This window comes from Paraburkholderia sp. GAS82, assembly GCF_050436285.1.
GTDB lineage: Bacteria > Pseudomonadota > Gammaproteobacteria > Burkholderiales > Burkholderiaceae > Paraburkholderia > Paraburkholderia phenazinium_B.
The window spans coordinates 345108-458931 of the sequence record NZ_JBNDLX010000006.1 but is presented as its reverse complement, the minus strand read 5'-3'; the positions used below and the strand labels follow the sequence as shown (position 1 = coordinate 458931).

The following is a 113824-nucleotide window of genomic DNA, read 5'->3' as shown; positions in this document are numbered from 1 at the left end:
GAATCGCGAAGGCGAGAAATTAAGCAAGCAAAATGGGGCGACGGCGTTGGACACAAGCCGTCCGTTGGACGCGCTGCGCGCGGCAGCGGCGCATTTAGGGCTGGATATGGGCAACGAGCGCCACGAATCGCTGGAAGCGTTCTATGACGCCGCGACAACGGCCTGGGCGAGACTCCTTAAGAAGAAGTAGTCCGCCTCGGCATCCCAAACCCACCCAACAACGCAGCCAACGGCTGCTTCGAAACCGGCTTCTGCGCGGCAGCAACGTCATCCGCCTCATCAATCTTCCGACTAGCGGAAGGCGAAGGCTCATACGGCTTGGAAAAGAAGTCGTCAACAGGCTGTTGCCGATGATGATGCGGCCGCTCAAACGACGAAGCCCCCGCACCGGAACCCGCAGCCCCAGCACGACGACGCCCACCACCGCGCTCATCCCTCTCACGCCGCGGCGCGCGCTCTTCATGATGATGCCGAACAGGCACCTCAACAGTAAGCCGCTGCACATCGAGCGGCCGCTTGATCAGCTTCTCGATATCAGCAAGCTGCTTGCGTTCATTCGGGCTGCACAAGGAAAGCGCATCTCCCGACGCCCCAGCACGTCCAGTGCGCCCAATCCGATGCACATAATCTTCGGCATTGAACGGCAGATCGAAGTTAATCACTGCCGGAAGCTCGACAATATCAAGCCCGCGCGCCGCGACATCAGTAGCAACCAGCGCTTCGATCTCACCGCGCTTGAACGCATCGAGAGCCTGCATCCGCTCGTTCTGCGTACGATCGCCGTGAATCGCCGTAGCCACTACCCCGTCGCGCTCGAGATTGCGCGCCAGGCGGCTAGCCCCAATCTTGCTGTTGCAAAACACGATCACCTGCTTCAAACCGCGCTCGCGAATCAGTTGCACTACAGCGCCGGTCTTATCCCCTTCGGCCACTTCATAAACCGTCTGGGTAACATTCGTCGCGGTCGAATTGCTGCGCGCCACTTCGATAGTCTGCGGATTGCGCAGATACGTCGCCGCCAGCTTCTTGATTTCACCTGAGAACGTCGCGGAAAACAGCAGCGTCTGACGTTCCTTCGGCAGCAGATTCAGAATGCGCTGCAGATCCGGCAAGAAGCCCATATCGAGCATCCGGTCGGCTTCGTCCAGCACCAGCATCTGCACCTGACCCAGGTTGGCCGTCTTCTGCTGCACATGATCGAGCAGACGCCCGGGCGTCGCGATCAGAATCTCGACGCCGCGTCGCAGCTGATCCGACTGCGGATTCATATCGACGCCACCGAACACCACAGCGCTACGCAGCGCCGTATGTTTAGCGTACGCATGCACGTTGGCGGCAACCTGGTCGGCGAGTTCGCGAGTCGGCGTCAGAATCAGGGCACGCACCGGGTGGCGAGCCGGCGAAGCGCTGGTGCTCGCATGCGGCAGCAGACGCTGGATGATCGGCAGCGAAAAACTCGCGGTCTTGCCGGTGCCGGTTTGCGCGGCGCCCATCACATCGCGACCCGACAGGACGACGGGGATCGCCTGCTCCTGGATCGGTGTAGGCGTCGTGTAGCCCTGCTCCACAATGGCTTTCAGGATGTCGGGCGCGAGGCCAAACTGATCGAAGTTCGCGGTAGCGGGGGTGACGGCTATGTCGGACATGGTGGCTTTCGCTAAAAATGCGCCTGCGCGGGGGGCGCGGCAGCGGCCGGGGCCGCCGCGTAGGGCATCAGGATGAAGCGGAGCCACGGCGTGCCGCACGGGACCCGATCTAGTCAGGGAAGGATGCAGCCGGCTCCGGCCGACGGAAACACCCGCCGGAAAGGCCGGTATTGTAGCACTTCAGCAAAAACACTCATGGCGCATGCGCCCGCTTTCTGCTCACACCCCGGAAAACGGGGCGCAAGAGCGCCGGGAACGGCTACAAGCCCGCACAGACTAGGGCATGCAGGCGACAGTCCTGTGACAGCGCATCAAGCGGGAGCGGGCTGTGGCCGAAGCACTGCAAACGTATGACAAACGTAAGCCGGAGCGGTCGCCCCGCCGCCCTTCGGCCACTCTCACTCCCAGATCACCACGTCTCGCGCATCACCATCAACCGCAGCTCGGTCATATCCTCGATCGCGTAACGGACGCCCTCACGCCCGAGCCCGGAATCCTTGACACCGCCATAGGGCATGTTGTCCACCCGGAACGACGGCACATCGTTGATGACCACGCCGCCCACGTCCAGCCGGTCCCACGCCTGGTGCGCATGGGCGAGCGAATCGGTGAATATCCCGGCCTGCAGACCGAAGTCGCTGTCGTTGACGGTCGTGAGCGCCGCATCGAAATCGTCGAAGCGCTCCAGAATCGCCACCGGACCGAACGCCTCCTTGCGATAGAGGTCCGAATCGCGCTTCACATCCTCGAGTAGCGTCGCCTCGAACATCGCGCCTTCCACCTTGCCGCCGGCCACGATCTTGGCGCCGTCCAGCACCGCGCTCTCCATCCAGCCGGCGAGGCGCTTCGACTCCGATTCGGAAATCATCGGCCCGACGAACGTCTTCTCGTTCTTCGGATCGCCCATGATCAGCGAGCGCGTTTTCGCGATCAGCTTCTCGCGCAGCGCATCGTAGATGCTCGTGTGCACCAGAATCCGCTGCACGCCGATACAGCTTTGTCCCGACTGATAGAACGCACCGAACGCGAGCCGGTCGACCACGTAATCGAGCTTGCCGCCCTGATCGCCGTCGACGATCGCCGCTGCGTTGCCGCCCAGCTCCAGAATCACCTTCTTTTTGCCGGCTTTCCGCTTCAGTTCCCAGCCCACAGCCGGCGAACCGGTGAAGGACAGCAGCTTGAAGCGCTCGTCGGTGGTGAACAGATCCGCGCCATCGCGATGCGCCGGCAGGATCGAAAACGCGCCCTTGGGCAAATCCGTTTCCGCGAGGATCTCGCCCATGATCAGCGCGCCCACCGGCGTGCGGCTGGCCGGTTTCAGCACGAACGGCACGCCCGCGGCGAGCGCTGGCGCCACCTTGTGCGCGGTCAGGTTGAGCGGAAAATTGAACGGCGAAATAAACGAGCACGGCCCGATCGGCACGCGCTTCACATAGCCGTGATAGCCCTTCGCGCGCGGCGAAATCTCCAGATTGATGATCTCGCCGTCGATACGCACCGCTTCTTCCGCGGCAACCTTGAACGTATCGATCAGCCGCGTGACTTCGCCGCGCGAATCGTTGATCGGCTTGCCGGCTTCGATGCACAGCGCCATTGCCAGTTCGTCGTAGCGCTCGCGGAAACGGCTCACGCAGTGTTCGAGCACGGCCTGACGCTTGAACGGCGGAAACTCGCGCAGCGCCGGCAGCGCCTCCACGGCGAGACCGATGGCCTTGTCGATCGCCGCGGCGTCAGCCATGGCAACGCGGGTGGCGACCTCGCCGCTGAATTTGTCCGTGACTTCGAGATCGGTATTGGCTGCAACCGCAACATTGGCCAGGTAGTACGGGTAAGTCTTTTTCAACATGACACGTTCTCCTTGATGCGACCAGTTCCACTCCTGTTCAAGCGGGGCATGTAGCAAACGCGGTCAACGCAGCAAACCGCATGCCCCGCTCGCGCTCAGAGTTGCGCACTCAGCCGCTTGATCTCACGGTTCAGCACCCGCTCGTTGTCGGAGTAGTCGATTGGCAGGTCGATCACATGCACGCCCGGCGTCACGAAGCATTCGCGCAACAAAGGCGCAAACTCGTCCGCCGACGAAATGCGGTGCCCCTTGGCACCGTAGCTCTCGGCATAGGCCACGAAATCGGGGTTCCGCAGCGTCATCCCGTAGTCGGGAAAATTCATGTTCTCCTGCTTCCAGCGGATCATCCCGAACGCGTCGTCGCGCAGGATCAGCACCACCAGATCGAGCTTCAGACGCACCGCCGTCTCGAGCTCCTGCGAGTTCATCATGAAGCCGCCGTCGCCGCACACGGCCATCACCTTGCGATCCGGGTGCACGATCTTGGTTGCAATCGCCGACGGCAGCCCTGCGCCCATCGAGGCGAGCGCGTTGTCTAGCAGCAGCGAATTCGGCTCGTGCGCGCGGTAATAACGTGCGAACCAGATCTTGTACATGCCGTTGTCCAGACAGACGATGCCGTCGACCGGCGTCGTCTCGTAGACATCGTGGACGATCCGCACCGGGTACATCGGGAAACGGCTGTCGTTCTGACCTTTGGCCAGATGCTCCTCGAAGTGCTGCTTGATCTCCTTGAAGCGCGAAAAATCCCAATGCTCCTGACCTTCCTTCAGACTCTCTTTCAACTGCCACACCGCATTGGCAATATCGCCCACCACTTCGATCTGCGGAAAATACACCGGATCGACCTCAGCGCCGAGGAAGTTCACGTGAATCACGGTCTTTTCGTGCGAATCGGTGCCGCGCATGAAGAACGGCGGCTTCTCGATCACATCGTGGCCCACGTTGATGATGCAGTCCGCATGGTCGATGGCGCGGTGCACGAAATCGCCGTCCGAAAGCGTGGCGTTGCCGAGCCACATGGGATGCGATTCGTCGATCACGCCCTTACCCATCTGCGTCGTGAAGAACGGGATACCCGTCTGGTCGACGAACTCGCGCAGCATCTTGGTGGTGGTCTTGCGATTGCCGCCCGCGCCGATCATCAGAAGCGGATGCCTGGCGCTCGTGATCGCCTCGACCGCCCGCGCAACCGCCTTCTCTTCCGCGACCGGACGGCGGCTGAAGCTCTTGGGAATGGGCTTGCCATCGCCCTCTTCGTCGGCGACGTCCTCAGGCAACTCCAGATGCGTCGCGCCGGGGCGTTCTTCCTCGGCCTGACGGAACGCTTCGCGCACCAGCGCCGGGATATTGCCGATCGAGACGATCTGCCGTGTATACTTGGTGAGCGGCTCCATCATCCGTACCACGTCGACAATCTGGAAATGCCCCTGCTTGCTGGTCTTGATCGGCTTCTGGCCCGTGACCATCAGCATCGGCATGGCGCCTAGCTGCGCATAAGCCGCCGCGGTGACGAAGTTGGTGGCGCCCGGCCCGAGCGTCGACAGACACACCCCAGTGCGCCCTGTCAGACGCCCGTAGGTCGCAGCCATGAAACCGGCCGCCTGCTCGTGACGTGTAAGGATCAGCTTGATTTTGGAGCGGCGCAGCGACTCGAGGAGATCGAGGTTTTCTTCGCCTGGGATGCCGAAGATATATTCGACGCCTTCGGCTTCCAGCGACTTGACGAACAGATCCGATGCTTTCATTGAGAGTCTCGCTTGACGAACGAGCGCGGACGGCACGCCCACGCAGTGGGATCCGGGAACGGGTGATCGAAGACGATGACAGGCGCGGCCACGCGGAAACCGGTGGGCGCGCCGAACAGCTTACTACCTGAGAGAAAAATCTGCGCGCAGATCGGCAATGGCTTGGGGTGATGCGGCCTCGCGGCCAGGGTGGCCGACTATCAAGCGGTCAGGCTCTAGCGCACGATCGTCACGCAGTCCGACAGAATCGGCGGCGCATTCTCGCCCGCCGTCGCGTCGTACAGATCGGCGCGCGGACCTTTGGTCCACCAGGTATAGCTGCCAGCCTGGTATTTCGCCCCGGAGCCCGAGAGCGTGTTGACAAACAGCATCGACTGGCCTTTGACGGGCACGAGCGCGAAGCTCTGCCCATTCACTGCGTTCCAGTAGGTGACCTGCAGGATTTTGCCGGTAGCGCAGGTGTACTTGTGGGTCTGCGGGTTTTTCGGCTGGATCTGGGCGAGACTCAACGGCGCCGCCGAAACCGGAGCGATCGCCCCCGCCATCTCCAGCAGCCCAGCCAGCAAACCCGTTACCGCAACGAGCCGTTTCCTCATTGGATTCCTCGCCTGGCTGTCAGCCGTCTGGAAGGGTTGCCGTTCAGGGATCGATGACATCGGCGCACGCGTCGGTCGGCGCCGCCGCGACGTGGCCGACCACCGGCACGATTTTCAATCCGGCAGAAGCGACGCGGCACGGCGCGGCGGCAAGACCGCAACCCGCCAGGCCCGCGCACAGCGCTGCCAGCACGCCCAGCGCTCCGAGGCGGCCCACCCGGCGAAGCCGCTCAATCTTGCGGGTGTCTGACTTCATGGGTACTGCTCCTGCCTTCAATACTGCAACTACGTGCGCGCCTGCGGGATGCGTGGCGTGCGAGTTACCGCGCTCACTGTGACAGACGAGCGCGCGTTCCAGCTTATTTCGCCGACACCGGATGCACCGCGGCAGCAGCCTGCTTCGCACGTGCCCGGGCTTCGTCGGTATTCGCGCCGGTGGCGAGCGCCACGCCCATACGCCGCTTGACGAAGCTCTCGGGCTTGCCGAACAGCCGCAGATCCGCATCGGGCACGGCCAGCGCCGCAGCTACACCTTCGAACGCGATACCGGCTTCATCCAGGCCGCCGTAGATCACGGCTGACGCCCCCGGCGCACGCAGGGATGTGTCGACCGGCAATCCGAGGATCGCCCGCGCATGCAGCTCGAATTCCGACAGACGTTGCGAGCACAGCGTCACGAGTCCCGTGTCATGCGGACGCGGACTCACTTCCGAAAACCATACGTCATCGCCGCGCACGAAAAGTTCCACGCCGAACAGGCCGCGGCCGCCGAGCGCCTCCGTGACTTTGTGGGCGATCTCACGCGAACGCTCGAGCGCGACCGGGCTCATCGGCTGCGGTTGCCAGGATTCGACGTAGTCGCCCGCAACCTGCACGTGGCCGATCGGATCGCAGAAATACGTGCTCGTTTTGCCCGTTGCCGGATCGATCGCGCGCACCGTCAACTGGGTGATTTCGTACTCGAAGTCGATAAAGCCTTCGACGATCACCCGCCCATGATTGACGCGGCCGCCGGCCATCGCGTATTGCCATGCCGGTTCGACGTCGGCGTCGCTCCTGAGCACAGACTGGCCTTTGCCCGACGACGACATCACCGGTTTCACGACGCACGGATAACCGACCTTCGCGATGCCCGCCTTGAGTTCCTCGAGCGAGTCCGCAAACGCGTACGGCGAAGTCGGCAAGCCGAGTTCTTCGGCCGCCAGACGCCGGATGCCTTCACGGTTCATCGTCAGTTGCGTGGCGCGCGCGGTGGGAATCACTTCGGCGAGACCGTCGGACTCGATGGCGGCGAGCGCGTCGGTGGCGATGGCTTCGATTTCCGGCACGATCAGATGCGGCCGCTCCTGTTCGACCAGCGCGCGCAGTGCGGCGCGGTCGGTCATATCGATCACATGGGCGCGATGCGCGACCTGATGACCCGGTGCGTTCGGATAACGATCGACCGCGATCACTTCAACGCCAAGGCGCTGTAATGCAATGATCACTTCCTTGCCCAGCTCGCCCGCGCCGAGCAGCATCACGCGCGTCGCCGAGTTAGAAAGCGGGGTGCCGATCCGTTGGCCGATCTGCATGGGGTCTCCAGAAAAATGTCGGATGAGATGGAATGGGTAGATCAGCAATGTTAACATGCGCAACCTCTGCACCGGGCGCGCAGCGACGAGCGCTCGCGCGCGGCATCCTGAGTGCGTTACCCTTACGCCTTTGCCAGTTTGAAGAGGACCGACGCCATGATCAAAACGTCTTCAGCGCGACGTGTTGCGCGTCTCGTTGCCGCGCTGCCCGCACCGCTTTTCACCGCGCTGGGCGTTGCCACCCTGCTGGCCGCCTGCTCGATGCCCACGCATCCGGATTCCAAGGCGCCGCCGCCCGACCCGTTCAACCCGGCGGCAACGCAGTTGCTCGACGACACCTCATGGGATCTCAGCAGCTGGAAGCAGGCCGACGGCACGATGCGCGCCGTCCCGGGTGCCGACAGCGGGGCGCCGATCACCCTCATGCTCTCGACGGCCACCGGCCAGCGGCGCGCCAGCGGTTTCTCCGGTTGCAACCGTTATATGGGTACCTACGGACTGAAGGACGGCAAGCTGAGCTTCGGGCCGCTCGCCGGAACGCGGATGGCGTGTTCGACGCCCGGCGGCCAGATTGAAGGCGATTACCTCGACGCGCTGGCGCACGTCGCCCGTACCGGCGTGCAGATGCGCGCGCCGCAGGAAATGCAACTGATCCTCGAAGACGGCGACAAGTTGACGTTCGCGCGGCACGACGGCAAATGAGGCTGTCTTCGAAGCGTTACGCTTCCCCGGTTAAACTCGGTGGGTTGCGTCTTCGCGGATCCCTCATTCGTTGATGTCTAGCATGCACACGGTAGTTTTCGGCTGGTTCGGCGTGTCGGCCGTCTGGTTTATCTCTCTTCTGTTGCGTCTCGCAAAGTCTGTGCTGCCAGGCGGTGCCGGGCTGCGCGGGCCCGGCACGATCCGGCTTTGGCTCGGCTTTATCGGCGTGCTCGTGGCGAGCTCAACGCTGGAAGCGTTGCTGCCCGCTTCGGCGGGCACGGACGGCTTCGGGCATGCGCTGGCGGCGGGTTTCGGCCACCTGCTCGGGCATATCGGCACGCCGCTCGTGATGCTCGGGGTGCTGGTCGTGAGCCTGCCGTGGTTGATCGGTTTTCGTTGGAGCCGCGTCGCGCGCTGGGCGGACGGTGCATTTGGTCTTGGCCTCGGCTTGAACCGCGGACTCGCCAAACGCGACGAGGACGCGCGCCGGCGTAGTAGCGCCGACGATACGTTGCCTGCTTATGCGTCGACACCGGCCAATCCGATGGCCCCGAAGACCAAGGGGCGCTACGCGCGGCCGACGGTATGGCGGCCTTCTGCGGCACGCGGTGCGGCAGCGGGGTCCGGTGCGGCAGCGGGTGGCGTGGGTGCCGTGGGCGCGAAGGATGCGGTGGCCGCGGATGCGCGCGGAAACGCAGCGTCTGGTAGCGCGGCCTGGCAAGCGAGAAGCACGGGACGGCGTGGACAGGCAGCGCCGGCTGATAGCGCTGGCGCGATGCGCGTAGGCACGCCGGGTCGGCAAGCTGGCGTCCGGAGCGCGGCGGCCGAACCTGTCGCGCCAGCCGGATGGCTGCGCGAGCCAGGCAATGCGGTGCGCGGTACGGCACCGGTTCGGAGTGGGCTGCCGGCGACACCGGCGGCTGGTGCTGGTGCTGGTGCTGGTGCTGGTGCTGGTGCTGGTGCTGGTGCTGGTGCTGCAACGGGCGTCCCACGGGCATTCGACTCCAGCCGGGCTATGCCTGATGCAGCAACCGGGTCAAGGCCGACCCCGAACCGCTCGCCGTCAATACAGCCCTTCACGACGCCCGTGCCCACCAGCATGCCGCCGGCGGTGCCGCGCAACGCGACGCCGACCGTTTCCATCCCAACCCCGCGGCCCATGGCCGGTGCGGCACCCACCCCGCAACATGCGGCCGCTTCGGGTGCACGCTTGCCGAGCACACCCGGTTTTTCCCGGCCCGCGGCAGCGGCGGAGCACGTCACGCCGCCCGCCAGCGTGCAGGAGACCCTACGCAGCATCGAAGAGAATGCGGCACGCTGGACGACGATCGCAGGCGTGAGTCTCGCCCGACGCAGCCCGGAAAACGTCAGGATCAGCACCGATGCTGACATGCCCGTCGACGAACCTGCGGTTAGTCCGACGCCAGCGTCGGGGGCAATCCCCATCGGCACATCCTCTGCGCGACCCGATAGGGAAGCTGCTGACAGTCGAGCTGATGTTGGCGCACCGGCCGCCACTTCCCCAGAGCCTGTCGCACCCGTGGAAGTGCCGAAGGCTGCGCCGATGTCCGCTCCGCTCGAAGTGCAACCGCGCGCGTCGACCTCGGCATTGATCGAAGCCGCTCTGCCCGACCAGCAAAGCATCGCAAAGACGCCGCCAGCAAACATCGACCACGCGAGCGCGGCAAGTGCGGCACTCGCGCCGGCCGCCGACCTCATCGTCGACAAATCGCTAGCGCCATGGGAAACGGAAGTTGACACCGACGCCGACCCTCGCTCCGATACGTCGAGTGCGTCTGAACACGTCGTGGCCGAACCGGCGCCTGCTCCTGTTGCATCGAACGTCGTCCGCTTCCCCGGCTTTGCCGCAGCGAGCGTCGGGAGCAGCGCGAGCGCCGCATCGCATGGTAGCCAGGCACCATTCGACACGACCGCCGACGACTTCGAAGACACGCCCTTCGATCACCACGCCGCCCCACGCATCGCCTCACATCTCAACGAAGATGAAGGCGAAGACGACGACCAACCCGACAACCCAATCGCCCCCGCCGTTGCGGCAGCCGCGGCCACGGCCGCTGCCCCGTTCACCCTCCCACGCAGCGAACCGGCCAACGAACCCGTAGCACCTCGGCCACCGGTAAGCGGCCACGCGCCAACCGTATTCGAGTTCCACGCCCCGGCCGCATCCCGCGTCGAACTGCCGACCCTCGATCTGCTCGCCCGCGCCGACACGGACGTCGAACCCGTCTCCGAAGAAAAGCTCGCAGAAACCGGCTTGCTGATCGAACAGCGCCTGCAGGAATTCAAGGTGCCGGTAACCGTGGTCGGCGCTTCGGCCGGCCCGGTGATCACCCGCTTCGAAGTCGAACCCGCGCTCGGTGTGCGCGGCAGCCAGATCGTCGGACTGATGAAGGACCTGTCGCGCGGCCTCGGCCTCACCTCGATCCGCGTAGTCGAAACGATCCCCGGCAAAACCTGCATGGGTCTCGAGCTGCCAAACGCGAAGCGCCAGACCATCCGGCTGTCCGAAATCCTCGAAGCCAACGTCTACCAGCACTCGCATTCGATGCTCACGCTCGCCATGGGCAAAGACATCACCGGACATCCCGTGGTCGCCGATCTGGCGAAAGCACCGCATATGCTGGTGGCCGGCACGACCGGTTCGGGCAAGTCGGTGGCGATCAACGCGATGATCGTCTCGTTGCTCTACAAGGCCACGCCCGAAGACGTGCGGCTCATCATGATCGACCCGAAGATGCTCGAGCTGTCGGTCTACGAGGGCATTCCGCATCTGCTCGCACCGGTCGTCACGGACATGAAACTCGCCGCCAACGCGCTCAACTGGTGCGTCGGTGAAATGGAGAAGCGCTACCGGCTGATGTCGGCCGTCGGCGTGCGCAACCTCGCGGGCTTCAATCAGAAAATCCGCGATGCCGAAGCCAACGGCAAAAAGCTCGGCAACCCGTTCTCGCTGACGCCCGAAGCGCCCGAACCGCTCGCAGCGCTGCCATTGATCGTGGTTGTGATCGACGAGCTGGCTGACCTGATGATGGTGGCCGGCAAGAAGATCGAAGAACTGATCGCCCGTCTCGCGCAGAAGGCGCGCGCAGCCGGCATCCATCTGATCCTCGCGACGCAGCGTCCCTCGGTCGATGTGATCACCGGCTTGATCAAAGCCAATATCCCGACCCGGGTCGCCTTCCAGGTGTCGTCGAAGATCGACTCACGGACGATTCTCGACCAGATGGGCGCCGAGTCGCTGCTCGGTCAGGGCGACATGCTGTTCCTGCCGCCTGGCACCGGCTATCCGCAACGCGTACACGGCGCATTCGTCGCCGATGAGGAAGTGCACCGGATCGTCGAGTACCTGAAGCAGTTCGGCGAGCCGCAATACGAGGAAGGGATTCTCGACGGCCCCACCTCCGACGGCGCCACCCAGGACCTGTTCGGCGATGTGCCCGATGCCGAAGCCGACCCCCTCTACGACGAAGCGGTCGCCTTTGTGGTGCGCACGCGGCGCGCATCGATCTCGTCGGTGCAACGCCAGTTGCGCATCGGCTATAACCGCGCAGCGCGGCTGGTGGAACAGATGGAGGCAGCGGGCCTCGTGTCGTCGATGGGCATCAACGGCAGCCGCGAAGTACTCGCGCCAGGGCCCGCCGAGTAAGCAGACTTACGACGGCGACACCAGCTTGAAGTCAACCGGCGAGCCGATGTCGATGCGCTTGGGATTCGCCTCGAGCAAACCAGTCTGCTGATCGCGCCTGAACACATACGCGGTATCGCTGTTCTGGTTACCGACGATCAACCAGTTGCCGGTCGGATCAATGGCAAACTCGCGCGGCGATTTACCGAGACTCGACTGGCGTCCGATCAGTTTCAGATGCCCGTTGGCTGGATCTACCGAGAAGATCACGATCTCGTTCGCGTCGCCACGGTTCGTCGCATAGAGAAAACGTCCATCCGGCGATAGATGGATCGCCGCCGCCCCCACCTGCCCCTTGAAGCCGTGCTCGGTGAGCGGCGACACCTGCAACTGCGTCAGCCTGCCGTTGTCGTAGCGGAACGTGGTGACGGTCGCTGCCAGTTCGCTCGTCAGATACGCGTATTTGCCGTCCGGCCCAAACACCAGATGACGTGGACCGCTGCCGGCCTTCACATCCGTATAACGCCACTCGGTGGGTCCGAAGAGACCGCGGCTGCCGTCGGGCGTATAGCGGTACGAATACAGCTTGTCCGCGCCGAGGTCCTGGGCGAACAGATACTGGCCATCGGGCGAGAACACCGTGGAATGCACATGCGAGTTGTCCTGGCGCCCTTTCACCGGACCGCCGCCCTCATGGTGCACGGTCAACACCGCCTGCCCCACCTGGCCATCGCCCTGCAGCGGGAACACCGCAAAGCTGCCGCCGGGGTCGGCCGCCACCGAGTAGTTCGCCGTCAGCAGATACTTGCCGTCCGGCGAGATCTTCAGATAGCACGGGTCGTTGCCCTCTGCCGACACCTTGTTGAGAAACGTCAGTTGCCCGCTCGCCGGATCGAAACCGAACGCGCTGATGCCGCCGCGTTGCGAGGCCGGACCGTTGTCGCCCGGCAGTTCGTTGACCGAATACACATGACGGCGGTCGCTGCTCACGACCAGATACGATGGATTGACCGTCTTCGCAACCGACACCGGAGTCGCGTCGCCGGTCTTCGTATCGAACCGGTAGACGTAAATGCCTTCGCTCTTGCCGCCCGTGTAGGTGCCGACGATCATGTCGTAGACACCGTCGGCCGGTGCGGGTCCGGCATCCTGCGCGAACGCCTGTGAAGCAACAATCGAAACCATAAGCACGAAACCTTTTATTATCGAATGGGCAGACCGCGACGATGGCGCGAATGCGGCCTTCCTGGCGGACTGAAACGACGGCTGATGCGTGACGCTTGCAGCGGCTTGGGCACTACGATGCATGTCGACCTCCTGGACATCGGGTTATCAGGTTTTGATCGTGTCACTGGTCTGCCACGCGGTCTGGAACACCCGGTTTAGAAACGCCCGGTTCGGGAACGCCTCGTTCCAGGTGTTTTTATTGTGGGGGCAAGTATAGAAGATAGAAGCAAAGCGTCGAGCCGGATCGCGCAGCCCGCAGGCTCGCTCCGGTGATGGCGGGTGGCGCATCCTGCCGCCCGATGAGAATTCCCTCTTACAGCTCTCTCAACCACCCGGAGTCTCCATGAACGTGACCTTTAGTCTCGGCCCGCTTGTTTCGCTAATTGCCGGCATTCTGATTCTTGTGATGCCGCGCCTCCTGAACTACATCGTCGCGCTCTATCTGATCATCATCGGCATTATCGGGATCTTCGGCGTAGGGGCGTCACACTTCTGATGCATCCGGGTTTTGATTCCGGCGCTGTGTCTGCGTAAGCGATCTGATCTGCGGGTGACCGGGCAAAGCTACCCCCTGCCTCGGGTTACCTGTGGGGCTTACCGTGGCAATCAACGGGGTGTATCCCCAGCTTCAACCGTGGGCAAGTTGCTCGAGGCGCAGCCTTCCCTGCAGCGACAGGCCACCAACGGCATAATGGCCCTCACCCTTCTGGTAGTGCCTGAAGCAGGCGCGCTCGATCAGGAAGCAAACGGCAGCCTGCATCCCGTTGCGTGAGAGGCCCAGACGGCTGGCATCGAGGGCAAGCATGGAATCGTCAGCGAGTTCGCTGGCGGCCGAGAGAATGGTGATGCAATCGGATTTCGACGGGTTCAGCATGGCTTTCGTCCTCGAAAACAGCGTTTGCGTATGCAATGGACCGACGTACCCGGACCTGCGGCAAGATCCTTGCTCATTTACCGAAAATCCAATTGTAAGCATCGTTATCCCAGAATGCCAAGACGGATTGTCCGCAGGGCTTGCTGAACCAAAGTGCATGACGCAGGTCCGGTAATAACATCGTCCCGGCGCGCGCGAGGCGCACGCTTTACGCCTTGCTTACGCCGCTCAAACCGCTTACCCAGTCATCTATGCCCGCTCTTATCGAAGACTATGCTCTCGTCGGCGACGGTCACACCGCCGCCCTGATCTCCCGTGACGGCTCCGTCGACTGGCTCTGCTGGCCACGTTTCGACTCGGGCGCCTGCTTTGCCGCACTCCTTGGTACCGAAAAGAACGGCCGCTGGCTGATCGCACCGGCCTCTCCAGAGACTGACGGAGCCGAGGAGTCCGAGGAGGCCAAAGGGACCAAAGGGGCCGAAGGTTCTGAAGGCTCCGGCAAATCCTCCAGCTCGTCCAGATCCGGCAAACCGGAGACGCCTGCGAAGATCACCCGTCGCTATCGCGGCGAGACGCTGATCCTCGAAACCGATATCGAAACCGCCGACGGCGCGGTCACGGTGATCGACTTCATGCCACCCGGCAACGGTTCGTCGGAACTGGTCCGGATCGTGGTGGGCCGCCGTGGCAAGGTGCGCATGAAGATGGAACTGGTGCTGCGCTTCGATTACGGCTTTTCGATTCCGTGGGTCAGCCGTCTGAAGCACGACAGTGGCATCAAGGCAATCGTCGGGCCGGACACCGCCGTGCTGCGCACGCCCGTCGAACTGCACGGCGAGAATATGCACACCGTCGCCGAGTTCACCGTGTCGCCGGGCGAACGGGTGCCGTTCTCACTCGCGTATTCGCCGTCGCATCTGCGTTTGCCTCCCGCCCACGATCCGCACACCGCGCTCGCGCGAACCGAGAACCACTGGCGCGAGTGGTCGGCGCGCAACACGATCGAAGGCAAGTACGCCGAGCCGATCCGCCGCTCGCTGATCACGCTGAAGGCGCTCGCCTACGAACCGACTGGCGGCATCGTGGCCGCTCCTACCACGTCGCTACCAGAACACCTGGGGGGCACGCGCAACTGGGATTACCGCTATTGCTGGCTGCGCGATGCCACCATCACGCTGCTGGCCATGATGCGCGGCGGCTACTTCGACGAAGCGCGCGCATGGCGCAGCTGGCTCGCCCGCGTGATGGCGGGAGCGCCCGAGCAGTTGCAGATCATGTACGGGATTGCCGGCGAGCGGCGCCTGCCGGAATTCGAAATCGACTGGCTGCCTGGCTACCAGGGCGCGAAGCCGGTGCGCGTCGGCAATAACGCGGCCGGCCAGTTGCAACTCGACGTCTACGGCGAAGTCATGAACGCCCTGCATCTGGCGCGGGTGGGCGGCCTGCAGGCCGACGACACCGCATGGAACGTGCAGTGCGAGATGCTCGAACATCTGGAAACCATCTGGCAAGAGCCCGACGAAGGCATTTGGGAAACGCGCGGTGGCCGCCAACATTTCACCTTTTCAAAGGTGATGGCGTGGGTAGCGTTCGACCGCGCCATCAAGTCCGCGGAAATGTTCGATCTGGACGGTCCGGTTGACCACTGGCGCGCGATTCGCGACCAGATCCACGCCCAGGTCTGCGAGAAAAGCTGGAACCCGACGCTCAACGCGTTCACCCAGGTCTACGGAGGCGACGAGCTCGACGCGAGCGTCCTGCTGATCGCGCAGGTCGGTTTCCTGCCGCCGTCGGACCCGCGTGTGGCGGGCACGGTCGCCGCGACGGAAAAGTATCTGATGCGCGACGGCTTTGTGATGCGCTACCGCACCACGGAATTCGACGACGGCTTGCCGCCCGGCGAAGGCACTTTCCTCGCCTGCAGCTTCTGGATGGTGGATAACCTCGCCATGCAGGGCCGCGTGGCCGAAGCTGAAGAGATGTACGAGCGGCTGCTCGGGCTGGCTAATGATGTCGGCCTGCTGGCCGAGGAATACGACCCGGCCGAGAAGCGCCTCGTTGGCAACTTCCCGCAGGCGTTTTCACACGTGGCCCTGGTGCACACTGGCCTGAACCTCATGAAACACGAACAGGAGATGGCGAAGGCGACCGGACAGCCGTCGCATGATGGGGAGTCGCAGAATGCGCCGTCGCCAAATGCGCCGTCTCAAATTGCGGCGGCGCATAACGGCAGCGAGATCGACAAACTTGACCCTGCGGCAACCCCTGATAGCGGCGCAGCAACATCGCCCGTACCATGAGTTAATGACGTTTTAGCTACCAGGAGGCGTCGCATTGCTGCGTTGCACAAAAATACTTTGTCCGATATCATCAAGCGAGACTCTTGGCCGATAATCAAGCGCCTACAACCACAACGGCCCGCTGCAACGCGAAACGCGTGTTTGCGAAGCCCCATGCGAATCGCCCCAACGCCGGAGCACCCATGCTCTATCAACTGCATGAATTCCAGCGGGCTCTGCTCAGCCCGCTGACCGCCTGGGCCCAGGCCGCGTCGAAATCCTTCGCGAATCCGGCCAGCCCTCTCGCCTATGTCCCGGGCGCCACCCGTCTTTCCGCTGGTTACGAACTGCTCTACCGGCTCGGCAAAGACTACGAAAAACCCGAATTCAACCTGCATCAGATTGTTAAGGATGGTCATAACATCCCAATCATCGAGCAGACCATCATTGAAAAGCCGTTCTGCCGTCTGCTGCGCTTCAAGCGTTTCGCTGACGACAGCGCCGCTGTCAGTCAACTGAAAGACGAGCCGGTGGTCCTGGTATGCGCGCCGTTGTCCGGCCACCACGCCACGCTGCTGCGCGATACGGTGCGCACCCTGCTGCAAGACCATAAGGTGTACATCACCGACTGGATCGATGCGCGCATGGTGCCGCTCGAAGAGGGCAGATTCCAGCTCGACGATTACGTTGCTTACATTCAGGAATTCATCCGCCACATCGGCGCGAAAGATCTGCACGTCATCTCCGTGTGTCAGCCGACCGTACCGGTGCTGGCTGCCATCTCGCTGATGGCGAGCCGCGGCGAAGACACGCCGCGCACCATGACGATGATGGGCGGCCCGATCGACGCGCGTAAGAGCCCGACCTCGGTGAATTCGCTTGCCACGCAGCACTCGTTCGAATGGTTCGACAACAACGTGATCTACACGGTGCCGCCGAATTATCCGGGCGTAGGACGCAAGGTTTACCCGGGCTTCCTGCAGCACACGGGTTTTGTAGCCATGAATCCGGAGCGCCACGCGGCCTCGCACTGGGATTACTACCAGAGCCTGATGCGCGGCGACGAAGAAGACGCCGAAGCACACCGCCGCTTCTACGACGAGTACAACGCCGTGCTCGATATGGACGCCGAGTACTACCTCGACACGATCCGCGTGGTCTTCCAGGAATTCCGCCTCGCCGAAGGTACCTGGGATGTGGCCGGCGAGCGCGTGAGGCCGCAGGACATCAAGAAGACTGCCCTCTTCACGATCGAAGGCGAGCTCGACGACATCTCCGGCGACGGCCAGACGCGCGCCGCGCAGGATCTGTGCAGCGGCATCCCGCCGGCGCACAAGCAGCATTTCACGGCGGAAAAGTGCGGCCACTACGGCATTTTCTCGGGCCGCCGCTGGCGCACCATCATTTATCCGCAGCTGCGCGACTTCATCCTCGCGCACAACAAGGCGCCGAAGACCGCGAAGGAAAAAGTCGAAGCCTGAACACAACGCAGCATGGCGGCCTTGCTGAAACCGGGCCGCCACGTCGAAAGTTGTGTGCGCATCAAATGTGAAGCAACGGCCCCTGCGGGGGCCGTTGTCGTTTGGAAGCGAACTCTGGCGTTTAGCGCCTAAGCAGATACGCGAGCAGCAGCTCGGTGTTCATCTGCACGACTTCGCTGCGCTCCGCGGGTGCGCTGAAATCACGGGCGAGCGTCGCTTCCAGCGTGTAGCGGTTCGACACGATGTAGTAGCCCATGCCCGAAAGGGTGACGTAGAAGCGCAACGGGTCGACATTGGTTCGAAACAGGCCTGCTCGCTGACCACGCTCGAGAATGCCACCGAGTGTTGCAACAATCGGCGAGATCATTTCCCGGATGCGCGTGGACTTCTGCATATAGCGCGCTTCATGCAGATTCTCATTATTCACAAGACGCAGCAGCTCCGGATGATCCCGGTAGTAGTCCCACACGAAATGCGCAAGCCGCGTAATGGCCTCGACCGGCGCAATGCCGTTCAATTCCAGCGTGCGTTCCGCCTCGTTTAACGCGCCGAAGGCATGTTCGAGCACAGCCGTAAATAGCTGCTCCTTGCTACCGAAGTAGTAATAGAGCATGCGTTCATTCGTTTCAGCTCGGCGGGCGATCTGGTCGACGCGTGCGCCGAACAACCCACCATTCGCAAACTCCTCGGCGGCCGCGAGCAGGATACGGCGCCGGGTGCCTTCAGGATCTCTTTTGATTTTGGGCTGATTCATGGTGGCATTATCGTGAGCCGCGTTATCCGGATCGTGCCGCCGGCCTCTCCTCGGGCCTTGCACCGACAGCACTAAACGGGCTGGTTGGGGGACACCCTTCTGCGGTCTTTCGGAAAAGCGCTTTGATTATGGCACATGGTTTGGTAATGGCAATCGGGGAAATCGGCGATAATGAAGCAATTTCCCTAAGCTTGATTGAGTCAGCCAATTCGCGCGGCTCCCGACTGTCGGCAAGCGCCTGTGGCGGCCCGCCGGCCAGTCTTACCGTCTTCACTGTGACCGATTCCATAACACTCGCAGATCGCATCGAAGATCTGCTTCCCCAGACACAATGTACGAAGTGCGGCTACGCAGCATGCCGGCCGTACGCCGAAGCTGTAGCCGTTGGCACAGCGAACTACAACCAGTGCCCGCCAGGCGGCCACGAAGGTGTCGCGCGGCTGGCCGCCCTGCTCGGCAAGCCGGTCATCCCCCTCAATCCCACTAACGGCATCGAACGGCCGCGGCCGGTTGCCGTCATCGACGAGAGCCTGTGCATCGGTTGCACGCTATGCATGCAGGCGTGTCCGGTGGACGCGATTCTTGGTGCACCGAAGCAAATGCATACGGTCATCGAGGCGCTGTGCACGGGCTGCGACCTGTGCGTCGCGCCCTGCCCGGTCGACTGCATCGCCATGCTGCCCGTCACCGGTGAGGCGACCGGATGGGATGCCTGGACATCGGGCGAGGCCAACGCCGCTCGCGAACGTCACGACCGCCGCGAAGCGCGCCTCGCGCGCGAACGCGATGCCGCCGAAGCACGCGCAGCGGCCCGCCGTGCCGCGGGTGGTACCTCGGTCAGCGCTGCCGCTCAGGCGTCCGCTGACGGCACTGCTGCGTTGACCGATGCCTCCGCGCCGGCTGCCGCCGACGACCCCGAAGCCAAAAAACGCGCGATCATCCAGGCCGCGCTCGAACGCGCGCGCAAGAAAAAGGAAGAGCTCGCCGCAAAAGGCGCCGGTCCGCAAAACGTGGAGCGCGTGAGTGCCGAGGTGCAGGCGCAGATCGACGCTGCCGAAGCGCGCCGCCGGCGCCTCGGTATCGAAGATAACGTTGCATCCGGTAACGAAGCCAATGAACCGACGCAAGCGGCCAAAGCCGACCCGATCGCCCGTACGCCTAAACCCTGACCTATCCGCCCCGGTATGAACGCGAACAAACGCCGCGCCATCTACGAGACGCTTCAGAGCCTCAACCCGCATCCGACAACCGAACTTGAGTACACCACACCGTTCGAACTGCTGATTGCGGTGATGCTGTCGGCGCAAGCTACCGATGTGTCGGTCAACAAGGCGATGCGCAAGATGTTCCCGGTTGCGAACACGCCGCAGAAGATCTTCGATCTGGGCGAGGACGGTGTGGCCGACTACATCAAGACCATCGGGCTCTACCGGACCAAAGCGAAGAACGTCGTCGCGACCTGCCGGATTCTGCTCGACCAGTACGGCGGCGAGGTACCGGACGACCGCGAAGCGCTCGAAAGCCTGCCCGGGGTGGGTCGCAAGACGGCCAATGTGGTGCTGAACACGGCCTTCGGCCATGCAACGATCGCCGTCGATACGCACATCTTTCGGGTTGCGAATCGAACCGGGCTGGCACCGGGCAAGGATGTGCGGGCAGTAGAAGCGGCGCTGGAGAAGTTCACGCCAGCCGAATTCAGGCAGGACGCGCATCACTGGCTGATCCTGCACGGGCGCTATGTCTGCAAGGCGCGTCGGCCTGAATGCTGGCACTGCGTGATCGAGCCGCTGTGCGAATTCAGGCCGAAGACTCCGCCGCCGGATCTGTGAGATAGTCGTATCTCGCACCCCTCACCACCGTTTTCAGTCCACGATGTTCAATCCCAGCCGCGACGAAGTCCGAAGCTTTTTCACCGAGACCTGGCGCAAGCAGCGCGAAGGCACGATCCTGACGCCGCTCGAGGCAATTGCCGCCGACTGGATCGTCGAGCACCCCGAATACCACACCGAACTCACGGATGGCGAAGCCGCATCCGCTCAGGACTACTCGCCTGAACGCGGCCAGAGCAACCCGTTTCTGCATCTGTCGATGCATCTGGCGATCAGCGAGCAACTGTCGATCGATCAGCCGCCTGGCATCCGCGCCGCACATGAGCGGCTCGTGGGCCGCCTGGGCTCAACCCACGATGCACAGCACGCCATTATGGAGTGCCTCGGCGAGACGCTGTGGGAGGCGCAACGCACCGGCACACCGCCCGACACGGACGCCTACCTGCAGCGCATCGAGCGCCGCGCGTCGCGCGACTGACGCGGGTCGACTGTCGGGCGTCGACAAACGCGCGTCTCGCGTTGGCACGTCGACCGGCCCCAGACACGTCATTCAAGCCCCTCGTTCAACCGCCCCAAAGCGAAACACCCCGCCAAGGCGGGGTGTTTCCGTTTTCACATCAGCAAAGCACGCCGCGAGGCGCGACGTGCTTACTTCTTCTCGACCAGGTCGCCACTCAGCGACTCGACATACGCCGCGATGTCCTTCATGTCGCTTTGCGACAGACTCTGCACCTGCGCCTGCATGATCGGGTTGTTGCGGCCGAAGTGCGGGTTGCCGTTGCCCATCTGATACTGGCGCAGCGCCCAGTACACGTAGTCGGCATGCTGACCGGCAAGCTTCGGGTACTCCGGGCTGACCGGCTTGTTCAGGTTCACGCCGTGGCAAGCCGCGCAGTTGTGCGCGTCGGCCAGCACCTTGCCGTTGCCGGCGTCGGCGGCATACGCCACGTTGGCTGCGGCCAGACCGAGCAATGCCGTTGCTGCACAGGCAGCCTTGAACATCGTATGGAGTGCCAGTTGAGGCTTCTTCATGAATTCTCCTATCCCGCGAAAGTAAATAGCCGAGTGACTGGATGGATGACCGCAGCCGATCACTTGTCGGGATTGTTTTTCGAAGCGGAGGTCTGCGCCGCGTAGTACGCAGCAATGTCGGCGATGTCCTGATCCGACAGCGACGTGGCGATGGCGTGCATCGTTTCGAAGCGGCGGTCGCCTTTCTTGTACTCGTGCAGCGCGTTCTCGATGTACGTCTGATTCTGGCCACCGAGGATAGGCACCCGATAGACCTCTGGGTACGCCGTGCGGTAGTCAGGAATGCCGTGGCAGCCAATACACATCGAGACCTTACCTTGGCCCGCCTTGGCGTTGCCGACGATATCCGCTGCCTGCACGGTGGCCGCGTAGCCCGCTAGCACCGACAGCGCTGTGATCACGACGTGTTTGACGACGAATTTATTCATAGCATGTAACCTGGCTTGAGGGGAAACGGGCGCCCGAAAAGGCAACGGCCTGCACCATTATTCTTCTAAGGTTGCCACGCAGGCCAAAAAAATCGGGCTAATTGTACCGCGCCGCTGCGCGGGGCGTCCACAGAGCGGGGAAGCGCCAGCCGGCGGGGCAAAGCGCCCCGCGAGGCAAGCGCACTAAGGGCAAACCCGCACAAGACAAACCGCCGCACGCGGCCCGCCCACCGGGCCGCGCACCGGTAACCGGTGCGGGTGACACCATACGACAGCCCGAATCAGGCCAACAGGGCTTCTGACTTATACTGGAATTTTTCCCCGAAAGAGCGTCTCGTCATGCGTTTCGAAGGCTCATCGCAATACGTCGCCACCGACGACCTCAAGCTCGCGGTCAACGCCGCGATGACGCTGCAACGTCCGTTGCTCATCAAAGGCGAACCCGGCACGGGCAAAACCATGCTTGCCGAGGAAGTAGCGGCCGCACTCGGCATGCCGTTGATGCAGTGGCACATCAAGTCCACCACCAAGGCGCAGCAAGGCCTCTACGAATACGATGCGGTGTCGCGCCTGCGCGATTCGCAACTGGGCGACGAGCGCGTCAAGGACATTCGCAACTACATCGTCAAAGGCGTGTTGTGGCAGGCGTTCGAAGCGGACCAGCAGACCGTGCTGCTGATCGACGAGATCGACAAGGCCGACATCGAATTCCCCAACGACCTGCTGCGCGAGCTCGACCGCATGGAGTTCTACGTCTACGAGACGCAAGAACTGGTGCGCGCGAAGCACCGCCCGCTCGTCATCATTACGTCGAACAACGAGAAGGAACTGCCGGACGCATTCCTGCGCCGCTGCTTCTTCCACTACATCAAGTTCCCGGATCCGGTGACGATGCAGCAGATCGTCGAAGTGCACTTCCCCAACATCAAGAAAGACCTGCTGAGCGCGGCGATGGCGAGCTTTTTCGAACTGCGCAACGTGTCGGGTCTGAAGAAGAAGCCGTCTACCTCAGAACTGCTCGACTGGCTGAAGCTGCTACTCGCCGAAGACATTCCGCCGGAAGCGCTGCGCTCGTCGGACCATAAGCAGATCATTCCGCCACTGCATGGCGCGCTGCTGAAGAACGAGCAGGATGTGAGCCTGTTCGAACGGCTCATTTTCATGAACCGCAACAACCGTTGAACGGAGTGCGTGCGCCTGAATCACACGCGCACGCCTTGCGAAGGCGCACCGGCATCCGGGTGCGCTGAAGCGGAGGAAACCGCATGCTGATCGACTTCTTTTACTCATTGCGCGCGGCCAGGCTGCCGGTCTCCGTCAAGGAATACCTGACGCTGCTTGAGGCGCTCAAGGGCAACGTGATCGCGCCGTCGCTCGACGAGTTCTACTACCTCGCCCGTCTGACGCTCGTAAAAGACGAGCAGTATTTCGACAAGTTCGACCAGGCCTTTGGCGCCTATTTCAACGGCGTGGCGGCCAAATCCGAACTGGCGCTCGACGTGCCGCTCGACTGGCTGAAAAAGAAGCTGCAGCGCGATCTGTCACCGGAAGAAAAAGCGCAGATGGAAGCGATGGGCGGCCTCGACAAGCTGATGGAGCGCCTCAAGGAACTGTTCGAGGAGCAGAAGGAGCGCCACGAAGGCGGCAACAAGTGGATCGGCACCGGTGGCACGTCGCCGTTCGGCAACGGCGGGTATAACCCTGAGGGCATCCGCATTGGTGGCGACGCGGCGGGCAATCGCACCGGCGCCAAGGTGTGGGAAGCGCGCGCCTATCGCGACTACGACGATCAGGTGGAAATCGGCACGCGCAACATCAAGGTCGCGCTGCGGCGGCTGCGGCGCTTTGCGCGCGAAGGCGCGGCCGAAGAACTCGACCTGCCCGACACCATCCGCAGCACCGCGGCGAACGCCGGCTGGCTCGATCTGAAGATGGTGCCGGAGCGGCACAACAAGGTGAAAGTGCTGATGCTGCTCGATGTGGGTGGATCGATGGACGACCACATCAAGCGCACCGAGGAACTCTTCTCCGCGGCGAAGGCGGAGTTCAAGCACCTCGAGTTCTATTACTTCCACAATTGCGTGTACGACTTCCTGTGGAAAAACAACCGCCGCCGTCATGCAGAGCGCATGCCCACCTGGGACGTGCTGCACAAGTTCACGCCGGACTACAAGCTGATCTTCGTCGGCGACGCCACGATGAGCCCCTACGAAGTACTGCAGCCAGGCGGCTCGGTGGAATACAACAATCCCGAGGCCGGTGCGGTGTGGCTGCGGCGCCTCGCCGACCATTTCCCGCATCACGCGTGGCTGAATCCCGAGCCGGAAGGGCTGTGGGAATACCGGCAATCGGTGTCGGCGATCCGCGAAGTACTGGGCCATCGGATGTATCCTCTCACCCTCGCCGGTCTGGAGACCGCGATGCGCACCTTAAGCAAATGACTGGCGCAAACCAGCCGCGCCAATAAGCTGCACCCGCCAGACCTTCACCCATAAGAAAACTGAGACCTCCTGCATGAGTTCGCCCTCCTCCCCCGAGCTGTCCCCTCCGACCTCACGGCCCACGCGCCTGCGGCCGTTCGCGGACACATCGCTATCGACGCTCGTGGCCGGCTTTGTCGCGATGATGACGGGCTATACCAGCTCGCTCGTACTGATGTTCCAGGCAGGTCAGGCCGCGCATCTCTCCGATGCGCAGATTTCCTCGTGGATCTGGGCGCTTTCGATCGGCATGGCGCTCTGCACGATCGGCCTGTCGCTGCGCTTTCGCGCGCCGATCGTGATTGCATGGTCGACGCCAGGGGCCGCGCTACTGGTGTCGTCGCTGCCGCACGTGGCATATCCGCAGGCGATCGGCGCGTTTATCGTCTGCGCGCTGTTGCTCACGGTGGTGGGTTTGACCGGCTGGTTCGACACGCTGATGAAAAAGATTCCGGCCGGAATCGCCTCGGCGCTGCTGGCCGGCATCCTGTTCGAGATCGGCATCGAAATTTTTCGAGCCGCGCAATTCCAGACCACGCTCGTGCTGGCGATGTTCTTCACCTACCTCGTCCTCAAGCGCCTCGCGCCGCGCTATGCGATCGTGACGACGCTGGTGGTAGGCACCGCCGTGGCCGGCGGCCTCGGCCTGCTCGACTTCAGCCACTTTCATGTGGCGCTCGCGCAGCCCGTGCTGACCATGCCGGCGTTTTCGGTTGCGGCGATCATCAGCATCGGCATTCCGCTGTTCGTCGTCGCCATGGCCTCGCAGAACGTGCCGGGGATTGCCGTCTTGCGCGCCGACGGCTATACGACGCCGTCAGCGCCGTTGATCGCCACCACCGGCATCGCTTCGTTGCTGCTCGCGCCGTTCGGCTCGCACGGCATCAATCTTGCGGCCATTACGGCAGCCATCTGTACCGGCCCGGAGTCTCACGAGGATCGTAACAAGCGTTACACCGCCGCCGTCTGGGCGGGCGTCTTTTATCTGATCGCCGGCATCTTTGGCGCGACAATTGCTGCACTGTTCGCTTCGCTGCCCAAGGCGCTGGTGGTTTCGGTAGCGGCGCTGGCCCTGTTCGGCTCGATCATGAGCGGACTCGCCAACGCCATGCAGGATCTCAAACAGCGTGAGGCCGCGCTCGTCACTTTTATGGTGACCGCCTCCGGCCTGACCCTGCTGTCGATCGGCTCGGCATTTTGGGGCCTGGTGGCAGGCGTGCTCACGCAACTCGTGCTGAATGCGAGGCGGGCCTGAGCGAAAGCTGAGGCCAGGCGTGGCGAAGGCTGAAAGGATCGGCAAATGCACATGTAAAAGCCGCAGCGACCGATCCGCCATAGAATAGAAGTATCGGGCGGCATTCCCCGGCAATATCATGAGGAATGCCGCAGCGTGAAATGCTGCAGTCAGGGGCACCGGAGCATCCGCTCCAGTGGCCTTTGCGGCGACCTCCACCTTTTGGACTATTGCGCCTGTGCGCCTAAAGGCTCGACATGACTACCGCACTCGATCAACTCAAGCAATTCACGACCGTCGTCGCCGACACCGGTGACTTCCAGCAACTCGCCCAATACAAGCCGCAGGACGCGACCACCAACCCGTCGCTGATCCTCAAGGCCGTGCAGAAGGCCGACTACCGTCCGCTGCTGGAAAAAACCGTGCGCGATCACGCGTCGAAACCGGTGGGCGCGATCATCGACAATCTGCTGATCGCCTTCGGCACCGAAATCCTCAAGATCATCCCGGGCCGCGTTTCGACCGAGGTCGATGCGCGTCTGTCGTTCGACGTCAAGGCGTCGATCGAGAAGGGTCATGAACTGATCAAGCTGTACGAAGCCGCCGGCATCGGCCGCGAGCGGATCCTGATCAAGCTCGCGTCCACGTGGGAAGGCGTCCGCGCCGCGGAGCAACTGCAAAAGGAAGGCATCCACTGCAACATGACGCTGCTGTTCTCGCTCGCCCAAGCCGCTGCCTGCGCCGAAGCGGGCGCGCAACTGATCTCGCCGTTCGTCGGCCGGATCTACGACTGGTACAAGAAGAATGCAGGCAGCGCGTGGGATGAAGCGAAAGACGGCGGCGCGAACGATCCGGGCGTGCAATCGGTGCGGCGCATCTATGCGTACTACAAGAAGTTCGGCTACAAGACCGAGGTGATGGGCGCGAGCTTCCGCACACCGGGTCAGGTCCTCGAACTGGCCGGCTGCGATCTGCTGACCATCAGCCCGGATCTGCTGCAGAAGCTGCAGGACAGCACGGACAAGGTGGAGCGCAAACTGTCGCCAGAACTGGGCCAGAGCGGGAACATCGAACGCGTGCCGGTCGACGAATCGTCGTTCCGTTTCCTCGTCAACGACGAAGCCATGGCTACCGAAAAGCTCGCCGAAGGCATCCGCGCGTTCGCCGCCGATGCGGTCAAGCTGGAAAAGCTGATCGAAGAACTTCGCTAACTGCGTTAAGTACGCCTGAGCCATCCGGCCCTTCTCCAGGGACGGTCAACACGGCTTCGGCGGATTTCACCTGGTTTCACAAACAACGCCACGACAGACGACTACAATCGTTTGTCGTGGCGTTGTTTTGTCTGCCTCGGCAGCGGCTGCGTCGCGCGCGTGACCACTTTCGCAATCAGTTGCATGGGACAGGGAGACGACCATGGAAATCCAGCCTTACGTATTTTTTGAAGGCCGCTGTGAAGAAGCGCTGAGCTTCTACACCGACAAGCTAGGCGCCGAGTTGCAGTTCAAGATGCACTACAAGGACGCGCCGCCCAATCCCGACCAGACGCCCAATCCGAAGTTCGCCGACATGGTCATGCATGCCTCGGTCAAGTTCGGCTCGACCATCCTCATGATGTCCGACGACTGTATGAGCGAAAGCGTCACTCATGCCGGTTTCAGGCTGACTCTGACTGGCAACGACCTCGCCCACGCCGAGAAGCTGTACAACGCCCTGGCCGAAGGCGGCAAGGTCGACATGCCGTGGCAGGCCACTTTCTGGACCAAGGGCTTCGGCATGCTGACCGACAAGTTTGGGATCGGCTGGATGGTGATGGCCCCCGAACAACCCAACTGAGCACCCACTGAAAGTACGCGCCTGCCGCTGCCCGCTCAGGTGACGAGGCAGCAAGGCGAAGCGACGCCTCACACGGCTCAGCCTGGCTTCGCCGCGGCGACACGGGCGGTCGTGCCGTGCCGCTCGATATTCCAGTTAGGCTCCGTTTCGAGCAGCAAGGCCCGCAAGCGGTCGACCTGCTCGATCATCCGCTCGCCGAGCCAGTAAGGCCCCTGCAGTTCCGGGGCGAGGTGCTCAGGCAGCGTACCGCCCGGCACACGGGCCAGCACCACCTGAGGCGCCAGAAAACGCGCCGCACCGCCAAAACGCAGGCCGCGCGCCATCGCCAGCAGCATGGCGCGCACCGTGCGCGCTTCGGCACTGCATTGCCGGGAGAACGCCGCACGCGCGGCGATGTCCGCGTGCGCCAGCGCGCCGGTCGCCATCATTTCCAGCGCACTCAGCATCGAGCGGTGAACACGCTGGATCTCTTCCAGTTTCGCCTGCGGCACGCCGGTTTCCTTGGCTACCCAAGGCATCAACGGACGAAGCTGCACCAGCCGCGCGTTCAACTCCAGAAACGTCTTGATCTCTTCGTCTGCGTCAAACGGCGCACCGTTCACAAGGTGGGTGTACGTCCGGGCGCAGCCACGCAGATTTTCCGCGAGCCGGTAGCGCCATGAGTAAGTCGCATGCAATGGCAGCGCAAACGAGAACGCCAGTGCAATCGCAATACCGATCAGCACGTTCAGCGTGCGCCATAGGCCCGTGTCGATCTGATTGTCGCCATGGCCCGCGACGATGCACATCGTAATCGCCGTCAGCAGTCCGACATACCCTCCCTTGCCAATGGCGTACCATGCACAGATCCCCGCCACGACGGACATCAGCACGTAGGTCAGCCACAGCGAGCCGAGCAGATTCTGCTGCAGGATCAGCACGAGCCCAATGGTCGCGCCAAGCATCGTGCCGGCCGCCCGCTCGGTGGCCTTTTTACGAATGTTGCCGTGATGCTGCAAGCCGCCGATCACCACCAGCAGCGTCACCGACGACCAGATCCCATGCGGAATATTGATGCCGGTGGAGGCGAGAATCGACACCATCATCGCAAGGCCCACTCGCACGCTATGTAGCAGCTTGGCGTGCCGGTAACGGTAATACGGCGAGGTGATAACCCTGAGGATGCGGCTCGCGCTCGAGCGGCGCGGCATCACGGGATCGCGATCGGAATCAGAATCGGCAGAGGACATGGTCGCGCGAAATCGGAAGCTGCGATGTAGCTATCCTGCACCAAAATGCAAAACGCCCGCAATTTTTCGTTGCGGGCGCTTTCGGACGATGGCTTCGGAGGATCAGCTTTCGACGACGTCCAGATAGTCTTCCGGGTTGGTGCGATCTTCGGCGTGCTTCATGCCGACGGCGCGCACCAGCAGGCTCACCACCACCGACACCACCAGGTTCACGATCAACGACCACACCGCCGCGTAGCCGGGAATCGCAAGGCCGAACAGGTGGATCGTGAAGATCGAACCGGCGAGCTTCAGCGAGATCGCCATCCACGTCCCGGTTGCAATACCGACGGCCCAGCCGAGCAGCAGGCCGCGATAGTCGAGCATGCGCGTGTAGAGACCCAGCACGATCGACGGCAGCGTCTGGATGATCCAGATGCCGCCCAGCAACTGCAACTGGATCGCATACGTGAGCGGCAAGCCGAGAATGAACGCCACCGCGCCCACCTTGACGAGCAGCGAAACCAGCTTGGCAATGTTGGTTTCCTGCTCACCCGTCATGTGCCGGTTGATGAACTCCTTGTGGATATTGCGTGTGTACAGATTGGCCGCTGCAATCGACATGATCGCCGCCGGCACCAGAGCGCCGATACCGATCGCCGCGAACGCCACCCCGACGAACCACGCCGGGAAGAAATGCAGGAACAGCGCCGGCACCGCGAAGTTCGGGCCGAAGGCCTTGAAGTACGGGGCGAATTCCGGCATGTCCTTCACGCCCGCCGCCAGTGCCATGAAGCCGAGCAGCGCCAGCAGGCCGAGCACCAGCGAATAGGCCGGCAGCATCGCCATATTGCGGCGGATCGTGTTGCCCGATTTCGAGGACAGCACCGCCGTAATCGAGTGCGGGTAGAGGAACAGCGCCAGCGCCGAGCCGACCGCCAGCGTGGCATAAGCGCTGTAGCCGTTCAGGTTCGATACGTCAGGCGCCTTCAACAGCAGCTTGGCCGGCGGCACCGCGGCGAAGATGTGCCCGAAGCCGCCTAGTTGCGGCGGAATCACGATTACCGCAGCTGCGATCGTGACGTAGATCAACACGTCTTTGACCACCGCGATCATGGCCGGCGCACGCAGTCCCGACGTGTACGTGTAGGCCGCCAGAATCGCGAAGGCGATGATGAGCGGCAGATCGCCGACAAAACCGCTGGTGTCGAAACCGAGCGCGCCGATCACCACCTCGATACCGACCAGCTGCAACGCGATATACGGCATGGTGGCGACGATACCGGTCAAGGCGACTGCCAGTGCAAGCATTCGGCTGCCATAGCGCGCGTTGACGAAGTCCGCGGACGTCACGTAGCCGTGACGTTTCGCAATGCTCCACAGCTTCGGGAACACGACGAAAGCAAACGGATAGATCAGGATCGTGTAAGGCAGTGCGAAGAAGCCGGTCGCGCCCGCGCCGAACACCAGCGCCGGCACCGCGACGAAGGTGTAGGCGGTGTACAGGTCGCCGCCCAGCAGGAACCACGTCACGATGGTACCGAAGCGCCGGCCGCCGAGGCCCCACTCTTCGAGATGCGCGAGATCGCCGCGCCGCCAGTGAGCCGCGATAAAGCCGAGAATCGTGACGCCGATGAAGAACAGGACAAAGACAAAGGTGGCGACGGGATTCATTGAACGCCCCCTTGCGAGCTATCCGGTGCGCGCCGCTTGGTCTTGAAGTAGACGAGCGCCGTGATGACCGCGCTGATCAGCACCCACAGCAGTTGATACCAGTAGAAGAACGGGAAATCGAACAACTGCGGTTCAACCTTGTTATATGACGGCACCCAGATCATCGCGATCCAGGGAAGCAACAGCAACCAGAGCCAGCGCTTGCTGGCTCTGTTGGCGTCGGCGTCGTGAGCCATGACGTCTCCTCTTTCCTTTTATTGACTTGCGTCCCGTGGTTGACGGGCGATGAACCCCATACCGGAGAAGCCACGGGCGACCCGAAAGCAATGAAAGAGTATAGGAGTCGCAAAGGTACGGTCAAGCCGGGGCGACCCCGACGCAACGCCTGCTTGCCTCATCCGCCTAAATTGAGAACGACCCGCCGTGTTGCCCGGTCGATTCCCGCAGACCCTTGATCCACTGACGCGCCGGCAAGCCGAGTTCGGCTTCGATCAGCCTGGCGCGCGCTTCGAGCGTCGTGAACGGCACATCAAGTGCCGGGCCCGAAAACGCAATCGCCACGCGGTTGCCGTCATGCACTTCGGGCAGCGCGACCACACGGCCGTCGAAGGCCTCGTTCATACGCTTCATGTTGCGCACGAAGCTCGGATGATCGCCGAACAGGTTCACCGTCACGAGGCCCGCGTCGGTCAGACACGCACGCACCGCGCGGTAGAACGCCACGCTGTCGAGCACCGGACCGCGCGCTGTCGCATCGTAGACGTCGATCTGCAGCGCGCCGATAGTGCCGTGGTTCGTGCGATCGTTGACGAAGTCCCACGCGTCGGTTTCATGCACGGTAAGACGGGCATCGTCGGACGGCAACTGGAACATCGTGCGCGCGGCGATTACCACGGCCGGATTCAGTTCGACCGCTTCGACGTTCGAGCTCTTCAGGAAGCGATACGCAAACTTGGTCAGCGCCGCCGCGCCCAGCCCGAGTTGTACGATACGCTTCGGCGCTTCGAGGAACAGCAGCCAGGCCATCATCTGCTGCGCGTATTCGAGCTCGATGTGATCGGGCTTGCGCAGACGCATCGCGCCCTGCACCCACTCCGTGCCGAAGTGCAGATAGCGCACGCCGCTTTCCTCCGAGAACGTCACCGGGGCAAAACGCGGCTTGCGTGGCGCTTCGATTTGCGGCGCGTCATCAAGGTCTTCGTCGCGTTGCGCGCGCTTGCCTGTCCGCAAAGTTTTCTGCCGGGTGGCGACCGATTCGGCTTCCCGGTTGCGGAATGCACGGGCCTCGGCCGAAGCGCGCTTGATCAGTTTCGTCATGTGAGGATGTCGCGCCAGAGACGCAATATTTTGGTCGAACGAGAGCATAGCATTCGTAGCACCCGAATTTCTTTTCCATGTACCCTGTTTGCAGAGCGTGTGCGGCCAGTTCGCAATCTGCTTTCCCGCGGGCTATCCGGCCTTTACATTACTTGAAACTTTATTTCGCCGCGCCGTCATCGAAGCCTGATACGGTCGTCAGGACAGACTCACACCACCACAAAGGATCCTCGAGTATGAGCAACATCCACTTCATTGGCGGAGAAAAAGGCGGCGTGGGCAAATCGCTCGTCGCGCGCGTGCTGGCGCAGTACTTCATCGACACCAACGTGCCGTTTCTGGGCTTCGACACCGACCGCTCGCATGGCGCGTTGCTGCGCTTCTATGGCGACTACGCCGCGCCCGCGGTGCTGGACCGGCATGACAGCCTCGATCCCGTGATGGAAGCCGCACTCGAAGATCCGCAGCGGCGCATTCTGGTGGACCTCGCCGCCCAGACGCAACAGCCGCTCGCCAGATGGCTCGACGATTCAGACGTGCTAACCGTGGCCGAAGAAAGCGGCCTCACGTTGACGTGGTGGCATGTGATGGATAGCGGCCGCGATTCGGTCGATCTGCTGCGGCAATGGCTCGACCAGTTCGGCGGGCGTCTCAAGCTGGTGATCGTTCTGAACGAAGTGCGTGGCGATCGCTTCGAGATTCTGGAGGCATCCGGCGAACGCGCGCGGGCCGAGGCATTGGGCGCCAGCGTGATCACCCTGCGTCATCTGCCCGATACAACCATGCAGAAGATCGATCAGCAGAGCACGAGCTTTTGGGCCGCGGTCAATCATCCGGACCGCGCCGCTACAGGGCTTGGTCTGCTGGAGCGGCAACGCGTGAAGATATGGCTGCAGCGCGTATATGGCGAGTTGGCGAAACTCGGGGTGTAGGTCACGTGCGGCCGGCTAGGTACGACCGCTCTGCACGACCTTGGGCGAGGACGGCTCGACCAGCCAGCCGCGCAACGCTTCCCATGCCTTGAGCTTGTCCGTATAAGGCATGGTGTAGGCGGGGCTGCTCGAAGGAAGGCTGATGAACTCCACCTTGCCGGCTGCGCCGAGTAGTGCTCGCATGCCGAGTCGCGCAGCCGTGCCGCCGTTGAACGCGACCGCGACGAGATGAGGCAGCGATTCAACCAGCGCCATCAGGTCGTTGCTGGCATGGTTGCGGATCCGGCTATCAAGGCTTCCCTCGCGCTGCGCCTCCGCGACGACGTCCCAAAGACCGACGCGATGACGCAGCAGCGCCTGCAGACGCGCGAGGTAATCGAGGCTGTGCACCTCCTCGCCAATCACATCGCCGATCAGATGCCAGAAGCGATTCTGCTTGTGCGCGTAGTACTGCGATTGCGCAAGCGAGACTTCGCCCGGCAGACTACCTAAAACCAGGACTCTCGTATTGGCATCCACGACGGGAGGAAAGCAGCGCTTTTGCGTCGTCATGCAAGCTACCCCTTGCGGGTTTCGCGCTGCACCGGATGGGCACGCGACGCTGTGTGCTCAAGCGGCCGGCCGTGTTCGCGCACGTGGGTGCGCTGCGGTTCATGCCCAGACAATTCGGCCGTGGAAGACACCAGATGTGTCCACAAGGCGGGCAACATGCACTCGGTGACCATCAGCGGCGCGCCATGGCGCTCGAACACCGAGCGGCGCGCAACCAGCGCCTGCGGATGCCGATGCGCCTCACCGATCTCGCGCGCAGCCAGCCGATACAGCGGATGACGCGCTGTGAGCCGGCGGCTCACTAGCGCCGAACGCGCGACGCTGCTATCGCTGTAGAGCAGTTCGGCCAGCGGCCGCGTGCGCAACTTGCGCATGGCCTGCCAGACACCGACGCTCGCGGCCAGAGGCGCAATGCTGTGTGCCGCGACGAACGGCGTACCGTCCACTGACAACACCACCTCCCGGACCCACACCGGTGCGCGGCACTCGACGCCAAGTGCGTCGCACTCATCGGCCCATGGTAACGCCACCGCTTCGCGTGTGACCCGCACCGCAACGGCGCCGAGCGTGCGCAGATGCGCGGTGAGCGAGCCACCGCGGGTGAGCCAGTCTTTCTGGTCCCGGCTGAAACCGGGTAAGGGCGCGACGCGCCAATGGGCGTCAGCGGCATTGAAACGGATAGCCATGGTGTCGGATTATAACGGCGCCGTGTAGGGATACGCCTTTCAGCGCGCAGCTTACAAGGTTCCCCACTACCTCGCTTCCAGGCTGACCTGCGTCAACCCATCTCCGGCTTTCGGACTGTTCCGATTCTCCGTTCACCGCCCCGCACGATAAAAGATCGCTGCGTTACGAAGTCGGCGGTCCGCTCTTCCATGTGTCGCGGACGCGCCATGTGATCAGATACCAAAGGAGAAGACTAGAGATGAGAAGATTCCTGAGTGCAAGCGCGTGCGCCATGGCCGTGCTGGTTTTGGCCGGTTGCGCCGCGCCGCTGGATCGGGCCAAAGAGACATCGTTGAATCAGGCCGTGGGCATCGAGGTGAAACCGGTTGCCGGCGGCGTCTCCGTCAAGCTCCCTGAGACTGCGCTGTTCGACTTCGGCAAGTCGGAGATACGTCCCGACGCGGCTGCAGTCATCAACCGTTCGGCGGTCTTGCTCAATCGCAGCAAGAAGCCGATCCTCGTCGAAGGGTACACCGACAACGTCGGCACGCTCGAGTACAACCAGCAACTGTCGGAAGCACGCGCCACAGCGGTGGGTTATGCGCTGGTGGCACGCGGCGTGGCCACGGAGCGCATCCGCACCAAGGGCAACGCCTACAACAATCCCGTAGCCAGCAACGATACGCCTGAGGGACGCGCGCTGAACCGGCGCACCGAGATCCTCGTGCATGGCGAGACAATGGATACGTTGATGGGACGCTAGGCAGCGAGTCCCTCGCGCGCTACGTTGATGGCGTCCCTGAAGCAGTGGACGCTGTTCAATGCTTGGGCCAACCGCTCGAGCGCATCGGCGTGCTGGTATGGCTGTATCGACTGGTTTGTCTGATATGCCGCCAGCTAGATGTCAGCGCGAGCGATCAGCGTGTCGAGTTCTTCCGTGCTCCACCATCGTTCGCAATCGTGCCGCCACCCGCTCGGCCACCGTCGCCCACGCGCCAGGTTCGGGCTGCCTGTAGAGCTGAACCGAGTCGTACCAGGGCTGCGTTTCCGCGTTGCCCCAGCACCAGTGCGAGACATGATCGAGCATTGCCAGTACCGGACGGCCTAACGAGCCGCCCAGATGCAACGGCGCACTGTCGACAGTCACCACGGCATCGAGTGCCGCGACAAGCGCGGCAACGTCATCGAAGCCAGCCTCGTAGCGCCCGGTGAGATCACGCACGCGATAGCCCTGCGCTGTCATGGCTGCCACATCTGCACTCAGCCCCGGCGTGAGCGGATAGAACACGACGCCCGGCAGCGCGAGAACCGGCGCCAGTGATGCAAGAGGAATCGAACGCTTAGCGTCGCGGCGGTGCGTCGGACTGCCGGACCACACGAGCCCAACGTGCAGCAGGGGCGAAGGCGCATCGTCCACCCTCACCTTCCTCTGCCAATGCGCCAGTCGCTGCGGATCCGCCTGCAAGTAAGCCCCACCGCGCACCTGCTCCAGCTGCAAACCGAGCGTGAGCGGCAAGCTCATCATCGGCAAACCGAAGTCGGGCTTGCCGAGCGGACCCTCTTCGATCGACACGCAATCGGCATAAAAACGCCGGAACAACGGCGCAAGCGCCCGCCGCACTGCCAGCACCAACCGGCCGCCTTCGTCGTGTACACGCGCTGCCAGCTCCGGGAGAAACCGCACCATCTGGATATCGTCGCCATTGCCCTGCTCGCTATGCACGACGAGCGTCTTGCCCGCGAGCGGTTCGCCACGCCAGCGCGGACACAGGTTCGCCATCAAGGCAACGATGTTGTTCGCCTCACGATCGTCGCGTTTCAAGCGCGCTTCGAAACGCGGCCACGCTGCCAACCAGTCGCCTCGGCGCAACTCCAGGTCGGCCAGATCGACGGCAGGCAAGGCGGCATCCGGGTCCAGCGCAAGCGAGGCATGTAGCATTGCTTCGCTTTCATCGTAGCGCGCCTGCTCGGCGAGGTACTGACCTATGGCGGCGAGAACGGCCGCATTGCGGGGCGCAGCCGCATCGACTGCGCGCATCGTCGCCTCGGCGCCGGCGGCGTCGTTGCGCTGCCATTGCGCGTGACTCAGTTGCCAGGAGATTTCGGCGTCGGCCGGGTGCTTCGCGAGTACCTCACGACACACACGTTCGACCGTGTCCCAATCGCGAATCTCGCGATACGCCAGCGCCAGTTGCAACGGCAGTGCGGGATGAATCGCCGGATCGAGCGCATAGGCTCGCGAGAGCGCCTCGCGTCGCTCCGCACTCGCCACAGGACCTGGCATCGACGAGAGCGCAATCGCGAGCCACCAGGGCGCACGCCCATCTTGAGGCGCATGCCGGCCGTAAGCACGCAGCATATGCGCTGCCGCCGAATGCGCCCGGCACGAGTCGATCAGCCACACAATCCATTGGATCGACGCCTCAACGGATTGCGCCCCCACCGCCAGTTCGCTGTAGCGCTTTGCGACATCCTGCTTGCCGAGCGCATCGGCAAACAGCGCGAGCCGCGCATAGCGGCCGCCGCTGAGGGTTTCGCCGCCGGACAGCGAGGCGCTGTGATATGCCTGCTCGAATTGCCCGGCGCTCGCGCACAGGTCCGCGTGAATCTGCGGTGTCACGCCGTCTTGCGCCAGCGCGACTGCGCGATGCTGAGCAGCGTCGAAACCCAGCTCGCAAAGGGCGGACCACACGAGATAAACGGGATCATCCCGCGTGACTGCGTTTGTTTCGGACATGGAAGAAACTGAAGAAGGTGACGATGAGACCTCGGGCCGTCACACACAGAGATCCCTTCAAGATCGATCGTGCGTCCGGGGCCGGAGCGCCACAGCATATGACGAATTTGCGCTAGCGCATCTCATATTCAAATCTCAAATTAATCGCGTTGATAAATTTTAGTTAGTAAACCATACTTATTTTCGTTCGGCCGAACGCGACTCACCTCTTTAATCCACATTAAGAATAATCGCAAAGGAAATCAAATTGAATCAGAGCCTAAAAGAAACATCTGATCGCATTGCGCATCTGGCCGCCGTTGTGCTCGCTCGGCCTAGTTCATCGCATCTGGAAAAAGAACTGGCGGGTTCTGCGCTTGCGCAACATCACACGGCGAAGCAGACTAGCGCGGCTATTGGCAGCCTGGCAGCCAGAGTGCTGGCCGACCGCAACGCCTGTATGGAAGCGCGGGAACTGGCCGGGTCGGTGCTCGCACAGGTTCGTCGGCACGAGCAGGCACCTGCACGTTAAGTAGCGTTATCGGCAAAAAAAATGCGCTGCCGTGAAGCAGCGCATTTTCCTGAGCCTATTTTTAAACCTACGACTAACGCCTAAAAAACCGGCGTCTCGATCGCGTTCAACCCGCGCGTGCCAACAGCAGCGCGTTAGTCCGCTTGACGAAGCTCGCCGGATCTTCCAGCGCGCCGCCTTCTGCAAGCATGGCCTGGTCGAACAGCAGATGACACCAGTCGTCGAAGTTCGCGCTATCCGTATGGAGGGTCTTCACCAGCGCGTGCTCCGGATTCACTTCCAGAATCGGATGGAACGAAGGCGCTTGCTGACCGGCGGCCTTCAGCATGCGCTGCAGGTAACCGCTCATTTCACCGTCGTCAGCCACGAGGCACGACGGCGAGTCGGTCAGGCGGAACGTCAAACGCACGTCTTTAGCCTTGTCCTTCAACGCTTCCTTCATCTTCTCGACGAGCGGCTTCAGTTCTTCGCTGACCTTTTCCTGCGCCTGCTTTTCCTCGTCGTTCAACGCACCCAGATCGAGATCGCCACGCGCGACGCTTTGCAGCGGCTTGCCGTCGAACTCGTTCAGGAACGACAGCATCCATTCGTCGACGCGATCGGTCAGCAGCAGCACTTCCACGCCCTTCTTGCGGAACACTTCGAGGTGCGGGCTGTGGGTGGCGGCCTGGAACGTGTCGGCGGTCACGTAGTAAATCTTGGTCTGCTCGGGCTTCATGCGCGCGACATAATCCGCCAGCGAGACCGTCTGTTCCGGCGACTCGTTATGCGTCGAGGCGAAGCGGATCAGCTTGGCGATCCGGTCCTTGTTGGCGAAGTCCTCACCCACGCCTTCCTTCAGCGCCTGACCGAACTCCTTCCAGAACGTCGCATACTTTTGCTTGTCGGCATCGTTATCGGCGTTTGCCAGATCTTCGAGCATCGACAGCGAACGCTTGGTCACGCCTTCGCGGATCGCCTTCACATCGCGGCTTTCCTGGAGGATTTCACGCGACACGTTCAGCGGCAGATCGCTCGAGTCGACCACGCCCTTGATGAAGCGCAGATACGTGGGCAGCAGTTGCTCGGCATCGTCCATGATGAAGACGCGCTTCACATACAGCTTCAGCCCGCCGCGATGATCGCGGTTCCACATGTCGAACGGCGCCGCGCTCGGCACGTACAGCAGTTGCGTATATTCGCTGCGGCCTTCGACGCGGTTATGCGTCCACGTCAGCGGCTCCTGATGGTCGTGCGACAGATGCTGGTAGAACTGCTTGTACTGCTCGTCGGTGATGTCGTTCTTGGAACGGGTCCACAGCGCGCTCGCCTGGTTGACGGTCTCGTCCTCGTCCTTCGTGACCATCTCGCTCTTTTCCGAATCCCATTCTTCCTTCTGCATCAGGATGGGCAGCGCGACGTGGTCCGAATACTTCTGGATGATCGACTTCAGACGGTGCGACGACAGCAGTTCGTCTTCCTCGGGGCGCAGATGCAGCGTGATGGTCGTGCCGCGCTGCGCGCGCTCGATCGTCTCCACTGCGAAATCGCCTTCACCGGCGCTTTCCCAGCGCACGCCCTCGGCCGCCGACAAACCGGCACGGCGCGTTTCGACGGTGATCTTGTCGGCGACGATAAAGCCCGAATAGAAACCCACGCCGAACTGGCCAATCAGCGCCGCGTCTTTTTGCTGATCGCCGGAGAGCTTACCGAAGAATTCCTTAGTGCCCGAGCGCGCGATCGTGCCCAGATGCGAGACCGCTTCGTCGCGGCTCATGCCGATGCCGTTGTCGTCGATCGTGACGGTGCGGGCGGCCTTGTCGTACGAAATACGAATCCGCAGATTCGGGTCGTTTTCGTAGAGCGCGTTGTTTTCGATCGCTTCGAAACGCAGCTTGTCGGCAGCATCCGAGGCGTTCGAAATCAGCTCACGCAGAAAAATTTCCTTGTTGCTGTACAGCGAATGAATCATCAGTTGCAGAAGCTGTTTCACTTCTGCCTGAAAGCTCATGGTTTCTTGTGCCATGGTCGGACTTCCTTTCTCTGTTGCGGTTGATTCGGATCGGGGGCTAATTGGGTACTATCGCCACGATTTCAAGAGGCGCGCCGCGCGACGCCATCCAGATAGCGGCACAGGAAGGCCGGCAGCGCCGGATCGCCGCAATTGGCGACGTTAAAGCGGGTCCAGCTCGACGGCGACTGCTGCGGCGAAAACAGGCTGCCCGGCGTCAGCAGAAAGCCGGCCTCATGCGCGGCGGCGGCAAGCACGTCCGAGTCGACGCCAGTATCGGCCCACAGGAAGATGCCCGCGCCGGGTGTCTGGAACAGCTTCATCCCTGTCTTCTCGAGCATCCGCGCGGACTTGTCGCGCACGCCGTCGAGGCGCGCCCGCAGCCGTTCCACGTGACGCCGGTAGTGGCCTTCGGTGAGGATCTTGTACAGCACGCGCTCGTTGAGCTCGGGGCTCGTCATGCCGACCAGCATTTTCTGGTCCGTGACGGCCTTCGCGACCTCCGGCGAACAAGCGATGAAACCGACCCGCAGATTGGCCGCCAACGTCTTCGAAAAGCTGCCGAGGTAGATCACGCGCTTTAACTGGTCGAGGCTCGCAAGACGCGTAGCCGGATAACCGGGTGGGCAAAGATCGCCGTAGACATCGTCCTCGACGACGATGAAATCGTATTCTTCCGCGAGCCGCAGGATGCGGAAGGCCTGCGCAGCGGTGAGCGAGGTGCCGGTCGGATTCTGCAGCACCGAGTTGATCACCAGCATTTTCGGGCGCCACATCTGCACCAGCGTTTCAAACGCATCCAGATCCGGCCCGTCCGGGGTGTACGGCATGCCGACGAGGTGCGCGCCTTGCGAGACAAAGCGGCCGAACATCTGGAACCAGGCCGGGTCGCCGACAATCACCGCGTCGCCGGGCTGCACAAAAATGCGTGAGATCAGGTCGATCGCCTGGGTGATGCCCGAGGCGAGCACGATCTGATCCGGCGACGCGCCGATTTCCAGCTCCTCGAGCCGCGTCTGCAACTGCTGACGCAGCGGCAGGAAGCCTTGCGGCGTGCCGAAACTGAGCATCTGGGCGCCGCTTTGCCGGCCCAGCGTGCGCAGCGCGCCAGTGATCAGTTCGCCGTCGAGCCAGCGGCTCGGCAGGAAGCCGAGACCGGGGCCGCGTTCCGGCCTGGTCGAAGTCTGGAGCATGTTGCGCAGGAGCCAGACGACGTCGATCGTCTTCGTAGCAGGCGCGGCTTCGGGGTTCTGACGGCGCTCGCCGGGCATGGGAGCGGCCAGACGTTCGCGCACGTAGAAACCGGAGCCGCGCCGCGAATCGAGGTAGCCTTGGGCGACGAGCCGCTCGTAGGCCTCCACCACCGTAAAGCGCGACACGCCCTTGTCCAGCGCGAGCTTGCGGATGGACGGCATGCGCATGCCGGCGCGGAACACGCGTTCCTCGATGCGACGGCGTGCCCACTGGACGAGCTGATCGACGAGCGTCAACGAAGACGCGTCGTGCGGGGCGGGAATCTGGTCGAGCGCGGCAGACATAGGAGGCTCCAACTGTACCGAACACTATCGGGACGATTGTACCGTTACTGTGCAGGTGGGCAACGCTACATTTGGGCTGAAGGGCCAACCCGCGCCAGCAAACGGTTATGCTTACGGCCCCGGCACACCGCCTGCCTTCCCGCAGCTCTGCCGGCCTCAGCGCAGAATCCGTTTTGTACATCGCCATGACCGCACACTCGCTTCGAATCGACCACCTCGTGATTTCCGCCCGCACGCTCGACGAGGGCACCCAGTATGTCGCCGACACGCTTGGCGTGGAGCCGGCTGGCGGCGGCGCACATCCGCTGATGCGTACCCACAACCGGCTGCTGAATCTGTGGGACGGCGTGTATCTCGAGGTGATCGCAGTCGATCCGGACGCCGAGGCACCCGCCAGCGGCGCCGACGCCCGCCCGCGCCTGTTCGCGCTCGATGCCGCGGCGACCCACGCGCGCCTCGCCAGTGGCCCCTATCTGTCGCATTGGGTCGTGCGTGTCGAGCGGCCGAAGGACCTGCCGCGCTGGCAGGCGCAGTATCCGCAGCGGATCCCGCCGGTCGTGCCAATGAGTCGCGGTGTGTTCACCTGGGGGCTGTCAGTGCCGGACGACGGTGCGTTCCCAGGCTGGCAAGGCGCCGGCGACGGCATCGTGCCGACGCTGATTCAGTGGGACACGCCGCAGCACCCTTCGGACGTGTTGCCGGAAACCGGACTGGCGCTGAAGTCGCTCAAGGGGATTCACCCGCAGGCGGAGACCGTGGCGGCCCACCTGCGCTGGCTCGGCGCGGCACACCTGATCGCCCTGTCGGCGCCGGACATTGCCGAGGGCAAAGGTGACGGCGAAGGTACGGTCGAGACCGCAACGCTAGTGGCCGAAATCGAAACCCCGAACGGCCTGCGCACCCTGAAATAGTTGCACGAGCATTGACGCGAGCGCGCCGCTCGCCGCAGCAAACCAAGGCGCAGTGCGCCTTGCGACGCGCCCGTGGCAGTGCCACTCGCGCGATAATCGAAGCTTTTGACGAATCCGATCCAGCAACACCTGTCGAGGACAACATGGACCATAGCGACCTTCAAGCCCCCACGTGGCAACTTTCCGAACGCGCACGCAAGCTCACCAGCTCGGCGATTCGCGAAATCCTGAAGGTCACCGAACGGCCCGAAGTCATCTCGTTCGCGGGCGGCCTGCCGTCCCCGGCCACCTTCCCTGCAGAAAGAATGCGTGAGGCATCGGACCGGATCCTGCGCGATTCGCCCGCCGCGGCGCTGCAATACAGTGCAACCGAAGGCTACCTGCCGCTGCGCGAATGGATCGCCGCACGCCACTCGGTCAACGGCGCGCAAATCCGCGCCTCGCAGGTGCTCGTCACCACCGGTTCGCAGCAAGCGCTCGATCTGCTCGGCAAGGTGCTGGTTTGCCCAGACAGTCCGGTGCTGGTCGAAACACCGACGTATCTCGGCGCGTTGCAATCGTTTTCAATGTACGAGCCGCGCTACGTCCAGGTCGCGACTGACGACAACGGTTTGCTCCCCTCGGCGCTCACGCCCGAACTGACGGCCGGTGCACGCCTCCTGTACACGCAGCCGAATTTCCAGAATCCGACTGGCCGCCGTCTACCGCTCGAGCGCCGTCGCGCCCTCGCCGAACTGGCCCCGCGCGCGCCGTTTCCGATCATCGAGGACGATCCGTACGGCGCACTCGATTACGCCGGCGAACCGCTGCCCACCATGCTGTCGATGGCGCCGAACCATATCGTCCATCTCGGTTCGTTCTCCAAGGTGCTCGCCCCGGGCCTGCGCGTGGGCTACATCATTGCTCCCGAGGAACTGCACTTCAAGCTCGTCCAGGCCAAACAGGCCACCGACCTGCACACGCCGAGCTTCACGCAACGCATCGTGCATGAAGTGGTGAAGGACGGCTTTCTCGACACCCACGTGCCGACCATCCGCGCGCTGTATCGCGATCAGTGCGCGGCGATGCTGGCGGCACTCGAACGCTACATGCCAGAAGGCGTAAGCTGGAACCGGCCCGAAGGCGGCATGTTCGTGTGGGTGAAATTGCCCACGCAGGTCGACAGCATGAAGCTGCTCGAAGAAGCCGTTGCACAGAATGTCGCGTTCGTGCCGGGCGGTCCGTTCTATGCCGACGAGGCGCAGCACAACACGCTGCGTCTGTCGTTCGTCACCGTGCCGCCCGCCAGGATCGACGAAGGCGTAGGCCGTCTCGCAGCGCTGATCCGCGCGCGCGTTTGAACGGGTTCAAGCGGGCGTGAGCCGGGCAAGCGCCACGGCTGTCACCCGCTTACCACTCACCATTCACCCATTTACTCATTAGCAAGGACCTGCAATGACTCAAGCAAATGTGTACGACAAGCTGAAGGAACTGGGTATCGAACTGCCCACCGCCGGCGCCCCCGCAGCTGCCTACGTGATGAGCGCGCAGAGCGGCAACACGGTGTACCTGTCGGGCCACATTGCCAAGAAGGATGGCAAGGTGTGGGCCGGCAAGCTCGGTGACAGCCTGACCACGGAAGAAGGCAAGGTAGCCGCGCGATCGATCGCAGTCGACCTGCTGGCCACACTGCATGCGCACGTGGGCGACCTGAATCGCGTCAAGCGGATCGTCAAGCTGATGAGCCTCGTGAACTCGACGCTCGATTTCACCGAACAGCATCTCGTCACCAACGGTGCGTCCGAGCTGATCGCGGATGTGTTCGGCGAGCGCGGCAAGCATGCACGCTCGGCCTTCGGCGTGGCGCAGATTCCGTTGGGCGCCTGCGTCGAGATCGAGATGATCGCCGAAGTGGAGTAAAGCGGTCCGGCTACCGGAGCGTCCCACCACGCTCTGTCACGCGCCGTGAAGTGCTCGCGCACTTACGGCGCGTTTTCTTTTGTAGATTGCGCCGCGCGTATCGCTACCATCCATTTTCGCCAATTGACGCCGTTCAATATGCCTGTTCCGCCGCTAGTCAATTGAGCCAATAAAAACACGCAAAAAACTGCACAAAAATTCACGCGAAGCCGGTGGCTCGAAGGCTGATCCCACAGTAGAATCGATCGCTGCGTCAGCCAATTGCTCAATAAATCAAACGCCAGGCCAAATGTCCGCTCGCACTGTCCGCTTCAAGCAGGTTGATGTTTTCACTCCGGTGCCGTTCAAAGGCAATCCGCTTGCAGTCGTGTTCGAGGCCGACGACCTCGACGGCGCCCAGATGCAGGCCATCGCCCGCTGGACCAACCTGTCCGAGACCACGTTCCTCGTCAAGCCGACCCACCCGGATGCGGACTATCACGTACGCATCTTCACCGTCGAAGGCGAGTTGCCGTTCGCGGGCCATCCGACTATCGGCACTGCTCATGCCTTGCTCGAAAGCGGCTATCAGCCCAGGACGCCAGGCAAACTGTTTCAGCAATGCGGTGCCGGCCTCGTGGAACTGAACGCCCAAGCAGGCGGTGCATGGGCTTTCGTTGCGCCACCCGCGCGTGTCACGCCGTTGCCGACAGACTTGTACACAACCTTGACGGATGCGCTGCGTACCGACGCGATCGATTTCAGCGCGGCACCTTGTGGTATCGACAACGGTGCACCATGGCTCGTCGTGCGGGTGAATTCGGCCGCTGCCTGTCTCGCCATCAAGCCGGATGCCGCAGCACTCGAGCGCGTCGTCGAAGCGGTCGGCACCCATGGCGTTGCGGTCTACGGTCCACATGATCCTGACGGCCCCGCCACTTTCGAAGTGCGCTGCCTGATGGTGGGCGGCGGTCTCGGCACGGGTGAAGACCCGGTAACCGGCAGTGCGAACGCAGCAATCGCCGGACTATTGAGCGCGCAGCAACGACGGCCGGGGGCTTCCTACACAGTCCGCCAGGGCACCGTGCTGGGTCGCGCGGGCCAGGTATCCGTGCGCTATGACGACGCTGCCGGCAAGACGTGGATCGGTGGACCAGCGGTCACGGTAGTCGACGGCACGTTCAGGTTGCCCTGACTCGTAGCGGCGCGCCGAAGGAACGCGAAAGCCTCGCGCATATTGCATGCAAAAAACACTTGAGCGGCGATCGCCCATTTGAGCCAAGCTTGTCCACAAAACGCCTCGTCAGGACAACTCCATGTCGTACGGCTGTAAGGATGGCGAGCACTTTGGGGTAGAGGTCAGTCTCGCCTCGACGAACCCTTCGAAAACGCTTACCCGGCGCGGCGCCTGCTACGGCCGCTGCACGCCCGTCAGAGGTTGTGTTCGTATGCCTGTCGAGGGCCGCGTATACCCGCAGCATGGCCCCTTCCTTAATCCATTGGCATTCAGTAATATCGAAACGTATTCAACGCCCTACGGACGATCTGGCAACACGCCACGCTCTTTCCTCCTGCGCAGTAGTCCCGGCACCTCGCTCACCATGCAGCCAATCTCGAAACCAGCGCAGTCGATGTATGCGAAGCCGCTGCGGAACGGCACACGGGCGCGGTCCTCCCGATGAGTCAGCCCCGCTTCTCAGCTGTGCGCGACGCGAGACACCGCCCCGATGCGGTCGTGCCGCGCCGGCGCGCGCTGCTCGCCATTCCTGCGCTCGGCGTGCTGGTGCTGGTGCTGTTATGGACTGTTATCTTCGCGCGCCTGTCGGTCGAAAAAGACGCCACCTCGCGTGAGGCGATGGCCTCTGCCGCGATCCTCTCGGCAGCGCTCGAACAGCATACGGTCAAGGCCATCCATCAGGTCGACCAGATCACGCGCTTCGTCAAATACGAGTTCGAGAAGACCCCGGATCGTTTCGATCTCGCCAGCACGGTTGAGAAAGGCGTCGTGCAGAGCGACACCCTGGTGCAGGTTTCGATCATCGACGAGCACGGCATTCTGGTTTCAAACACGACCGAACAGAATCCCAAGCAGATCGACCTGTCGGACCGCGATCACTTCAAGGTGCACGAGCACGAGAACGACGACAACCTCTACATCAGCAAGCCGGTGCTCGGCCGCGTGTCGGGACAGTGGACGCTGCAGATGACACGCCGGCTCAATCATCCCGACGGTTCTTTTGCCGGCGTCGTAGTGGTCTCCGAAGATCCGAGCTACTTTACGAGCGATTTCTACAACAATGCGGCGATCGGCCACGACGGTGTGATCGCTGTGGTCTCCGACAACGGCACGGTGCTCGCGCGCCGCACCGGCAACGCCGAAGCCGCCAATGGCAAGTTCTCCGCCAGCGGTTCGTATCCGACTTCCGAGCATGTGTCGGGCACCTATGTCGATTCGATCGACAACGTCACGCGCATCTTCTCGTACCGGCACATCGACGGTTATCCGCTCGGCGTGCTGGTGGGCCTCTCGCAAGCCGAAGAGTTCGCCGACTACAACCACACCCGCGACGTCTATCTGCTGATGGCGAGTTTCATTTCGCTCGCCATGCTCAGCTTCTTTGCGGTGGCCACCGGTTTGATCGGCAAGCTGCTCGGCCGCGAGCGCGAGATGACGCATCTGGTCGAATACGATCTGCTGACCGGCCTGCGCAACCGTTATGCGACACTGCAGAGCTTGCGACACGACGTCGCCAACCCGACGAACCTGGGCCGGCTCGCGATTCTCTTTATCGACCTCGACAACTTCAAGACCGTCAACGATACGCTCGGTCACAACGCCGGCGACATCGTGCTGCAGATGACCGCGTCGCGTCTGTCCGAAGCAGTCGGCGACGGCGGTGCGTTGAGCCGCATCGGCGGCGACGAGTTCGTGGTTGTGATCAAAGGCGATGACGTCGAAAAGCGCGCCGTCGATCTCGCGGAGGCCGCGGCCGAAGTCTTCGCCAAGCCGTTCGAAGTGCGCGGCAGCGCCTTCGTGCTGCATGCGAGCATCGGCATTGCGCTCTATTCGGTGCCGAACGAAAGCGAAATCGACCTGCTGAAAAAAGCCGACCTCGCGATGTACAGCGCGAAAGACGCCGGGAAAAATTGCTACCAGTTTTATTCGCCGCAACTGTCGCATCGTGCCGATCACCTGATGAAGTGGGAACAGCAACTGCGTGTGGCGCTCGCCGAAGGTCAGCTGTTCCTCGCATACCAGCCGAAGATCGACCTGACGCGGCGCTGCATCACGGGCTTCGAAGCGCTGGTGCGCTGGAACCATCCGCAGCATGGCCTGATTCCGGCCAATGAATTCATTCCCGTGGCGGAGTCGACCGGCCTGATCGTGCCGATCGGCGACTTCGTGATCGAGACCGCCTGCCGTCAACTGGCGCTGTGGCAACAGCAGGGGTACGACACGCTGTCGCTGGCGGTGAACATCTCGGCGGTGCAGTTCTGGCGCGGCGACCTCTATCAGACCATCTCACATGCGATCGAGGAAACCGGCATCTCCGCCCGCCGCCTCGAACTCGAGATCACCGAGACCGCGATGATGGAGTATCCCGAACTGGTCTCGGAGAAAATCTTCGCGCTCAAGCGCCTCGGCGTGCGGATCGCGCTGGACGATTTCGGCACCGGCTATTCGTCGCTGTCGTATCTGAACCGCTTCTCCGTCGATACGCTGAAGGTCGATCGCTCGTTCGTGCAGGCCATTCCAGGCGACCGCAGCGTCTGCGTGATGGTGACGGCCATCGTCAATCTCGCGCGTTCGCTCGGGCTTACGGTGGTAGTGGAAGGCACTGAGACGGAAGAACAGATCGCCTGGCTTGCGGCGCTCGGTCATATCGAAGCGCAGGGCTTCCTGTTTTCACGGCCGGTTCCCGTCGACGCCATTCCGGCACTGCTCGAGCGCTTCGGCGTCTGCGGCATGCCGGAGCGGCGCATTGCCCGCGAGCCGACTGCCGACAACGCCAGCACAACGTCGAGCACCAGCGGACTATCGGCTTAAGCTGCGGCGCGGCCCGACGCGCGCGGCAGCCTTGCGGTGCACACATTCGCATTTGCAGATATATTCAAGAGTACTGAAGCATTCCACGCGCCTTCCCGCCGAGGCTTGGCGCGCAACCTGTTCAGCCTTACTCAGACAGCATGTCCGGAATGTCCGGCGTGCGGACCGCCATGTACATGATCACGAGCCAGGACGCCATCGGACGCGCAGAGCGGGAACCGTTGTGGACGCTGTTCCGGGTCGTGTGCGGCCTGTCGGCGCTCTCTTGGGGTGGGCTCGCGCTGATGGCGCAACTCGAGAACCACTATGTCGAGCGCGAAGGCCGTCTGTCGCGGGTGGCGTTCTCCGATCTGATCGCGCTGGCATGGATGGTGCCGGGACCAGTGGGCTGCAACGTCGCCGTGCAGGTAGGTCACGCGTTACGCGGACGAGCGGGCGCATGGGTCGCAGGCATCGCCAGCGTGCTGCCCTTCTTCATGCTGATGACGCTCTTCGCGATTTTCTACCGTACGCCGTTCGTACGGGCCGTCGCATCGCAGACCCTTCTCAATCACTTTAGCGTCGTACTGGGCACGCTGATCGCGGTGACCTGGTACAAGCAGACGCGCGCGCTCGTGCGCGGCAAGGTGGCGTGGATTGCGGCGCTGCTCGGCTGGGTCATACTCTTCTATGCACGCAGCCCGGCCGCTTACGTTGCGATGCTCGGCGTGGCATTCGCGGTGGGCTGGTTCAACAGTCCCGAGCGCGAGGCGAGGCTCAATATCTCGATTGCGCGCAGCGACCTGCAACTGATGGCTGCCCTGTGCGTACTGCTGGCTCTGTTTGCCGTTCCACTCCCGCATCGCTACGAACTCGCGCTGCTGTGGCCGCGGCTTGCAGGCGCGGGCATGACGCTATTCGGCGGTGGCTTCTCTGCGCTGCCGGTGTTGAAGGCGCTCTTTGTCACGCCAGGCATAGGCGTATCGGATAACGATTTCACGCTGGCCTTCTCGCTCTCGCCGATGTCGCCCGGACCGTTGCTGAACGTGGTGCCGTTCTTCGGCTACCTTGTCGATGGCTGGCCTGGCGCGTTGATCGCCACGCTCGCACTGTTCGTGCCGTCAGGCTGCCTCGTCGTGCTGGCGCAACGCAACCTGCATCAATTGAAGGCCAATCCGCGCTTCGAGCACGGCATGCGGATTCTGCGCGCGGTGACCACGGCCTTTCTCGCGGTCGCCGTATTGCGGATTGCACAGCGCGTGCCGTTGCAGCCGCAGTACGTGGTGACCGCGTTGTTTTCGTGCATGTGCTTTGCCAAACTCAAGGTGCCGGTCTATATCGTGTACGGTACGGTGGCCGGTGCGTGCGGGCTGTGGCTCGCTTATGCGGCGATCGCGTAGACCGGCGTCTCTCGACGCCGCACCCTTGCGCTCAGCGCGAACGCGCCGCGGCAAAGCCGCCAAAGAACGCCCGCGCATTCGACTCGAGACTCTCGAGGTGATATCCCCCTTCCTGAACGATCACCGAAGGCAACGCCAGCGCGCCGATGGCCGCGCCAAGACGACCGAAACCTTCGGTCGTCACATCCACATGCGATTGCGGATCGTCCTTGTAGATATCGAAGCCCAGCGCCAGCACCAACGCATCCGGCTCGAAACGCTTGAGCACACGTAGCGCGTCGTCGACGCGTTCAAAAAACACATCCTCGGATGAACCGTGCGGCATCGGGAAATTGACGTTAAAGCCGTCTCCTGCGCCCGTGCCACGCTCGTCCTCGTAGCCGGTCACAACCGGATAGAAGTTGGTGGGGTCCCCGTGAATCGATACGTAGAGCACGTCGTCGCGGCCGTAAAAGATTTCCTGCACGCCCTGGCCGTGGTGCATGTCGGTGTCGAGAATCGCGACGCGCCCGTACTGCTTGCGCAATGCCTGCGCCGCGATGGCCGCGTTGTTCAGATAGCAGAAGCCGCCGGCCGCGTCCCGCCGCGCATGATGACCAGGCGGGCGGCACAGCGCGTACGTCTCACGCACGCCGCTGTTGACCGCCGTAGCCGCGGCGAGCGCGCTTTGTGCCGACCAGTAAGCGGCGCGCCACGTGTGTTCGCCGATCGGGCAACTGCCGTCGGCCTGATAGCGCCCAGCCCGGGCGAGAATGCCGCGCAGTGGATTCGGCTCGCGCACATAGATGTTCGACATGACCTCGTCGCCCCAGTCGTCGGACATTTGCATCCATTCGGTGTGCGCCTCTTCGAGGAAACGCAGGTAGTGGATGTCATGCACCGCGGCGATGGCATCGAGGCCGCCGTCGACCGGCTCATGGATCTCAAAGCCCAACGACTTCACGGCCGCAACGAGGTGCGCGGCACGCTCCGGCACTTCCTGCGCCGGCCGCATCTGCCCGCGCGAAAAGTAGCTGCGTGGATGATGTTTCAGCTGTTCAGGATGGAAGAAAGTTTGCATGATGTTTGCCGAAAGAAGATCAGCTGACGCGCAGCGCTTCGGTCGCATCGGCGCGCTGCGAACGACGCGCATCCAGTGCAGCGATGCACAACAGCGAGATAGCTGCGAGACAAGTGTAGAACACAGCAAGCGGCCACCATTGGCCGATGAAGCGGTGGGCCAGATAAGTGCCGATCAGCGGTGTCAGACCGCCCGCCACGGCGCCGCACACCTGATACGAGAGGGAGATGGCGGAATAACGCACGCGCGTTGGAAACACCCCGCTGACAAAGCCTGCGATCACCGAATAGAAGCTCGACATGCAAACTACTGCAATCGCAATGCCGATCACCATCGGTACGACGCTGCCGCTTTGCACGAGCACGAACATCGGATAAGGCGAGAGCATCGCAGCGAGCGCAGCGAACTTGAGGAAACGCGCGCTGCCGATACGCTCGGCAAGCCACGCCGCGACCGGTTGCGCGCACAACTGGATAATCGCGACGGCAAACAGGCAATCGAGAATCAGGGAGCGTGTCACTCCGACATACTGCGTCGTATAAGCGATCATGAACGTGTTGGTGAAATACACGCCTGCAATGCCGATCGTGTTTGCGCCGATACACAGTAGCACGAGCCGCCACGCCGAACTGAACACCTCGGCGACGGGCAGCTTGACGGTCTTGTTCGCCTCCTTCACCTGAGCGAACTCCGGCGACTCGTTGACGCCAAGGCGGATCAGGATGCCGACCCCCAGCAGCACCGAGCTCGCCAGAAACGGCAAACGCCAGCCCCACGACATGAAGTCGGCCTTATCGAGCGACGTCACCGCACGAAACGCCACCAGCGACAGGATCAACCCTGCCGGGCTGCCTAGCTGCGCGAACGACGCGAAGAACGTGCGACGCCCTTGCGGGGCGTGTTCGCCCGCCATCAGCACCGCTCCGCCCCACTCGCCGCCTACGGCGAGGCCCTGCACCACCCGCAGCAACACCAGTAGCACCGGAGCCAGCACGCCCACCTTCGAGAAGTCAGGCAGCAGGCCGACGCAGACCGTGGCGATACCCATCATCATCAGCGTGGTCATCAGGGCTTTCTTGCGGCCGAAACGATCGCCCACGTGGCCGAAGATCAGGCCGCCGATCGGGCGCGCGAAGAAGCCCACCGCGAACGTAGCGAACGACGCCATGGTGCTGACAAACGGATCCTGCGATGGAAAATACAGCGCGCCAAACACCAGCGCAGCGGCGGTAGCGTAGATGTAGAAGTCGTACCACTCGATCATGGTGCCGATAAACGCGGCGGTCGCCGCACGTGCCGGTTGGCGGGCGGGGATTGCAGGCTGGTTCATGAGCGCTCCTTGGCTGGTTCGCCGCCCCTCTGCGGGAGCGTACGACCGACATGCCTGTCGATTGTGGCGATTGTGGCGCCGCCGGGTCGCGCGCGCCGCGCACACTTTTAAAGGTGTACAGATCGTTTATCAACAGCCATAAAACATTAGTCAAATTTCGAGTTATTATTCTTGATATAAATCTGGCTAATACTTCAACTGCTTAGCAGGGCCATCATGCGCGCCGAAATTGCCTCTTTTCTCAATGACCGGCTCGACTGGAACCTGCTGCGCACCTACCTCGTGATCATGCAGGAGCGCAGCTTGAGCCGTGCGGCGGCGCGGTTGCATGTCACGCAACCGGCTGTCAGCCAGGCGCTCAAGCGCCTCGAAGACACGCTGGAACGCAAGCTGATCGAACGACGCGGCCCACACTTCGTGCCCACCCAGGCGGGCGAAGAGGTCTACCGGATCGCGAGCGATATCTACGGCAACATTTCCCGGCTGGAAACCGAACTCGACGATCGCACCGCAGACATTACCGGCGCGATCCGCCTGTTGAGCGTGAGCCGGATCGACTCGCCGGTCTACGACGAATTTCTCGCCGAATTTCATCGCACCTATCCGCGCATCGATCTACAGATCGAAGTGATGCGTTCGTCGGACATCATCTCGTCGCTACTGCAAAAGACGGCGACCGCAGGGCTCAGCCTGTGCCGCACGCCGGTCGAAAAACTGGAAATGCGCTGTTTTCTACGGCAACGCTATGCGATTTTCTGCGGACGGCACCACCGCCTGTTCGGCAAGTCGCAACTGACGATGGACGACCTGCTGGCGGAGAACTTTGTCTCGTTCACCAGCGACCAGATCGGCGACAGCCTCTCGCCGCTCACGGTGTTTCGCGATCAGAAGGGCTTCACAGGACGCATCGTGGCGTCGTCACCGAGTCTCGACGAAGTCCGGCGGCTGATTTTCGCAGGCTATGGCGTCGGCTGCCTGCCGGAGCACATCGTGCGGGACGATCTTGCGCAGCAGCGGCTCTGGCGCTTGCCACCGGACGAGGGACTCGCCGATGTCGACGTCCATCTGCTTTGGCATCGCGACCGTAAGATGAACGCAGCGGATCATGCGTTTCTCGACAGCATGGAGCGGTGTATGCAGCGCTATTCGCTGGCGGAACGGCTCGTGGGGCCGGCGAGTCAGACCGCGGCGCGGATATGAATTGGAATTGAAAAAGGCCGCCTGGCAGCGGCCTTTCGTCTAAACGTGATGCGGTGCGACGCTTCGCCTACACAGCACCGGACAACACTGAAACACCGATCGTCACGACGCCCAGCACCAGATTGACGACCACCAGACGCCGCACCGTTCCGACTGCCCGCGCACCATCTGGCCAATTTTGCGCCTGCACCGCGCGACGGATACGCGGAAACACGGCAAAGCGGATATGCCCGAAGATCAGCATCATCACGATGCCGAGACCCGCCATGGCATGCAGTTGCCACGACGCATGAGCGCCGCCGAACTGCGTCAGCATGAAGCCGCCCGACAGCAAGATGATGATTACCGAAGCGGCGACCCAGTTGAAGAAGCGCCCGAACACCGATTCCCACAGCGGCAAACGCAGTTGCGGCGAGAGATCGGCGAGAGCCGGGCGCAGACAAAAGTGTGCGAAGACCATACCGCCGACCCACACGGCCACACCCAGCAAATGCAAAAAGAGCGCGAGCTCGACGGCTTTGGTCATGTTGTTTTCCTCTCTCTCGATGATGGGCGTACCGCTTGTGGGCGGACAGGCTGGAGCCTTACGACGCTGTCCACAGCCTTGTCCGACGCGGCTAATGACCGCATTCGACCTCACGCTGTGCGCGCAGTTCCGCAGTCATCGCTTTTCGCCTTTGTTTTATTTGTTGTGCCGACGCGCCGCGTAGCGCGCCGATCCCCGATTTTTGCTCACTGCCTGCCGCGTGCGTGGCCCGTGATTGAAGACTACGCACGCGGTTGCGGCGACACTACGGCTTCTTTAAGCCTTCAGCGCAGGCCGCATGCCCAACAGCTTCAGCTTGCTGTCCGGCGCGCGGCCCTTGCGAGCGCGTTTGCCGATATGCGGTGTGAGCGCCGCGCCGCTCAGCGTTTCTTCATACGCTTTACCACCGCGGCCCGTGCCGAGCAGCACGACGCCGGCCTTGCCGATGGCAAGCGCCTGCGTGAGCGCCTCCTTCTCGTCGAGCGCCATCAGCGTGACGCCGCGGCCACCGCCCGACAGCGTCTTCATCTCGTCGAGGCCGAACACCAGCAAACGGCCACCGCCCGACAGACACGCGACGTGCGTTGCATCCGGGAGCATAGGCATCGGCACGAGCGGCGCCGCGCCCTCGTCGATAGTCATGAAGGACTTGCCGGCCTTCACGCGGCTCACCATGTCGCCGACCTTGGCAATGAAGCCGAAGCCATTGCTCGATGCCAGCAGCAACGCCTGATCCGCGGGTGCCGCGTAGTAATGCATCAGATGACTGCCCGACTCGAGTTCGATCAACGAGGTGACCGGCACGCCATCGCCGCGGCCGCCCGGCAGCAGCGCCACCGCGACCGAATAGACGCGCCCGTTGCTGCCCCATGCGATCAACGTATCGGGCGTGCGGCACTGGAACGCCGCATAGAGCGCGTCGCCGGCCTTGAAGGTGAAGCCGGCCGGATCCAGCCCGTGACCCTTTAGCGCCCTCACCCAGCCTCGCTGCGACATCACCACCGTCACAGGTTCATCCACAACGCGGGCTTCGAAGGTCGCGCGCTTTTCCTGCTGGATCAGCGTGCGGCGCTCGTCGCCGTATTGCTTCGCGTCACCCTCGATTTCCTTGATGAGCAGCCGCTTCATCGCCGATTCGCTGCCGAGCAGTTCTTCAAGCTTGGCCTTCTCGTCGCGCAACTCGGACAGTTCCTTCTCGATCTTGATCTTTTCCAGCCGCGCCAACTGGCGCAGACGGATTTCAAGGATGTCTTCGGCTTGCCGGTCGGACAGCCCGAATGCCTTGATCAGCGCCGGCTTCGGTTCGTCCGACTCGCGAATGATGCGGATGACTTCGTCGATATTCAAAAAGACGATCATCCGGCCTTCGAGGATGTGAATCCGGTCGTCGACCTTGCTCAAACGATGGCGCGTGCGGCGCGTAACGGTGGCAAAGCGGAAGCCGATCCACTCCTGCAGGATTTCGGAAATGCCCTTCTGACGCGGCCGGCCATCCGAGCCGACCATCACCAGATTCAGCGAAGCGTTCGATTCCAGGCTCGTATGGGCGAGCAAAGAATTGACGAACTCGGTCTGATCGATGCGGCTCGACTTCGGCTCGAACACGAGACGCACGGGCGCGTCCTTGCCCGATTCGTCGCGCACGGCGTCGAGCAGCGCGAGCATGGTCTGCTTGGTCTGCAACTGCTCGGGCGTGAGCGTCTTCTTGCCGAGCTTGATCTTCGGATTGGTCTGCTCCTCGATTTCTTCGAGCACTTTCTGCGTAGCCGTATTCGGCGGCAGTTCGGTGATCACGAGTTGCCACTGACCGCGTGCGAGCTCTTCGATCTTCCAGCGCGCACGCACCTTTAGACTGCCGCGCCCCGCCTCATACGCCGCCGAGATTTCGGCTTCGCTGGAAATAAGCTGACCACCGCCGGGGAAGTCCGGCCCGGGGATGTGCTGCATCAATTCCGCGTGCGAGAGCTTCGGATTGCGGATCATCGCGACTGCTGCAGCGGCCACTTCACGCAGGTTATGCGACGGGATCTCTGTGGCCAGACCCACCGCGATACCCGAGGCGCCATTGAGCAGCACGAAAGGCAGACGTCCGGGCAAGAGGCGCGGCTCGTCGAATTCGCCGTCGTAGTTCTTCATGAAATCGACGGTGCCCTGGTCGATTTCATCGAGCAGCAGCTTGGCGATCGGGGTCAAGCGCGCTTCTGTGTATCGCATTGCCGCCGCGCCGTCGCCATCGCGCGAGCCGAAATTGCCTTGGCCGTCGATCAGCGGATAGCGCATCGAGAAGTCTTGCGCGAGACGCACCAGTGCGTCGTACGCCGACTGGTCGCCGTGCGGGTGATACTTGCCGAGCACGTCGCCGACCACGCGCGCCGATTTGACCGGCTTCGCGTTATCGGAGAGGCCCATCTCGTTCATCGAGAACAGGATGCGCCGCTGCACGGGCTTCTGGCCGTCGCAAACGTCGGGCAGCGCACGGCCCTTGACGACGCTCACAGCGTAGTCGAGGTACGCGCGCTCAGCGTAGTTGCCGAGCGTAAGGGAGTCGCCAGGCGCCGGCGCCACCGTAAAAAGATCAGGCGTGTTGTCGTCCATCTAGATTCCGTATCCGTATGTAGCGTGAAGTTTCGCTGCGCGAGCAAGCCTGCGTCAGGCGCTCAGCTCAGATATCCGCTTCGACTTCGTTACCCTTTTCCTCAAGCCAGCTGCGCCGCGACGCCGCTTCGCCCTTGCCCATCAGCATCGTCATGCGGGCGACCGTGCTGTCGTAGTCGAGCTCACCTAACGCGACCGGTGACAGACGCCGCGTGTCCGGGTTCATCGTGGTGTCCCACAACTGCTCCGCGCTCATTTCACCGAGGCCTTTAAAGCGGCTGATGGACCACTGCGTTTCGCGCACGCCGTCCTTGCGCAGCTTGTCGAGGATCGCTTCGAGCTCGCCTTCGTCAAGCGCGTACAGCTTCTGCGCGGGCTTCTTGCCGCGTGCAGGTGCATCGACACGGAACAGCGGCGGACGCGCCACACACACGTGACCGCGTTCGATCAGTTGCGGGAAGTGCTTGAAGAACAACGTCAGCAGCAATACCTGGATGTGCGAACCGTCCACGTCCGCGTCCGACAGAATGCAGATCTTGCCGTAGCGCAGATTGGACAGATCGATGTGGTCGTCGGGGCTGTGCGGATCGACGCCGATCGCCACCGAAATGTCGTGCACCTCGTTATTGGCAAAAAGGCGATCGCGCTCGGTTTCCCACGTGTTCAGCACTTTGCCGCGCAGCGGCAGGATGGCCTGATATTCCTTGTCGCGCCCCATCTTGGCCGAACCACCGGCCGAATCGCCTTCGACGAGGAACAGTTCGTTGCGCGAGATATCCGTGGATTCGCAATCGGTCAGCTTGCCCGGCAGCACAGCCACGCCCGAGCTTTTGCGTTTCTCGACCTTCTGGCCGGCACGCGTGCGGGCTTGCGCCTGCTTGATGACGAGATCCGCGAGTTTTTTGCCATGCTCGACATGCTGATTCAGCCACAGTTCAAGCGCAGGACGCGAGAACGACGACACCAGTTTCACCGCGTCGCGGCTGTTCAAACGCTCTTTGATCTGCCCTTGGAACTGCGGATCGAGCACCTTCGCGGACAGCACAAACGACACGCGCGCGAACACGTCTTCCGCGAGAAGCTTCACGCCCTTCGGCTGCAGATTGTGCAGCTCGACGAAGCTCTTGACCGCCTGGAACAGACCATCACGCAGCCCCGATTCGTGCGTGCCGCCCGCGGGTGTCGGAATCAGGTTGACGTAGGACTCGCGCGTGAGCGGCCCCTCTTCGCTCCAGGCCACCACCCAGGCCGCGCCCTCGCCTTCCGCAAAGGTTTCTTCGTTCGAGCGCGAACTCTCGGCGTAACGTTCGCCTTCGAAGAGCGGAATCAGCAGGTCGCTACCGTTCATGCCTTCGAGCAGATAGCCGCGCAGACCGTCTTCATACTTCCAGGTTTGGCGCTCGCCGGTTTTCTCGTTGACGAGCGTGACTTCGACGCCCGGCAACAACACCGCTTTCGAGCGCAGCAGACGCTGCAGTTCGCTGAGCGGCAGGTTCGGCGAGTCGAAGTACTTCGGATTGGCCCATGCAGTGACGCGTGTGCCGGATTTCTTCTCGCCTTTGGCGGCCGGGCGAACAGTTAGTTGCCTGGCCACATCGCCGTTGGCAAAGCCCAGTTCGGCGACCTTGCCTTCACGCCAGACGGTAACGTCGAGGCGCGTGGACAACGCGTTGGTGACCGAGACGCCCACCCCGTGCAGACCGCCCGAGAACGTGTAGGCGCCGCCCGCGGCCTTGTCGAACTTGCCGCCTGCGTGCAGGCGCGTGAAGACGATTTCGACGACCGGCACGCCTTCTTCCGGGTGCATGCCGAAGGGGATGCCGCGGCCGTCGTCGTCGACGGACACCGACTGGTCCGCGTGCAGCGTGACCGTGATCTGGCGGCCGTAGCCGCCGAGGGCTTCGTCCGATGCGTTGTCGATGACTTCCTGAATGATGTGCAGCGGATTTTCGGTGCGGGTGTACATGCCGGGTCGTTGCTTGACCGGCTCCAGGCCCTTCAACACCTTGATCGACGCTTCGCTATACGCGGCGTTTGGCTTTTTCGTAGACATGGTTGACTCGGGTCCGTCGGTTCATCGTTGTCCACAGGTCCTGTGGACAGGTCCGTGGACAATGCGTTGAGTTTTCAAAAAAAGCGAAACGAAACAACGGGGTGGGTGGGGTGCCCGCACGGCGGGCAAACTGTTTTATCGCCTGACTCTCTCCTGCGCCGCACTAACGCGGCGCGGCCGGCGCGAGCGCCCGGAGGAAGCCTGTTCGCGGGGTATTTTACTGATTTCGATACGGGGAGCAATTTGCCGGATGGTTGATTGGCCGTTTGGGTGGGGGACGGACACCCGGATCCAGTAGGTTGCAACGATGTTGAACGGCTCGCATATATAATCTGAACTCTCCTCTAAGCCGTTGCCGGAGTACCGAAATGAGACCGTCTGAAGCGCTCAGCGCCCATCGCGCCGAGGTCAGGAAGATCGTTGCCGACAATCATGCCATCAATGCGCGTGTGTTCGGCTCGGCCATTCGCGGCGAAGACCATGACGACAGCGATCTCGACCTGCTGGTGGATCCGACGCCCGAAACGACGTTGCTGGATATCGCTCGCATTCAAAGCCGCTTGCAAAAACTTCTCGGCGTCTCCGTTGACGTCCTGACGCCCAGAGCACTTCCTGAGTCGTTCAGGGCCCGCGTCGTTGCCGAAGCGGTGCCTGTGTGAAAAAAAGCGCTTTGCGGGTCGGCGACTACGTTGACCATATGCTCAACGCCATCGAGCGTATTGGGCGGTACACCCAAGGTATGACCGACTCAACCTTCCTCGCCGACGAATTGGTGCAGGATGCGGTGATTCGTAATCTGGAAATCGTTGGCGAGGCAGCGCGTAATATTGAACGCGATCACCCCGAATTCGCCGCAGCCCACCCGGACGTTCCCTGGGAGGAAATGTACCTGATGCGCAATCGCGTCGCGCACGGGTACTTTTCCGTCGACCTGGGAATCGTGTGGCAGACGCTGCAACGCGAACTACCCGATCTCCAGCAACTACTTTTCCGTCTGAAACACGCCTAGGTCGGTCGCGCGGCCATGCAGACCCCGCGCCCCACTCACTTCCGCCGGCTCTCCAGCTCCTCCCACCGCTCCATCGCCGCCAGCAGCTCATCGTCGATCGCCGCATAGCGCGCCGTCAGCCGCGTGCCCTCTGCCGCATCCTTCGCGAAGATCGAACCGTCTTCGAGCTGCCCACCAATCGTCTTCTGCTCAGCCTCAAGCGCGGCGATCTGCGCCGGCAACGCCTCGAGCTCGCGCTGCTCCTTGAACGACAGCTTGGCGGCACGCTGCTGCGTGTTGCGGCTCGCGGGCGCCCCGCCGTCCTTCGAGGTCGCTTCCCTGGCGGTTTCCTTTTGCGCTTCCTGCGCCATCTGCTGCGAGCGGTCGCGCTGGATCTGCCAGTCGGTAAAGCCGCCGACATACTCGCGCCACTTGCCCGCCCCTTCCGAGGCGATCACCGAGGTCGCGACGTTATCCAGGAACGCGCGATCGTGGCTGACCAGCAGCACGGTGCCGTCGTATTCCGTGAGCAGTTCTTCGAGCAGTTCGAGGGTGGGAATATCGAGGTCGTTGGTCGGTTCGTCGAGCACCAGCACGTTGGCCGGCCGCGCGAACAGACGAGCCAGCAGCAGACGGTTACGCTCGCCGCCCGACAGCGATTTGACCGGCGAACGCGCCCGTTCCGGCGCGAACAGGAAGTCGCCGAGATAGCTCATCACGTGCTTTTTCTGGCCGTTGACTTCAACCCACTCGCTACCCGGGCTGATGGTGTCCGAAAGACTCTTGTCCAGATCGAGTTGCGCGCGCATCTGGTCGAAATAGGCGACTTGCAGATTGGTGCCCACACGCACCGTGCCTTCGTCCGCCGGCAACTCGCCGAGGATAAGCTTCAGCAGCGTGGTTTTACCCGCGCCATTCGGGCCGACGAAGCCGATCTTGTCGCCGCGCATGACTGTGGCCGTGAAATTGTCCACTACCGTGCGCGAACCATAGCGCTTGGTCACATCGGTCAGTTCGGCGACGATCTTGCCGGACCTCTCGCCCTGACCCACGTCCAGCTTGACGTTGCCCTGCACGTTACGGCGCTCCGCGCGATCCTTGCGCATCTGCTCGAGCCGGGCAATCCGGCCCACGCTACGCGTGCGGCGCGCTTCGACGCCCTTACGGATCCACACTTCTTCCTGCGCGAGCAGCTTGTCGAACTTGGCCGCTTCCACCTGCTCGATTTCAAGCTGCTGCGCCTTGCGCGTCTGGTAAGCGGTGAAATTGCCCGGATACGACAGCAGACGGCCGCGATCCAGTTCGACGATACGCGTAGCGACCCGGTCGAGAAACGCGCGATCGTGGGTAATGAACAGCAGGCCGGCCCGCAGCGAAACCAGCAGTTCTTCGAGCCAGCGAATGCCTTCGAAGTCGAGGTGGTTGGTCGGTTCGTCCAGCAGCAGCACGTCCGGCTGCACAACCAGCGCCCGAGCCAGCGCCACGCGCTTTTGCATGCCGCCCGACAGCGAGCCGACCCGCGCCTCTCCGTTCAAACCGATCTGCTGCAGCGTGGTGGACACGCGCGTGCTCCAGTTCCAGGCGTCGGCATGGTCCAGCGCCGACTGCAGCGTGTTCATGCGCGACATGAGCGAGTCGTGCTCCTGGCCTTCGGGCTCGTCGGCGAGCTGGTTGGCGACCGCGTCGTATTCATCCAGCAGCGTGCGGGCATGAGTAAGACCGGCGGCGACCGCGTCGAACACCGTGTCGTCCGTATCGAACTCCGGCTCCTGCGGCACGTAGACCGAAGTCAGGCCCTGCTGGCGCGTGACGAGGCCGTCATCCGGCTTGCTCAGATCTGCGACGATCTTCAGCAACGACGACTTGCCCGCCCCGTTGCGACCGATCAGCCCGACGCGTTCGCCCGCTTCAAGAGAGAAATCCGCGTGATCGAGCAACGCGACGTGACCGAACGCCAGCTGCGCCCCGGTAATGGTGTAAAGCGACATGGAGATTTGGCAGAAGACAGCAATGAGCAGGAACCGCTCATTGTACCGGTCGCGCAGGCGGATGCCCGGATGCCGGAAGACATAGGCGTTCTTACAGCACCGCGTCGGCGGTTCAAATCAGCGCTTTGTCAAATTCCGGTAATATTGCGCGTCGCCGCGCGCCCCAAAAAGGGGCAGAGTGCGTGGATCGTTGCATTGAACTGAAGAAAGAGTGTGTCGTGAGCGAAGTTATTGTTGAGTACAAAAGCTGGGTCTGCCTGATTTGCGGCTGGATCTATAACGAGGAAGAAGGTCTGCCGGAGGACGGTATCGCCGCCGGCACGCGCTTCGCCGATATCCCCGAGGATTGGCGCTGCCCGCTGTGCGATGTGGGTAAGGCGGAGTTTGCGGTTGTGGAGTTTTGAGGTGGCCATATTGCTGTAGGTGCGCGGCTTGACCGCTGATGCGCCCGGCGATATGGACGGCCCGGCCGGGTTGGCGCCCGCCGGGCTGTTTTGTTTCGTGGGGCGATGGTTTGGGATGAATGCCGGCGCCATTCGCAGGCGCAGATGGCTTTGCTATACTCTGGCCCCTGCGGCGCAATTCATCCAGACGCGTGCCGGCGGGTCATTGATGCCTGACAACGCCCGCTATGCCGACGTTAGAATTGAACGCGTTCCGCGCTACGGCGGGTCAACTTAGGAACGTAGCGGTTTGGCGGAACAGATGCGCTCGCGGTGCCTCTCCCCGTAGTTCAATGGATAGAACAAGTGCCTCCTAAGCGCTAGATACAGGTTCGATTCCTGTCGGGGGGACCATCCCTACTCTCACCCACTCCCACCTAAAGCCGTTCGAGACCCTGTCGCGGCGCGTGGACCGAAAGCGGCCTCGGCATTTGATGCTGCAACGAAAATGAACAGCCCCGCTCGGGGCGGGGCCTAGTGCGACACCCTTTCCAGATATTCGAACGGTTGCGTCGCCGTAGGTTGGTTGGTCGACTTCAGTAGGGTTTAAATTATGCCCCTCTTTAGATCCCAAAAATGACCTCGACGCGGCGTGCTTTCGCCGTCACGGCCCCCCAATCTTTCACCCCCTTCGCCCACCCCAACCCGTGCCCTTCCCCGTGCTATGTTCCGCCCCGACCCCAACCAGGTCGCGTTGGAACAGACAGGCAGAAAGGAGATGGAGCAGTTTTTCATGAGACGGGGCAGCGCCGTCACGTATTTACTGGCGCGTCGTCGCGCATGGTTCGCCGCGATCGCGGACACGTCCCGCGGCAACATCGAAATGGAATCGAGAGAGATCGAACAGATCGAGCGTCTGATACTCGACGTCCGCGCAGGCCGGGTCCGCGCCTTCGAGTTGACCCGGCCAAAACGCGTTGCGATTTTCGTCACAGACTAGAGGCCAACCAGGTTCGCCCTAAGCCACTCCGCGATTTCACCCAGGGTCTGCACACTCTGCGGAAACCGGACAACCTGGCTCGGCGTCACCGGAAAGTTATGTCCCATATCGGGCGCATGCAGATGGGTCACCGCCACGCCCGCTGCCTTCAGCTTTTCCGCATACGCGATACCCTCATCCCGCAGCACATCGTATTGCGCTGTCGTCACCAGCGTCGGCGGCAGCGCCGGGACATCGCGCAATTGCAGCGGTGCCACGCTCGTATCATCCGCTGACACAGCGGGCGCATACAGTTCCCAGAACCAGCGCATCGTGTTCGCCTCGAGCCCGTAGCCAGTCGCATTCTCCGGGTAGGACGGATGATTCGCACTCGGATGATCCGTGGCTGGATAAAGCAATAGCTGGGCACGCAGCGCATCGGCCCTCGACTCGCCGCAAAGCCGGTTGGCAGTCACCGCCGCCAGATTCGCCCCGGCGCTATCGCCACCCAAAGCCAGCCGCGACGCATCCCCGCCCCACTCGTGCGCATGCGCGACCACCCAATCAAACGCCGCAAGGGTGTCCTCCAGCGCCGCCGGATAGGGATGCTCCGGAGCCAGTCGATACTCCACCGAGACGATGATCACGCCCGCAGCCTCGCTCAACAACCGGCAAAACGGATCGACCGTCGCCACTGCGCCGATGACCCAGCCGCCGCCATGCAAGTACACCATCACAGGTCGCGGCGGTGCCTCTCCTGACGGCAAATAGATGCGCGCATTTAAACCGCTGGCAATCTCCACGTCACGGGTCTCGACGCCGTTAGGCAAGCCGGCAATCGACGCCCGGCTTTCCAGCGCACGCATCATGAGGGTGCGCGCCATACGCACCCGCTCTTCATTCGTCGCACCGACCGGTGGCGCGACCGCGGCCGCGGCCTGCTCGTCCAGCACGCGACGTACTGCTGCATCAAACGGCTTGCGCTCGTTCATAAAGGATTCCTGGGATGTTGGGCCACGCAGGCCTCGTTGGAGTCTCGGAAAAATACTGCAAATTCCGCCTGGCTGCCACGAACCACGCAACACCCGCAAAACGCCTCGACCAAAACAATCAGGCCCGCATCTCGTAGGAGATGCGGGCCTGATTCTTAACAGCTGGCGTCTAACCAGACGCTCGCCCTGCCTGCAACGGCGCAGGCAACGCTCGATTAGCGAGCGTTAGAGACCGGCGGCGAATACGGGCTAACGGTCGTGTCGGCACGGGTTCCTGCCTGCGTCGAGCCGCTGACATTCGAACCATAACCGGTCGTGTTGCCGTTTTGTGCGGCGACACGTGCTTCAGCAGCCTGGATGTCTTGCGGATAGTCGTTTTCGTCTGCAGTCGACGGGTTATAACCCGCCTTTTCCAGCTGGACCAGTTGCGCACGAACTTCTGCGCGCGTAAGCGGCTGGTTCGTCTGGGCAAACGACACAACCGGGGCAGCGAGGACAGCAGCAATAGCGATAGCTTTGATGAGCGATTTCATGGTGATACCTCCGAAGATTGTTTTGTGCGGCGCTACAAACAATGTTGTTTGCAGCCGGTAACGACAGTCTAGAAGGGTCAACACCTAGGGTAAATACCTAAATCTCGAATTCACTGTTGTGACGAATAGCACAATCGGAGGAAGCCGCGCTCGAGTCATAGCGCATGAATTGATGCGATAAATCCACGCTGTTCGTCCGATTGACCGGCTTGCCGCGGCGGTAATCTTCAATCCATGGATTCCCATGATCGATCGGATTCCTAGCTAATTTACGCAGGCAGACGAAAAGTACGCGCATTGCGATTCCTGGGATTCATCAGACGGATCGCGTAGCAGATACCCGGCACACACGGCTCGACCACAGAATCTACGAGGAAAATATGAACCCGTTTATCGACGAAGGCATCGCCCACATCGCTCGCGTGATGAGGCCGGCGTTGTACGGAGAACTCGGCGGCACATATTTGCCGTCCGCCTACTGGCGTCAGCGGCTCTATCAGATCCTGGACACTACGCACCTGTCGAATGCGCAGCTTCGCACCGTCGACGGCCTGCTGCTCGAACTCGACGAGTTCGATCTGTGCACCAAAGTCCCTGCGTCCCGACAAGCGCAAGTCGAACTTGCGTCATAGGGCTGCAAGGCTAACCAAGGCTTCGTCACTGCAGCCACTTGCGCACATCCTGCTCCCATGCAGGCTGGCCGCATCCGGAAGGATTCTCCGGCCCCAGCACGGTAATATAGCCGCGTGTTTTCATACACGCTTCGTACGCCCGCACTTTCACACAGCGGCCGCCCGCAGTACTTTGGGACACGGCCTTGCAGGCGGCGATGGAATGGTCCATCGGACCGAAATCCATATCGTCGGCGTTCGACAAGCCTGGGGAATCGGCACCGGTAGCCGAAAACTCAACCGGACCGCTTTGGGCGCATCCCACCAGCGACAACGCCGCCGCCAACGCGCTAACTAACAGAAGTGAGCTGCATGCTTTCATCGTCCCCTCTCCGATTGAATCGACCGCGCTCATGATACGCCGGGCATTGAGACGGACCCAGAGAACCTGGCCGACCTTCCGCGCCACATACCGGCCTGCTTTTTTTCGGCGATAATCGCGGCCATCCCCGCCCGTCAGCACCTATGAGCAAGCCAGCGAACCCGCAACGCCAGATCGACGCACTGCTCCAGCAGGCCGTGGCCCTGCAGCAAAACGCGGCCTACGCCGAAGCGGAAGAGCTCTACCGCGAAATTCTCGCGCTGAGGCCCAAACACTTCGATGCCATCCAGTTGCTCGGCGCATTGACACTCCAGTCAGGCCGCATCGAAGAAGGGATCGAGCTGCTCAAGAAAGCGGTTGCGATCAACGGCATGCAGGCGCCAATCCACTCCAATCTCGCCTTTGCTTATAACGCGCTGCGCCGATTCAAAGAAGGTCTTGCTAGCGCAAATCGGGCACTTGCACTGCAAGGCAATTTCGTCGATGCGCTGAACAATCGCGGCAACGCGTTGGCGGGGCTCGATGCGCCCGCCGAAGCGTTGACGAGCTTCGAGCGTGCGCTGAAATTGCGGCCGGAATTCGCGCAGGCATGGAGCAACCGGGCCTGCGTTCTGCGCGATCTCGACCGTCCGGCGGACGCGTTGGCGAGTTGCGATCAGGCCATCGCACTGCAGCCCGATTACGCCGACGCGTGGAGCAACCGCGCGAATGCATTGAGCGATCTGAATCGCCCGCAGGATGCGCAACTGAGTTACCAGCGGGCGCTCGAATTCACGCCCGCGTTTGCCGATGCCTGGAACAATCTTGGCCTCACGCTCGTCGACCTGAATCAGCATGAGCAGGCGCTGCAGAGTTACGAGCGCGCGCTGAGCCTGAACCCCGAGTTTGCCGAAGCGCACTGGAACAAATCGCTGTGCCTGTTGCAAATGGGACGGTTCGAAGAAGGTTGGCAACAATACGAATGGCGCTGGAAGCGCAACCGGATCAAGGCAAGCCAACGCGCCTTTGAGCAACCGCTCTGGCTGGGCGACTTCCCGATCGATGGCAAAACCATCCTCCTGCATGCGGAACAGGGGCTAGGCGATACGCTGCAATTCTGTCGCTATGCGGCGCTGGTATCCGCGTTGGGCGCCAAGGTCGTGCTCGAAGTGCCCACTGAACTGATCCGCCTGCTCGCGAATCTGGATGGCGTGACGCAGTTGATCGAGCAAGGCCAACCGCTGCCGCCTTTCGATTGTCACTGTCCGTTGCTGAGTCTGCCGCTCGCGTTCAGGACGGACCTGGCGAATATGCCGCAGCAGGTGCCCTATCTGTTCGCCGAGGCGCAGGCATCGCAACGTTGGGCCGAGCGACTCGGGCACGATGCGCACGCCAACCGCGAGCTAAAAGTGGGCCTCGTCTGGGCAGGCGGGCACCGTCCCCACGTAGCGGAACTCAGAAAGAACGACGCACGGCGCTCGATCACGCTCGAAGCGCTGCGGCCGATCCTCGATGTCCCGCATGTCCGCTTCTACAGCTTGCAAAAAGGCCCTGCCGCGCAGCAGCTCACGCAACTGCCGGAACTCGGTGAACGGATCACCGATTACACGGACGAACTCACCGACTTCGCCGATACCGCCGCCCTCCTTGCCAACCTGGACCTGGTCATCTCGGTCGATACGGCAGTGGCCCACCTTGCCGGCGCACTCGGCAAACCCGTCTGGATCCTGAATCGCTTCGACACCTGCTGGCGCTGGATGCTCGAGCGCCGGGACAGTCCGTGGTATCCGAGCGCCCAGCTATTTCGCCAGCCGGCGCTGGGCGATTGGGAAAGCGCGATCCAGTCGGCGCGCGCGGCTCTTGCGACACGCGCCGAGACCGGCGCGCCGTCGCACTAGTCGCACCTCAATTCCGCTTCGGAATATCCAGCCCACGCGCCACTGCCGGTCGAGCGACAAACGCGTCAAGCGCCCGCTTGACGCCGGGAAAATCCTCAATCCCCACCAGCTCCGCGGCCTCGTAAAAGCCGATCAGGTTACGCACCCACGGGAAAGTCGCGATATCGGCGATCGTGTACGCGTCGCCCATCAGCCACGCACGGCCGCTTAGCCGCTTCGCCAGCACGGCGAGCAGGCGCTTCGCTTCCGCCACATAGCGGTCGCGCGGCCGCTTGTCCTCGTACTCCTTGCCGGCGAATTTATGGAAGAAACCCAGTTGACCGAACATCGGACCGATGCCGCCCATCTGGAACATCACCCATTGAATCGTCTCGTAACGGCCAGCGGCATCCTGCGGCATGAACTGGCCGGTCTTTTCGGCCAGGTAAATCAGGATCGCGCCGGACTCGAACAACGGCAGCGGCTTGCCGTCGGGACCGTTCGGATCGATGATGGCCGGAATCTTGTTGTTCGGATTGAGCGAGAGGAATTCCGGCGACATCTGATCGTTCGTGTCGAAGCGCACCAGATGCGGTTCATAGGCAAGGCCGGTCTCCTCGAGCATGATCGACACCTTGACGCCATTGGGCGTAGGCAGCGAATAGAGCTGCAAGCGCTCGGGATGCTGGGCCGGCCACTTGGCGGTGATGGGAAAAGCGGAAAGATCGGTCATAGAAACCTTGTCGGTCTGGATGGACTGGAGCGGTGACGATGTTCTCTGTGCGGGACAAACCCGCCCAGAGAACGAGGCGTCCAATATAAACGCTCCGGCAAAACTTTTCCGGGTTCGCGCAACGCGGGGTTATCCAACGCCCATGGCAACTCACGGACCCGCGAAGACGAGGGAGTCCAGCCAATCGCCTATCGGCTGCAAGAAGGCTGTCCGGCGCAACTTAAGAAGTTATGCTAATTAACCAGCTCAGCACGTGCGCGAAGACCGTTGCAGCGCGTCAGGGAAAAGAAAAGGCGCCGAAGCGCCTTTTCCGTCAAACCGGATCACCTGACTTACGGCGCATTCCGCTTGGCGTTGTCCTTGGCTTGTTCCTTGCCATCGCCGTAGGCCTTGCGGATTTCGCCCGCGCCTTGCTGGAGATCGCCCTTCAGTTCCTGGGTCTTGTTGCCCGTGGCCTTGCCGACGGCTTCGTTGACCTTGCCCTTGACTTGCTCGCCCACACCCTTCACTTGGTCTTTGTTCATGTTCGACTCCATGCGATTGCAGTGCCGACGCGACATTGCGCCAGTACTTTCATCCCCGCAACGGCCGTGCCCGACTCTCATCCCCCTGCCATGCCACCCGAAAAAATTTTTACGCGCAGCCCTAAAGTCGCCATTTACCCTGCCGATAACGAGGCATGGACCCTATTCCGACCGCGCCGAACAACGCCTTGCTGGCGACGTTTATCGATCAGGACATTGCGCACATCCGTCGCGTGATGGAGCCCTCACTACTCGGCGATCTGGCCGGCCCGATCCTGCCGCCTGCCTACTGGCGCGGGCGTCTGAACAAGTTGCTCGATACCGGGCATCTGAGCCACGCGCAACTGTGCGCAGTCGACAGCCTTCTGTTGGTACTCACCCAGTTCGATCCCGCCGACAGCCTCCCCGCCTGGAAAACGCTGCCGCTCGGCGCGCACGAAAAACGCCCGGCGCAGGCACGGCGCGTTCGCTGACCGCCCCGCCCTCTGGACAGGTCGCGCCTTCCCTCGTTTCCCGCTTTTACCGGCAAACCAGCAGGTAAAAAAAAGCCGCGGACTCGGGGCCGCGGCTGAACACACGGTAACGCGGAGATCAGCGTCACTAGGGATAAGCCTAACAACCCTAAATCACGCCCGCAATAACACTACCTAACGCGGCACCTATACGGACAGCTTTCTTGTCTGACATGTCTGCAAGCTGGCTGCTTTAAGCGGTCCCCCAAGCACGTAACCGTACCTCCCGCCGTGCCAATACGGCGATCAATGCTCGCCGCGGCGATATTTTTGCCTCGGTGCCGAGCCACAACGCGCCGTTTCAGCCACTTTTGCTCACCCAACGCGGGGAAAAACAGGAAAAAGGGACAACTCCAGGTCATAATGTCCGCAAAAATCCCCAGCAAGGACCGCTAGTGACCCAGGCCCCACCGCTCGAGCTGCTACAACAGGCGCGCACACGCTTCACCCAACGAGAAATCGCCGCTCACGTTGGCAAGGACATCAAGACCGTGCGCCGCTGGGAAAAAGGTGAAACGCCCTGTCCGTCGATGCTCGAACCCGCGCTGCGCGATCTGCTGCAGGGCGGCGCGGCGGTCAAGCACGGTGCGGCTAACGGGACAGCCAATTTCCGCTTCATCGATCTGTTCGCCGGCATCGGCGGCATCCGCATGGGCTTCGAGGCGCAGGGCGGCGCGTGCGTCTTCACAAGCGAGTGGAACGATTTCTCGAAGAAGACCTACCTGGAAAACTACGGCGCGGATCACTCGTTTATCGGCGATATCGTGTCGTTTCCCGCCAGCGAGGTGCCGGCGCACGACGTCCTGCTCGGCGGCTTTCCCTGCCAGCCGTTCTCGATCGCGGGCGTCAGCAAGAAGAACGCGATGGGCCGGCCGCACGGCTTCGAGTGCTCCACTCAGGGGACGCTGTTCTTCGACGTCGCCCGCATCATCGCGGCCAAGCAGCCTGCAGCGTTTCTGCTGGAGAACGTGAAGAATCTGCTCTCCCACGACAAGGGCCGCACCTTCGAAGTCATCCTCCAGACCTTGCGCGACGAACTGGGCTATGAAGTGCACTACAAGGTCGTCGATGGCCAGCATTTCACGCCGCAACACCGCGAGCGCATCATCATCGTCGGCTTTCGCGGCAAGACCGCGTTCTCATGGGACGACCTGCGTCTGCCGAGCGTCGGCCCGCGGCTCGGCTCGATCCTGCACCGTACCGACGGCAGCGAACCGGTGCTGCCGTGGGACCACGACCGCTTCTTCGATCACGCGAAACAACGCGTGCAGCCGAAGTACACGCTCACGCCGAATCTGTGGACCTATCTGCAGAACTACGCGGAAAAGCATCGCGCGGCAGGCAACGGCTTCGGTTTCGGCATGGCCTACCCCGATAGCGTGACGCGCACCCTATCGGCCCGTTACCACAAGGACGGCTCCGAAATCCTCGTCTCCCAGGGAAAGCGGCTGCGTCCGCGCCGCCTCACGCCACGCGAATGTGCCCGACTCATGGGATTTCCCGACACCTTCCGGATTCCCGTCAGCGACACCCAGGCCTACCGCCAGTTCGGCAATAGCGTTGTGATGCCGGTGATGCAGGAAGTCGCGCGCATCATGCTGCCGCACGTGCAGGCGCGCCTGCGCGCGAACTGATGGTCGACATCGTCGACGCCGCCACCCGCAGCCGGATGATGTCCGGCATTCGCGGACGCAATACCAAGCCGGAGTTGCTGATCCGCAGCCTGCTGCACCGGCGGGGCTTCCGTTTTCGGCTGGACGCGCGCGATCTGCCGGGCCGCCCCGACATCGTTCTGCCTCGCTACCGCGCGGTTATCTTCGTGCACGGCTGCTTCTGGCATGGCCACGATTGCCCGCTCTTCAAATGGCCACAGACGCGCCCGGACTTCTGGCGCGAAAAGATCGGCCGCAACCGCGCCAACGACGAGAGGTCGCGCGCAGCTCTGCTCGCGGCCGGCTGGCGCGTCGGCGTAGTGTGGGAATGCGCATTGCGTGGAGCCAATCGGGACCTCGACGGCGTTCTACAACGACTGGTCGACTGGCTGCACAGCGACGTCTCCGAACTCGACGAGCGCGGCTGAGGCCCCGGCTCAGTTTGCCGGCTCATTGCAAACCCGCTGTAAATGAGCCGCCCGATAACCGCACATCATTCCCAGTGAACGCCTGTCCGCAAGCGGGCGAGAGGCGGGCGTGACCCAGCCCGCCTCGACCAGGCAGACGAGCCGCCGGTGATACACTCGATTGGCTCACCCGGGTCTGTCCGCGAGTCTGCCAGCACAATGCGCAGTACGCGTTTTTCCGGCAGCTCGCCCCATCTGGGAACCACCTGAAGGAGGCATATGATGGCTGATTTCCGTCTCTGGTCCGACGACTTTCCCACCAACGGCTTCATGCCGAAAGCGCAGGAATACCACGACAAGGCGTTCGGCGTAGATGGCGAGAACATCTCTCCGTCGTTGCAGTGGGAAGCACCGCCGGAAGACACGCAAAGCTTCGCCCTCACCGTCCACGATCCCGATGCGCCAACCGGCAGCGGTTTCTGGCACTGGGTCGTAGTCAATATTCCGGCTGATGTCCGCTCGCTGCCGCGCAACGCCGGCAAGGTCGACGGCAGCCTGCTGCCGCAAGGCGCGCTACAGGTTCGCAACGACTACGGCACAGTCGGCTTCGGCGGCGCAGCGCCGCCGCGCGGCGACAAGGCCCACCGCTACATTTTCCGCTTGCATGCGCTGAAGGTTGCGCACCTGCCGATCAATGCGGAGACGACCAATGCGGTCGCCCGTTTCATGACTCACCTGAACGAACTCGATTCGACGACGCATACCGGTCTGTACGAGCTGAAATAATCACGCGCACAGTGGCGCTGCGGTGCGCTCCAGGGCCACTGCGGCGCCGCCACGAAAGCGCCAAGAAAACGCCAAGAAAACGCAGCGAGAACCGGGCAACGAGGCAGAGCGGCGCGGCGCAGGATGCGCGCCGTGTGCTCCCACCCGAACTCGCACATAACTCCTGAGACGATGCACGCACACGCTTCCGGTAAAGACGGTTCCAGTCCCGCAGGCGCTCCCGCCGGCGCCCACTCCCTCCCGCCCGACCCCGAACTCGGTCTGCCCCTGCCGCAGCGCTACTGGGCGATTGTGGTCGTGGCGCTCGGCATTACCCTCGCCGTGCTCGACAGCGCTATCGCCAACGTGGCGCTACCCACCATCGCGCGCGATCTGCATGCGAGCGCCGCCGCGTCGATCTGGGTCGTCAACGCGTATCAGCTTGCGATCACGATCTCGCTACTACCGCTGGCGTCGTTAGGTGACCGTATCGGCTATCGGCGTGTTTATCTGGGCGGACTGATCCTGTTCACCGTCGCCTCGCTCGGCTGCTCGCTGTCCACTTCGCTGGTGACGCTCGCCGCCGCGCGAGTGATTCAGGGGTTCGGCGCAGCGGGCATCATGAGCGTCAACACGGCCCTCGTACGTACCATCTATCCGCCAGCCCAGCTCGGGCGCGGCGTCGCCATCAACGCGATGGTGGTGGCGGTCTCGTCCGCGGTCGGTCCGACGGTGGCCTCTGGGGTACTCGCCATCGCGCCGTGGCCATGGCTCTTTGCCATCAATGTGCCGATCGGTCTCGCGGCCATCGCCACCGGCTTCAAGGCGCTGCCGGTCAACCCCGGCCACAAGGCGCCATACGATTATCTGAGTGCCGTGATGAACGCGTTCGCATTCGGCCTGCTGATCTTCGCGGTCGACGGACTCGGACACGGCGAAGCCTGGGGCTATATCGCGCTCGAAGCGATCGGCGCCGTGGTGATCGGCTATTTCCTCGTACACCGGCAGTTGACGCAGCCCGCGCCGCTACTGCCCGTGGATCTGCTGCGCATTCCGGTGTTTGCGCTATCGGTCGGCACCTCGGTTTGCTCGTTCGCGGCGCAAATGCTGGCGTTCCTTTCGTTGCCGTTCATGATGCAGGACAACCTCGGCTTGTCGCAGGTTCAGACTGGCTTGCTGATGACGCCCTGGCCACTCGTCATCATCGTCGCCGCGCCGCTTTCGGGCGTGCTGTCGGATCGTATGTCGGCGGGCTTGCTCGGTGGAATCGGACTCGTTGCCATGACGGTGGGTCTGCTGCTGCTCGCCACGCTCGGCACACATCCGGATAGTCTGCAGATCGCCTGGCGCATGGCGGTATGCGGCGCGGGCTTCGGCATCTTCCAGTCGCCGAACAATCGCACCATGCTGGCGTCGGCGCCGCGCGCGCGTAGTGGTGGCGCGAGCGGCATGCTGGGCACTGCGCGACTGACCGGACAGACGCTCGGTGCCGCGCTGGTGGCGGTGATCTTCGGCACCGTGCCGCAGCACGGGCCGACCGTCGCGCTGTATGTGGCAGCGGGTTTTGCGGCGGTAGCGTCAGTGGTGAGCACGTTGCGCGTGATGCAGCGGACAACTCCGGCCGCTGCATAGGCTCGCGTTTTCGCAGACGAGGACGTGGATTTGGATATGAGTAGCCAGTGCCGCACAACAGCTTCACGAATCCGAAACACGCATAACGCGAACCTCAAAGGCTCGCATTACCCTTCAGCACGTCCACCACGCACAAGCAAAAACGGCGGCCTGGTGGCCGCCGTTCGCATGCTTTCGTAGCATTGAGTGGACCGCAGACAGCGGCACCGAACCTCAACTCACCGCCTGATCGATTCGACGTGACAGCGAGCAACTGAGACCCGCCGACACCTGAGCGCATCATCACGACTGAGCGCCACATTGAGCGCTTAGTCACTTCAACGCTTCAGGTTGCTGCCACGTCCGCGAGCTTTACCGCTTTGGCCGTCACCGAAGACGCCGTCGCCACGTTGCGCAGGTCCGCGAGGAACGTATCGCGCCACACCGACAGATTGTTCTCGCGCAGCGGCGCCATCATGTCCGCATGACGGGCCTGTCGTTCCGCGAGCGGCATGGACAGCGCACGTTCGAGTGCTTCGGCCATCTGCGACAGGTCGAACGGATTCACCACCAGTGCACCCGGCAACTGCTCGGCTGCGCCGGCAAACTGCGACAGCACCAGCACGCCCGGATCCGCGGGATCCTGAGATGCCACGTACTCCTTCGCAACCAGATTCATCCCGTCGCGCAGCGGCGTCACATAACCCACTTGCGACTGCCTGAACAAGGCCATCAGCAGATTGCGTTCGTACTTGCGGTTCAGATATTGAATCGGCGTCCAGTCGAGCTGCGCAAAGCGGCCATTGATACGCCCCGCTTCACCCTCAAGCGTCTGACGAATGCGCTGATATGTTTGCACGTCCGAGCGCGTCGGCGGTGCAATCTGCACCAACGAGACGCGGCCGTGCCAACCGGGCGCCGTGAGAAGCAACCGCTCGAAGGCCTGGAAGCGCTCGACCAGCCCCTTCGAATAATCGAGGCGGTCCACGCTCATGATCAGCTTGCGGCCGCGCATGCCATCGCGCAGGCTGCGCACCGGTTTGCGGTCGGTGAACTGCTCCGCGGCTTTGGCGATTGCATCGGGATAGATCCCGATCGGATAGGCCGCGACTTTGAGGAAACGGTTATAGGCGTGCACCATGCCGTCGTCGCTCGACGTGCCGTGCTGCCCGCGCTCGATATAGTCGACAAACGACTGCCGGTCCGCTTCAGTCTGGAAGCCGACCACGTCGTAGCTGCACATGGCCTTCACGAGTTCCTCGTGCGGCGGCACGCTACGCAACACTTCCGGCACCGGAAACGGAATATGCAGGAAGAAGCCAATCGGGTTTTTCACGCCGAGTTCGCGCAAGCACTTCGCAAACGGCAGCAAGTGGTAGTCATGGACCCAGATGATGTCATCGGGCTTGACCATCTCCTTCAACTGCTTCGCGAGCGTCTGGTTCACGCGCAGGTAACCGGCGTACTCCTGACGATCGAAGCGCGACAAGTCGTTGCGGTAGTGGAAAGTCGGCCATAACGTCGCATTCGAAAAGCCGCGGTAGTACTGATCGTAGTCGCGCTTGGTGAGACCCACCGTCGCGTAAGTCACGTTGCCCTGCTTTTCGATTACCGGCGCCGATGGCTCTGCCACCGTTTCGCCGCTCCAGCCGAACCATACGCCGCCTGTTTCCTTGAGGGCGTCCAGTACACCGATTGCAAGACCACCTGCTGCGGGGCGGCCTTCCTGCGTCGGCGCGACACGATTCGAAACCACAATCAATCTGCTCATTGGTGCTCCACCTCATTCAGTTGTTCGTTGCATGCGGGGATGTGCCGTCGTGGTGCATGCAAGTCGCGTGCCGTATCTCTAAATTCGCGGAATAAAAATGTGTGCAAATGTGACAGGCAAGCAGAAACCTGCCGTCCGCAGGCATCGCGCGAAAATTTTTTGCTTCGTATGAGGAAACGACGAAATCAGTCAGGCGTCCTGCTCGGAACCGAGGTCACGCTGATATTCGATGCCTTCCGGGCGTACCCCACCCTGGTTGTGTTCGCCGTCCGGTGGCGCGTCGGGCGCAATGCGGTTCTGCCCTGCTGGATCGTGTCCTGGCGAGTCCGCTCCTGCAGACGGGCCGCCCGATGGCGAAGTCCCTGCTCCGCCGCCGGGGCGCGAATCGCGCTTCGAATGGCGCGCGGAGCGCCGCAATGCCGGGTGTCTCATGATCGATGCCTCCTGGGGAAGCCCGCCGCCCTCGTTGACGGCATCAACATAGTCTAGGGCTCACGACAGTAATTTGCCGGTAAAACCGTCGCCGGCTTTGTAACAAGTACATCAACGAACGAAACGCTGATGGCGGCCACAAAATGATAAGGAGCGAAGTGGCCGGCGCCTCGAAAGTCGCGTCAGAGCGCCAACTACAAGAGCGCACCGCGCGAAATATGCGGCGTCTCATTCGGCTGCGGAGGCGGATCGCCGATAGGCGGTGCAGTGGGTTCGACCGGTTCGCGGGTCGGGTCCGGCACCGTATCGGGCTCGTGAGGGTTGGGCGGGTCAGTCGGCTCGGGGCGATGCGCCTCGAGCACAGTAGCGTGGGTAGGCGACGGCATAGAAGTCCCTTGTGTGCGTTTGGGACAATCGCAGCAAGGCCTATGCCGGGGCGCAAGCGCCCCGGTGCAACAACCTCAGGCGTCGGCACCGCCCAGGGCGCGCGATTCGTCTGAAGCGTCCCCGTCCTCGCGGCTGGCATCATTGCCGTACTCGACCAGCCGGTTGTACAGCGTCTTCAGACTGATGCCGAGAATTTCCGCTGCGCGGGTTTTCACGCCACCGCACTGCTCAAGGGTAGCAAGAATCAGCTGACGGTCCGCTTCGGCAAGCGAGGTACCGAATGGAATCGTGATCGCCGTGCCGGCGGCCGGTTTGGACAGCGTGATCTGCAACGGCACCGTCGCCGTGTTATCGGAATCCGTGCCCGACATGATGTGCGCGCGCTGCACATAGTTCTTCAGTTCGCGCACATTGCCAGGCCATGGATAGGACATCAGCATTTCCTTTACCGCCGGCGGGAAATGCTTTCGCGTGCCGTGACGCTCGTTGAGATCGTCGAGGAACGCCTGCGCCAGCAAATCGACGTCCTTGCCGCGTTCGCGCAGCGGCGGCAGGCTGATCGGAAACACGTTCAGGCGGTGATACAGATCCAGACGCAGCTTGCCTTCGAGCACTGCCTGCTCCGGATCACGATTGGTCGCCGCAATCAGCCGCACGTCGGTTTCGATTTCCTTCGTGGTGCCGACCCGCATGAACATGCCGGTTTCGAGCACCCGCAGCAGCTTCACCTGCAGTTCGATAGGCATTTCGGTGATTTCGTCGAGGAAAAGCGTGCCGCCGTTGGCCCTTTCGAAATAGCCTTTGTGCTGCCGGTCTGCGCCCGTGAACGAACCCCGTTCATGGCCGAACATTTCCGATTCGATCAGGTTCGGCGAAATGGCGCCGCAGTTCACCGCGAGAAACGCGTGCTTACGGCGCAAGCTCAACTGGTGCAAGGTCTGCGCGGCCACTTCCTTGCCGGTGCCGGACTCGCCTACCAGCATCACCGATGCTGCAGTAGGCGCGACGCGGCCAATCTGGTCGTAGACCTCCTGCATGGCCGGCGAATTGCCGAGCATCAACCCAAAGCGGCCCATACGGCGCAACTCGCCGCGCAACGTACCGATTTCCGCCTTGAGATCGCCGGGGCGCGGCAGGCGCGACAGAATTGCCTTCACGCGCTGCATGTTGATCGGCTTCACCAGATAATCGGTCGCGCCCATCTTGAGGGCGTTGACGGCCGATTCGACCGTGGCATGGCCGGTAATCACAATAACTTCGACGCCGGAGCGCGGGTCGAGGTCTTCGAACAGGTCAACCCCGCTGCCGTCCGGCAGCTTCAGGTCGGTAAACACGACATCCGGCATCTGCCGGACCAGCTGGATACGCGCTTCGCGCAGATCGCCTGCAGTGGCAGTGGTGAGGCCGTCTTCGCCAATGATGGCAGCGAGCGCCTCGCGGGTACCGGCATCGTCATCAACAATCAATACGTGTGGCATCGCGTCTCGAAAGCCCGAAGGGGTCTGGTTGTGGATGGCATGCGTGAAGGCATGGAAAAACGGCTGGGCGCTGGTACGTCCCCGCAAACAGAAGGCGGCGACGTGAGGACCCACTAACTTTCGGGGCGCCTCCTCGAGCTCCAGCAAAAAACCGCACCTGGCACAAATTCGCAACAATATACGTGTTACGCGGCGCCGAGTGGTCCTATTGTTGTATGAATCCCCATTATAAAACTTTATTGCGGCGAATTGTCAGGTTTGCCTTACACCCAACTGCGGCCCTTTTGACAACAACCGAGACAACTCGCGCGAGGCGTATGCGGCTCAGCTGTGCGGAAACGGCCATGCTTCACCGAGTCCGTTTGGATGGCTCGCGCCGTTTGTACCGGTGGCGGGGGCCGCACCCGCCGGACTCGCGGTCGCCGGAGCAGTTTGAGCAACGTTGACAACCGCTCCGCCCTCGTCCTCCCAGCGACTCAGGTCCCGGTTCAGATGCGCCTGCGAGGCGCGGTGCTTTTGCGCCCAGCGCCACGCCAGCAAACCGCCTACAGCCACCAATGCGCCGAAAATGCCGATCCTGGGCCGTGCCATGTTCAACCTCCATACGTAAGCCGGTAATCAATGGAATCATTCAGTGCCGTTGCCTCGTCCGACCAAGCCCTTTAAGGTTGTCCTGACAGACAGCGGGCAGGCAGACCGTCCGCTGCGCCGTCTAGCGTGTTGCCAGCACGCCGAGCAGAAATCCCACACTGGCAGAAATTCCGAGGGCGCGCCAAGGGTTGTGCCGCACATAACGCTCGGCGTTCACCGTGGCGACCCGGTAGCGCCGCTGCGCCGCGCCTTGCGCATCGCCGATCGCCGCTTGCAGGGTCTCGACGTGCGCCCCGAGGCGCTCGCGCAATGCCTCGACACCTTCACCCGGCACGTTGGCGGCGAGTCGCAGTATTTCCTCCGAGTCGGTCAGCAGCACCCGCAAGTCGTCAACGATCTTCTGCCGCCCGAGTTCAAGCTGTTGTGTCGTGTGAGTCATGAGTCGCTCCTATCTCTATGTCGGCGCGCGTTTGGCGTCGCAAACCAGCCGGAAACGCGCCGCACGTCCCAAAAGTGATAGGGTTGCAAACGGCATACCCGATAATCTAGTCGATCGATAGCAGCGTACCGAGTTCCGCATCGGCAATCGCGACAATCGTGCCGATTCGATATCCGGTCGGCGGTCAATATTGCCGGCTGACTGTGCGCACCGATCGGCATTCAGACAGACCGCCACCAATGCACCGTCGTAAGCGCGCCGTCGCAAAACAGACACTTCACGCGCCGAGCATGCGCTTTGGACGGCAACACGCGGCACAATTTTTTAGTGGCTTGCTTCGATCCGCATTCGTCGTCGACATGCACGTTGCCGTGACAAGCCACCGATGGTTAAATCAATTTTTATGAGATAGTGATCCATTGCATGAATGCACAGGCTCACCCTCTTCACAGGCCTGCGCGGCACTATCGAACACATTTGCACAGGACAACCTGGTTATGGCGTCAATCGATCTGGACTCCCCCACACTTGCCTCCGGCGGCGACGCAGCGGCAGGGGGGAAGTCTCGCGTGACGGAGGGCGTCGCGGGCCTGAAGTCGTACGGTCTGCTGTACGGCTCTTCGCCCGTCATGCTGGATTTATACGAACAAATCGAACGCGTGGCCTCCACCGACGCAACCGCGCTGATCATCGGCGAATCCGGCACCGGCAAGGAACTGATCGCCCGCACGATTCACGATCACAGCGGGCGCAAGGACGCGCCCTTCATCGCCGTCAACTGCGGCGCGATCCCTGATGAACTGATCGAAGCCGAACTGTTCGGCCACGAAAAAGGCAGCTTCACAGGCGCCGTGCAGGGCCGCGTCGGCTACTTCGAACACGCCAACGGCGGCACGCTGTTTCTCGACGAAATCACCGAGATGGCGCCGGTGCGTCAAGTGAAGCTGCTGCGCGCGCTGGAGACCGGCACGTTTTATCGGGTCGGCGGCAACGAACTGATTCAGAGCGACGTGCGAGTGATCGCGGCCACCAACCGTGACCCTGCGATCGCCGTGAAAGAAAACGGTTTGCGCGAAGACCTGATGTATCGGCTCGCCGTGTTTCCGCTGCGCGCGCCGCCGCTGCGCGAGCGCGAAGGCGATCGTGAATTGTTGGCGCAGCATTTCCTCGCCGCGTTGAACGCACAGGAAAGCACCAGCAAGAGCTTCAGCAAACGTTCGATTGAAACGCTGCGAACCTGGTCGTGGCCGGGCAATGTGCGCGAACTGAAAAACGCCATTTACCGCGCCTTCATCCTCGCCGAGAAATCCGTCGAACTGCCTCATCCGCACCTCGCGTCACGCGTGAAGAAAGCGGTCACCCAGGGCGATGCGATGAGTGTCTGGATCGGCACGCCGCTTGCTGATGCGCAGAAGCAGATCATCCTCGGCACACTGAAGTACTGCGGCGGCGACAAACGTCGCGCGGCGAAGGCACTCGGCGTGAGCCTGAAGACGCTCTACAACCGGCTTAGCACGTACGGCACCGACGACGCGACCGAAGAAAAAGAAAGCGAGTCCTGACAGTCGCCTGTCTGCGCTGCGCGTGAAAAGCCAAGCCAGAAAAGGCCGCGCGGCGCATCATCTTTTGCAATTGCTTGCATTTTTCCTATCCCATTTGCAAATGGCATCCTGCAAAATGCTGCAGCGTCGCACGCGGCGCCAGGTCAGCTCGACGCGTCGTTACAAGGCGGCGCGCATGGCAGAGGCAGGAGCACAGGCAGGGAAATGCAAACATCAAACAGTAGTGCGCGCAGGACTCACCGGACTTCGCGCGCGAGTCTCGCATCGCTCACGGCATTGGCCGTCGCGGTGCTCATCTCAGCCAATCTGAGCGGCTGCAGTTCGCTCTACTCGGAGACGGCCACCGCCGGCGCCGGTATCGGCGGTGCCGCAATCGCCGGCCAGGTCACCCATAACGCTGCTGTTGCTACCGGTATCGGCCTCGGTGCCGTCGCCGCTGCGCAGGCCGGCGTGCAATACACGGAACGTGTCGTCCACCGCAATACGCAAGACGGTATCGCCAAGGTCGCCGGACCGCTCGATGTCGGTGCCGTCGCACCGTGGAGCGTCACGCATAGCGTGCCGATCGAAGACGACACGCATGGCCGCGTCACCGTGAGCCGCACCATCAGCGCAGGCGCGCTCGACTGCAAGGAAATCGTCTTCTCGGTCGATGTGGACGCGACCAAGGATAAGCCCGCCAGCAGCGCGTTCTACGTCGCCTCGATCTGCCGCGACGGCACGGCGTGGAAGTGGGCTTCCGCAGAACCCGCCACCGAACGCTGGGGCGCGCTGCAATGAAATCGCGTCTGACAATGCCCATGCGCGTGCGGGTCGTGCTGGCCGCTGCGCTGTGCGTCGGCGCGAGCGTGCTGACGAGCGGCTGCTCGTCGGTGGGTGCGGCAAGCGGTGCGGCCGCCGGGGTCGCGTCGGGTCTCGTGACTGCCAATCCCGCTGTCGGCATTGGCGTTGGCATTGCGGTGCAAGCGGCCACGGACGAAGCCGTGGCCCGCTACATGCGCAACATGCACAGCGACCAGCAGAACGAGATGGCTCAGCTCGCGGGCGGCATGGCGGTGGGCGAGACCAAACCGTGGAGCGTCAAGCACAAGATGCCGATCGAGAACGGGCACGGCGAGGTACGCGTGACGCGTGCGTTCACGTCGGCACTCGCCATCTGCAAGGACTTTGTCTTCTCGGTCGCGGATAGCAACAAGCCCAACGCGCACGAAAGCTGGTACACCGCCAGCGCCTGTTTGCAGGACCAGGGCTGGAAGTGGGCTTCGGCCGAACCGGCCGTGGACCGCTGGGGCAATCTCCAATAATGCAAAAGGGGCGGCAGGTCTAACCTTGCCGCCCCTTTGCTATTCACTTCGAACCCGACGTATCAGGACTCCACGTCCTCGAGACTGAAAATTTCCGTCTGGTCGTTGTACGAAAAGATCTCGCCATAACGGCCCCAGTTGATGACCGCGTCGAGCGTCTCTTCGGCCGCGCTGTCCGACAGAAAATCTTCCAGTTCCTGCTCGAAGCGCACACGCGGCGCACGATGCCCCGGGCGTTCGTTGAGTACCTTCTTGATTCGTGCGGCGAGCGGGACGTGGCGCAGCAGATGCTCGGCGAACATCATCTTCCGCTCCTGCGTACCGAACTCGGAAAACACGCGTGCCGGCGGCGTCAGGAAAATGTCCCCTTCGCGCACATCGGCGAAGCCCAGGTGCTGCAGCACTTCGGCGACCGGGAACAGATCGTCGACCTCGAGATGCAACGAACGGGCAATTTCCGGCATGTCGGCGCGGCCATGGTACGGTGCCGCAGCCAGCATTTCGATCAGACCGGCCATCAGGTTGGTCGACACATGCGGCAGCCAGCTTCCGAGTTCCAGGCCCTTCTTCGTCGACTCGTCGGTCTGACGCGCCGTCATCTTCGCGTAGATCTCGTCCACCAGCTTGCGGAACGCCGGGTCGAGACGGTTACGCGGGTGATTGAACGGCACCTTGATCTCGGCGATCACGCGGCCTGGGTTCGACGAGAGCACCAGAATCCGGTCGCACATGAACACCGCTTCTTCGATGTTGTGCGTGACGATCAGCACCGACTTGATCGGCATACGGCCCTGCGTCCACAGATCCAGCAGGTCGGTACGCAGCGTTTCGGCGGTCAGCACGTCGAGCGCCGAGAAGGGCTCGTCCATCAGCAGCAACGTCGGATCGACCACCAGCGCGCGGGCGAAGCCCACACGTTGACGCATACCGCCTGACAGCTCGCGCGGATAAGCGTTTTCGAAGCCGTCCAGACCGATCAGGTCGATCGCCGCCAGCGCACGTTCGCGGCGTTCGCGAGCACCGACGCCCTGCGCTTCGAGACCCGCTTCCACGTTCTGCAGAACCGTCAGCCAGGGGAACAGCGCGAAGGTCTGGAACACCATCGCCACGCCCTTGGCGGGACCGTCGAGCGGCTTGCCCAGGTAGTCGACCTTGCCGCCGGTCGGCTCGATCAGGCCGGCGATGATACGCAGCAGCGTCGACTTGCCCGAGCCCGAGCGGCCCAGCATGCCGACGATCTCGCCTTCACGCAGCGACAGGTTCACGTCGTCGAGCACCAGCAGCTCGCCTTGATTCTTGTTGAAGCCTCTGGACACGTCCTTGACGGCCAGAATCTCCGCACCCAGACGCGGCGGCGAGGGTGGCGTCTGGACCGGCGCAGCGGTAACGGCAGCTTTAGGATTTTGCATCGCGGTTTGCCTTTAATTTCCTGTCAATCGAGCCGAAGCTTGGATTCGGCGTAGGCGTACATCGGACGCCACAGCAGGCGGTTAAACAAAGTCACAAACAGGGACATCACGGCAATGCCGAGAATGATTTTCGGGAAGTCGCCCGCCGCCGTGGTCTGCGCGATATAGGAACCCAACCCGTGGGCCACCACCTTGGTGTCGCCCCACTGCACGTACTCGGCCACGATGCTCGCATTCCACGCGCCGCCCGAGGCCGTAATCGCGCCTGTGATGTAGTACGGGAAAATGCCCGGCAGCATCGCCTTGCGCCACCACTGCCAGCCGCGGATACCGAAGTTGGCGGCCGCCTCCTTATAGTCGTTCGGATACGAACTGGCGCCTGCGATCACGTTGAACAGGATATACCACTGCGTGCCGAGCACGATCAGCGGCGACAGCCAGATATCCGGGTTCAGATGAAAGCGCACGATGACGATCACGAACACCGGGAACAGCAGGTTGGCCGGGAACGCAGCTAGGAACTGCGCGAGCGGCTGGATCTTCTCGGCCAGCGCCGGACGCAGCCCGATCAGCACGCCGATCGGTACCCAGATCACGGAAGAAATGGCGATCAGCAACACCACCCGCAACAGGGTGATCAACCCGAGCACGAGTACGTGGCCCACCTCATCGAGCGTGACGCCGGTGCGTACATAGGTCACGACGCGAAAGACGACGTACACCGTCAGGAGAATCACGAGGACGCCCCAGATGATGTCGCCCACGCGCGACGACTTCTGACGCTGCGGTACCGGGAAACTGACGCCGGCGAACGACGGCAGACGCATCGGTACGCGCGCCGCATTGGCGAAGATCCAGCCCATTGGCACCAGCAGGCGGTGAATCAGACGAGTGCGCCGCACGAGGTCGAGCAGCCAGGATTCCGGCGCGTTACCGGAGCTGGTGTTCTCCATGCGGAACTTGTCGGCCCACGCGACGAGCGGGCGGAACAGAAACTGGTCGTAGGCGAGAATCACGATCGTCATCGTCAGGATGACCCAGCCGATCGCGTGCATGTTCTTGTCGGAGATCGCCTGCGCCAGGTAGGCGCCGATCCCCGGCAGCGTGATCGTGTTGTTGCCCACCGTGATCGCTTCGGAGGCCACCACGAAGAACCAGCCGCCCGACATCGACATCATCATGTTCCAGATGAGGCCCGGCATCGAGAACGGCACTTCGAGCTTCCAGAAACGCTGCCAACCGGTCAGGTGAAAACCGCGCGAGACCTCGTCCAGATCGCGCGGCACGGTGCGCAGCGACTGGTAGAAGCTGAAGGTCATGTTCCAGGCCTGGCTCGTGAAGATTGCGAAGATCGCGGCGAGCTCCGCGCCCAGCACCCGGCCCGGGAATAGCGCAAGAAAGAAGGTAACCGTAAACGAAATGTAGCCCAGCACCGGCACCGACTGCAGGATGTCGAGAATCGGCACCAGCACGAGACCGGCACGGCGGCTCTTGGCGGCGAGCGTGCCATAGATCAGCGTGAAGGCGAGCGAGGCCACCATCGCCGCCAGCATGCGCAGCGTGGTGCGCAGCGCGTATTCGGGCAAGCTCGACGGAGCCAGAGAGATCACCTGGGTCTTGAGCGTCGACATGGGCGCGAGCGTCTGGTGAAAGCCGATTGCCACGGAGGCAATCACACAGATGATCAGCGGAAAGGCGACGAAGTCCCAGCCGTTGGGCAGCAAGCGCCAGGCGGAAGCATTGGCGGTGCGTTTCAGATCGAAACTGAAGTCCATCAGGCAGCACCCTTCCTGTTTACATACGCTACGTGGAGACAGACCGCATCGAGCGGCGCCGGGACGACGGAACAGGCGAGGTTTGCCGCTCGCGCGGCAAACCCGGCGCGAAGGCCGGAAGGTCGGTCCGGAAAGCAGAAATCAGGCATGACAACAAGCATATGCGAGGTAATCGTTAGCGTCGGAGAGAGAATGACCGGCGGCGGCCGGGGGCATCTTCCCCCCGTCAAACCACCCTGGAGGGCCGCTCCGGCTGCCTGTCACGACAGGCGCCGCCTTGGGGCTGGCGAGCTTTCCTTGTTTTGGACGGCACGACACTACTACAACCTGTGTTTCAGGCACAACCTTTCGGGGCAAATCAGTTGCGCGCAGGGCCTCTGGCGGCCCTGCCCGACCGGCAAAACCGGTGACCGGACACCCTCGGACATGCTCCGGGCACATCTGGAAAACCCGCGGCCCTGTTCAGAAAGCCCCCCTTACAGCCGTTAACTACCTGATGACACACGCCGAATCGCAATATCGGATGGCGCTGCGCCGTCTGGCGGTTAAAATCGAGACAAAGCGACTGTGACGGTCGGATACCGAGGGCTTCAACCGAACTGTCCCAGATCGCCGCGGCGGACATACCGCCGCCCCAGCAACGACTCAGCGCCGGCGCGCTGCAACGATTGACCTTGTTGCATATAAAAGTCAGACGGATCCGAGAGTCGATGAACAGGAAATCCTTGCGCCATGCAGTCGGGCCGGTCAGCTTCGCGCTGGTCGTGCTGGTGTGCTGGCTCGTGTCGGGTGTGATCGCGGACCGCATGGTTCAGCAGGAACTCGACGCCGCCCTGCGCGCGCAACGGCAAATGTCCTCGTCGGTCGTCGACAACATGGCGGAGGTCATCGCCAGCGACCTCTCCATGGCTCGCGCCATTCCAGCCACGATGGCGGAACTGAATGTGGTCCAGCAGGCGCTCGCCCACTCGCAAGCTTATTCGGTGACGAGCACCGCGCCGGAATCCGCCCTGCGCAATGCCTTGCTCAAAGTGCCGGAATTGACGACGGTCAGCAGCTTCCTGCACGACGCTCAAGGTTTCTCGGGACTCGACTCGATCTGGCTCGTCAACGCCAACGGTGTGTGCGTTGCGTCGAGCAATGAGCAGTCGCGCGGCTTTGTCGGCATCGACATGCGCACCCGCAACTATCTGTCCAACGCGCTACTCGGCGCCTTCGGCGAAGCCTATGGCGTCGGCCGGTCGAGCGGCGAGCCGGGCATCTTCATCGCGGCACCCGCCTACGACGATGGCGTGCTGGTAGGTGCGGTAATCGCCAAGGTCGGGATCGGGCGCTTGCGTCACTGGGTCGCCCACGCGGGCACGTTCGTGGCCGACGAAAACGGCGTGATCATCATGGCCCACAACAGCGCGCTGGAAGGCCATGTGCTGCCGGATGGACGCGTCAAGCAGATGAGCGTCGCCGATCGCGAAAACGTTTATCGCCGCGTCGAATTCCCGAACGTCCAGATCGAGGCGGACATGCGGCAGGTACGCGAGGAGGCGCCGTGGGTGCCCTCCGCGATCGCCACACAACTGTTCGCCATCACCGACCGGCCTATGCCGGCGCTGTACGAATCGCGCAGCGGCCTCAATTCGGGACTCTCCGCGCATCTGGTCGATCCGCTCACGGCCTGGCCCGAACTGCTGCGCAACCATAAGCGCGACCGGCTGCTGGTCTTCCTCACGCTCGCGGGCACCGCGGCGCTGGCGTGGGTGATTACCGTGTCCTACGTGCGCGAGCGCCGCCACCACCGGGCGACGCGCGACCTCGCCGAACAGTTGCAATCGGCCAATACGCTGCTGTCTGCCGAGGCGCGTCACGATGCGCTCACGGGCGCCTTGTCGCGCCGCTATTTCCTCGACCTGTTGCGCCGTGAAATCGAACGCGCGCAGGCGAGCGGCGACGCGCTGTGCATGGCGATCGCCGACCTCGACCACTTCAAGCAGATCAACGACCGCTTCGGCCACGCTGCCGGCGACCGCGCGCTCGAACACTTCGTCGATACTTGTCGCGCCGAACTGCGTGCCAACGACGCGATCGGCCGGCTAGGCGGCGAGGAATTCGGCATCCTGTTGCCGGCCACCGCCCTCGAGGGCGGCCGCGAGGTCGTCGAGCGGCTGCGCACCCGGCTCAAGGCCGTGCCGTCGACCAAGCTGCCCTCCTCAGCCGGTCTGAGCGTCAGCATCGGCATCACCGAGTTGTCGCGCGAAGATCTGCCCGAGCGGATCATGAGCCGGGCCGACCTCGCCCTTTACGCCGCCAAAACCGGCGGCCGCGACCGCACTGAAGCGCTGCCGCCAGACGACACCGCGCCGCCGGCGCGCACCGCAGCGACAGCCTGGTGAATCGATACGGCGCAACGTTGCGAGTGCCGACACTCCGCAGGTAAGCAGGTATGATCGACCTTCATACGAAGCTTGTCGTCACCGCTCTACCAGGAGAGATGCATGAAGGGAAATCTGGTCATCGTTTGCCGCGATCACGATGCTGACGCGTTCGATCATCTGTTGTCCGAGTACGGCGCCTTTCAGACGCGCCTATCGTCAACGGCGTGGTATCTGAAGCTCGATGTCGCCCCGGAGCTGATCCAGGAAGAAATTCTCACGCGCCTCGGCAAGTACACGACTCACTACATCTTCGAAGCAGAAACCGTTACGTGGAATACGGTGGACAGCGACGCGGCCGCTGCGCTGAATACGCTGTTTTCGGAGTAAGACTTCGGAGGAAGAGAAGGCGTCAGGACCGGACTGAAAGACAGAAGGCCCGCAGGCCTGGAAGCAGCAGCGACTAGGCCAACGCTGCCAGGCCGGCCCTACCAGGCGCTCTCCGAGGCAGTAGCCATGCGCGGCACGGCCTCGAACGGGAACGTCATCAGGACCCGCAGGCCGCGCCCGCCATGGTTGCCGATTTCCCATTCTCCGCCCGCGCGACGGACCAACCGTTCGACGATCGCAAGCCCTAGCCCGCTATGGCCGTTGCCGCCACGCGCCGGGTCGAGCCGCACGAACGGACGGCTCGCGTTCATCAGATCCTGCGCGGCGATGCCTTGGCCGTTGTCCTGCACAGCCAGCGTGTAACCCGACGACGTTCGCGCGGTAGACACGATAACCGGTGGCTGGCCGTACGCATGTGCGTTGTCGAGCAGGTTCGACAGAATGCGGTCGAGCGTAGCGGCTGGCAGCAGGAAGCCCGGACCCGCCTTCAGGTCGGTCAGCACCGAGGCCGCGCTGTTGGCAACCGCCCGATAGCTGCGCACCACGCGTTCGCATTGCGCGTCCACTTCGACCGCCTCGCTGCGATCCGCGCCGTCGTGTGCGAACACCAGAAATTGCTCGACGATGTGCGTCATCGAATCGACGTCGCGCACCACGCCGTCGCGCACCTTCGCCTCGTCCATCATTTCGGCTCGCAGGCGCAGCCGCGCTAGCGGCGTCTTCAGATCGTGTGCGACACCGGCAAGCATCACCGCCCGATCGTTCTCCGTGCGCGCTACTTCCTGGACCATCTGGTTAAAGCCATGGGTCAACTGGCGCAACTCGCGCGGCCCGCGCTCGGGCACCGGCGGCACCGGCTGGCCGCGGCCAAAACGTGCCACTGCACTGGCGAGAGAGCGCAACGGCTGCTGCAACTGCCACGCGGCGAAGAGCGCCGCCATTACCGCAAACGTGAAGATGATGGTGAGCCACAACACCATCCGGTCGACCGAACGCGGCGGCCGCAACGGCTGCACCGGGACGACGATCCAGTCACGGTCACTCGCCTGGCGCACCCACAGCGTGGGCGGCTTGCCCGGCTCGCCGAGGCGTACCTGGGTGCCCGGCGGCATGCGGTCACGCACGTCGTCGAGGAAGTGGTTAAGCGGCGAGCCGTCGTCCTGCTGCACCGCCGGCACGGCGCTGGAGGCCGGGTCGACGAGGCGCACGCGCGAAGGCAGCGGCTGATCCGGCGTATGGGCGACGTGCTGACGCACAGCGTCGACGAGGAAGGTCGCCTCTTCTACAGCGTAGCGATTCTGAAACTGGCTGCGCTCGAGGCGAAACAGCGCATAGCCCGCGAAATGCGATAGCAGCAGTACCACGACGACCAGCAACGCCAGCCGTCCAAACAGTGAATCAATGGGCCGGCGCATGTTGTTCGCCATCAGGCACGAACACGTAACCGCGGCCGCGAACGGTCTGAATGAAGCGCGGCGTGGACGGATCGGTTTCAAGGATGCGTCGCAGACGCCAGACCTGGACGTCGATGCCGCGGTCGGTGCCGTCGTATTCGGGACCATGGAGCAACTCGAGCAGGCGTTCGCGGGTGAGCGTACGCATAGGATGATTAACAAAAATCTTTAGGAGGGCGAACTCGCTGCCCGACAACGTGAGCGGTTTGTCTTCCAGATTCAGCGTGCGCGACTGGAAATCCAGCGTGAAGCGGCCAAAGGTGAAAGGCTCGCGCTGCTCAGGTGCGGCCGCCGAAGGCAACGTGCGGCGGCGCCGCAGCACAGCCTGCACGCGCGCCAGCAGCTCGCGCGGATTGAACGGTTTGCCGAGGTAGTCGTCCGCGCCCAGTTCGAGACCGACGATCCGGTCTACGTCGTCAGCGCGCGCAGTCAGCATGATCACCGGGATGTCGTCACCAGCAGCGCGCAGTTTGCGCAGCGCCGTCAGGCCGTCCACACCCGGCATCATCAGGTCGAGCACGATCAGATCCGGACGCTCGCGTTCGAGCCGCCGCTCGAGCGAGCCGGCATCGTGGAGCACCGAAACTTCGATGCCCTGACGAGCCAGATAGTCGCGCAGCAGATCGCGGAGTTCGAGGTCGTCGTCAACAACAAGTATTTGAGTAGCCATGGGATGAAGTTTAACGCGCAGCAGTTGGGGTTACCGGGCCGGAGGTCCCCCAAAGGGTTACCGGGTGTTACGACGAAAGGCGCACGTAATGTCGCGTAATAGCGACACGCGCTCAGGTAACACAGCGAACTCTGCGGATCTCTACGCTGTGTCTTACCGAATGCATCCCGTCCTGTGTTGCCGTGTTTGCATCGTCGGCTATTCCATTACAAGGAGCCACTCATGTCCACAAAAATGTCACGCTTCGTCGCCGTCGCCGCAGCATCGCTTGCTATCGGTCTTGGCTCAGTCGGTCTCGGTTCAGTCTACGCCGCTCAAACTGATGGTCAGGGCGCACCCGGCGGTCCGGGAGGCTGGCACCATCACCATGGCCAGTTCATGCAGGAACTGAACAAGCTGCACGGCCAGCTTAACCTGAACCCGGATCAGGAAAAGCAATGGCAGGCCGCTCTCGACACGATGAAGCAGAACCGCGAAGCAGGGCGTACCGCCCACAAGCAGATGCACGATCAGATGGAAGCGTTGAAGTCGCAGCCCATTCTCGATCTGAACGCCCTGCATGACCTGCGCGAAAAGGCCGAAGAGCAGCGCCACCAGGCACACGAGCAGACCTCGGCAGCCTGGCTGACCTTCTACAACGGCCTGAACGACAAGCAGAAGACCATCGTCAGCACGGACATCAAGGCGCACTGGGCCAAGATGGAAGCCCGTCATGACAAGATGCACCAGCATTGGCACCATGACAAGGGTGCAGCATCGGCACCGGCTGCTAACTAACAAGACGTAACTGCTGGCAGAGATGGCGGCGCTGTCCCTGCGTCTTTGCAAACAGAAACGCCACGGAAGTTCGTTCCGTGGCGTTTCTGTTTTTCTGCGCCGGGTTCAGGAGAACTGAGGGACTCCTGGGCTTACCCCCAGCTCGCGTTGGCATCGTCAAACGTCTTTAGCCGCCTGAGCACACCCCCTCACTTAAGCGTTCAACGAGCCGAGATCGAACAGCAGTACCTCCGCGTCCCGGCCCTGTTCGAGCGTGATCGTCTCAACGTCGACGATCATGGCGGCATCGCCCGCAGCGAGCGCTTCGCCATTCACGGTCAGCGCGCCGCGCGCCACATGCACATAGGCACGCCGCCCAGCCGGCAGCGGGAAGGTAGCCTGCTCCGCCCCATCGATCAGCGCCGCGTAGATCGACGCATCCGAGTGAATCGTCACCGAGCCGTCGCGTCCATCCGGCGAGGCGACGATCCGCAGACGGCCACGCTTGTCGGCGTCGTCGAAGCGCTTTTCTTCGTAGCCCGGTTGATCCCCGGCGCGTTGCGGCAAGATCCAGATCTGCAGCAGATGCGCCTCTTCGTCCTGCGACGCGTTGAACTCGCTATGCTTCACGCCTGTGCCGGCGCTCATGCGCTGCACGTCGCCGTGACGGATCGTCGAGCCGTTGCCCATGCTGTCGCGATGGGCCAGCGCGCCCTCGAGCACATAGGTGACGATCTCCATGTCGCGATGTCCATGGGTGCCAAAACCCTGGCCGCCCGCAATACGGTCTTCGTTGATCACGCGTAGCGGTCCGAAGTGCATGTGATCCGGATCGTAGTAGTCGGCAAACGAGAAGCTATGGTAAGAGTCGAGCCAACCGTGGTTGGCGTGGCCTCGTGCTTCGGAGCGGCGAATCGTGATCATGGGTTTCCCTGGTCAATGCGTTGCGATGCACAGAATGTATGGGCGCACGGCATCCGGCACAACCCGCAAGCGTGCACCGGATCGTTTCATAAATACAGACAATCTGCGCGCGCCGTGAGGCATGAGGGTGTCGAACTCGCGCGACGCATCCGTTCGGGTAAAATACCGCGCTTTTCGGGCGGACATCGCCGTGCGGGCCGCCAAAACGGATCCGGCACGAGAATTTTGACCGCCTAGAATAGCGACGGCCAGTACCCGCATGGGCTTGCCGCGCGACGGGCGCGCCCCCGGACGGGAATACCGCTCAATGGAGCACCATCCGACGGGAACGCCTCACACTTCGTACTACAGTCGAAACCCAGACCTCACGCGGCGCAGACAAACCGCGTCTTTCGCGGTGTGCCTCATACGCATCGTCAAGGACCTTATATGTCCCTTCAAGGCTATGGCCCGTTGCTTCTCAACGGCACCTGGCAGACTGTCAAGCTGGCGGTGCTGTCGCTGGCATTCGCCTTCGTGCTGGGCCTGCTCGGCGCGGCGGCCAAACTGTCGAAAAACCGTGTCTCATATAGTGTGGGCACGCTTTACACCACCCTCGTGCGCGGCGTGCCCGACCTCGTGCTGATGCTGCTGCTGTTCTATAGCCTGCAGATCTGGCTGAACGACCTGACCGACGTGCTCGGCTGGGACCAGATCGACATCGACCCCTTCGTGGCCGGCGTCGCCGTGCTCGGCTTCATCTACGGCGCGTACTTCACCGAAACCTTCCGCGGCGCCTTTCTCGCCGTGCCTCGCGGCCAGCTCGAAGCGGGTGTCGCCTACGGCATGAGCGGCTGGCAAGTGTTTTCCCGCATCATGTTCCCGCAGATGATGCGCTTTGCGCTGCCTGGCATCGGCAACAACTGGCAGGTGATGGTGAAAGCCACCGCGCTGGTTTCGATCATCGGACTCGCCGACGTCGTGAAGGCTTCGCAGGATGCGGGCAAAGGCACGTTGCGGTTCTTCTTCTTTACCCTGCTTGCCGGGGCTATCTATCTCGTTATCACCACGGTCTCCAACTTCGTGCTGATGTACCTCGAAAAACGCTACTCGACCGGCGTACGGAAGGCGGACCTATGATCGAGATCATTCAGGAATACTGGCGCAACTACCTTTACAGCGACGGCTACCGCTTCACCGGGCTCGTCATTACCCTGTGGCTGCTGGTGGTGTCGATCGGCCTCGGCTTCTGCCTGTCAATTCCGCTGGCGGTCGCGCGGGTGTCGAAGAAGAAATGGCTTGCCAGTCTGGTGTGGCTGTATACGTATATCTTTCGCGGCACGCCGCTCTACGTGCAGCTGCTGCTCTGCTACACCGGCCTCTATAGCCTTGAAGTAGTCCGCAACCACGAGCTGACCAACGCGTTCTTCCGCGACGGCATGCATTGCACGCTGCTCGCCTTCACGCTCAACACCTGCGCGTACACCACCGAAATCTTCGCCGGCGCCATCAAGGCCACTCCGTACGGCGAGATCGAAGCCGCGCGCGCCTACGGCATGTCGCCGTTCACGCTGTACCGGCGCGTGATCCTGCCGTCGGCGCTGCGCCGCGCGCTGCCGTACTACAGCAACGAAGTGATCCTGATGCTGCACGCCACCACGGTCGCCTTCACCGCCACCGTGCCGGACATCCTCAAGATCGCGCGCGACGTGAACTCGGCGACCTATCAGTCGTTCAACGCGTTCGGCCTCGCCGCCCTGCTCTATCTGGCTATCTCTTTCACGCTCGTGTGGCTGTTCCGCCGCGCCGAGCGCCGCTGGCTCGCTTATTTGCGGCCCCAAGGCAAGTAAGCCGTCAAGGATCCCGATGAATACAAAGAAGCAAAAGCTCTTCGTCGACGAACTGCACAAACAGTACGGCGACAACGAAGTTCTCAAAGGCGTTACGCTGCGCGCCAATGCCGGCGACGTGATCAGCGTGATCGGCTCGTCCGGTTCGGGCAAGAGCACGATGCTGCGCTGCATTAATTTTCTCGAACAGCCCAATGCCGGGCGCATCTTCGTCGACGGCGAAGAGGTCCGCACCCAGAAGGACAAGCACGGCGCGCTGAAAGTCTCGGATCCCAAGCAGTTGCAGCGCGTGCGCACGCGGCTCTCCATGGTGTTCCAGCACTTCAACCTGTGGGCGCACATGAGCGTGCTGGAGAACATCGTCGAGGCGCCCATCCGCGTGCTAGGGCTGCCGCGCCGCGAGGCCGAGGACCGCGCCCGCCAATATCTGGAAAAGGTAGGTCTGGCGCCGCGGCTGGAAAAGCAGTATCCGTCGCATCTCTCCGGCGGCCAGCAGCAGCGTGTTGCGATCGCGCGAGCGCTGGCCATGCATCCCGACGTGATGCTGTTCGACGAACCGACCTCCGCACTCGATCCGGAACTGGTCGGCGAAGTGCTGAAGGTCATGCAGACGCTCGCTGAAGAAGGCCGCACGATGATCGTCGTCACCCATGAGATGGCGTTCGCCCGCAACGTGTCGAACCATGTGATGTTCTTGCATCAAGGCCGCGTCGAGGAAGAAGGCCATCCGGACGAAGTATTCAGGAACACGAAGAGCGAACGGCTCAAGCAATTCCTCTCCGGCAGCCTCAAATAACGCTTAAGACAACTTTTGTAGTTTGTGTAGTATTACAAGGCGCCTACGAAGGGCGCCTTTTTTCATCTCCACATCCCCTTTTGCGACGTCAAACGTCCCAAATATCGTACCAACATCCCGTTTTTTGCCCTACTCCCACTGTTTTACAGCGTCAATAGTGGCAATCCTTAACGTTGCCTCAGACGAACCGTGATTCCCTTGTCAGACAAGGGTTTGCTGCTGTTTTTGGGACGCCTTGGCGAGTGCCCGATCACACCACTATTGCAATTTGGAGACACCAAAGCGCCCTGGGACCAATTTCTTCTCCCATCGAGGGGTATTTTTGATAAATTAGTAACCAAAGTACCAAAACAAAGTTGATTAAAAGTAGTTTCACTTCAAAACGCAGAGGAGATCCGGTCGACGAGGGATCGGTATGACGCAAAGAAAGCCTCAGGCTACATCGTCATCACAGTTCACCCGCTCGACCCGAACCGTCTCCCTGGTACGGATTTCTGTTCGGCGCCTATGGCGTCCGGACACCATTCGCAGTACTGGGTTTTTCTTTTGACAGGGTATGGAGGAGAAGATGAAGAAAGCATTACTCGCCGCGGCGTTGATGTCGGCCGGTGTAGTTGCTCACGCACAAAGCAGCGTCACGCTGTACGGTCGTCTGGACGCGGGTGTCGAATACATCAGCGGCCTTCCCAACAACAGCTACACCGGTTCCACCTCGCGCGTCCGTCTTGAGAGCGGCGACTGGGGCACGAGCCTGTGGGGTATGAAGGGCGTCGAAGACATCGGTGGCGGCAATAAGGTTCTCTTCCAGTTGGAAGGCTCGTTCAGCACGGCGACCGGCGCACTCGGCTCCTCTGGCTCGATCTGGAATCGCTGGGCGACAGTCGGTGTGGCGAACGACCAGTTCGGTACGTTCCTCCTCGGTCGTGAACTGTTCATCTCCAATGGCGTGTGGGACTTCGACCCGTTCGGTCAATCGAACTGGTCGTCGGCGTCGCTGGTCCGCGGCCGCAACTGGCCGCAGTCGAGTAACAACATTTCGTATCAGTCGCCGAAGCTCTACGGCTTTGACGTGTACGGCCAGTACGCGTTCTCGAATTCAACGTCCTTCAACGGCGGTGGCGGCAACCCTACGGCACCGGCAGCAGGTCGTGAAGACGGCTTGCAGTTGACCTACACGAACTCGCTGTTCCAGGTTCGCGGCCTGTACGACGAAATCCGTAACAACATCAACGGTAGCCTCGGCGATCCGCTCGCAGCTTCCCCGAACGGTCCATTCAACTACGGCCGCGAGTACTTCGCTGGTGTGAACGTGTTCCTCGGTCAGTTCAAGATTCAGGCTGTGTACCAGGGCTCGCGTACGTCGGGTGAAACGGGTGTACCTATCGGCACGCCGACGACGACCGATCAGGAATGGGGTGGCGTGACGTGGCAAGCGACGCCGGCCGCAGCGCTGATCGCAGCCGTGTATCACGTCAATGCGAACAACGGTGGAGGCAACGCAAACATCTACACGATTGGTGGTTCGTACAACCTGTCCAAGCGTACGTTGCTCGACATCCAGATCGCTACCGTGCGTAACAGCAAGACGGCTAACTTCGGCCTCGATGCTAATGCCGCAGGCGATGGCGGTACCGGCAACTCTAACCCCAGCGCAGGTGGCAGCTACGACGAAAACCCGCTCAAAGGCCACAGCCAGACCGGCGTGTATGCAGGTATTCAACACTCGTTCTAATCGAACGGTGTAGCTCCGAGATCTAGATTTAGAAACTTTTTCACGCTGCTGCGAGAGGCGCGTATCGGTGCGATGTCCGAAAGGGTATCGCACCGTTTTTTATTGGTGCGAGCGGTTCTGCGACCGCCGCACGTGTTTGCATTGCCTTGTTCTTGCCTGAGATCGTTAGAAGACCTCAAATCCCTCAGACCGCTGCTTCGTTTTCCTCACCGGTGCGAATGCGGATGACCCGCTCCACCTCGGCCACGAAGATCTTGCCGTCGCCGATCTTGCCGGTGCGCGCCGCACCGATGATCGCGTCGATCACCTGATCGCACTGGTCGTTGGCCACCACCACTTCGATCTTCACTTTGGGCAGGAAGTCGACCACGTATTCCGCGCCGCGATACAGTTCCGTGTGACCCTTCTGGCGCCCGAAGCCTTTGACTTCGGTCACCGTCAGGCCAGTGAGGCCGACTTCGGCAAGTGCTTCGCGGACTTCGTCGAGCTTGAACGGTTTGATGACTGCAGTGATGCGCTTCATGGTGTACCTCGTCTCTTGAGCGAATAGTTCGTTAGGGTGAAAGGAAATCGATAGCTCCGATTCTACGCCGCGCCGGATGGCTTGCGGCCATTCCAACGCGTGCCGCGTCCGCGCCGCGATTCAGGCCGCGGCGCCGGGCTTCGTTTATTCCACCGGTTCGGTATAGCGCGACGTGATCGGATAGCGCCAGTCGCGGCCGAACGCGCGATGCGTCACGCGAATGCCGATCGGCGCCTGGCGGCGCTTGTATTCGTTGATCTTGATGAGGCGCGTGACCCGCTTCACGTCATCCACCGCATAGCCGGCCGCGATGATCTCGGCCAGCGAGTGATCCTCCTCCATATACATGCGCATGATGGCGTCGAGCACTTCATATGGCGGCAGGCTGTCCTGATCGGTCTGGTTCTCGCGCAGTTCAGCGGAGGGTGCGCGCGTCAGGATCCGCTCCGGGATGACGTCCTGCCTGGGGAACGTGGTAGCAGCGTTGCGGTAATGGCACAGACGGTAGACCAGCGTCTTGGCAATGTCCTTGATCACCGCGAAGCCGCCGGCCATGTCGCCGTACAACGTGCAATAGCCCACCGCCATCTCGCTCTTGTTGCCGGTGGTCAGCACGATCGAGCCGAACTTGTTCGACAGCGCCATCAGCAGCGTGCCGCGAATCCGTGCCTGGATGTTCTCCTCGGTGGCGTCTTCCGCGCGGCCGGCGAACTCGTCCGCGAGCGATGTGCGGAACGCATCGAACATCGGCGCAATCGCGATCTCGTCGTAGCGTACCCCGACCCGGCGCGCCATCTCGGCGGCATCCGTCGTGGAGATATCTGCCGTGTAGCGCGACGGCATCATCACGGCGCGCACCCGCTCGGCGCCGAGCGCATCGCAGGCGACGGCCAGCACCAGCGCCGAATCCACGCCGCCCGACAGACCGATGAGCGCCCCTGGAAAGCCGTTCTTGTTGATGTAGTCGCGCACACCCATCACGAGCGCCGCATACACCTGTGCTTCCAGCGACAGCTCGGGCGCAACGGTAGTGGGCACAGGGCGCGCGCCATCGAATTCGACGATCGCGTTGCCTTCCTCGAACTGCGCCATCTTCGCGACCAGCTCGCCGTTGCCGTCGAGCACGAACGAGCCGCCGTCGAACACCAGTTCGTCCTGCGCGCCGACCATGTTCACGTAGACCATCGGCAAACCGGTCTCGCGGATGCGCGCCCGCAGGATGTCGACCCGAACCGCTTCCTTGTTGAGGTGATACGGCGAGCCGTTCGGAATCAGCAGCACCTGGGCGCCAGCCGCTTTGGCCTGCTGGGCCGCCGGCGCATGCCAGACGTCTTCGCAGATCACCACGCCGTATTTGACGCCGTCGAGTTCGAACACGAGCGGCCGAGGGTCCGCGGCGAAGTAACGCTTCTCGTCGAACACTTCGCTGTTGGGCAGTTCCTGCTTCAGATAAGTGCCGACCACCTTGCCGTCGACGATCAGCGAGGCCGCGTTGAAGGTATCGACTGGCGGCACGCCGCGCTCGATTGGCGCGTTTGCTTTACCATGGCCGTGCGCGGCGTCGCGGTGCGGATGACCGACCACCACGTGCAGGCCGGCGAACGGCTTCAGTTGTTCGGCGAGATCGGTAAGCGCGGCGGCACTGGCGGCATAGAAGGCCGGGCGCAGCAGCAGGTCTTCGGGTGGGTAGCCGGAAAGCGCAAGTTCGGGAGCGACGAGCAGCTTCGCACCATCGTTGTGCGCAGCGCGTGCTGCATCGACGACTTTCGCGACGTTGCCGGCGAAGTCGCCGACGGTGACATTGATTTGAGCAAGAGCGATTCGGGTCTTCATGGCAGGATCAGGGGCAAGCCGCGTAGCTTGCCGGTTGCATCGGCCAGGTGGCTCGACGAAACAGACAAAGTCGCAAAAACGTACCAACACGGACAAACGAGCGATGCTCCGCCAGACGCGGAGGATCGCTCAGATCAGGAACAGTCAAACAGATTGAACCAGCAACGTTTTGATTATCGCACGGGCATTCTGGCCTCGCCCTCCGAGGTGGACCCCGCCGAGTGGAACGCCCTCCTCGCCCAGCAGGCACAACCCACGCCGTTTCTGCGGCATGAGTTCCTGAGCGCGCTGCATACGAGCCGCTCTGCCGTGGACGAGACCGGGTGGGGTACGCAGTTCGTCACGCTGACCGACCCGCGCACGGGAAAGCTCGCGGCCGCCGCGCCTGTGTATCTGAAGGGGCACTCGTACGGCGAGTACGTGTTCGATTGGGCATGGGCCGACGCCTACAAGCGCAACGGTCTCGAGTACTATCCGAAGCTCCTGTGCGCTGTGCCGTTCACGCCTGTGCAGGGCAACCGGCTGCTGTCCGTGGATGCGCACGCGTTGCGCCACCTGGCGGCCACGCTGATGGCATTTGCCGAACAGGCGGATGTGTCGTCGCTGCACGTGCTGTTTCCTACCGCAACCGAAGCCGAAGCGCTGACCGGCCTCGGCATGATGCAGCGCGAAGGTGTGCAGTTTCACTGGCTCAACAACGGCTACCGCGACTTCGAGGAATTCCTCGCGACGCTCGAGCAGAAGAAGCGCAAGAACATTCGCGCCGAGCGCCGCAAGGTGCGTGAGGCGGGCATCACGATGCGTCGGGTGCGCGGCGAAGATGCTACGGATGCCGACTGGCGCTTTTTCTCCAAGTGCTATCGGCAGACTTACCGCGAGCACTTTTCGAGTCCGTATCTGAATCTTGAGTTTTTCCGCACGATTGGCGCGACGATGCCCGAGAACCTGCTGCTGGTGATCGCGGAATACGATGGCAAGCCGATCGCCAGTTCTCTCGTGGTGTATCAGCGCGATGAAAAGACCGGTGGAACGCTGTATGGGCGCTATTGGGGCGCGCTCGAACATGTGCCGTGCCTGCACTTCGAGACCGCTTACTATCAGCCGCTCGAGTTTTGCATCGAAGAGAAACTCGCGGTGTTCGAGGGTGGCGCGCAAGGGGAGCACAAGATGGCGCGCGGTTTCCTGCCTACCGTCACCCGCTCGACGCACTGGCTCGCCCATCCCGCCTTCTCCGATGCCGTGGCGCGCTTTCTCGACAACGAGACGAACAGCATTCACGCATACGTCGATGAGTTGCGTGATCACAACCCGTTCAAGAGCTAGCGTATCACCATGCCGTGGTTTCTTTATCTGATCGAATGCGCGGATGGTAGCGTCTATACCGGCATCGCCATCGATGTGCAGGCGCGCTTCGACAAACATGTGAGCGGCACAGGGGCGCGCTATACGCGCTCGCGCAAGCCGCTGCATGTACTCGCTTCGTTTGAACTGGCGGATCGGTCCAGCGCGTCGCGCGCGGAGTACTTCGTCAAACGGCTGACGGCGGTGGAGAAACGTGCGTTGGCGGCGGGGGTTCGTACGCTGGAATCGGTGGTGCCAGCAAGCATCGCTGAGGAACAGTCCGATAAATCAAGAAGCGACGCGTAACGGGACCCTACCTTTTACGCTTGCCAACCCAGGAGCTGATGTTTGATACTGCGCTGGCACCAGGGAAGGGTACCTTGTGCCGCCTTAGCGGCGCCCTCTGTCGGCGTCCACCTTCTGCTTGAGGGATGAAAACGCCTTTTGCGCGGAGTCGGAGATCTGTTTTTTCCCGCGCTTTAGCACTGCGACCTCTGATTTCCTCAGCACTACGGAACCCGAGGAGGTACTGTGCTTCGTCGGCCGTGAGCGCAACCGGCTCGATCCCAAAGGTTTCACGGATGTCATGGCCAAACTCCTTCTCTAAGCGTTGCACCGTCTTTTGGACTGGATACAGTCTACCAGACCGGCTAGCGTTGCCCAGGACGGCCGCCGCGACGACGTTCCCGCCACCACGCCGTATATGGTCTGCAAGATCGCAAAGCGTTCCGCCAAGCGTCATGACGTCGTCGACCAGAACGTAGTCACTTCCCCGAAACACGACGCCGTGAAACGAGGCGCGTGCGTTCAGGCGCTCCATCGGATCCGCCCCGGTGTGATAGACCTTCGTTGTCTGCACAATGTCCTCATCCACTACGCCGCCGGCGATGGCTAGCATCGTAGCGAGAACCTGTGGTATCGCGTTGTCGCCCCTAGCTTCTCGCGCATGCGGAGCCACAAAGATCACGTCGACTGGCAGCGTTCCAGCATCCATAAGGGATATGACATCCCGCAATAGCGGGCCTGCGATATCGGAAACAAGAGCAATTGCCGCGTCCGCATCACCGGCTTTTGCACTCTGATAAGACGGATGCTGCTTCAGTACTTTGTCGTCAGTCCAGACAAAAAGCGGATGCGTCACCGTCGCGGGAAAGCCAAACGTCCGCCGAGGCGGTCCAACTGGCGCTCGTTTCCCGAGCATTGAGGCCCGATTGTGCATCGGGTATTGATCGCTCGGAGAGTTGGTTTTTCTGCGCTTCGCCATCGGTAAAGTATATCTTGGCTGAAATCGCCAGCGGCTTCAGATCAGTGTGCAGATGATTGCGCTAAAACATACTCCCATGAAAAAACCGCGCCGCCCTCTCGGGTCAACGCGGTTTTTTAACACCGGGATGCTCGAACCAGCTTACTTCTTGTAGTTCGCCACGCCTTCCGTGATTTCCTTGTGGGCGGCTTCGACATCCGCCCAGCCTTCGACCTTCACCCACTTGCCCTTTTCGAGCGCCTTGTATTGCTCGAAGAAGTGCTTGATCTGGTCTTTCAGATACGACGGCACGTCGTCGATCGACTTCAGGGTTGCCGTCATCGGGCAGACCTTGTCGTGCGGCACGGCGATCAGCTTGGCGTCGACGCCCGATTCGTCCGTCATCTGCAGCATGCCGAGCGCGCGCGCGCGCACGACCGAGCCGGCCAGCAGCGGGAACGGCGTGATCACCAGCACGTCGACCGGGTCGCCGTCGCCCGACAGCGTTTGCGGAATGAAGCCGTAGTTAGCCGGATAGCGCATACCCGTGCTGATGAAACGGTCGACGACGAGCAGGCCCAGATCCTTGTCTGCCTCGTACTTCACCGGATCGCTTTGCGCCGGGATTTCGATGATGACGTTGAAATCTTGCGGAAGGTCTTTGCCTGCGGGTACGTGATTGAAGCTCATGAGCGCTCTCTGAACAGGATGAAATTCGGAACACGGCGCGCGATACGGCGTCTGACTCAGGTCAGGCGCGGCACAGCGGACCGGAAGTGCGGAATACACCATTATAGCCAATCGGCCGATGGCACCTCCGTGACGATCGGCGCGATAATCTTTGGAACCGTGCTTTCGGACGCAGACGAAGTCGCACTTGCAGCAATGATTGCAGCCGTGACCGCAACCGCGCCACGGGCGCGTCAGAAGCCGTTCCAAGACTTTTCAGCCAGGAGCATGCATGGAAGAAGCCAGACACTTCATCGGCAGCGAATGGGTCGCCCCAGCCGGCGGCGAAACGATTCCCGTGCTCGATCCCTCGGACGGACAGCCGTTCACGCAGTTAGCCCGTGGCAGCGCCGCGGATATCGATGCCGCCGTGCAGGCCGCGCGCAAAGCCTTCGACGGCGCATGGGGCGCCACCAGCGCAGCCGACCGTGGACGGGTGCTGTACCGGCTATCCACGCTGGTGGCCGCGAATCACGAAGAGCTCGCGCAACTCGAAGCGCGCGACACCGGCAAACCATTGCGGCAGGCGCGTGCAGACGCGACGGCGCTGGCGCGCTACTTCGAGTTTTACGCGGGCGCCGCCGACAAGCTGCACGGCGAGACACTTCCCTATCAGAACGGCTACACCGTCTTTACGATGCGCGAACCGCACGGTGTGACCGGCCACATCGTGCCGTGGAATTACCCGATGCAGATCTTCGGCCGCAGCGTCGGCGCGGCGCTCGCGACAGGCAACGCATGCGTCGTCAAGCCGGCTGAGGACGCTTGCCTGTCGGTGCTGCGTGTTGCCGAGCTCGCTGCCGAAGCCGGCTTGCCGGCCGGCGCGCTAAATATCGTCACGGGCTACGGCCACGAGGCGGGCGCCGCGCTCGCGCGCCACGCCGGGATCGACCACATCTCGTTCACCGGCTCGCCGCAGACAGGCAAGGCCGTCACGCAGATGGCCGCGGAAAACCACGTGCCCGTCACCTTGGAACTCGGTGGCAAGTCACCGCAAATCGTGTTCGCCGATGCCGATCTCGACACCGCAGTCCCTGTGCTGGTGTCCGCTATCGTGCAGAACGCCGGGCAGACCTGTTCGGCGGGCAGCCGCGTGCTGATCGAGCGGGCCATTTACGAGCCGTTGCTCGATAAGCTCGCCACGGCGTTCAATGCGCTCCGTGTCGGGCCCTCGCATGCGGACCTCGACTGCGGGCCGCTCATCAGCGCGAAGCAACAGCGGCGCGTATGGGATTTTCTCGACGATGCGCAGCACGACGGTATTCCGATGGCGGCGCACGGCGAGGTGATCCATGAGGCGCCGGAAACTGGTTTCTATCAGGCACCGACCCTGCTGCGCGATGTGCCTCCGGCCCATCGTCTGGCACGCGAAGAAGTGTTCGGACCCGTGCTGGCCGCGATGGCCTTCACTGACGAAGACGAAGCCGTGGCACTCGCGAACGGCACGCTGTACGGACTCGTCGCCGGTATCTGGACGCGCGATGGCGCGCGCCAGTTACGGCTCGCGAGGCGTGTGCGCTCGGGCCAGGTGTTTATCAACAACTATGGCGCGGGAGGCGGCGTCGAATTGCCGTTTGGCGGCGTCAAGCATTCGGGGCATGGCCGCGAAAAAGGGTTTGAAGCGCTGTACGGTTTTACAGTGCTGAAGACGGTCGCGATCCGGCACGGCTAGCCGGCCTGCAGGCTTGACCGCGCTAACGCGTCAACGTAATGAACGCACCGCAGGCACGAATGCACGAATGCACGAATGCAGCACGGAACGCATCAGCAACGACAACGGAGACATCATGCGCTTGAGAGGTAAAACGGCCATCGTCACGGGTGGCGGCTCGGGTTTCGGCGAAGGCATTGCGAAGACCTACGCGCGCGAAGGCGCGAACGTGGTAGTGAACGATCTGAACGGCGCGACAGCCGAGCGCGTCGCGAGCGAAATCGCACTGGCGGGTGGCAAGGCCATCGCGGTAGCCGGCGACGTCACCCGCAGCGACGACTGGACCCGTCTGCGCGAAGCCGCGCTGGAGGACTTCGGCAGCGTCCAGGTGGTCGTCAACAATGCGGGTACGACCCATCGCAACAAGCCCATCCTCGATGTGAGCGAGGCCGAGTTCGACCGCGTCTATGCGGTCAACGTGAAGAGCATCTATTGGAGTGTGCAGGCGTTCGTGCCGTACTTCCGCGAACAAGGCGGGGGCGTGTTCATCAACATCGCCTCGACGGCGGGCGTGCGGCCCCGCGCTGGCCTCGTCTGGTACAACGGCAGCAAGGGCGCGGTGATCATCGCCAGCAAGTCGCTCGCCGTCGAACTGGGACCGGACCGTATCCGCGTGAACTGCGTCAACCCGGTAATGGGCGAAACCGGCCTGCTATCCGAGTTCATGGGCGTCGAAGACACGCCCGAGAATCGCAAGCGCTTCCTGGCCGGAATTCCGCTTGGACGCCTGTCGACACCGCAAGACATCGCCAATGCCTGTCTCTATCTGGCATCGGATGAAGCGGAGTTCATTACCGGCACATGCCTGGAGGTGGACGGCGGGCGTTGTGTGTAGATGAGCGGGGCGCGACCTGAACAGGCCAGCGCCCACCGCGGATTTTTAAACCACGTTCATTGCGAGCGCGCTTTCCCGATAGTGCTGGCTCGCCTTGTCAGCGTCGCCAAGCTGCTCGTGCAAACGTGCCAGCGCACGATGCGAACGGATCTTCAAGGTTTCGTTGTCGGCCAGCTTGAGCGCCGTCTCGAGGAACGACTGCGCCTTACCCCACAGCTGCTGATGCAGACACAGGCGTCCCAGCGTGAACATCAGATCGGCATCTTCCGGACGCTCCTTCTGCCACGCTTCGGCCTTCTGGATCAGCGGCAGCGCATCGCCACCTGCCGTGTCCGGATAGCGGCGCAGCAGACGCGCGTCCCAGTTCTGCGCCAGCGCTTCCTCGACGATCTTGCGTGCGTCCTGCGGACGGTTGAGCGTCACCAGCAGTTCAGCGGCGAGATCGGCCAGGCGCGGCGAATGCCGCTCGGTTGGCGAGAGCGAATGCCACAACTCCAGCAGCGCATCGGCATTGTGACGCCGGTCGCGCAACAGATTCTCCGCCGCGAGCTGGCGCAAACGCACCGCCACAGCCGGGTGAATCGCCTCGCGCTTCTCCAGCGTCTTGACGAGCTTGAGCACTTCGCTCCAGTTCTTCAACTGCTGCTGCGCGCGCAACATGATCTGCTGCGCATGAATCCGCCGCGCGCCTTGCGACTGCATCTCCGTGAGCGCGGTCAGCGCACCGTCTGCGTCGCGGCCGTCCGCACGCATGTCCGCGGTCGCCATCAGACGTGCGTCCTGCCAGTCGGCCTCATCGATCTGCGAAAGCCATTCGTCGCGCCGCGCGTATTCGCGCATACGGTGCGCCGCCGTGGCCGCAACAAGGCCCGCCGCACCCTTGTTGTCGCCGTTGGCAAGCGCGTCGCGCGCCGCTTTTTCAGCACGCGAGAAACGTCCCGCGTACAGATTGCCGATGGCATCGCGCAGCGCCGCGTGCGCCTTCGCCACTCGCGAGCGGGCCCGGTAAGCAGCCACGCGCTGCGGCATGCGCCAGATGTTGCGCACGATACGCAGCAACGCATACACGAGGATAAACAGCACCACGAGCGCGACCACGAACAGGTTCAGCGACACGTCAACACGATACGGCGGATAGACGAGCAGCACCTGCCCCGTATCAAAACGTCCCACCGTCGCCAACGCCACCGCGATGACAAATAACAACGCCAGCCAGATAAGTCCCCGGATCGCCATGATTAACTCCGGCTCCGGTATTGGTTGACGGCCTGCAGGCTCGTGTTCAGGTTCGGCACTTCCACCGCCGCCGAGCCGTCGTCCACTTCCTTCACCAACTCACGCACGGTTTGCGTGCGTTTGGAGGCGTTGTCGAAGTAGCGCGCGAGCGCTGCGTCGGCAGCGTGCAGGTCCGACTTCAGCGTGGTCTGGTTACGAGAAAGCAACGCGAGGCGCGCCGAAAGCAGGCGCAGTTTCAGATTCTCGCGCAGGAAGTAGCCTTGATCCGGCGTGACCAGCATCGCGTCCGCATTGTCGATGCGACGCACTTGCACGAGGCTCGTCAACTGCTGGGCGATACCCGCCGAGAACACCTGCCACCATACCTTCCAGCGCGGCTCGCCGGTGGCCGCTGCGACCTTCGCGGTATCGGCGGGCGCAGTGGCCTGCGGCACGGTGTGAGCGGTCAGCGCTTCACCGTCGAGCGGCAACGTGTCAACCTGGTCGATCGCGTTGTCGAGCTTGATGGCAAGACCCGTGAGATCAGTCGACGGCGCGGACTTCAGTTTGTCGATATCCTCCGCGATCGCCTTGCGTACGGCCATGACCTGCGCGCCGTCAGAGGCCGCGAGTCGCGTATCGGCGCTTTGCAGTGCGAACAGCGCCAGCTGCGTGTTCCCCGTCAGTTGCAACTGCTGGCTCGCGGCCGACAGCATCTGCCCCACTTCGGCGAGCGTCCAGTCGTCGCGATTGCGCGCGAGGTCCGCGTACTGTTGTTGCAGCGCCTGCTCGGCCTGCTGCGCGTCGGTCAGCTTGCCCTCGAGTTGCGACATCTGCGAATCGATCTCGTGAACGGTCGACACCGCCTGGTCCGTCTTCACGCTCAGTGCAGCAGTTTGCGCGTCGTTGGCCTGCTGCCGTTGCGTCAATTGCTGATCGAGCCTGATGAGCTTCCGGTTGAGCGTGATGCCGCCCGCAACCGCCGCACAGACAATGATCACGATGACCAACCACAGCAGCGGTCCGCCCGCGCTGCGGCGCGGCTGCTGCGCTTCGTAGGGCGTGAAGGGGGGATTGGGCGGCAACGCAGCGGTCGCAGCCGGCTGGGGGGAGGTGTTCGTGGGAGCGTTCGATTCAGTCATGCGTGAGTGAGCCGGGTTGGTCGGTACCGGTTGAACAACGGGAGGTACGGCTAAAAGCAAGGTATGGGCAATGCGTTCATCGCCCGCACCGGACACCGTAATGCTATCAAAACCCAGTCCCCGCGCGGTCTGCGCGATGCGTGGGTGCGGCGCGACGAGCGTGGCGCGCTTCAATTGAGCAATTTCGCCGGCGTTCAGATGCTCATGCGCGAGTTCGTCGAGATTGCGCACGCCTTCGGAACTGGTGATGAGCCACGCATGCGGTTCGCCCGCCAGCAGCTCATGCACCCGGCTCCAGGCGCCGATGGACGGCTCCGGCACGAGCCGCCGGTAAGCTGCGACGGTTTCCACTTCGACGCCGCCCTCACGCAGACGATCGGCCAGCCATTCGCGACCGCCGTCGCCGCGCACGATCAGCACGCGCTTGCCTTCCAGCGAGGTCGCACCGAACGAGGCGTCGATGGCCGCGAAGAGCGCCTCCGAATCGAAACGCGCCACGTCGTCATCCGCCCCAGCCGATGGAGTAATCACGCGGTACGCCGGTGCCTCGACGCCGTGACGCGCCAGCGCCGCGACGCTGCCCGGCCCCACGACACCGACCGGCAGCGCGTGCGGCCAGATCGAGTCGAACTCCGCAAACGCGTAGTCGACGGCGTTGGGCGAGACGAACACCACCAGCGCGTAACGTTCGAGCGCGACCAACGCTGCCTGCAACGGCGCCACGTCTTCGACGGGCACGATCTCGATCAGCGGGAATTCGAGCGTGGCGATGCCGGCCGCGTCCAGTTGCGCCGCGAGCGCGGTCGACTGCCCCGCGGGACGCGTGATCACAACCGTATACCGCGTCTTGCCAGACGAGTTGGGGGACGAGTTGCCGCCTGTTTGCGCCGTCATCACGTGCTGGTCGCCGGACCGCTCGCCGTGCTGAGCGCGCGGACGATTTCAAGCGCGCCTTGTTCTTCGAGCGCGTTCGCCACCTCGCGGCCCAACTGCAGCGCGCGTTCGACAGTGGGCGCCGGCGCCGATGCATGGGCGCTCAGCACCTGCTGGCCGTCAGGCGTCGCGACGATGCCGCGTAGATGCAGCGCGCCGTCGCGCCAGGTGGCGTACGCCGCGAGCGGCACTTCGCAACTGCCGCCGAGCGCACGCGACACCATCCGCTCGGCCTCGACTGCCGCAGCGGTGTGCTCGTGATGCAGCGGCGCAAGCCATGCCGCGAGTTCGGGCCGTCCGGCGCGGATCTCAATACCAAGCGCACCCTGCCCGGCAGCCGGCAAACTATCCGCGGGATCGAGCAACGCGCGAATCCGCTCGCCCAGACCGAGGCGCTTTAGCCCCGCCGCAGCCAGGATGATCGCCGCATAGTCGCCACGGTCGAGTTTCGCGAGGCGCGTATCGAGGTTGCCGCGCAACGGCTGCACGACAAGCTGCGGATAACGCGCGCGCAGCATCGACTCGCGGCGCAGGCTGGAGGTGCCGACCACGCTGCCTGCAGGCAACGCGGCAAGCGAATCATAGGCATTCGACACGAAGGCGTCGCGCGGATCTTCGCGCTCCATGATGGTGGACAGCTCAAAGCCCGCCGGCAGCTCCATGGGCACGTCTTTGAGCGAATGAACCGCCAGATCGGCGCGTCCATCGGCCAGCGCGTTCTCCAGTTCCTTCACGAACAAGCCCTTCCCCCCCACCTTCGATAAGGTGCGATCGAGAATTTGATCGCCGCGTGTCGTCATCCCGAGGATTTTTACGTCACAAGATGGATATAATTTGTGCAGCGCACACCGTACGTGCTCTGCCTGCCACATCGCAAGGCGGCTTTCCCGCGAAGCGATGATCAGGGTGGAGGGCGGTGGCGCCGAAAGCGTCTCGGAATTCATTACAAGTTCGGTGGATGACGGGAGGTTATAACAAACAATGTTAGCACGCGCTCCAGCCATGCTTTATAGGCCAGATGGCTATGCTGGCGCGCCACCGCTGGAGGAGACAGGCCCGCACGGGCACGCCGCAAATTTCAGCCATAGCGCAGTGTCGCCGTTCACGCACGGTCGTTCGCGCGTCAAACGGCATCATGCGGGATGATGCAATGCGGTGCGCCGCGCAACAGCACTGAGGGGCCGCCTTCTCCCATTTGCCGATGGCCGTGTTTGCCATTGCTCTCGCAGTACTGAAGATTCTGCAGTTCAAGCGTAGTTGAAGCGCAGTTGCAGTAACAGCAGCTCATCTCTCAATAGACCCTGGCTTCCCTGAGGAAACCCATCGTGACGTCTTCCGGACCGGCGCGCCCTGCCCGCCGCAACACTGCATCGCTCAACGGTTCTGCGGGTGCGCCCGCAGTTGTTCCTACCGCACCGGCCACGTCCAGCGCCTTATCCAAACGCGATACGGCAAGCTCTGCCAAAAGCACGCAAGCCGTGAAAACGGGTAAGGCCGCGAAAGCAGGGAAAGGCGATAAGGCCACTGGCAGCGCGAAAGCCGGCAAAGCCTCGAAGTCCAAGGCCGGCAACGGCACAGCTGCAGCCGCGCCGCTGCACGACGTGTCGAAAGAGACAGCCGTGCCGCCCGCACCTAAAACCAGCAGCCGCACGCGCGAGGACAAGGACCAGCCGCTCTTCCAGGACATCCGTTATCTGGGACGCCTGCTCGGCGATGTCGTGCGCGAGCAGGAAGGCGACGAGGTGTTCGACGTGGTCGAGACGATCCGTCAGACGGCGGTGCGCTTTCGCCGCGAAGACGACAGCAGCGCCGCGCAGACGCTCGACAAGAAGCTGCGTTCGCTGAGTCCCGAGCAGACCGTGAGCGTCGTGCGGGCATTCAGCTATTTTTCGCATCTGGCGAACATCGCGGAAGACCGGCACCGCAATCGGCGTCATCGGATTCACGCGCTGGCCGGCTCGGCTTCGCAGGGCGGCACGATCGCTTATGCGCTCGAACGTCTGATGGAGGCCAACGCCGCCGCTACGCCGGTGTTGCAGCAGTTCTTCAACGACGCACTCATCGTGCCGGTACTGACCGCACACCCCACTGAAGTGCAGCGCAAGAGCATTCTGGACGCGCAGCACGACATCGCCCGCCTGCTTGCCGAGCGCGATCAGCCGTTGACCGAGCGCGAGCGCGCCCACAACGAGGCCATGTTGCGCGCCCGCGTCACCTCGCTGTGGCAAACACGGATGTTGCGCGACGCCCGCCTTACCGTGGCCGATGAAATCGAGAACGCACTGTCGTACTACCGCGCGACTTTCCTCGAAGAGATCCCGGCCATGTACGCCGACATCGAAGCCGCGCTCGCCGAGCATGGCCTCGACGCCCGTCTGCCGCCGTTTTTCCAGATGGGTAGCTGGATCGGCGGCGATCGCGACGGCAATCCGAACGTGACCGCAACGACGCTCGAAGAAGCCATCACGCGCCAGGCAGCGGTGATCTTCGAACATTACCTGGAACAGGTGCACAAGCTCGGCGCCGAGCTGTCGATCTCGAACCTGCTGACGGGCGCAAGCGAGCCGCTCAAGGAACTGGCGAAGGCGTCGCCGGACCAGTCGCCGCATCGCGTCGACGAGCCGTATCGCCGCGCGCTGATCGGCATCTACACGCGCCTTGCGGCGAGCGCTCGTGTGCGGCTCGGCGAAGGCGCCGTGCCGTTGCGCAGCGCCGGCCGCGGTGCGGCACCGGTGCGCGCGCAACCGTACGCAGACTCCGACGCCTTCGTGCGCGACCTGCACGTGCTGATCGATTCGCTCGCGGAGCACCACGGCGCGTCGCTCGCGAGCCCGCGTCTGTCGCCGCTCGCGCGTGCCGCCGAAGTGTTCGGCTTCCACCTTGCCAGCATCGACTTGCGGCAAAGCTCGGACATCCACGAAGCGGTGATCGCCGAATTGCTCAAACACGCCGGTGTCGAAGCCGACTACGCCAGCTTGTCCGAAGCCGACAAGCTGCGCGTGCTGCTGGCCGAGCTGGCGCAGCCGCGTTTGCTGCGCTCGCCGTATCTCGAGTACTCGGATCTGGTCAAGAGCGAACTGGGCGTGCTCGAAGCTGCCCGCGTGACGCGCGAGAAGTTCGGCGCGCGCGCCGTGCGCAACTACATCATTTCGCACACGGAAACGGTCAGCGATCTGGTGGAGGTGATGCTGCTGCAAAAGGAAACCGGCCTGCTACAAGGGCTGCTCGGCAATGCGCACGAGCCGGCCAAGGGCGCGCTGATGGTGATCCCGCTGTTCGAGACGATTCCCGATCTGCAAAACGCGCCACACATCATGCGCGATCTGATCGCGCTGCCGGGCGTCGACACGCTGATCGAACATCAGGGCGGCGAGCAGGAAGTCATGCTCGGCTACTCGGACAGCAATAAGGACGGCGGCTTCCTCACGTCAAACTGGGAGCTATACCGCGCTGAGCTCGCGCTGGTGTCGCTCTTCAACGAACGTGGCGTGACGCTGCGCCTGTTCCATGGCCGCGGAGGCACAGTCGGACGCGGCGGTGGCCCGACCTATCAGGCTATCCTGTCGCAACCGCCGGGCACGGTAGACGGCCAGATCCGCCTGACCGAACAGGGCGAAGTGATTGCCAGCAAGTTCGGCAACCCGGAAATCGGCCGGCGCAACCTCGAAACCGTGGTCGCCGCGACGCTCGAAGCATCGCTGCTGCCGCACGGCAATACGCCCGCGCAACTGCCGGCCTTCGAGGAGACCATGCAGCAACTGTCCGATGCCGCGATGGCGTCATACCGCGCGCTGGTCTACGAAACGCCCGGTTTCAAGGAATATTTCTTCGAATCGACGCCGATTGCGGAGATCGCCGAGCTGAACATTGGCAGCCGTCCCGCGTCGCGCAAACTGCAGGATCCGAAGCAGCGCAAGATCGAAGATCTGCGGGCGATTCCATGGGGCTTCTCGTGGGGGCAATGCCGTCTGTTGCTGACGGGCTGGTATGGTTTCGGCAGTGCGGTAGCCGCGCATCTGGACAGCGCACCATCCGAAGCCGAACGGGCTCGCCGCCTTGGACTGCTGAAGAAGATGCACAAGACGTGGCCATTCTTCGCGAACCTGCTGTCGAACATGGATATGGTGCTGGCAAAGACCGACCTCGCGGTTGCCTCGCGCTACGCCGCGCTGGTGAGCGACAAGAAGCTGCGCAAGCACGTGTTCGAGCGCATCGTCGCGGAGTGGGAGCGTACCTCGAAGGTGCTCTCCGAAATCACCGGCAAGAACGAACGGCTCGCGGATAACCCGCTGCTGGCGCGCTCAATCAAGAACCGCTTCCCGTACCTCGACCCGCTCAATCACTTGCAGGTGGAACTGCTCAAGCGCCACCGTGCGGGCGATTCGAATGCGCGGCTGCGGCGCGGGATTCATCTGACGATCAACGGGATTGCGGCGGGGCTGCGCAATACGGGTTGAGGGAGTGGCTTGTGGGTCGATGAGACGCCGGTGGCGCAGGCCGCTGGTGGAAGAACCTCTCGCTGGCTTCCTTGGATGACCGAGCTGGATACTCAAAGCGCCCCGTACTGCACAGCAATACGGGGCGCTTTGCTTTGTGCGCACATCCACAACGGCGGATCGGGCAGCCTCATGCCCTGCGTGCAAACGCACGCGTGTCTACGGTCCGCCTACCTATTGCCACCTGCCGCTACAATAGAGACCGCCTGTACCAGTACAAGTCAGGCGATTATTCTGGTATCAACAACACCCCTTTGCCGATACGATGAGCCCGCCGTCCCCCGCCCACCCGTCCCCGCCACCGCTCGATGCGACGCCCGCGCACGCCTTGGGTAATTTCATCCGCGCCCACCGCGAGCGGCTCTCGCCGCAGGCGGTCGGCCTGCCGCCCGGTCCGCGCCGACGCACGCCGGGCCTGCGCCGTGAGGAAGTCGCGCAACTGTGCGGGGTCAGTCCCACCTGGTACACGTGGATCGAGCAGGGACGGCCGGTTTCAGCGTCCGCCGAGGCGCTCGCGCGAATCGCCGTCGCGCTGCAACTGTCGCGCGCCGAGCGGGCCTATCTGTTCGAACTGGCGGCGCAACGCGATCCGGCCGAGCCCGACCCAGCCGCCGCCGATGCCCCCGCGACGCTGATCGAAACGGTCCAACTGGTGAACGCCCCGGCCTACGTGCTGGACCGGCAATGGAATGCATTGGCGTGGAACGAGCGCGCGGCCGACCTGTTCGTGGGCTGGCTCGATGGTGCACACGACCGCAACCTGTTGCGCTTCACGTTCATGGAACCGGTGGCGCGCGAGCTGATCGTCGACTGGGAGACGCGCGCACGGCGCCTTGCCGCCGAGTTTCGCGCCGACTCGATCCGCCACCTGGCGGACGCACCCACCCACAGCCTGATCGACACGCTGACGAGCACGAGCGACGCCTTCGCACGCTTCTGGGCGTCGCAGGACGTAGGCGAGCGCGAAGGTGGCCGACGCGAATTCAATCATCCGCGCGATGGACGGGTGGTGTACGACCAGATCACGTTCAAGCCGGCGCACCGGGAAGATCTGAAGCTGGTGGTGCTGGTGCGCGAGTAGCGGCGCTGCCGGATGTTAAAATCGAGGTCTTGTTCGTTTCGGCGGCGCCTCTACTGCCGAGAGCTTTTCCACCGCACGTTCTTCATTGCCCAACACCATGACGTCCCAACTGCATAAAAAAGGCGAAGCCTGGTCGGCTCGCTTCTCCGAGCCGATGTCGGATCTCGTCAAACGCTACACGTCGTCGGTTTTCTTCGACAAGCGACTGGCGCTGGTCGATATCGAAGGCTCGCTCGCGCACGCCGCGATGCTGGCTGCGCAGAAGATCATCGGCGCGGACGACCTGGCGGCTATCCAGCGCGGCATGGCGCAGATCAAGGGCGAAATCGAACGCGGCGAGTTCGAGTGGCAACTCGACCTGGAAGACGTGCATCTGAACATCGAAGCGCGCCTGACGGCGCTGATCGGCGACGCTGGCAAGCGCCTGCACACGGGCCGCTCGCGCAACGACCAGGTGGCGACGGACATCCGCTTGTGGCTGCGCGGCGAAATCGACCGGATTGGCGGCCTGCTGAAGGATCTGCGCGCGGCGCTGATCGACCTGGCCGAGCAGAATGCTGAAACGATCATGCCGGGCTTTACCCACTTGCAGGTGGCGCAGCCGGTGACGTTCGGTCATCACTTGCTGGCGTATGTCGAGATGTTCACGCGCGACGCCGAGCGCATGCGCGACTGCCGTACGCGCGTGAACCGCCTGCCGCTGGGCGCGGCGGCACTGGCCGGCACGAGCTACCCGATCGACCGTCACGCGGTGGCAAAGACACTGGGTTTCGACGGTATTTGCGCGAACTCGCTGGACGCCGTATCGGATCGCGACTTCGCGATCGAATTCACGGCGGCATCGGCGCTGGTGATGACACACGTGTCGCGTCTCTCCGAAGAACTGGTGTTGTGGATGAGCCCGCGAGTGGGCTTTATCGATCTGGCGGACCGTTTTTGCACGGGCTCATCGATCATGCCGCAGAAGAAGAACCCGGACGTGCCGGAACTGGCACGCGGCAAGACGGGTCGCGTGAACGGGCATTTGATGGCATTGCTGACATTGATGAAGGGTCAGCCGCTGGCCTATAACAAGGACAACCAGGAAGACAAGGAACCGCTGTTCGATACCGTGGACACGGTGGCAGATACGTTGCGGATTTTTGCCGAGATGGTGGCAGGGATTACGGTGAAGCCGCAGGCTATGCGGGCTGCGGCGTTGCAAGGTTTTTCTACTGCTACGGACCTGGCTGATTATCTCGTCAAGCGTGGGTTGCCGTTCCGGGATGCGCATGAGGCGGTGGCACATGCTGTGCGCGTTTGTGTGGATCGCAATTGCGATTTGGCGGATCTTTCGCTTGATGAGATGCGTCAGGAGCTGCCTAATGTGGCTCACCTGATCGGTGAGGATGTGTTTGAGTATTTGACGCTTGAAGGGTCTGTGGCTAGCCGGAATCATGCAGGGGGGACTGCGCCTCAGCAGGTTCGGCTGGCTGTTGTTGTTGCTCGGGAAGCGCTCAAGTAAGCGCTTGGGGTGTTTTTGCCTGCGGCGCCTTGGTTTGGGTTGTTGTTCTTGGGGTGTTGGCCTTTCCTTGCTTTCTTATTGGTTTGCTTGCGTTGCCCCTGTGCGGGGCGGCACCTACTTTTCTTTGCCGCCGCAAAGAAAAGTAGGCAAAAGAAAGCGGGCTCACACCGCTAGCCTGTAGGTGTCCTCCACTGGCATGAAGCCGGAGTGGTCCGCGCACGAAAGGCGCCATCGCACCACACGCATTAGTGACAAAGGACTCATTCATCCCGCCCACGCACTATGTGCGTGGCGGATGGGTCTGCAAGGGGAAGCGGGGCAACGGAAGACTTGAAGCTGCATGCATCGCCGAACCCCGAGCCCAACCGATGAAACGCCCAACCCCGTTGAAGGAAGCCCCCAAATATAGTTAGCATTCCTATGAAGCCCGAGGAAGCTTCTGGCGCTCGGCGCTCGGCTATCGGACAATTTTCTTCGCGCGGCTAGGTGAAGTTATGCCCGACGGCGGGGCGCGCAGCGCAACGCTGGAACGGATGACTGCCTTGTCACTAACGGGGATGGTGCGAGGGCAGGTCTCGTGCGCGGACCACTCAGTGTTCGCGCCAGTGGAGGACACCTACAGGCTAGCGGTTGCAAGCCCGCTTTCTTTTGCCTACTTTTCTTTGCGGCGGCAAAGAAAAGTAGGTGCCGCCCCGCACAGGGGCAACGCAAGCAAACCAATAAGAAAGCAAGGAAAGGCCAACACCGCAAGAACAACGACAAACCGCCACAGGCAACCAAACCAAGCACCCCACGAGCGATAATACCCCCACCGACCGAAGGTCAAAAAAAAGCCCTACAAAGCCAAATGATCATCCGCCCCCACCTCCACTGGTTCCGCATGCTCCTGGCCTGGCGAGGCTCAGTCCTCCCGCAGCTTCTGCCGCGCCTCTTCCTGATCTTC

At 62.5% G+C, this 113824-nt stretch carries 102 protein-coding genes and 1 tRNA gene (2 of these 103 only partly in view); 54 read left to right on the top strand and 49 right to left on the bottom strand.

Annotated elements, in window-relative coordinates; translation table 11 throughout:
• Window positions 1-190 carry the 3' end of a tRNA glutamyl-Q(34) synthetase GluQRS gene (gene gluQRS, locus P3T17_RS21285; RefSeq protein WP_429408789.1) on the top strand. It extends 752 nt beyond the left edge of the window, so 190 of the gene's 942 nt are visible here — the last part of the coding sequence; its start codon lies beyond the left edge, outside the window; it ends in the stop codon at window positions 188-190.
• On the opposite strand, the gene P3T17_RS21280 is transcribed toward gluQRS, so the two are convergent.
• The 6 genes from P3T17_RS21280 to purT all read right to left on the bottom strand — a co-directional run bounded on the left by P3T17_RS21280 (window position 177) and on the right by purT (window position 7410).
• Entirely contained in the window at window positions 177-1646 is a 1470-nt protein-coding gene (locus P3T17_RS21280; protein WP_429408788.1) for a DEAD/DEAH box helicase, read from the bottom strand. The two genes, gluQRS and P3T17_RS21280, sit on opposite strands and share 14 nt — an antisense overlap.
• Window positions 1647-2055: 409 nt before the next feature.
• Complete coding sequence (locus P3T17_RS21275; protein WP_429408787.1) at window positions 2056-3492, bottom strand: aldehyde dehydrogenase family protein; 1437 nt, start codon at window positions 3490-3492, stop codon at window positions 2056-2058.
• Window positions 3493-3587: 95 nt separating this feature from the next.
• Window positions 3588-5240, bottom strand: coding sequence for an acetolactate synthase large subunit (locus P3T17_RS21270; protein WP_074265385.1), 1653 nt, complete (start codon window positions 5238-5240; stop codon window positions 3588-3590).
• A gap of 215 nt (window positions 5241-5455) precedes the next feature.
• Entirely contained in the window at window positions 5456-5836 is a 381-nt protein-coding gene (locus P3T17_RS21265) for an MliC family protein (protein ID WP_429408786.1), read from the bottom strand.
• 43 nt (window positions 5837-5879) lie between these two features.
• Window positions 5880-6092, bottom strand: a complete 213-nt coding sequence (locus tag P3T17_RS21260; protein ID WP_429408785.1) for a DUF6726 family protein — start codon at window positions 6090-6092, stop codon at window positions 5880-5882.
• 103 nt (window positions 6093-6195) lie between these two features.
• The gene (purT, locus tag P3T17_RS21255) at window positions 6196-7410 is read right to left on the bottom strand and encodes a formate-dependent phosphoribosylglycinamide formyltransferase (RefSeq protein ID WP_429408784.1); all 1215 of its coding nucleotides are present in this window, start codon (window positions 7408-7410) and stop codon (window positions 6196-6198) included.
• 156 nt (window positions 7411-7566) lie between these two features.
• Between purT and P3T17_RS21250 the strand changes: the two genes are divergently transcribed.
• Both P3T17_RS21250 and P3T17_RS21245 read left to right on the top strand, forming a co-directional pair.
• Window positions 7567-8112 (top strand): META domain-containing protein, encoded by a 546-nt coding sequence (locus P3T17_RS21250; RefSeq protein ID WP_074265389.1) that lies wholly within the window; start codon window positions 7567-7569, stop codon window positions 8110-8112.
• 82 nt (window positions 8113-8194) lie between these two features.
• Window positions 8195-11779: a DNA translocase FtsK gene (locus P3T17_RS21245; RefSeq protein ID WP_429408783.1), complete on the top strand. Its 3585-nt coding sequence runs from the start codon at window positions 8195-8197 to the stop codon at window positions 11777-11779.
• Window positions 11780-11785: 6 nt separating this feature from the next.
• On the opposite strand, the gene P3T17_RS21240 is transcribed toward P3T17_RS21245, so the two are convergent.
• On the bottom strand, window positions 11786-13066 hold the full coding sequence (locus P3T17_RS21240; protein WP_429286262.1) for a lactonase family protein: 1281 nt from the start codon (window positions 13064-13066) through the stop codon (window positions 11786-11788).
• A 262-nt stretch (window positions 13067-13328) separates the two neighbouring features.
• On the opposite strand from P3T17_RS21240, the gene P3T17_RS21235 reads away from it, so the two are divergent.
• Complete coding sequence (locus P3T17_RS21235; RefSeq protein WP_074265391.1) at window positions 13329-13481, top strand: DUF3096 domain-containing protein; 153 nt, start codon at window positions 13329-13331, stop codon at window positions 13479-13481.
• 132 nt (window positions 13482-13613) lie between these two features.
• Here the strand turns inward: P3T17_RS21235 and P3T17_RS21230 are convergent, their stop codons facing one another.
• A complete protein-coding gene (locus P3T17_RS21230) occupies window positions 13614-13859 on the bottom strand; it encodes a hypothetical protein (RefSeq protein WP_074266160.1) in 246 nt (81 codons plus the stop codon).
• 251 nt (window positions 13860-14110) lie between these two features.
• Here P3T17_RS21230 and P3T17_RS21225 point away from each other — a divergent pair, with 251 nt between their 5' ends.
• Both P3T17_RS21225 and P3T17_RS21220 read left to right on the top strand, forming a co-directional pair.
• Window positions 14111-16159 carry a glycoside hydrolase family 15 protein gene (locus tag P3T17_RS21225; RefSeq protein ID WP_429408782.1) on the top strand — a complete coding sequence of 683 codons (2049 nt, stop codon included), beginning with the start codon at window positions 14111-14113 and terminating at the stop codon, window positions 16157-16159.
• Window positions 16160-16341: 182 nt separating this feature from the next.
• Window positions 16342-17619 carry a polyhydroxyalkanoate depolymerase gene (locus P3T17_RS21220; RefSeq protein ID WP_074265393.1) on the top strand — a complete coding sequence of 426 codons (1278 nt, stop codon included), beginning with the start codon at window positions 16342-16344 and terminating at the stop codon, window positions 17617-17619.
• 121 nt (window positions 17620-17740) lie between these two features.
• Here the strand turns inward: P3T17_RS21220 and P3T17_RS21215 are convergent, their stop codons facing one another.
• A complete protein-coding gene (locus P3T17_RS21215; RefSeq protein WP_074265394.1) occupies window positions 17741-18373 on the bottom strand; it encodes a TetR/AcrR family transcriptional regulator in 633 nt (210 codons plus the stop codon).
• Between the two features lie 275 nt (window positions 18374-18648).
• Here P3T17_RS21215 and rsxB point away from each other — a divergent pair, with 275 nt between their 5' ends.
• The 3 genes from rsxB to P3T17_RS21200 are packed head-to-tail and all read left to right on the top strand — an operon-like array spanning window position 18649 to window position 20680.
• Complete coding sequence (gene rsxB / locus P3T17_RS21210) at window positions 18649-19542, top strand: electron transport complex subunit RsxB (RefSeq protein WP_429408781.1); 894 nt, start codon at window positions 18649-18651, stop codon at window positions 19540-19542.
• A gap of 15 nt (window positions 19543-19557) precedes the next feature.
• Window positions 19558-20202, top strand: coding sequence for an endonuclease III (gene nth / locus P3T17_RS21205; protein ID WP_074265395.1), 645 nt, complete (start codon window positions 19558-19560; stop codon window positions 20200-20202).
• A gap of 43 nt (window positions 20203-20245) precedes the next feature.
• Window positions 20246-20680 carry a DUF1841 family protein gene (locus tag P3T17_RS21200; RefSeq protein ID WP_074265396.1) on the top strand — a complete coding sequence of 145 codons (435 nt, stop codon included), beginning with the start codon at window positions 20246-20248 and terminating at the stop codon, window positions 20678-20680.
• Between the two features lie 170 nt (window positions 20681-20850).
• Here P3T17_RS21200 and P3T17_RS21195 read toward each other — a convergent pair whose 3' ends face one another.
• Together P3T17_RS21195 and P3T17_RS21190 are read right to left on the bottom strand one after the other, a co-directional pair.
• Window positions 20851-21234: a c-type cytochrome gene (locus tag P3T17_RS21195; protein WP_074265397.1), complete on the bottom strand. Its 384-nt coding sequence runs from the start codon at window positions 21232-21234 to the stop codon at window positions 20851-20853.
• A gap of 59 nt (window positions 21235-21293) precedes the next feature.
• Complete coding sequence (locus P3T17_RS21190; protein ID WP_074265398.1) at window positions 21294-21662, bottom strand: c-type cytochrome; 369 nt, start codon at window positions 21660-21662, stop codon at window positions 21294-21296.
• Window positions 21663-22001: 339 nt separating this feature from the next.
• Here P3T17_RS21190 and P3T17_RS21185 point away from each other — a divergent pair, with 339 nt between their 5' ends.
• The 5 genes from P3T17_RS21185 (at window position 22002) to P3T17_RS21165 (ending at window position 27209) form a co-directional block, all read left to right on the top strand.
• Entirely contained in the window at window positions 22002-22844 is an 843-nt protein-coding gene (locus P3T17_RS21185; RefSeq protein ID WP_429408780.1) for an AAA family ATPase, read from the top strand.
• Between the two features lie 83 nt (window positions 22845-22927).
• Window positions 22928-24103, top strand: coding sequence for a vWA domain-containing protein (locus tag P3T17_RS21180; RefSeq protein ID WP_429408779.1), 1176 nt, complete (start codon window positions 22928-22930; stop codon window positions 24101-24103).
• A gap of 73 nt (window positions 24104-24176) precedes the next feature.
• Window positions 24177-25397, top strand: a complete 1221-nt coding sequence (locus tag P3T17_RS21175) for a benzoate/H(+) symporter BenE family transporter (RefSeq protein ID WP_429408778.1) — start codon at window positions 24177-24179, stop codon at window positions 25395-25397.
• Window positions 25398-25633: 236 nt separating this feature from the next.
• Window positions 25634-26587, top strand: a complete 954-nt coding sequence (gene tal, locus P3T17_RS21170) for a transaldolase (protein ID WP_074265402.1) — start codon at window positions 25634-25636, stop codon at window positions 26585-26587.
• Window positions 26588-26789: 202 nt separating this feature from the next.
• Window positions 26790-27209 (top strand): VOC family protein, encoded by a 420-nt coding sequence (locus P3T17_RS21165; RefSeq protein ID WP_429408777.1) that lies wholly within the window; start codon window positions 26790-26792, stop codon window positions 27207-27209.
• Window positions 27210-27286: 77 nt separating this feature from the next.
• On the opposite strand, the gene P3T17_RS21160 is transcribed toward P3T17_RS21165, so the two are convergent.
• The 4 genes from P3T17_RS21160 to P3T17_RS21145 form a co-directional block, all read right to left on the bottom strand.
• Window positions 27287-28438, bottom strand: coding sequence for an FUSC family protein (locus tag P3T17_RS21160; protein ID WP_429408776.1), 1152 nt, complete (start codon window positions 28436-28438; stop codon window positions 27287-27289).
• Between the two features lie 102 nt (window positions 28439-28540).
• Window positions 28541-30091, bottom strand: a complete 1551-nt coding sequence (gene mctP / locus P3T17_RS21155) for a monocarboxylate uptake permease MctP (protein ID WP_429408775.1) — start codon at window positions 30089-30091, stop codon at window positions 28541-28543.
• Complete coding sequence (locus P3T17_RS21150; protein WP_074265405.1) at window positions 30088-30327, bottom strand: DUF3311 domain-containing protein; 240 nt, start codon at window positions 30325-30327, stop codon at window positions 30088-30090. Before P3T17_RS21150 ends, mctP begins: the two co-directional genes overlap by 4 nt.
• A 166-nt stretch (window positions 30328-30493) precedes the next feature.
• A complete protein-coding gene (locus P3T17_RS21145; protein ID WP_074266163.1) occupies window positions 30494-31408 on the bottom strand; it encodes a spermidine synthase in 915 nt (304 codons plus the stop codon).
• A gap of 236 nt (window positions 31409-31644) precedes the next feature.
• Here P3T17_RS21145 and P3T17_RS21140 point away from each other — a divergent pair, with 236 nt between their 5' ends.
• Window positions 31645-32340, top strand: a complete 696-nt coding sequence (locus tag P3T17_RS21140) for a mobilization protein (RefSeq protein ID WP_429408774.1) — start codon at window positions 31645-31647, stop codon at window positions 32338-32340.
• Window positions 32341-32355: 15 nt separating this feature from the next.
• Here P3T17_RS21140 and P3T17_RS21135 read toward each other — a convergent pair whose 3' ends face one another.
• Together P3T17_RS21135 and P3T17_RS21130 are read right to left on the bottom strand one after the other, a co-directional pair.
• Window positions 32356-32892 carry a DNA-deoxyinosine glycosylase gene (locus tag P3T17_RS21135; RefSeq protein WP_429408773.1) on the bottom strand — a complete coding sequence of 179 codons (537 nt, stop codon included), beginning with the start codon at window positions 32890-32892 and terminating at the stop codon, window positions 32356-32358.
• Between the two features lie 5 nt (window positions 32893-32897).
• Window positions 32898-33578 carry a chorismate--pyruvate lyase family protein gene (locus tag P3T17_RS21130; RefSeq protein ID WP_429408772.1) on the bottom strand — a complete coding sequence of 227 codons (681 nt, stop codon included), beginning with the start codon at window positions 33576-33578 and terminating at the stop codon, window positions 32898-32900.
• Between the two features lie 239 nt (window positions 33579-33817).
• On the opposite strand from P3T17_RS21130, the gene P3T17_RS21125 reads away from it, so the two are divergent.
• Window positions 33818-34321, top strand: a complete 504-nt coding sequence (locus tag P3T17_RS21125) for an OmpA family protein (protein ID WP_429408771.1) — start codon at window positions 33818-33820, stop codon at window positions 34319-34321.
• 141 nt (window positions 34322-34462) lie between these two features.
• Here the strand turns inward: P3T17_RS21125 and P3T17_RS21120 are convergent, their stop codons facing one another.
• A complete protein-coding gene (locus P3T17_RS21120; RefSeq protein ID WP_429408770.1) occupies window positions 34463-36295 on the bottom strand; it encodes a glycosyltransferase family 9 protein in 1833 nt (610 codons plus the stop codon).
• A 247-nt stretch (window positions 36296-36542) separates the two neighbouring features.
• Here P3T17_RS21120 and P3T17_RS21115 point away from each other — a divergent pair, with 247 nt between their 5' ends.
• A complete protein-coding gene (locus P3T17_RS21115; protein ID WP_429408769.1) occupies window positions 36543-36806 on the top strand; it encodes a hypothetical protein in 264 nt (87 codons plus the stop codon).
• Window positions 36807-36912: 106 nt separating this feature from the next.
• On the opposite strand, the gene htpG is transcribed toward P3T17_RS21115, so the two are convergent.
• Both htpG and P3T17_RS21105 read right to left on the bottom strand, forming a co-directional pair.
• The gene (gene htpG, locus P3T17_RS21110; RefSeq protein ID WP_429408768.1) at window positions 36913-38811 is read right to left on the bottom strand and encodes a molecular chaperone HtpG; all 1899 of its coding nucleotides are present in this window, start codon (window positions 38809-38811) and stop codon (window positions 36913-36915) included.
• Window positions 38812-38879: 68 nt separating this feature from the next.
• A complete protein-coding gene (locus P3T17_RS21105) occupies window positions 38880-40334 on the bottom strand; it encodes a PLP-dependent aminotransferase family protein (RefSeq protein WP_074265414.1) in 1455 nt (484 codons plus the stop codon).
• A gap of 185 nt (window positions 40335-40519) precedes the next feature.
• Between P3T17_RS21105 and P3T17_RS21100 the strand changes: the two genes are divergently transcribed.
• From P3T17_RS21100 to P3T17_RS21075, 6 genes are all read left to right on the top strand, one after another.
• On the top strand, window positions 40520-41245 hold the full coding sequence (locus tag P3T17_RS21100; protein ID WP_429408767.1) for a VOC family protein: 726 nt from the start codon (window positions 40520-40522) through the stop codon (window positions 41243-41245).
• A gap of 143 nt (window positions 41246-41388) precedes the next feature.
• Complete coding sequence (locus P3T17_RS21095; protein WP_429408766.1) at window positions 41389-42585, top strand: PLP-dependent aminotransferase family protein; 1197 nt, start codon at window positions 41389-41391, stop codon at window positions 42583-42585.
• A 94-nt stretch (window positions 42586-42679) separates the two neighbouring features.
• The gene (locus P3T17_RS21090) at window positions 42680-43144 is read left to right on the top strand and encodes a RidA family protein (RefSeq protein WP_074265415.1); all 465 of its coding nucleotides are present in this window, start codon (window positions 42680-42682) and stop codon (window positions 43142-43144) included.
• Between the two features lie 289 nt (window positions 43145-43433).
• Window positions 43434-44318 carry a PhzF family phenazine biosynthesis protein gene (locus tag P3T17_RS21085; protein WP_074265416.1) on the top strand — a complete coding sequence of 295 codons (885 nt, stop codon included), beginning with the start codon at window positions 43434-43436 and terminating at the stop codon, window positions 44316-44318.
• 483 nt (window positions 44319-44801) lie between these two features.
• Complete coding sequence (locus P3T17_RS21080; RefSeq protein WP_429408765.1) at window positions 44802-47171, top strand: bifunctional diguanylate cyclase/phosphodiesterase; 2370 nt, start codon at window positions 44802-44804, stop codon at window positions 47169-47171.
• A gap of 170 nt (window positions 47172-47341) precedes the next feature.
• A complete protein-coding gene (locus tag P3T17_RS21075) occupies window positions 47342-48550 on the top strand; it encodes a chromate transporter (protein ID WP_074265418.1) in 1209 nt (402 codons plus the stop codon).
• Window positions 48551-48581: 31 nt separating this feature from the next.
• On the opposite strand, the gene P3T17_RS21070 is transcribed toward P3T17_RS21075, so the two are convergent.
• Window positions 48582-49610 carry a histone deacetylase family protein gene (locus P3T17_RS21070; protein WP_429408764.1) on the bottom strand — a complete coding sequence of 343 codons (1029 nt, stop codon included), beginning with the start codon at window positions 49608-49610 and terminating at the stop codon, window positions 48582-48584.
• Window positions 49611-49629: 19 nt separating this feature from the next.
• Window positions 49630-50940 carry an MFS transporter gene (locus tag P3T17_RS21065; protein WP_429408763.1) on the bottom strand — a complete coding sequence of 437 codons (1311 nt, stop codon included), beginning with the start codon at window positions 50938-50940 and terminating at the stop codon, window positions 49630-49632.
• 216 nt (window positions 50941-51156) lie between these two features.
• Here P3T17_RS21065 and P3T17_RS21060 point away from each other — a divergent pair, with 216 nt between their 5' ends.
• Window positions 51157-52140 carry a LysR family transcriptional regulator gene (locus tag P3T17_RS21060; RefSeq protein WP_429408762.1) on the top strand — a complete coding sequence of 328 codons (984 nt, stop codon included), beginning with the start codon at window positions 51157-51159 and terminating at the stop codon, window positions 52138-52140.
• Between the two features lie 67 nt (window positions 52141-52207).
• Here P3T17_RS21060 and P3T17_RS21055 read toward each other — a convergent pair whose 3' ends face one another.
• The 3 genes from P3T17_RS21055 to P3T17_RS21045 form a co-directional block, all read right to left on the bottom strand.
• Window positions 52208-52666, bottom strand: coding sequence for a CopD family protein (locus P3T17_RS21055; protein ID WP_074265422.1), 459 nt, complete (start codon window positions 52664-52666; stop codon window positions 52208-52210).
• Window positions 52667-52942: 276 nt separating this feature from the next.
• Window positions 52943-55261: a DNA topoisomerase IV subunit A gene (gene parC / locus P3T17_RS21050; protein WP_429408761.1), complete on the bottom strand. Its 2319-nt coding sequence runs from the start codon at window positions 55259-55261 to the stop codon at window positions 52943-52945.
• A gap of 67 nt (window positions 55262-55328) precedes the next feature.
• On the bottom strand, window positions 55329-57314 hold the full coding sequence (locus P3T17_RS21045; RefSeq protein ID WP_429408760.1) for a DNA topoisomerase IV subunit B: 1986 nt from the start codon (window positions 57312-57314) through the stop codon (window positions 55329-55331).
• 368 nt (window positions 57315-57682) lie between these two features.
• Between P3T17_RS21045 and P3T17_RS21040 the strand changes: the two genes are divergently transcribed.
• Complete coding sequence (locus P3T17_RS21040; RefSeq protein WP_429408759.1) at window positions 57683-57973, top strand: nucleotidyltransferase family protein; 291 nt, start codon at window positions 57683-57685, stop codon at window positions 57971-57973.
• Window positions 57970-58323 (top strand): HepT-like ribonuclease domain-containing protein, encoded by a 354-nt coding sequence (locus P3T17_RS21035; RefSeq protein WP_429408758.1) that lies wholly within the window; start codon window positions 57970-57972, stop codon window positions 58321-58323. Before P3T17_RS21040 ends, P3T17_RS21035 begins: the two co-directional genes overlap by 4 nt.
• A gap of 35 nt (window positions 58324-58358) precedes the next feature.
• On the opposite strand, the gene P3T17_RS21030 is transcribed toward P3T17_RS21035, so the two are convergent.
• Window positions 58359-60290, bottom strand: coding sequence for an ATP-binding cassette domain-containing protein (locus P3T17_RS21030; protein ID WP_074265425.1), 1932 nt, complete (start codon window positions 60288-60290; stop codon window positions 58359-58361).
• Window positions 60291-60508: 218 nt separating this feature from the next.
• Between P3T17_RS21030 and P3T17_RS21025 the strand changes: the two genes are divergently transcribed.
• The 3 genes from P3T17_RS21025 (at window position 60509) to P3T17_RS21015 (ending at window position 61673) form a co-directional block, all read left to right on the top strand.
• A complete protein-coding gene (locus P3T17_RS21025) occupies window positions 60509-60694 on the top strand; it encodes a rubredoxin (RefSeq protein WP_074266166.1) in 186 nt (61 codons plus the stop codon).
• 318 nt (window positions 60695-61012) lie between these two features.
• Window positions 61013-61087: transfer RNA gene (locus P3T17_RS21020), tRNA-Arg, on the top strand.
• A 379-nt stretch (window positions 61088-61466) separates the two neighbouring features.
• Complete coding sequence (locus tag P3T17_RS21015) at window positions 61467-61673, top strand: hypothetical protein (protein ID WP_074266167.1); 207 nt, start codon at window positions 61467-61469, stop codon at window positions 61671-61673.
• Here the strand turns inward: P3T17_RS21015 and P3T17_RS21010 are convergent.
• A complete protein-coding gene (locus P3T17_RS21010) occupies window positions 61670-62644 on the bottom strand; it encodes an alpha/beta hydrolase (RefSeq protein ID WP_429408757.1) in 975 nt (324 codons plus the stop codon). The genes P3T17_RS21015 and P3T17_RS21010 overlap by 4 nt on opposite strands.
• A gap of 215 nt (window positions 62645-62859) precedes the next feature.
• On the bottom strand, window positions 62860-63177 hold the full coding sequence (locus P3T17_RS21005) for a DUF4148 domain-containing protein (RefSeq protein ID WP_429408756.1): 318 nt from the start codon (window positions 63175-63177) through the stop codon (window positions 62860-62862).
• A gap of 380 nt (window positions 63178-63557) precedes the next feature.
• On the opposite strand from P3T17_RS21005, the gene P3T17_RS21000 reads away from it, so the two are divergent.
• Window positions 63558-63809 carry a hypothetical protein gene (locus P3T17_RS21000; RefSeq protein ID WP_074265439.1) on the top strand — a complete coding sequence of 84 codons (252 nt, stop codon included), beginning with the start codon at window positions 63558-63560 and terminating at the stop codon, window positions 63807-63809.
• 25 nt (window positions 63810-63834) lie between these two features.
• Here the strand turns inward: P3T17_RS21000 and P3T17_RS20995 are convergent, their stop codons facing one another.
• A complete protein-coding gene (locus tag P3T17_RS20995; protein WP_429408755.1) occupies window positions 63835-64203 on the bottom strand; it encodes a hypothetical protein in 369 nt (122 codons plus the stop codon).
• 110 nt (window positions 64204-64313) lie between these two features.
• Between P3T17_RS20995 and P3T17_RS20990 the strand changes: the two genes are divergently transcribed.
• Window positions 64314-66047, top strand: a complete 1734-nt coding sequence (locus tag P3T17_RS20990; RefSeq protein ID WP_429408754.1) for a tetratricopeptide repeat protein — start codon at window positions 64314-64316, stop codon at window positions 66045-66047.
• Window positions 66048-66054: 7 nt separating this feature from the next.
• Here the strand turns inward: P3T17_RS20990 and P3T17_RS20985 are convergent, their stop codons facing one another.
• Both P3T17_RS20985 and P3T17_RS20980 read right to left on the bottom strand, forming a co-directional pair.
• Window positions 66055-66759 carry a glutathione binding-like protein gene (locus tag P3T17_RS20985; RefSeq protein ID WP_429408753.1) on the bottom strand — a complete coding sequence of 235 codons (705 nt, stop codon included), beginning with the start codon at window positions 66757-66759 and terminating at the stop codon, window positions 66055-66057.
• A 332-nt stretch (window positions 66760-67091) separates the two neighbouring features.
• The gene (locus P3T17_RS20980) at window positions 67092-67283 is read right to left on the bottom strand and encodes a CsbD family protein (RefSeq protein ID WP_074265443.1); all 192 of its coding nucleotides are present in this window, start codon (window positions 67281-67283) and stop codon (window positions 67092-67094) included.
• A 155-nt stretch (window positions 67284-67438) separates the two neighbouring features.
• Between P3T17_RS20980 and P3T17_RS20975 the strand changes: the two genes are divergently transcribed.
• The 5 genes from P3T17_RS20975 to P3T17_RS20955 all read left to right on the top strand — a co-directional run bounded on the left by P3T17_RS20975 (window position 67439) and on the right by P3T17_RS20955 (window position 72251).
• A complete protein-coding gene (locus P3T17_RS20975; RefSeq protein ID WP_429286279.1) occupies window positions 67439-67756 on the top strand; it encodes a hypothetical protein in 318 nt (105 codons plus the stop codon).
• A 434-nt stretch (window positions 67757-68190) separates the two neighbouring features.
• Window positions 68191-69429, top strand: coding sequence for a DNA (cytosine-5-)-methyltransferase (gene dcm / locus P3T17_RS20970; RefSeq protein WP_429286280.1), 1239 nt, complete (start codon window positions 68191-68193; stop codon window positions 69427-69429).
• Complete coding sequence (locus P3T17_RS20965) at window positions 69429-69875, top strand: very short patch repair endonuclease (RefSeq protein WP_429408752.1); 447 nt, start codon at window positions 69429-69431, stop codon at window positions 69873-69875. Before dcm ends, P3T17_RS20965 begins: the two co-directional genes overlap by 1 nt.
• 261 nt (window positions 69876-70136) lie before the next feature.
• Window positions 70137-70640, top strand: a complete 504-nt coding sequence (locus P3T17_RS20960) for a YbhB/YbcL family Raf kinase inhibitor-like protein (protein ID WP_074265447.1) — start codon at window positions 70137-70139, stop codon at window positions 70638-70640.
• 171 nt (window positions 70641-70811) lie between these two features.
• A complete protein-coding gene (locus tag P3T17_RS20955; RefSeq protein ID WP_429408751.1) occupies window positions 70812-72251 on the top strand; it encodes an MFS transporter in 1440 nt (479 codons plus the stop codon).
• Between the two features lie 325 nt (window positions 72252-72576).
• Here P3T17_RS20955 and otsA read toward each other — a convergent pair whose 3' ends face one another.
• The 6 genes from otsA to P3T17_RS20925 form a co-directional block, all read right to left on the bottom strand.
• The gene (gene otsA / locus P3T17_RS20950; RefSeq protein ID WP_074265449.1) at window positions 72577-74001 is read right to left on the bottom strand and encodes an alpha,alpha-trehalose-phosphate synthase (UDP-forming); all 1425 of its coding nucleotides are present in this window, start codon (window positions 73999-74001) and stop codon (window positions 72577-72579) included.
• Window positions 74002-74190: 189 nt separating this feature from the next.
• The gene (locus P3T17_RS20945; protein WP_429408750.1) at window positions 74191-74433 is read right to left on the bottom strand and encodes a hypothetical protein; all 243 of its coding nucleotides are present in this window, start codon (window positions 74431-74433) and stop codon (window positions 74191-74193) included.
• 194 nt (window positions 74434-74627) lie between these two features.
• A complete protein-coding gene (locus P3T17_RS20940; RefSeq protein ID WP_429408749.1) occupies window positions 74628-74819 on the bottom strand; it encodes a hypothetical protein in 192 nt (63 codons plus the stop codon).
• A 75-nt stretch (window positions 74820-74894) separates the two neighbouring features.
• Complete coding sequence (locus P3T17_RS20935; protein ID WP_074265452.1) at window positions 74895-76298, bottom strand: sigma-54-dependent transcriptional regulator; 1404 nt, start codon at window positions 76296-76298, stop codon at window positions 74895-74897.
• Window positions 76299-76622: 324 nt separating this feature from the next.
• A complete protein-coding gene (locus P3T17_RS20930) occupies window positions 76623-76889 on the bottom strand; it encodes a hypothetical protein (protein WP_429408748.1) in 267 nt (88 codons plus the stop codon).
• 121 nt (window positions 76890-77010) lie between these two features.
• Complete coding sequence (locus P3T17_RS20925; RefSeq protein WP_074265454.1) at window positions 77011-77328, bottom strand: DUF883 family protein; 318 nt, start codon at window positions 77326-77328, stop codon at window positions 77011-77013.
• A gap of 497 nt (window positions 77329-77825) precedes the next feature.
• On the opposite strand from P3T17_RS20925, the gene P3T17_RS20920 reads away from it, so the two are divergent.
• The 3 genes from P3T17_RS20920 to P3T17_RS20910 all read left to right on the top strand — a co-directional run bounded on the left by P3T17_RS20920 (window position 77826) and on the right by P3T17_RS20910 (window position 80194).
• Window positions 77826-78890, top strand: coding sequence for a sigma-54 interaction domain-containing protein (locus P3T17_RS20920; RefSeq protein WP_429286286.1), 1065 nt, complete (start codon window positions 77826-77828; stop codon window positions 78888-78890).
• Window positions 78891-79094: 204 nt separating this feature from the next.
• The gene (locus P3T17_RS20915; RefSeq protein WP_074265456.1) at window positions 79095-79670 is read left to right on the top strand and encodes a hypothetical protein; all 576 of its coding nucleotides are present in this window, start codon (window positions 79095-79097) and stop codon (window positions 79668-79670) included.
• Entirely contained in the window at window positions 79667-80194 is a 528-nt protein-coding gene (locus P3T17_RS20910; protein WP_429408747.1) for a hypothetical protein, read from the top strand. Before P3T17_RS20915 ends, P3T17_RS20910 begins: the two co-directional genes overlap by 4 nt.
• 62 nt (window positions 80195-80256) lie before the next feature.
• Here the strand turns inward: P3T17_RS20910 and P3T17_RS20905 are convergent, their stop codons facing one another.
• Together P3T17_RS20905 and P3T17_RS20900 are read right to left on the bottom strand one after the other, a co-directional pair.
• Window positions 80257-81603: an AAA-associated domain-containing protein gene (locus P3T17_RS20905; protein WP_074265458.1), complete on the bottom strand. Its 1347-nt coding sequence runs from the start codon at window positions 81601-81603 to the stop codon at window positions 80257-80259.
• A gap of 23 nt (window positions 81604-81626) precedes the next feature.
• On the bottom strand, window positions 81627-83378 hold the full coding sequence (locus P3T17_RS20900) for an ABC transporter permease (RefSeq protein WP_074265459.1): 1752 nt from the start codon (window positions 83376-83378) through the stop codon (window positions 81627-81629).
• Window positions 83379-84088: 710 nt separating this feature from the next.
• On the opposite strand from P3T17_RS20900, the gene P3T17_RS20895 reads away from it, so the two are divergent.
• Both P3T17_RS20895 and P3T17_RS20890 read left to right on the top strand, forming a co-directional pair.
• Window positions 84089-85765 (top strand): sensor domain-containing diguanylate cyclase, encoded by a 1677-nt coding sequence (locus P3T17_RS20895; RefSeq protein ID WP_074265460.1) that lies wholly within the window; start codon window positions 84089-84091, stop codon window positions 85763-85765.
• Between the two features lie 102 nt (window positions 85766-85867).
• Window positions 85868-86134, top strand: coding sequence for a hypothetical protein (locus P3T17_RS20890; protein WP_074265461.1), 267 nt, complete (start codon window positions 85868-85870; stop codon window positions 86132-86134).
• Window positions 86135-86232: 98 nt separating this feature from the next.
• Here the strand turns inward: P3T17_RS20890 and P3T17_RS20885 are convergent, their stop codons facing one another.
• Both P3T17_RS20885 and P3T17_RS20880 read right to left on the bottom strand, forming a co-directional pair.
• A complete protein-coding gene (locus tag P3T17_RS20885; protein WP_429408746.1) occupies window positions 86233-87549 on the bottom strand; it encodes an ATP-binding protein in 1317 nt (438 codons plus the stop codon).
• The gene (locus tag P3T17_RS20880; RefSeq protein WP_074265463.1) at window positions 87533-88258 is read right to left on the bottom strand and encodes a response regulator; all 726 of its coding nucleotides are present in this window, start codon (window positions 88256-88258) and stop codon (window positions 87533-87535) included. Before P3T17_RS20880 ends, P3T17_RS20885 begins: the two co-directional genes overlap by 17 nt.
• Window positions 88259-88480: 222 nt before the next feature.
• Between P3T17_RS20880 and P3T17_RS20875 the strand changes: the two genes are divergently transcribed.
• Window positions 88481-89035 (top strand): periplasmic heavy metal sensor, encoded by a 555-nt coding sequence (locus tag P3T17_RS20875; RefSeq protein WP_429408745.1) that lies wholly within the window; start codon window positions 88481-88483, stop codon window positions 89033-89035.
• A gap of 192 nt (window positions 89036-89227) precedes the next feature.
• Here P3T17_RS20875 and P3T17_RS20870 read toward each other — a convergent pair whose 3' ends face one another.
• Entirely contained in the window at window positions 89228-89938 is a 711-nt protein-coding gene (locus tag P3T17_RS20870; protein ID WP_074265465.1) for a pirin family protein, read from the bottom strand.
• A gap of 429 nt (window positions 89939-90367) precedes the next feature.
• Between P3T17_RS20870 and P3T17_RS20865 the strand changes: the two genes are divergently transcribed.
• From P3T17_RS20865 to P3T17_RS20850, 4 genes are all read left to right on the top strand, one after another.
• Window positions 90368-91057, top strand: a complete 690-nt coding sequence (locus tag P3T17_RS20865; protein WP_074265466.1) for an ABC transporter permease — start codon at window positions 90368-90370, stop codon at window positions 91055-91057.
• Window positions 91054-91767 (top strand): ABC transporter permease, encoded by a 714-nt coding sequence (locus P3T17_RS20860; RefSeq protein ID WP_429408744.1) that lies wholly within the window; start codon window positions 91054-91056, stop codon window positions 91765-91767. The genes P3T17_RS20865 and P3T17_RS20860 overlap by 4 nt, the downstream gene beginning before the upstream one ends.
• Before the next feature lie 16 nt (window positions 91768-91783).
• Window positions 91784-92563 (top strand): ABC transporter ATP-binding protein, encoded by a 780-nt coding sequence (locus P3T17_RS20855; RefSeq protein WP_074265468.1) that lies wholly within the window; start codon window positions 91784-91786, stop codon window positions 92561-92563.
• Window positions 92564-93131: 568 nt separating this feature from the next.
• Window positions 93132-94295, top strand: a complete 1164-nt coding sequence (locus P3T17_RS20850; RefSeq protein WP_429408743.1) for a porin — start codon at window positions 93132-93134, stop codon at window positions 94293-94295.
• A gap of 184 nt (window positions 94296-94479) precedes the next feature.
• On the opposite strand, the gene glnK is transcribed toward P3T17_RS20850, so the two are convergent.
• Both glnK and P3T17_RS20840 read right to left on the bottom strand, forming a co-directional pair.
• Window positions 94480-94818 (bottom strand): P-II family nitrogen regulator, encoded by a 339-nt coding sequence (gene glnK, locus P3T17_RS20845; RefSeq protein WP_074265470.1) that lies wholly within the window; start codon window positions 94816-94818, stop codon window positions 94480-94482.
• Between the two features lie 144 nt (window positions 94819-94962).
• On the bottom strand, window positions 94963-96651 hold the full coding sequence (locus P3T17_RS20840; protein ID WP_429408742.1) for an NAD+ synthase: 1689 nt from the start codon (window positions 96649-96651) through the stop codon (window positions 94963-94965).
• A gap of 153 nt (window positions 96652-96804) precedes the next feature.
• Between P3T17_RS20840 and P3T17_RS20835 the strand changes: the two genes are divergently transcribed.
• Both P3T17_RS20835 and P3T17_RS20830 read left to right on the top strand, forming a co-directional pair.
• Window positions 96805-97974: a GNAT family N-acetyltransferase gene (locus P3T17_RS20835; RefSeq protein WP_429286294.1), complete on the top strand. Its 1170-nt coding sequence runs from the start codon at window positions 96805-96807 to the stop codon at window positions 97972-97974.
• Between the two features lie 9 nt (window positions 97975-97983).
• The gene (locus tag P3T17_RS20830; RefSeq protein WP_429408741.1) at window positions 97984-98298 is read left to right on the top strand and encodes a GIY-YIG nuclease family protein; all 315 of its coding nucleotides are present in this window, start codon (window positions 97984-97986) and stop codon (window positions 98296-98298) included.
• Window positions 98299-98305: 7 nt separating this feature from the next.
• On the opposite strand, the gene P3T17_RS20825 is transcribed toward P3T17_RS20830, so the two are convergent.
• Window positions 98306-99256: a phosphoribosyltransferase family protein gene (locus P3T17_RS20825; protein WP_429408740.1), complete on the bottom strand. Its 951-nt coding sequence runs from the start codon at window positions 99254-99256 to the stop codon at window positions 98306-98308.
• Between the two features lie 141 nt (window positions 99257-99397).
• The gene (gene ppa, locus P3T17_RS20820) at window positions 99398-99925 is read right to left on the bottom strand and encodes an inorganic diphosphatase (protein ID WP_074266168.1); all 528 of its coding nucleotides are present in this window, start codon (window positions 99923-99925) and stop codon (window positions 99398-99400) included.
• A gap of 271 nt (window positions 99926-100196) precedes the next feature.
• Between ppa and P3T17_RS20815 the strand changes: the two genes are divergently transcribed.
• Complete coding sequence (locus P3T17_RS20815) at window positions 100197-101636, top strand: aldehyde dehydrogenase family protein (RefSeq protein WP_429408739.1); 1440 nt, start codon at window positions 100197-100199, stop codon at window positions 101634-101636.
• Window positions 101637-101751: 115 nt separating this feature from the next.
• A complete protein-coding gene (locus P3T17_RS20810; protein WP_429408738.1) occupies window positions 101752-102510 on the top strand; it encodes an SDR family oxidoreductase in 759 nt (252 codons plus the stop codon).
• Window positions 102511-102555: 45 nt separating this feature from the next.
• On the opposite strand, the gene P3T17_RS20805 is transcribed toward P3T17_RS20810, so the two are convergent.
• From P3T17_RS20805 to hemC, 3 genes are read right to left on the bottom strand one after another with little or no spacing between them, the layout of a single operon-like run.
• Entirely contained in the window at window positions 102556-103746 is a 1191-nt protein-coding gene (locus P3T17_RS20805) for a heme biosynthesis protein HemY (RefSeq protein ID WP_122153935.1), read from the bottom strand.
• A gap of 2 nt (window positions 103747-103748) precedes the next feature.
• Window positions 103749-105761, bottom strand: a complete 2013-nt coding sequence (gene hemDX / locus P3T17_RS20800; RefSeq protein ID WP_074265476.1) for a fused uroporphyrinogen-III synthase HemD/membrane protein HemX — start codon at window positions 105759-105761, stop codon at window positions 103749-103751.
• Window positions 105761-106744: a hydroxymethylbilane synthase gene (gene hemC, locus P3T17_RS20795; RefSeq protein ID WP_429286298.1), complete on the bottom strand. Its 984-nt coding sequence runs from the start codon at window positions 106742-106744 to the stop codon at window positions 105761-105763. Before hemC ends, hemDX begins: the two co-directional genes overlap by 1 nt.
• Before the next feature lie 381 nt (window positions 106745-107125).
• On the opposite strand from hemC, the gene ppc reads away from it, so the two are divergent.
• From ppc to P3T17_RS20775, 4 genes are all read left to right on the top strand, one after another.
• Window positions 107126-110257, top strand: a complete 3132-nt coding sequence (gene ppc / locus P3T17_RS20790) for a phosphoenolpyruvate carboxylase (protein ID WP_074265478.1) — start codon at window positions 107126-107128, stop codon at window positions 110255-110257.
• A gap of 304 nt (window positions 110258-110561) precedes the next feature.
• Window positions 110562-111377 carry a helix-turn-helix transcriptional regulator gene (locus tag P3T17_RS20785; protein ID WP_074265479.1) on the top strand — a complete coding sequence of 272 codons (816 nt, stop codon included), beginning with the start codon at window positions 110562-110564 and terminating at the stop codon, window positions 111375-111377.
• A gap of 97 nt (window positions 111378-111474) precedes the next feature.
• On the top strand, window positions 111475-112881 hold the full coding sequence (gene argH / locus P3T17_RS20780; protein ID WP_074265480.1) for an argininosuccinate lyase: 1407 nt from the start codon (window positions 111475-111477) through the stop codon (window positions 112879-112881).
• 847 nt (window positions 112882-113728) lie between these two features.
• On the top strand, window positions 113729-113824 hold the start of the coding sequence (locus P3T17_RS20775; protein WP_074265481.1) for a bestrophin family protein. It continues 828 nt past the right edge of the window; 96 of the gene's 924 nt are visible here — the first part of the coding sequence; the start codon lies at window positions 113729-113731; the stop codon falls past the right edge of the window.

Excerpts from the sequence above, each read along its gene's own strand:
- purT (WP_429408784.1), bottom strand. The coding sequence starts at position 7,410 with ATGCAGATCGGCCAACGGATCGGCACCCCGCTTTCTAACTCGGCGACG.
- P3T17_RS21220 (WP_074265393.1), top strand. The coding sequence starts at position 16,342 with ATGCTCTATCAACTGCATGAATTCCAGCGGGCTCTGCTCAGCCCGCTG.
- otsA (WP_074265449.1), bottom strand. The coding sequence starts at position 74,001 with ATGAGCAGATTGATTGTGGTTTCGAATCGTGTCGCGCCGACGCAGGAA.
- P3T17_RS20810 (WP_429408738.1), top strand. The coding sequence starts at position 101,752 with ATGCGCTTGAGAGGTAAAACGGCCATCGTCACGGGTGGCGGCTCGGGT.
- P3T17_RS21015 (WP_074266167.1), top strand. The coding sequence starts at position 61,467 with ATGAGACGGGGCAGCGCCGTCACGTATTTACTGGCGCGTCGTCGCGCA.
- P3T17_RS20875 (WP_429408745.1), top strand. The coding sequence starts at position 88,481 with ATGTCCACAAAAATGTCACGCTTCGTCGCCGTCGCCGCAGCATCGCTT.
- hemDX (WP_074265476.1), bottom strand. The coding sequence starts at position 105,761 with ATGACGGCGCAAACAGGCGGCAACTCGTCCCCCAACTCGTCTGGCAAG.
- P3T17_RS20890 (WP_074265461.1), top strand. The coding sequence starts at position 85,868 with ATGAAGGGAAATCTGGTCATCGTTTGCCGCGATCACGATGCTGACGCG.
- P3T17_RS20805 (WP_122153935.1), bottom strand. The coding sequence starts at position 103,746 with ATGGCGATCCGGGGACTTATCTGGCTGGCGTTGTTATTTGTCATCGCG.
- P3T17_RS20995 (WP_429408755.1), bottom strand. The coding sequence starts at position 64,203 with ATGAGCGCGGTCGATTCAATCGGAGAGGGGACGATGAAAGCATGCAGC.
- P3T17_RS21260 (WP_429408785.1), bottom strand. The coding sequence starts at position 6,092 with ATGAAGTCAGACACCCGCAAGATTGAGCGGCTTCGCCGGGTGGGCCGC.
- P3T17_RS21150 (WP_074265405.1), bottom strand. The coding sequence starts at position 30,327 with ATGGCTCACGACGCCGACGCCAACAGAGCCAGCAAGCGCTGGCTCTGG.
- P3T17_RS20870 (WP_074265465.1), bottom strand. The coding sequence starts at position 89,938 with ATGATCACGATTCGCCGCTCCGAAGCACGAGGCCACGCCAACCACGGT.
- P3T17_RS20865 (WP_074265466.1), top strand. The coding sequence starts at position 90,368 with ATGTCCCTTCAAGGCTATGGCCCGTTGCTTCTCAACGGCACCTGGCAG.
- hemC (WP_429286298.1), bottom strand. The coding sequence starts at position 106,744 with ATGAATTCCGAGACGCTTTCGGCGCCACCGCCCTCCACCCTGATCATC.
- P3T17_RS21190 (WP_074265398.1), bottom strand. The coding sequence starts at position 21,662 with ATGAATAAATTCGTCGTCAAACACGTCGTGATCACAGCGCTGTCGGTG.
- P3T17_RS21200 (WP_074265396.1), top strand. The coding sequence starts at position 20,246 with ATGTTCAATCCCAGCCGCGACGAAGTCCGAAGCTTTTTCACCGAGACC.
- P3T17_RS21160 (WP_429408776.1), bottom strand. The coding sequence starts at position 28,438 with ATGTCCTCTGCCGATTCTGATTCCGATCGCGATCCCGTGATGCCGCGC.
- argH (WP_074265480.1), top strand. The coding sequence starts at position 111,475 with ATGACGTCCCAACTGCATAAAAAAGGCGAAGCCTGGTCGGCTCGCTTC.
- P3T17_RS21030 (WP_074265425.1), bottom strand. The coding sequence starts at position 60,290 with ATGTCGCTTTACACCATTACCGGGGCGCAGCTGGCGTTCGGTCACGTC.
- P3T17_RS21265 (WP_429408786.1), bottom strand. The coding sequence starts at position 5,836 with ATGAGGAAACGGCTCGTTGCGGTAACGGGTTTGCTGGCTGGGCTGCTG.
- P3T17_RS21130 (WP_429408772.1), bottom strand. The coding sequence starts at position 33,578 with ATGGCTATCCGTTTCAATGCCGCTGACGCCCATTGGCGCGTCGCGCCC.
- P3T17_RS21215 (WP_074265394.1), bottom strand. The coding sequence starts at position 18,373 with ATGAATCAGCCCAAAATCAAAAGAGATCCTGAAGGCACCCGGCGCCGT.
- P3T17_RS21235 (WP_074265391.1), top strand. The coding sequence starts at position 13,329 with ATGAACGTGACCTTTAGTCTCGGCCCGCTTGTTTCGCTAATTGCCGGC.
- P3T17_RS21100 (WP_429408767.1), top strand. The coding sequence starts at position 40,520 with ATGACCGCACACTCGCTTCGAATCGACCACCTCGTGATTTCCGCCCGC.
- P3T17_RS20900 (WP_074265459.1), bottom strand. The coding sequence starts at position 83,378 with ATGGACTTCAGTTTCGATCTGAAACGCACCGCCAATGCTTCCGCCTGG.
- P3T17_RS21005 (WP_429408756.1), bottom strand. The coding sequence starts at position 63,177 with ATGAAATCGCTCATCAAAGCTATCGCTATTGCTGCTGTCCTCGCTGCC.
- P3T17_RS20860 (WP_429408744.1), top strand. The coding sequence starts at position 91,054 with ATGATCGAGATCATTCAGGAATACTGGCGCAACTACCTTTACAGCGAC.
- P3T17_RS21180 (WP_429408779.1), top strand. The coding sequence starts at position 22,928 with ATGCTGATCGACTTCTTTTACTCATTGCGCGCGGCCAGGCTGCCGGTC.
- P3T17_RS21085 (WP_074265416.1), top strand. The coding sequence starts at position 43,434 with ATGTCCGCTCGCACTGTCCGCTTCAAGCAGGTTGATGTTTTCACTCCG.
- P3T17_RS21075 (WP_074265418.1), top strand. The coding sequence starts at position 47,342 with ATGTACATGATCACGAGCCAGGACGCCATCGGACGCGCAGAGCGGGAA.
- P3T17_RS21065 (WP_429408763.1), bottom strand. The coding sequence starts at position 50,940 with ATGAACCAGCCTGCAATCCCCGCCCGCCAACCGGCACGTGCGGCGACC.
- P3T17_RS20910 (WP_429408747.1), top strand. The coding sequence starts at position 79,667 with ATGAAATCGCGTCTGACAATGCCCATGCGCGTGCGGGTCGTGCTGGCC.
- P3T17_RS21225 (WP_429408782.1), top strand. The coding sequence starts at position 14,111 with ATGCCCGCTCTTATCGAAGACTATGCTCTCGTCGGCGACGGTCACACC.
- P3T17_RS20895 (WP_074265460.1), top strand. The coding sequence starts at position 84,089 with ATGAACAGGAAATCCTTGCGCCATGCAGTCGGGCCGGTCAGCTTCGCG.
- P3T17_RS21230 (WP_074266160.1), bottom strand. The coding sequence starts at position 13,859 with ATGCTGAACCCGTCGAAATCCGATTGCATCACCATTCTCTCGGCCGCC.
- P3T17_RS21045 (WP_429408760.1), bottom strand. The coding sequence starts at position 57,314 with ATGTCTACGAAAAAGCCAAACGCCGCGTATAGCGAAGCGTCGATCAAG.
- P3T17_RS20925 (WP_074265454.1), bottom strand. The coding sequence starts at position 77,328 with ATGACTCACACGACACAACAGCTTGAACTCGGGCGGCAGAAGATCGTT.
- P3T17_RS20880 (WP_074265463.1), bottom strand. The coding sequence starts at position 88,258 with ATGGCTACTCAAATACTTGTTGTTGACGACGACCTCGAACTCCGCGAT.
- htpG (WP_429408768.1), bottom strand. The coding sequence starts at position 38,811 with ATGGCACAAGAAACCATGAGCTTTCAGGCAGAAGTGAAACAGCTTCTG.
- tal (WP_074265402.1), top strand. The coding sequence starts at position 25,634 with ATGACTACCGCACTCGATCAACTCAAGCAATTCACGACCGTCGTCGCC.
- P3T17_RS21060 (WP_429408762.1), top strand. The coding sequence starts at position 51,157 with ATGCGCGCCGAAATTGCCTCTTTTCTCAATGACCGGCTCGACTGGAAC.
- P3T17_RS20855 (WP_074265468.1), top strand. The coding sequence starts at position 91,784 with ATGAATACAAAGAAGCAAAAGCTCTTCGTCGACGAACTGCACAAACAG.
- P3T17_RS21000 (WP_074265439.1), top strand. The coding sequence starts at position 63,558 with ATGAACCCGTTTATCGACGAAGGCATCGCCCACATCGCTCGCGTGATG.
- mctP (WP_429408775.1), bottom strand. The coding sequence starts at position 30,091 with ATGAATCCCGTCGCCACCTTTGTCTTTGTCCTGTTCTTCATCGGCGTC.
- P3T17_RS20985 (WP_429408753.1), bottom strand. The coding sequence starts at position 66,759 with ATGACCGATCTTTCCGCTTTTCCCATCACCGCCAAGTGGCCGGCCCAG.
- P3T17_RS20990 (WP_429408754.1), top strand. The coding sequence starts at position 64,314 with ATGAGCAAGCCAGCGAACCCGCAACGCCAGATCGACGCACTGCTCCAG.
- P3T17_RS20840 (WP_429408742.1), bottom strand. The coding sequence starts at position 96,651 with ATGAAGACCCGAATCGCTCTTGCTCAAATCAATGTCACCGTCGGCGAC.
- P3T17_RS21245 (WP_429408783.1), top strand. The coding sequence starts at position 8,195 with ATGCACACGGTAGTTTTCGGCTGGTTCGGCGTGTCGGCCGTCTGGTTT.
- P3T17_RS21185 (WP_429408780.1), top strand. The coding sequence starts at position 22,002 with ATGCGTTTCGAAGGCTCATCGCAATACGTCGCCACCGACGACCTCAAG.
- P3T17_RS21165 (WP_429408777.1), top strand. The coding sequence starts at position 26,790 with ATGGAAATCCAGCCTTACGTATTTTTTGAAGGCCGCTGTGAAGAAGCG.
- P3T17_RS20975 (WP_429286279.1), top strand. The coding sequence starts at position 67,439 with ATGGACCCTATTCCGACCGCGCCGAACAACGCCTTGCTGGCGACGTTT.
- P3T17_RS21080 (WP_429408765.1), top strand. The coding sequence starts at position 44,802 with ATGAGTCAGCCCCGCTTCTCAGCTGTGCGCGACGCGAGACACCGCCCC.
- P3T17_RS21250 (WP_074265389.1), top strand. The coding sequence starts at position 7,567 with ATGATCAAAACGTCTTCAGCGCGACGTGTTGCGCGTCTCGTTGCCGCG.
- P3T17_RS20785 (WP_074265479.1), top strand. The coding sequence starts at position 110,562 with ATGAGCCCGCCGTCCCCCGCCCACCCGTCCCCGCCACCGCTCGATGCG.
- glnK (WP_074265470.1), bottom strand. The coding sequence starts at position 94,818 with ATGAAGCGCATCACTGCAGTCATCAAACCGTTCAAGCTCGACGAAGTC.
- P3T17_RS21105 (WP_074265414.1), bottom strand. The coding sequence starts at position 40,334 with ATGTCTGCCGCGCTCGACCAGATTCCCGCCCCGCACGACGCGTCTTCG.
- P3T17_RS20920 (WP_429286286.1), top strand. The coding sequence starts at position 77,826 with ATGGCGTCAATCGATCTGGACTCCCCCACACTTGCCTCCGGCGGCGAC.
- ppa (WP_074266168.1), bottom strand. The coding sequence starts at position 99,925 with ATGAGCTTCAATCACGTACCCGCAGGCAAAGACCTTCCGCAAGATTTC.
- P3T17_RS21275 (WP_429408787.1), bottom strand. The coding sequence starts at position 3,492 with ATGTTGAAAAAGACTTACCCGTACTACCTGGCCAATGTTGCGGTTGCA.
- P3T17_RS21040 (WP_429408759.1), top strand. The coding sequence starts at position 57,683 with ATGAGACCGTCTGAAGCGCTCAGCGCCCATCGCGCCGAGGTCAGGAAG.
- nth (WP_074265395.1), top strand. The coding sequence starts at position 19,558 with ATGAACGCGAACAAACGCCGCGCCATCTACGAGACGCTTCAGAGCCTC.
- parC (WP_429408761.1), bottom strand. The coding sequence starts at position 55,261 with ATGGACGACAACACGCCTGATCTTTTTACGGTGGCGCCGGCGCCTGGC.
- P3T17_RS20830 (WP_429408741.1), top strand. The coding sequence starts at position 97,984 with ATGCCGTGGTTTCTTTATCTGATCGAATGCGCGGATGGTAGCGTCTAT.
- P3T17_RS21270 (WP_074265385.1), bottom strand. The coding sequence starts at position 5,240 with ATGAAAGCATCGGATCTGTTCGTCAAGTCGCTGGAAGCCGAAGGCGTC.
- P3T17_RS20905 (WP_074265458.1), bottom strand. The coding sequence starts at position 81,603 with ATGCAAAATCCTAAAGCTGCCGTTACCGCTGCGCCGGTCCAGACGCCA.
- P3T17_RS20935 (WP_074265452.1), bottom strand. The coding sequence starts at position 76,298 with ATGCCACACGTATTGATTGTTGATGACGATGCCGGTACCCGCGAGGCG.
- P3T17_RS21095 (WP_429408766.1), top strand. The coding sequence starts at position 41,389 with ATGGACCATAGCGACCTTCAAGCCCCCACGTGGCAACTTTCCGAACGC.
- P3T17_RS20945 (WP_429408750.1), bottom strand. The coding sequence starts at position 74,433 with ATGAGACACCCGGCATTGCGGCGCTCCGCGCGCCATTCGAAGCGCGAT.
- P3T17_RS21010 (WP_429408757.1), bottom strand. The coding sequence starts at position 62,644 with ATGAACGAGCGCAAGCCGTTTGATGCAGCAGTACGTCGCGTGCTGGAC.
- P3T17_RS20955 (WP_429408751.1), top strand. The coding sequence starts at position 70,812 with ATGCACGCACACGCTTCCGGTAAAGACGGTTCCAGTCCCGCAGGCGCT.
- P3T17_RS20915 (WP_074265456.1), top strand. The coding sequence starts at position 79,095 with ATGCAAACATCAAACAGTAGTGCGCGCAGGACTCACCGGACTTCGCGC.
- P3T17_RS20850 (WP_429408743.1), top strand. The coding sequence starts at position 93,132 with ATGAAGAAAGCATTACTCGCCGCGGCGTTGATGTCGGCCGGTGTAGTT.
- P3T17_RS21125 (WP_429408771.1), top strand. The coding sequence starts at position 33,818 with ATGAGAAGATTCCTGAGTGCAAGCGCGTGCGCCATGGCCGTGCTGGTT.
- P3T17_RS20965 (WP_429408752.1), top strand. The coding sequence starts at position 69,429 with ATGGTCGACATCGTCGACGCCGCCACCCGCAGCCGGATGATGTCCGGC.
- P3T17_RS21280 (WP_429408788.1), bottom strand. The coding sequence starts at position 1,646 with ATGTCCGACATAGCCGTCACCCCCGCTACCGCGAACTTCGATCAGTTT.
- P3T17_RS20940 (WP_429408749.1), bottom strand. The coding sequence starts at position 74,819 with ATGCCGTCGCCTACCCACGCTACTGTGCTCGAGGCGCATCGCCCCGAG.
- P3T17_RS21120 (WP_429408770.1), bottom strand. The coding sequence starts at position 36,295 with ATGTCCGAAACAAACGCAGTCACGCGGGATGATCCCGTTTATCTCGTG.
- P3T17_RS21090 (WP_074265415.1), top strand. The coding sequence starts at position 42,680 with ATGACTCAAGCAAATGTGTACGACAAGCTGAAGGAACTGGGTATCGAA.
- P3T17_RS21240 (WP_429286262.1), bottom strand. The coding sequence starts at position 13,066 with ATGCATCGTAGTGCCCAAGCCGCTGCAAGCGTCACGCATCAGCCGTCG.
- P3T17_RS20960 (WP_074265447.1), top strand. The coding sequence starts at position 70,137 with ATGGCTGATTTCCGTCTCTGGTCCGACGACTTTCCCACCAACGGCTTC.
- P3T17_RS20825 (WP_429408740.1), bottom strand. The coding sequence starts at position 99,256 with ATGGCGAAGCGCAGAAAAACCAACTCTCCGAGCGATCAATACCCGATG.
- P3T17_RS21135 (WP_429408773.1), bottom strand. The coding sequence starts at position 32,892 with ATGACGACGCAAAAGCGCTGCTTTCCTCCCGTCGTGGATGCCAATACG.
- P3T17_RS21175 (WP_429408778.1), top strand. The coding sequence starts at position 24,177 with ATGAGTTCGCCCTCCTCCCCCGAGCTGTCCCCTCCGACCTCACGGCCC.
- P3T17_RS20930 (WP_429408748.1), bottom strand. The coding sequence starts at position 76,889 with ATGGCACGGCCCAGGATCGGCATTTTCGGCGCATTGGTGGCTGTAGGC.
- P3T17_RS21070 (WP_429408764.1), bottom strand. The coding sequence starts at position 49,610 with ATGCAAACTTTCTTCCATCCTGAACAGCTGAAACATCATCCACGCAGC.
- P3T17_RS21195 (WP_074265397.1), bottom strand. The coding sequence starts at position 21,234 with ATGAAGAAGCCTCAACTGGCACTCCATACGATGTTCAAGGCTGCCTGT.
- P3T17_RS21145 (WP_074266163.1), bottom strand. The coding sequence starts at position 31,408 with ATGACGAAACTGATCAAGCGCGCTTCGGCCGAGGCCCGTGCATTCCGC.
- P3T17_RS21055 (WP_074265422.1), bottom strand. The coding sequence starts at position 52,666 with ATGACCAAAGCCGTCGAGCTCGCGCTCTTTTTGCATTTGCTGGGTGTG.
- P3T17_RS20885 (WP_429408746.1), bottom strand. The coding sequence starts at position 87,549 with ATGCGCCGGCCCATTGATTCACTGTTTGGACGGCTGGCGTTGCTGGTC.
- P3T17_RS20815 (WP_429408739.1), top strand. The coding sequence starts at position 100,197 with ATGGAAGAAGCCAGACACTTCATCGGCAGCGAATGGGTCGCCCCAGCC.
- P3T17_RS21140 (WP_429408774.1), top strand. The coding sequence starts at position 31,645 with ATGAGCAACATCCACTTCATTGGCGGAGAAAAAGGCGGCGTGGGCAAA.
- P3T17_RS20980 (WP_074265443.1), bottom strand. The coding sequence starts at position 67,283 with ATGAACAAAGACCAAGTGAAGGGTGTGGGCGAGCAAGTCAAGGGCAAG.